The sequence below is a fragment of the Massilia psychrophila genome (assembly GCF_002760665.1).
Classification (GTDB): domain Bacteria; phylum Pseudomonadota; class Gammaproteobacteria; order Burkholderiales; family Burkholderiaceae_D; genus JAFCUW01.
The window spans coordinates 1-86,825 of record NZ_PDOB01000019.1 but is presented as its reverse complement, the minus strand read 5'-3'; the positions used below and the strand labels follow the sequence as shown (position 1 = coordinate 86,825).

Below are 86,825 nucleotides of genomic sequence, written 5' to 3'. Positions count from 1 at the left end.
GAATTTCTGCGTCATCCGCTCCTGCCTCGACACGCTGCGCAAACAAGGCCACGGCATGCTCGACGTCTTGCGGCGCGCCTTCAATGGCGATCCAATTCGGCTCGCTGCATAGCGGCTAAATAGTCACCAATGGCATAGGTTTCATGCGAAACAAGTTGATTTGAAATCGTAAGGTTTATCGACAGCCGGAATAGGCACACATCGGCAAATGGCGCCCATCATCAAAAAGGGTAACTGTGTGTTCGTCCCTTCTGCCGGTCGCGACTCTAGCGTGCCAAAGGCGCAAAAGTGCCAGCCCCTTAAAAATGAATCTCAGGCACTCTAGGGTTATTCCTCCCCGTTCCAAGGCATTTCTGGGCATGTCGAGAGGTGGAGTCATGGTGATGGATACAGTGCTATCGCGTTGCTCAAAGAAAAGTCCAGTGCCAGTGATGGCGCGATTGGCATTGCAGCAGGCGTTGGAGCCGGCCTGGAGCGATGAATCGTCCGAGCGCGAGGGCGGTGCGTAATATCAGAGGGGCCGTTATTTTCAACCACGGTGGAGCTGGTGCCGGTGGAAGCGGTCGGACTGCGGCGATCGCTCCACGCCGCAATCGCGCGGATCGCCAAACAACTGCGGCTTTGGCGCGTGGCGATTAACGCAATGCGAAGCCCCTGTTTTGCTTCTGCCGGCGCTCGTTTTATCCTTATATTATCTTGATAACCTGCGGCTTGCGATGCTTCGCCGTGCCATAGACGAAGGCCTGCAGCGACGGCACCCATCGGAATTTTGACCACACGCCGTTTTGCGCTACCTGAAGGTTGGCTTGGCCGCCGCTGTCCGTTGGTGAGTGCTTCAAACTCGCGACCGTACTCCAGGTCCACGTGGCGGTGGCCGGGTTACTTGCTGGCGGCGTCAGCTTGACCACCACCGGCGGCGATACCGACTGGTCCAGTCCAACCACGCAGCCCAGTTCTTCCACCCATTGCAGCCCCATCGTGTCCGGGCGGCGGAAAGTGCCGACGCTGCCGTCATAGCCGTTGGCCACCGATGGCACGATACCGGTTGTTGTCGTGCGCGTCATCGCTCCGGTTTTGAGGTCGCGGATGTATAGCGCGCGAAAGCCGTTGCCTGCGTTCGGCCCGGACGCATAGCCGCCGTCTATGGCAACCAGAAGGTCCAAGGACGTGCACAGGACCAGCGCACCATTGGCGAGATTGCCGCCCACCGCAGGATACTGGCGAATTTCTCCGGTCTTGCTGACGAATAGCGTGTAGTCGGCCGAGCCGGTTGGGGCCGCCCACCAGCCCTGCCTGACACTATCCATTACCGTAATCGGGTAGGTGCCGCTGTCGGCGGATTGCTGGCTGAAGCGGATCATGGTGGGGTCAGCATTTTGAGGTTGGGTGGTGGCAAGTTGCGAATAGCCGTGCGTCTTCACCGACACGTCGGCGATGTTGATTCTGTTGGGTAGCCTGCTGCCGGCCCAAAAAAACGACAACAATGATCCGCGTTTGCCGCCACCCCAAGCGGCAGGACACTCCTGCAGTCCGAGATAAGTATGCGGGCACATGGGGGTGCCGTCGGATGCGAGTCCCTTGGCGCCAAATGTATTCGCCGGATTGGCGTAAACCGGGATATTGGCGGTACTCCACGATAGAGTTGAGAAATCGCAAATCAACGTGAATTGCATATTTGGCTGCGTGTAACTGGCTTCGTGGCCGCCAGCATAATAAACCTGGGCACCGAGCGGGCTGTAGTCACTTAATATCGCGCTGCCACCCCACATAACGAAAGGGCTGTCAGTGCCAAAGCTGTCGCCGGCAAAAATATGCGGCGTCACATCCTGCGGATTGTTCAACATCGGGACATCGGCAAAATAACCGGACGGCGGTACCCATGCCGGAACGGCGCCGGGGACGCGTGGAGGTTGGATCTCCACCTTGAATAAATTGGACGATGATTGCGCCACGAATGGCTGCCTTTCTTGCCGATGGTGTGCGCGGAAGCTCTAGCTTACAACCAAGAGCTAACTGCGCAGCATTTTATTGAGTTCGTGGTACGACACTCCATACAGGTGCGTCATTCCAGCTGCTTTCAAGCGCGCTCCAATTGGGCGCGTTCCGCATGCGGGCGTAAGCGGCTTGGGCTCCTGCGACCTTGTGTTGAACCGCATAGGCAATTGCCGGCTGCAGATTGCCCCAATAACTGGTCGCTTCCGGAAAATTCCCGCCGGTCAGCGGACCGTTAGTGCCGGGATTGGGAGTTTTAATTGTTGCGGCGTAGATTTCCCCCCAGTTCTTGTACCAGGGACCACTGCCATTGATGAAATTGGCGTTTTCTGCCGGCGCGACGGCGACGGTATAGACGCCTGCCTGCGTATACAGATACTCTGTCGGGGCGGTGCCGCCGAGGCGGCCGATGATGCTTTGCGCCTTCCACGCGAAAAAGGCAGCGAGCCGGCCTGCACTCACCGATTGCATCGCCGTTTCAAGGTCAATGGCATATCCGACCGCCGCCGTAAAGAAATCCTGCATCCATGCTGATTCAGAATAGTAGCCTGCGCCCGTGGTGTAGTTGGAGTAGGGCGCGACGAAGCCGAATGGGTTATTCGGCTGGGCAACATAGGTCGCATAATAGAACTCGGCATTCGCAGCCATCGACGCGGCGAATTCGGCGCGCAAGACGATGTCGTTGTCGGGCGTGACGCAAGCCGCTTGCGCAAGGGTGCGGATGGCCCAACCAGCCCCGCGGGTAGTGTTGGCGCCAGCATTTGATTGGAAAACACCGCTGGAAAATTTGCGTTGATGGTCGGTGTTCTTCAAGAAATTTACCGTTGCGGCGAATTGCACCTCCTCCATAAAATAGAATCGACCGGTAAGCAGATAGGCGGTAAAACCCACCGACGGGTGATGCGGGCTATCCCAGGTCGGCGGCGGCGTCCCGCTGGCTGACGGCGTGAAGGTATTTTTGCTCGAGGCGCCAGTGTTCGCAATTCCCGTGCTCGCGCCGCCATCCGTCACCAGGTTGGGGTAGCTGGAAAACCGCAGTGGCCGCTGGGTCGTTTCATCGCGGTAGTGAATACCAAAGCGGCCCGAACTGTACGCGTTGGCGATCACGCCGGCGTAAGCGCGCGCGTTGTTGCTAGCCAAGTACAGCACATCCCATTCGGGCAACAGCCCAATCGCAGTTTGGTACCCCCCCATCCCCATTTCGTTTGAATAATTGCCTTGTTGTAAAGGATTGTAGGTTTGTGCCAGGCTCGACCATACCTTGGCTGACGGCGCAATGGCGGCGCCATACGCGGGCACCAGCCGCGTCGCTTGCAAGTAGGCCTTGTCATGGGCCGGAACGATCTGCGGGTCGATGCCAAGCCAATAGCTGAAACGTGTGCCCGACAGCAGAACGGAACGGCAGTGATTCGGCAGGTTGAAAGTGCTGCGAAAGCGCTCGGTTCCACCCATTGAGAAAACATACTCGGCGTTCTTGTTAGTCGGGCCGGCTAGGTTGAGGTAGCCGTTTTCGATCCAGGGCAGAATTTCGACGACGCCGCCGACGTACAGCCGCACTTCAAGCCACGCGACAAGGTGCAGGTCGCTGCCGACGGGTTTGCGATACACCCACGAGCTCATCTGCGGGCCGCTGATCCAGCTCTGGAACGGCGCGTCCCAGTCGGCGCCCGCCCAAGCGGCGGCGCCGAAACTGCCGGCACTGACGCTGGCTGTGGCGCCGGTCGCGCGCAGCTCCGCGGTGGACAGCACGGTGCCGGCGCCAGCCGCACCGACGCCGAGCTTGACCTTGCGCGCCACGCCGGCGTCCAGGCCGGCGCGTCCAGAAATGGACGCAAACTTGAGCGAGCCGTCCGGCCACCAGTTTTTTCCGACTACCTGCAGCGCCGGAAGGTCGCCGGTCACTTGGGCGCCAGATGGCACGTCGCCCTTTCTGAAAGCATATCCTAAAGCGAACGGCAGGTTGGCGCCGCCGATGGCCGATGTGAGATCGAACGAAGCGACCAGTACCGGCGCCGGCAGGATCTGGATCGAAAAGAGATTGGAGAAGATCTGGATCATGGGGATTAAGCTTCGATTGCGGTCAAAACGTGACCGTCGGTCGCGGCAACGGCGCCGCGGCCATCGTAGTCGAAGGTCCGATTCACGGCGTTAAAAGTGACGCCGGCAGGCAAGGGGAGCGCGTTCAGTGTCAAGGTCAACGCCGCGGCATTGGTTGCAGTGATGTAATCGGCGACCGAGAAACTTGATGGCGAGCCTTGGGTAAATGCAATGGTTGGTATCGACAGCCAGACCGGGGTTGCCGGGGCCGGGGGGGCGACGGGAGGGGCCGGCACCGGCACCGGCGGCGCGACTGGTGTGGTCACAGCAGTGCCACCGGCGCCTCCTCCGCCACAACCCTCGACCGCCAGCGCGGCGGCGCTCACACTAAAGTACCTGATAAAGGAACGGCGCGATGGCGACGCTGCGCTGCGAACCTGTGGGTGCTTGCGGGAAATGAGAGTATTGTCCATTAGCAACTGTGTTGTCAAAAATAAATGGTGTTTTACCAATCACATGACATGTTGTCGTGTGATTTGATTCTAGGCTCTCATGATTAACGGCTTGTTGCTCAAAATCATTAGAAAATTATTTCGAGAAACCATTGTCGTAGGAAATCATGAATAATGCGGGTACGCGAGACCGTACCCTTGGCGCGACAATGTTGTTGTTGCACGAATAAAATTGTCGATAAGAAGTGCTAAAATTGCAGGCTTTACGGTGTGTTGGGCACGCCGCCGCGCCGCGACACTTTTTGTAGGTCGTTACAAAGTGATATTTTTGATAACGACAGAGCGCGTATATTGGCCCAACGTGACACGGACCAAACGTGCGATGCGGGAGGTAATGCGATTGTGCCGGCGATTTAACATCCAGCTAGTGGCGGACAGCATGAACGCCAAAATGCGTTGCGCTTAATTTGACGCAGCAGACTGCTGTTATTCAAATAACTTAATATCGGGATTGTGGTTTCTTTTAGACAAATTCCGTTGCTTTAAATTGAGGCGACTTTATTTCTGTGTTATATTAAAAGTTATTATAATAGCAAAAATTGATTCTCGAACGGAACTCGCTAATGAAATCAGAAGACATCGTAGCAGTAGTAGGACTTGGATATGTCGGCATGCCGCTGGCAGTAGAGTTCGGCAAAAAGCGCACCACGATCGGGTTCGATCTTTCCAGCAGCAAGATTGAAAGCTACAAAAAATATATTGATCCCACAGGCGAATTGTCGACGGCAGAATTGAGAGCGGCCGAACGGCTGTCCGTCAGCACCGATCCGGCCGCGCTGGCCGATGCCAAATATATCGTGGTGGCGGTGCCGACCCCGGTCGACGCCGCCCACAATCCTGATTTTACGCCGCTTGCCGGTGCCAGCAAAACCGTCGGCCAGCACATGAAAAAAGGCGCGATCGTAATTTTCGAGTCGACCGTCTATCCCGGCGCCACCGAGGAAGTCTGCATCCCGATCCTGGAACAGCATTCCGGCCTGAAATGGAAACAGGATTTTCACGTTGGTTTCTCGCCGGAGCGGATCAATCCGGGCGACAAGGAGCACACGCTGACGTCGATTTTGAAAGTGGTGTCCGGCGACGATGACGAAACGCTCGAACTGGTGGCCAAACTGTATGAATCGATCATTACCGCCGGCGTCCACCGCGCTTCCAGCATCAAGGTGGCGGAAGCGGCCAAGGTGATTGAAAACACCCAGCGCGACCTGAATATCGCGCTGATGAACGAACTGGCGATCATTTTCGACAGAATCGGCATCGATACGCTCGACGTGCTGAAAGCGGCCGGCACCAAGTGGAATTTCCTGCCATTTCGCCCGGGCCTGGTCGGCGGCCATTGCATCGGCGTCGATCCGTATTACCTGACGCACAAGGCCGAAATGATCGGCTATCATCCGCAAGTGATCCTGGCCGGTCGCCGCATCAATGACGGCATGGCCAAGTTCGTCGCCGAAAAAACCGTGAAAACCATGATTGCCGCCGGTTTCAACGTCAAGGGTTCAAAAGTAAACGTAATCGGCCTGACGTTCAAGGAAAACTGCCCGGACCTGCGCAATTCGAAAGTGGCCGATATCGTCTACGAACTGCAGTCTTACGGCGTCGATGTCCACGTCTATGACCCGGTGGCGTCAAACGCCGATGCGCAGCATGAATACGGCATCGAACTGGTCAGCTGGGAAGACTTGCCGCGCGCCGATGCCCTTATCGCGGCGGTATCGCACAAAGAATTGCTGGCGCGTCCGCTGGCGGACTTTCAAGCGAAGCTGAACGACGGCGGCTGCTTCATCGACGTCAAATCGCAATTCGACGAGAAGGCGATCAGCGACGCCGGCTTTAGCGTCTGGCGCCTGTAAATCATGGCTTGAAAACGGCGCCGCCGCAGTGATGCGGTGGCGCTGGATATTTGCGGATTACCGCCTGGCGCATGGCGTCGCGCACAATTGAATAAACAGGACAGCACAGTGACAAAATTTAACGACATCCAGCAGCACCTGCGCGCGCACAACTACCATTGGCTGGTGACCGGCGCCGCCGGTTTTATTGGTTCAAACCTGGTCGAGGCTTTACTCAAGCTGAACCAGCGCGTGACCGGGCTGGACAACTTCGCTACCGGCCACCAGCATAATCTCGACCAGGTCAAGGACCTGGTCGGCGCCGATGCATGGCAGCGCTTCGACTTCGTGCATGGCGATATCCGCAAGCTCGATGACTGCGCCAAGGCCTGCGAAGGCGTCGACTATATTTTGCACCAGGCTGCGCTGGGATCGGTATCGCGCTCGATCCAGGATCCGATCGCCACCAACGACACCAACGTCACCGGTTTCCTCAACATGCTCACCGCCAGCCGCGACGCCAAGGTCAAGCGTTTCATTTACGCCGCGTCGAGCTCGACCTACGGCGACCATCCGGCGCTGCCGAAGCAGGAAGCGGTCATCGGCAATCCATTGTCGCCGTACGCGGTCACCAAATACATCAACGAACTCTACGCTAGCGTGTTCGCGCGCACCTACGGCAGCGAGACGACTGGATTACGCTACTTCAACGTTTTTGGTCCGCGCCAGGATCCGCATGGCGCTTACGCCGCGGTGATCCCGCAGTGGATTGCTGCTTTGATCGGTAACAAGCCGCTGTTCATCAACGGTGACGGTGAAACCAGCCGCGATTTTTGCTTCATCGACAATGTGGTGCAGGCGAACCTGCTTGCCGCGCTGGCCGACGGGTCGGACGCCGTCAATGAAGTGTATAACGTGGCGCTGAACCAGCGCACCAGCCTGAACGAGCTGCACGCGATGATGTGCGAACTGCTGCGCGAGCGCTTTCCGCACGTGCGCGAACACAAGCCGCAGTACGTCGGCTTTCGCGCCGGCGACGTGCGCCATTCGCAAGCCGATATCTCAAAGGCGGCGGCCCGGCTCGGCTTCGCGCCGACCCATCGCATTGCCGAGGGCCTGAAACAGGCGATGGACTGGTACGTCCACAGCCTGACGAGCAACAGCAAGTGATCGAGCAAAAGAAAATGCCGCGCAACGATGGCGACCGGGCACGTGCCTGATGTCGCGCGACATGGCAAAGAAGAAATCGGGAGGTTGATGTGTTAAAAATATCCAATCACTATGTGTCGAAAATAGTCTTCGTGCTGTTGTTCGTCGAAGTGCTGGTGCTGCTGGGCGCGGCGTACGCCGGCGCAGCCGTGCGCCTGCTCGACCCGGGCGCGCCGGCAGCACCCCACCTCGAACACTTCTTCACTTCCGCCGTCGCGTTCGCCAGCGCCATCATTTTCAGCATGAGCGCGATGGGCATGTACCAGCTCAATTTCAGCGAAGGGTTGCGCAACCCGTTCTTCCTGAAGCTGATGCCGTCGTTCCTGATGGGTTTCGTCATCCTGACGCTGGTGTTTTACATCGCGCCGGAACTGTACTTCGGGCGCGGCATCCTGCTGCTGGTGTTCCTCATCGCCGCGTCCGGCATCTTCCTCGCCCGTATCATCTTCTTCAAGACGTCCGAGCAGCGCTTCTTCGAGTCGCGCATCATCTTCCTCGGCGGCGGCCCGCTGGCCAAGGAATGCAGCGACCTGGCAGAGCAGAGCAACAAATACCACAAATACGATATTGCCGGCTTCATCGCGATCCCGTCCGAAGAGCTGTGTGTGCCAGCCGACACCTTGTTGAAACTGCGTGACGGCGATTCGCTGGTGTCGCTGGCGAACCAGTACAACGTCACCGAAATTGTGGTGTCGGTGCAGAACCGGCGGGGCGGATTCCCCATCAAGGAATTGCTCGACTGCAAACTGCAGGGCGTCAAGGTTACCGACGCGGCCACCTTTTTCGAGCGCGAGACGTGCCAGATCCGGGTTGATTCGTTGCAGCCAAGCTGGCTGGTTTTCGGTGGCGGCTTCGACCAGAGTTTCATCCGCATCTTCATGAAGCGCGGTTTCGACCTGATCTGCAGCACCATCATCCTGGTGCTGTCGTTGCCGGTCATGCTGCTGACGGCGCTGCTGATCTACCTGGAAGACGGCGCGCCGGTCTTCTATTTGCAGGAACGGGTCGGCCTGGACAGCAAGCCGTTCAACGTGCTCAAGTTCCGCAGCATGCGCAACGACGCCGAAAAAGGTGGCAAGCCGCAATGGGCGGCGCAGAACGATCCGCGCGTCACCCGCATCGGCAAGTTCATCCGCCGCGCCCGGATCGACGAACTGCCGCAAGTGTTCAACGTGTTCAAGGGCGAGATGTCGTTCGTCGGCCCGCGCCCCGAACGGCCATACTTCGTCGAGCAACTGATCGAAGTGGTGCCTTACTACAACGTGCGCCACAGCATCAAGCCCGGCATCACCGGCTGGGCGCAGGTGCGCTATGGCTACGGCTCTTCGGCCGAGGATGCTTTGCAAAAGCTCCAGTACGATCTGTACTATGTAAAAAACAACAGCCTGTTCCTCGACATCCTGGTGCTGATCGATACGCTTAAAGTGGTGCTGTTCCGCAGCGGCCGCTGATCACGGCCGGTGAACTGCGCCCCCTTTGGATGTCGACTTTGATCGAAAATGTTTCATGCACTATGGCTGACGAGATGGATGGTTCACATTGACCGGCATTACTAGCTTCAGCTATTCGATCGCTGCGCTGGCATTCCTGTTGCTCACCGTACTGCTGTCGACCACCTGGCGCGGACGTGCGCATGGCCGCGCACTGTCGTTGGCAGCGGCCCTTACCGCGGTATCGAACGCGGTGCTGGCTTGGCAGGCGCTGCAGCCGACGCCATGGTCGGTGCTCACCGACAGCGTCGAAATCGTGCATAACGGTGGCTGGTCGGCGTTCCTGATCATCCTGATCGGCCATTTTCAGGACAAGGACAGCCGGCTGCCCATGCGTCTGCGGCCGAGTCTGGTCCTGATCGTCCTGTTCTACCTGTTGTTCTTCGGCGCCACCGTCCTCGGCAAGTTAGAGTTCGAGTTCCTCACCGAAACCGGCCTGATGCCGAGTGCGGCCGCGCGGATCGGCGTGGCGGTGCTGGGCATGCTGTTGGTCGAGCAGTTGTACCGCAACAAGCCGGAGCAGGAACGCTGGGCCATCAAGTTTGCCTGCCTCGGCATCGGCGGCATGTTCGTCTATGACTTCTACCTGTACAGCGACGTCATGTTGTTCCACCGTGTTAATCCCGATATTTGGGCGGCGCGCGGCGCGGTCAACGCGCTGACAGTGCCGCTGATCGCCGCGTCGGTAATGCGCAGTGCATCCTGGTCGACCGAACTGGCGGTATCGCGCCGCATCATGTTCCACTCGGCGGCGCTGTTCGGCTCCGCCATCTACTTGCTGGCGATGGGCTCGGCCGGCTACTACCTTCGCTATGTCGGCGGCAGCTGGGGCTCGGTGATGCAGGTGACGTTCCTGTTCGGCGCGCTGGTCCTGCTGGTCGGAATCCTGTTTTCGGGCAGCTTCCGCGCCTGGCTGCGCGTGTTCATCAGCAAGCATTTCTACAGCTACAATTACGACTACCGGGAAGAGTGGCTGCGCTTTACCGGCACCTTGTCGCGCGCCGGGCCGGGCTTGGGCGACCGCGTGATCCAGGCGGTCGCCGCGCTGGTCGAGAGCCCGGCCGGACTGATGTGGGTGCGCCGCGAATCGGGCCTGTTCGAGCCGGCCGCCAACTGGCATGTTGCGCCGGCCACGGCGAGCGAACCGGCGGACTCGTCTTTTTGCCGCTTCCTCGACAGCAAGCAGTGGGTGGTCGACCTGCACGAGTACCAGGACTGGCCCGCCAAGTACGACGACGTGCCGATGCCTGCCTGGCTGCTGGACTACCCGCGTGGCTGGCTGTGGGTGCCGCTGATGATGCAGGGCCGGCTGTTCGGCTTCATGCTGCTGATGGCGCCGCGCAGCGCCATCAAGCTGAACTGGGAAGTGATCGACCTGCTAAAGATTGCCGGCAGCCAGGCTGCCAGCTACCTGGCCCAGTATGAAGCGGCCAATGCGCTGATGGTGGCGCGCCAGTTCGAGTCGTTCAACCGGATGTCGACCTTCGTGGTGCACGACCTGAAGAACCTGGTCTCGCAGTTGTCGCTGCTGATGTCGAATGCGGAGCGGCACAAGGATAATCCCGAATTCCAGCAAGATATGCTCGAGACGGTCAATTATTCGGTGCAAAAGATGAAGCTGCTGCTGCAAAAACTCAGCCGCAGTGTGGCGCCCGAGCGCGCGGCAGCGCTGTCGATCGAACACCTGGTGAAGCAGGCCGTCGCCCTCAAGGCCGGGTTCCAACCGCAACCGGTGCTGAGCGTCACCGATCAGGGCCTGACCGTGCTGGCCGACCGGGAGCGTCTCGAGAGGGTGGTCGGCCACCTGATCCAGAACGCGATCGAGGCCACCGCCAGGGACGGCCAGGTCGGAATCGAACTGGCCCGGCGCGGCGCGGCCGTGCTGATCCGAATTACCGACAGCGGTGAAGGCATGAGCGAGGAATTTATCCGCGAGCGCCTGTTCAAGCCTTTCGAGACGACCAAATCGGCCGGCATGGGGATCGGCGTTTTCGAGAGCCAGGAATATATCCTGGAACTGGGCGGCGAACTGGCAGTAACGAGCGTACCGGGCCAAGGTTCCAGCTTTACTATTATTTTGCCGCTGCTTAAACACCAAGCGCACCAAGTGCACGAAGCGCACGAAGCGCACACGATCAATCAGGCAGCCTGCGTACCTAAGGATTTGCGGTGACCCAAACCAAACAAAAACTGTTGATCATCGAGGACGATCCTGGCTTGCAAAAGCAGCTGCGCTGGAGTTTCGACGCGTATGACGTGGTCGTCGCGGGCGATCGCGAAAGCGCGCTGGCGCAGATCCGCCGCCATGAGCCGGCGGTGGTGACGATGGACCTGGGCTTGCCGCCCGACCCGGACGGCTCGACCGAGGGGCTGGCCACCTTGCAGCAGATCCTGGCGCTGGCGCCGGAGACGCGGGTGATTGTCCTGACCGGCAACCAGGAACGCGGTAATGCCGTCAAGGCGATCGCGATGGGCGCCTACGACTTCCACCAGAAGCCGTGCGACCCGGAGGTGCTGGGGCTGGTGATCGAGCGCGCTTTCTTCCTCAATGCATTGCAACAGGAAAATCGCCGCATGCAGCAATCGCAGGTCGATTCGCCCATGGCCGGCGTGATCTCGCGCGACGCCGGCATGCTCAAGGTGTGCCGCAACATCGAAAAGGTGGCGCCGACATCGGCCTCGGTCATGATTCTGGGAGAAAGCGGCACCGGCAAGGAAGTGCTGGCGCGTGCGCTGCACGCGCTCAGCCCACGCGCCAGCAACCGCTTCATGGCGATCAACTGCGCCGCGATTCCGGAAAACCTGCTCGAGAGCGAGCTGTTCGGCTACGAAAAGGGCGCCTTTACCGGCGCCGCCAAGCAAACCAAGGGCAAGGTCGAGCTGGCCCATGGCGGCAGCTTCTTCCTCGACGAGGTGGGCGACTTGCCGATGGCGCTGCAGGCCAAGCTGCTGCGCTTTTTGCAAGAGCGCGTCGTCGAGCGGGTCGGCGGCCACGAAGAGATTGCCGTCGATGTCAGGATCGTCTGCGCCACCCACCAGCGCCTCAAGGACCTGACCGCGACCGGCCGCTTCCGCGAAGACTTGTATTACCGCCTGTCCGAGATCGTCGTCACCATCCCGCCATTGCGCGACCGGGTGGGCGACGCGGCGCTGCTGGCGCACCACTTCAAGAACAAGTTCAGCGCCCAGGAGTCGCGTTCGTCCCTCCATTTCAACAACGAGGCAATTGTCGCGATCGAAGCGCACGGCTGGCCGGGCAATGTGCGCGAAATGGAAAACTGCATCAAGCGCGCCGTGATCATGACGGACGGCCAGACCATCGCCGCCGACGACCTCGGCTTATCAAGCCCGGCCGCCGAAGACGAGCCGCTCAACTTGCGCCAGGTGCGCGACGAAGCCGAGTACAAGGCGATCGTCAAGGCGCTGGCCCGGGTCGACGGCAACATCGTCAAGGCCTCGGAATTGCTGGGGGTCAGCCGGCCGACCATGTATGACTTGCTGGCGCGGCATGCAATCAAGTCGGCCAGTGCCTGATAACGGTCCGGGTGTGCGCTTGCCGACGACGCCAACACCGACACGCCCGCCTGGCGCGGCCGCCTCGCCGGTACCTGCATATGTGTTCCTGGCCGCGGTGGCAGCTTTCATCATCTACGGTTCGCTGTTTCCGTTCAATTTTGTCAGCCAGGGCTTGCCGGTCGAGCGGTTTTTCGCCGAGTATGGCGTGTTCGCGAACCAGTCTGATGCGCTGGATAATTTTTTCCTGTTCGTGCCCCTCGGTGTCAGCCTGGTGCTGGCGTTTCGCAATGGCGCCGCGCGCGCAATCGCCGCGCTGCTGTCGATACTGCTGCTGGCAATCGGTATCCAGCTGGTCCAGTTGTACCTGCCCAGCCGCGTCGCGTCGCTGGCCGATGCGTTCTGGAATACCGTCGGGATGGGTGCCGGCTTCCTGATAGCGGAATGGGTGCGTCGCGCATTGCGCACGCAATTGGCCGGGCAGGCGGCCGGACGCGACCTGTTCTTGGCAGGGCTGGTTCTGCTGTGGCTGCTGTACGAATCTTTCCCGTTCATCCCCACCCTCGATATCGGCCTGCTGCGCGAACACGTCAAGGGCGCCGTGTTCGCACCGACCTTCGAATTGATGCGCCTTACACAGCACGCACTGGCCGCGGCGCTGGCCGGCATTGCCGTCGCCCGCGTCGGCTTGCTGCGCCGGCCGGCGCTTGGCGCAGTCGCCCTGGCGGCGCTGGCAATCACCCTCGAGGTGCTGGTACCGTACGGCAGCCTGCGGCGCGAAACCCTGCTCGGCATCGCGCTCGGACTGGCGGCCGGCTACCTGGTCGCGCAGTGGCGCACGCCGCGCGCCGCCGGCATCGGCTTCGCCCTGGCGCTGGCGGCCTACCTGATCACCGTGCTGACGCCCTATCGTGGCCAGGCCGTTGACGCCGGCTTTACCTTCACGCCGTTCTCGCACGTGTTGTGGCAAGGCGCCATCAACGAGATCGTGCCGGCGGCCTTCGAGGCGCTGGCAATCGGCAGCCTGCTTTGGTCCGGTATGGCGGCGTCAAGCCGGCTGCGTGCGCGCCCGTACTTGTGGAGCACCGCCGTACTGTTGCTGCTCGCTGCGCTGGAATGGGTGCGCGTCGCGCTGGCCGGTTTGCATGGCGACACCACTGCGCTGGCGATGGCAGCCGTGCTGGCGCCGGCCGCGGTGGCGCTGCGCTCCGGCCAGCCAGCACCGGCACCGGCACTGGCGCAACCGCTGGCCGCCCGCGCCGGACCGGCGCCGGCGTGGGTGTTGGTTGCAGCATGCGCCACCGCGCTTACTGTCGCCATGTGGACCCTGGTGCAACTACCCGGCATCCCCTACAACCTGAAAAAATTGTTTGGCGAGCGGCCGCTGTTGGGCGCAGCCGTGTTTTCGCTGGCTTTGTTGTGGCTCGGCGGCGGACCGTGGCTGGTGGCGCGCGCGGTGCTGCGGCTCGATGCACAGCGCCGCCGCGGTACGCTGTACGGACCATTGCTGGTCGCCGTCATCGCGCTGGTAAGCTATGTACTGGTCGACCTCGCCACCCCCGGCATTATGCTTGAGAAAATCATCGGCGCCCCCGACCTGTACCGCCGCATCGTCGAGGACAACTATTGGGGCGAGGCCTGGCGCGTAGGCCTTGCCGCATGGCCGAGGGGACTGGTCAGTGCGGCGGAACGGCTGGTGCGCTACGTGGCGTTGTATGCCGTGTTCGCCATTCCGCTGCTGCTGGCGCTGCTGGCCGGTCCGCGCCCGGGCCGCAACGCGCGGATCATTGTGAACAGCCTGTGTCTGTTGCCATTCTGGCTGCTGGCGGCATTCGTCGTGCTGCAGTTGGCAGTCACCGACAACATCACCGAACTGGTGGCAGACGGCGGCGCAGTTTTCCTCGCTTTGCTGATTGCCCTGTTTGCCGGCAACGCGGTGATGCTGGCCTGTTACCGCCGCGGCGCGCGCACTGCGCCGGTGCTGGTGCTGGTGACGGCGGCGCTGGTGCTGGCTCGCTGGTGGCTGCTGAACCAGGGAATCGAACCGGTGGTCATCAACAACGGCAGGATTTTCAGCGGCGTGCAATTTTTGCTGGGAGAAAACCGCAACGCGCTGCTGTCGGCGTCAACGCTGCTCATTAGGTGGTGCAGCTTCGATGGCGCCGCGCTGGTGGTGGTGTCGACCGGCGTGCTGCTGGCCAGGCGCCTGCTGCCGCTGTCGGCGCCATGTGCTAACGTGGATTTACCCAAAGTTATTGAGCGTCGCCGTGCGAGGTAGTTACTCGGCGCGGTTGTCCCATTTGCCGGCAGCGGCCAGCTTGTTTTTCAGCCCCGGCAAAGGAAAGCCCAGCGCGTATGCCTTCTTCGCATATACCAACGCTTCGGTATAGTTTTTCTGCTGGAAGTAGGCCAGGCCAAGGTTGTAGTTGATGGCGGCGTTCTCCGGCGCCATCTCGGCGGCGTCCTTGAAGGCAATGAGCGCCTTGTCCCGCTTGCCCAGCGCAAACATGTAGGTGCCGAACTCGGCACGCACCGCGCCATCGTCGGGCGTGAAGCGCATCGCGCGTTCAAAATAGCATTCGACGGCATACTTGGCGCCGGGCAACTGTAGCGACTTGGTCTGCACCGCCACCCGCGCCATCGTGGCCAGCGCGCGGTGGTGGTTCGGAATGGCGCGCAACGTATAGTCGAGGTCGGCGCCGAGTTGGCCGCTGCTGCCTTTGATGCCGTTTTCGATTCCCGCGGTAAAGTGGTCTTTTTCGACTAGGTTGAAGTTTTCCGCATGCGCGGCGCGAGTACGGTAGTCGAACGGGCCATATGCGTTTTTCAGGTCGCCGCAATAACCTGCCGCGCCTGCGGTTGACGCCGTGGCGAGGACGAGGGCAAGGGCGAGGGCGGCCCCGATACACCACATGGTTTTCATATCTACTCCCTATTGTTTGGTCGGACTAGGTCTGGCGGCGTCGGCCGGTTCGAGCGGGCTTTCCAGCGCGATGGCGTCCAGCAGCGCTGCCAGCACACCAGTGCGGGCGCGGCGCGAGTTGGCGTTGATCTTGTCGGGCGAGGCCAGCGGCGCCTGGCCGGCCAGCGCCAGTGCCAGGAAGCGCGACAAGGCGTCCATGATTGCTTCTTTTGAGTCGAGCGGGGCGATGGTGTCGATGCCGGCACTTCGCAGCGTCGCGGCGGTGTCGCCGGCCGGATCGGTCAAGGCCAGGATCGGACGGCGCGCGCGCAGGTATTCGTACAGCTTGGCCGGCACCTGGTGATTGCAGTTGGCCGCCTGCAGGATCAGCAAGCCGCCTGCCGTGACCATCTCGGCCAGCGCGTCGCGGTAGGGCACGTGCGGCGCCAGCGTGACGACGTCGCCGATGCCGTAGCGCGCAATCAGTTCGGCCAGGTAGCCGTCATGGCCGGTAGCGCGCAGCACCAGTTCGAACGTGGCGGCGCCGATCAGCCCTTGCGCCTTCAAGGCGGCCACCGCCGCGAACAGGGGAATCGGGTCGCGCTCGGAAGGATAGATCACGCCGCTGTGCACCAGCGCGAAGCGGCCGGCGTCGCGCGGCGCCGCTGCCAGGCTTTCGGCATCGGCAAAATTTTCTTCGTCGAAGCCGTTTTCAAGCAGCACGAAGCGGGACGCCGGAATGTCCGGGAAGCGGGTGCGGTACGTCCTGATGGTGCCGGGCGTGGTGCATACCGCACGCTGGCAATTGAGCAGCGTTTTCTTTTCGATCCATTGGTAGACCCGGCGCGTCAGCGGGTTTGCCGGATAACCCTCGTCAGTCATCGGATCGCGCAGGTCGGCCACCCACGGGATACCGGTCAGACGGTGCAAGGCGTAGCCGATCACATGGGCGGTGGCGATCGGATAGGTCGACCAGATCACTTGCGGGCGATGGCGGCGGATCAGGCCCAGGCCGGCCGGCACCGCGCCCAGCGCCCACGTGACCCAGCGGTCCGGTAGCGCCAGCCAGTTGGGGTAGCGGCCCTTGATCGACAGGTGGCGCGAGGTGTCGAGGGCGAATGCGCGGTGCACCACCGCCTCGGCCGGAATGTCGCGCAACTGGTCCGGCCCGCTCTGGGCGTAGGCGCGCGGATGGGCCGACAGCACTACCGGCTGCCAGCCGAACTGCGGCAGGTACTGGGCGAATTTGAGCGTGCGCTGAATCCCGCTGCTGCCGCGCAGCGGCGGAAAGTGGAACGCGATCATCAATACCCGCTTCACCATGATTTGATCCAGTCGCCGGTCCATGTCGATACCTGGTCGCGCCAAACCCGGCGCGAAAACGTATGGTCGGCCTCGTCCAGCGCATGGCGGGTGACCCGGCTGGCGCCAAGCAGGCGCTGCCATTTGGCGGACCCTTTCGCCAGGTCGGAAAATTCCCGCGCCGTCAGGTCGCGCCCGCTTAGTATCAACAAGACTTTTCCCTTAAAGTTGGCCAGCCCCGCCAGCATGCGATCCGGCAGCGGCGCGTCCGCGGCGGCGGCGTGACCGACGCCGCTTCCGGTTGCAGCCGGCTTGGCGGCAGCGCCAGCCACGCTGGCCAACGAGCGCAACGCACCGCGGTAGTTGAAACGTCCGCTGACGATCTTGCGCCACAGCGCCGGCTGCAGCAGGCGCTCCAGATAATAGTGCTTGAGGGTCGCCTTCGCATGGCCGCCGCTGGTGCGAACCCAGGGGTTGAGCAGCACCAGGCCGCACACGCGTGCGTCTTCGGCGCCGTAGAACAGGGCCGCCGCCGCCGCATCGCACAGCCCCCAGATCACCACTTCCTGCATGCCGGGAACGGTAACGATGAAGTGGTCGATCGCCGCACGCAGGTCGGGGCCGACTTCTTCGAAGGTGCGCGGCTCGCCGACGCTGTCGCCCATACCGCGGTAGTCGAAACGCATAGCGGGAATGCCTTGCGAAGCGAGGCTGCGCGCCAGCAGTGCGAACTGGCGATGGCTGCCAACGCGGTATTGGGGGCCGCCAACGACGATCAGCACGCCGCGCGCGCCGCTTTGCTGCGGCACGCTGGCGATGCCGTACAAAGAGGCGCCATGGCAGTCGAACGTGATGGCCTGTTCTTCGTAATTCATGCTGCCGCTCCGCTCAAAACCGACGAAAGTACCGACGACGTCGCGGCCAGCAGCGCGGCGCATTCGGTCACTTCCTGGGTGGCCCAGAATGGCGGGCAAGTGACCAGGTGGGTGCGCAGGTCGACGCCGCCGGCCTGCCAGGCGGCAGCGACCTTGACGGCGCCGGGCGAGAGCGCACGACCGTCGGCTGGCACCGCCTCGAACCAATCTACCGGACAGGTGGTCGCCATCAGCGCGGCGGCGTCGAGCCCTTCGATGGCCTCGGCCAGCGCCGGCGCCAGCTCATAGCCGGCGATTTCCAGCGCGACGCCGGCGCGCAGCGTGTCGCGCAGGGCCTTGGTGCCGCCGCCTTTTTCCTTGTCTTCGCCGCGCATGTCGTTGGCGATGCGCAGGCGCAGGAACTGGGTCAGGAAGGTCGCCCCGTTTTGCACCGGTTGCCACAGCAGCAGGCTGGCCGGCGCTTCCGGCGCGCCGCGCGTATAGTCAAGCGCGAGCAGGGCGCCCAGACGCAGTCCCCACAGGATGACCGGGCAGCCGAGCCGCTGCAGCAGCCACTGCTGGCCGAGCGCGAGATCGCATTTCCAGATGTCCCAGCGGGCCTCGGCAAAGTCGCCGCTGCTATCGCCACAACCATACAGGTCGAGCAGCAGTACGCCGAATCCTTCGGCCGCCAATGCGCGCGCCTGCAGGGCGGCCATCCGGCGCGCCTTGTTCATCTCTTCGCCGAACGGCGGCACATACAGCACCGCACCACGGCAGGCGCCGGCCGGCGGATGGAAGAGGCAAAAGCGCTGGCCCGGTTCCGCTTTCAAAAAGAAAGGCTCGGCGCGCGGGGCCGATGAAACTTGCGCCATTACGCCAGTTTTTGCTGGACGAAAGCGTTCAGGCTACCGAGGGTTTCAAACGTGGTGGCGCTGATTTCATCGTCATCGACAACGATGCCGAAGTGTTCTTCGAGCGCGGCAATGAGGTTAACCACTGCCATTGAGTCGAGTTCTGGAATGCTTCCCAGCAAGGCCGATTGTTCGGTCAGGGTGTCTTTCGCCGCGCCGAGACTGAGCACGTCAGCGAGGATGGTTTTGATTTCTTCGAGATACATAATTATTTCATTATTCCGACGGTTGTTTTTCGAGCTGATTTGGTTCGGCCGGCACGGCGTCTGCTTGCGCCAACGGGCGGTTCTGGCGGTTTTTGAGGATGGTGTGCAATCGAAGCAGTATTGGCCATCGATAACTGTTCACATGGTACAGCGTCCTCACCTCGTCGGTCCACCGCAGGTGCCATTCCATGACTTTGCCGTAAAATTCCAAGGTGGAGAACTTTTTCTCCGCAAACATCTGCTGGCAGGTTTCCTCGCGCATCAGGAAAGCCGGCGACAAGTGGCTAGGAACGGTTTCGTCGTAGGTGGTTTTCAGGACGATCAGGCTACCATTGCCTTCGATGCACAAATTCATCGCCACGACCTTGTCGTTCAAGCAGTAGCGGATCACGCTGGCCGCACCGCGCCGGGCGAACCCCTCGAGCATGCTGCGGTAGAAACGTCCCTGTTTATTGTCGGGGTGAATCGCGGTGCCGCCCTGCGCTTTCCAGCCGGCGCTTTCGAGCCGTCCGTAGTCGGCCACCGCCGCGGCCATTTGCTGCGGCGCCCGGCTCGTTTCCATGCGCACGGCGTAGCCTTCCTTGACCAGTCGGGCGCGCTGCTTTTTCAAATTGGCCCGCAGATTCTTGCCGCGTGCGGCCCAGTAGTCGTCGAAGCTGCCCTCGATCTGAATGCGCGCAGTGTCAATATAGTCGAGCGTCTGCAGCGAGGCGCTGTCTGGCGGGCGCGGGAACAGGAACGGGTCGCGCTGGGTCACGCCGATCACCAGCGGCAGGCCGGGCAATTTGCGCATCAAGCCGTTCAGCAAGTCGTCGAGGTCGCAACCTGGCATATTCATCCACATACCTATCGGCGCTTGCGATGGCTGGAAGGTTTCCCATGCGCTGGTGCGGCTCGGCGCCATGATGGCCATCGCCACCACCGCCTGCTGCGATGTACAGATCACCAGCAATTCCTTGCCGGTGCCGAATTCGGCCAGCAGGGGCTGCACGAACTCGAGTTCGAAGAGCGTCGAAGCAGGCCCCTGCTGGTTCAATTTCTGCCAGGTTGCGGCATGGCTGGCAAAGTCGCTCGCCGGCACTAAAGTCCAGTTCATCATGATGGCGAGCGGTGCGAAAGCAGCGCATCCTTAATTTTAATGATCATCCAGTCCAGCTCCTTGCCGCGCAATTCTTGGTGGCAGGAAAACGACATCACACAGCGCGAAAGCTCGACGCTGTTGACGCAAACTGTCGCATCGACGCCGGGCCAAAGGTATTCGCCGAAGCGGATGATCGGCACGCCCTGCGACTTCAAGGTGTGGAATACCGTTTGTGGATGGTCGGTGATCAACGGGAAAACCCAGGGAAACACTCCTTCGGGCAGGGTCGCAAACAGCGGACGGCAGCCGGGCAGGCCCGCCAGCGCCGCCGCAAATTTCAGGTAATTTTGGCGCCGCAGCGCACCCATGCGGGAGCGCGAGACCAGTTTCAACATCCAGCGCGAGAACAGCGAAGAGCGCTTGTCGAGCCAGGCGGGGTCGAAACTGAAGCCGCCCTCGGACGAGCCCGGCACCATCGACTGGGTAGTCGTGATCTTGCGCGCTTTGATCGAGCGCCACAGCAGGTCCTTGCTCGCCAGCGGCAGCCACAGCAGGGCTTTTACCAGCCCGAGCCGGCCATATTGAAAACTGTCTTCGAGCGCATTGAGCGCTGCTTTCGCTTCGAAACCAATGCCGCCCGAGTGCAGCGCGACCGGGGCGAGCGAATGACGTGCCGACAACAGCATGCCGCCTTCGTAAATCGGATAGAACTTCATGCTGCTGGCAATCGCGTAATCGCCGTAGGAACCGACTGGTCGTCCCTGCTGCTGGCCGAGGAAACAATGGGCGCAATCTTCCAGCATCAGCAAGCCGCGGCTGTCGCAAAACGCGCGGATGCCCGACAAATCCTGCGGGAAGCCAAAATAGTTGGTGACCATTATTACCTTGACGTTGCCGTCGATCTTGGCGGCGACATCATCGAGGTCAACCGAGGTATCGGCCTTGATGCGGTAGAACACCGGAATAGCGCCGGCCCAGGTTACCGGTTCGATCATCGAGGCGCAGTGGAACGCCGGAACCAGCACGCAGTCGCCGGGGCCGACCTTCATCTCGCGCAGTGCCAGCGCAATCGCGATGCGTCCGCTAGTGACCAGTTTGGCGTTGCCGACATCCAGGATTGAGGGCACCGGCGGCGCACCGCGTGTGAGAAAAGAGGCAAACGACAGCACCGGTTTTACCGGCGCATGGGCGGCCGGATATTCAGGACGGACCGGCGGCGCGGCCAGTGCCAGGCCCGGCGCGGCGGCGCCACCGACGCCGGCGGGGTGGTGCACAGCCCGGTTGACCGGCTGCTTTTCATGCGTATCCATGATTCTTCAGTTTCCATTTTTACATCATTCTCGAGTATAACCCGGCAGGGCAAAAATTGGCTGCACGGTAATGTAAATGAGCATGGTTTGTTGCAGAAAATAAGGATATTCGATACAAATCGGCAATTTTTTGCTGCTACAATACGAGCCCAGACGCCTGGCCGCATGGCGTTGCGACTCAATCGCGGAAGGTAGCTAGTCCTTGGAAAAAATTAACGACGAAATTGCCAAGGGCGCGATGTGGATGGTGGCATTCAAGCTGATCGATCGTGGGGTCGGTCTCGTCAGCACCATTGTGCTGGCCAGGCTGCTGGCGCCGGCCGACTTTGGCCTGATTGCCATCGCGATGATGCTGATTGGCGCGCTGCAGCTGCTGTTTGCCTTTAATTTCGACGTCCACCTGATCCAAAAGGCCGATGCCGGCCGTGACCAGTTCGACACGGTATGGACGTTCAACGTGCTGTTCGGCATGCTGTGCGCGGCGCTGCTGGCCGTGCTGGCCCATTTCGTCGCCGTCTTTTACCGCGAGCCGCGACTCGAAGCGGTGGTCTATACGCTGGCGGTTGGCTGTTTTGCCGCTGGCTTCGCCAATATCGGCCCCGTCATCTTCCGCCGCGAGATGCGCTTCGACCGCGAATTCAACTACATGCTTTGCAAGCGGCTGGCGCCGGTATTGGTTACGATCCCGATCGCGTTTTGGCTGCGCAGCTATTGGGCGCTGGCGATTGGGCAGTTAACCGGAACGCTGGCGGCGGTATTACTGTCTTATTATGTCAGCGCTTATCGGCCGCGCTTCTCGCTGAAAGCCAGGTCCGAGCTGTTCCATGCATCGAAATGGTTATTCATAAATAACTTGCTGTCTTTCTTGAACGGACGTGCGGCTGAATTTGTCATCGGCAAGTTCGCTGGGGTCGCCGGGCTGGGCATCTACACTGTTTCCTCTGAAATCTCGACGTTGCCAACCACCGAGCTGGTCGCGCCGATCAACCGCGCCGCCTTTCCCGGTTATTCGCGGCTTGCCCACGACATTGACCAATTGCGCAACAGCTTCCTCGGAGTTATTTCGGCCATCGCGCTGTTCGCACTGCCGGCAGGTATCGGCATCGCCGCGGTGGCAGACTTGATGGTGCCCGCAGTGCTCGGCTGGAAATGGCTGAGCGCCATCCCGCTGATCCAAGTGCTTGCTGTCTATGGCGTGTTAACCGCGCTGCAAACAAATATTGGCTACGTCTACCTGGCGGTAGGGCGGCCAAGGCTGATCACGGCTGTCGCAGGAGCCCAGTTCGTCGTATTGTTCACCTTACTGCTGCCGGCGACCTGGTACTGGGGGGCGACAGGCGCCGCCTGGTCGTTTCTCATTACGGCGATCTGCATGGTGCCGGTCAACCAGGTGCTGATCGCCAGGCAACTGCATTTATCGGCGTTTGCCTACGGTGCCCGGCTGTGGCGACCAGCCCTGGCGTCGCTGATCATGGCATTCGCGCTGCTGGGCCTGAAACGCCAGCTCGCGCTGGGCGACGAGACGCCTGCGTATGTACTGGCATTGCTGCTGTGTGTGGCGGCCGGCGCCGCGGTGTACGCCGCCACCTTGTATTTGCTGTGGCGCATGTCGGGCCGCCCCGACGGCGCTGAACGTGCTTGCCTTGACCGCGCCGGCGATGCGGTGCGCAAGCTCGGCTTGCGCCTGAACCTGGTGTAGGCGGCTTCATTTTTCAATGTGCTGCATCCTTTGGAGACTTGCATGCAAGCTGACTGGCGACTGACTGAGATTGAAAGGGCACGCGTAGCCGATTTGATGGCGATGCTTCCCCCGCAAGCAGGCACGGCGGTGGACATCGGCGCGCGCGATGGTTTTATCTCGATGGCGCTGGCCGATCGCGGTGTGAGCGTCACCGCGCTTGACCTGGAGCAGCCCGCCATTCACGACCCGCGCATCACCTGCGTAAAGGGCGACGCTACCGCGCTCGATTTTGCCGACGGCAGTTTCGAGCTGGTATTTTGCGCCGAAGTGCTCGAACATATTCCCAGCGTCTTGCTCGAGACGGCGTGCGCGGAACTGGCGCGGGTGGCGCGCCGCCACCTGCTGATCGGCGTGCCGTACAAGCAGGATCTGCGGCTGGACCGCTCGACCTGTTCGAACTGCGGCAAGACCAACCCGCCATGGGGGCACGTCAACCGATTCGACGAGAAGCGGCTGAGCGAGCTGTTCGCCGGCTGCCGGATTGCACAAACCAGCTTCGTCGGGCAGACGTCGGAAGTTAGCAATTTCCTGTCGACCCGGCTAATGGCGGCGGCTGGCAATCCGTACGGCACCTACGGCCAGGACGAGCCCTGCATTCATTGCAGTGCGGCGTTGGCGACACCGGTCGCACGCACGCTGGCCGACAGGTGCCTTGACCAAAGCTGCCGTGCTGGCCCGTAAGGCGCAGGCGCCGTTCGTCACGCCACGGCCGAAATGGATTCACGTTCTGTTCGAAAAGCATGCCGATTCAAAGAATGCGTCGGCTGGCAGCCACAACTGAGTCGAATCGACCAACGATTTAGATAATAAAATGCTAATATTCGATCTATGTTGCAGTAATTCAAATAATGTTGCGCCTATCTTTGCAAGAAACGACAGAACGCATGAGTGACCTGATCCACGAATTCATCTTTAACTCGGCTAAGCGCACCCCGCGCGCCGAAGCGCTGGTTGCCGGCCAGCGCCGGCTCGACTACGCCACCCTGGCCGATGCCGTCCGCCAGGTTGCCAACGCCTTGCTGAGCGCCGGCCTTGGCCGCGGCGAACGGGTCGCCGTTTACCTCGAAAAAAACGTCGAGAACGTCACGGCAATGTTTGGCGCCGCCGCTGCCGGCGGCGTGTTCGTGCCGGTCAATCCACTTCTCAAGCCCGAGCAGGTCGCTTATATCCTGGCCGATTGCAACGTGCGGGTGCTGGTCACCTCGGCCGACAGGCTGCGCCTGCTGGCGCCGGCGCTGTCGCTGTGTGCCGACCTCAAACTGGCCATCGTTACCGGCGCGGCCGCTATCGACACGCTGCCGGCCATCGAGGCGGTTGCCGTGCAGGCCTGGAATGGTTTCGCCGCCTCGGGCGAGACCCTAAAGCGCGCACACCGGGTGATCGACGCCGATATCGCCGCCATCCTGTACACCTCGGGCAGTACCGGCAAGCCGAAGGGTGTGGTGCTGTCACACCGCAACATGGTGGCCGGCGCCACCAGCGTCGCCAGCTACCTGGAAAACACCGCGTCCGACCGCATCCTGGCCGTGCTGCCGCTCAGTTTCGACTATGGCCTGTCGCAGCTGACGACGGCCTTTTATGCCGGCGCTACCGCCGTGCTGATCAATTACCTGCTGCCGCGCGATATCGTCAAGGCGGTGGTGGCCGAACGTATCACCGGCCTGGCTGCGGTGCCGCCGCTGTGGATCCAGGTTGCCCCGCTGAGCTGGCCGGCCGACTGCACGCTGCGCTATCTCACCAATTCGGGCGGCGCCATGCAGCGCCCGACCCTCGATGCGCTGCGCCGTGCGCTGCCAAATGCCCGGCCGTTCCTGATGTACGGCCTGACCGAGGCATTCCGTTCCACCTTCCTGTCGCCGGAACAGCTGGACCGGCGCCCCGATTCGATGGGCAAGGCGATCCCGAACGCCGAAGTGGTCGTGCTGCGCCCCGACGGCAGCGAATGCGACCCCGGCGAAGCGGGCGAACTGGTGCACCGCGGCGCGCTCGTGTCGCTCGGCTACTGGAACGACCGCGCCAAGACGGCAGAGCGGTTCAAGCCGGTCGCCTCAAACCATCACGGCCTGCCGCTGACCGAAATGGCGGTGTGGTCGGGCGACACCGTGCGCAAGGACGAGGAAGGTTTCCTGTACTTCATCAGCCGCAACGACGAGATGATCAAGACCTCGGGTTACCGGGTCAGCCCGAGCGAAGTCGAAGAGGTGGTGTACGCCCGCGAACAGATAGCCGAAGCGGCCGCCATCGGGGTGGCCCATCCGACCCTCGGCCAGGCCATCGTCGTGATTGCCTTCGCCAGGGAGGGCGTGGCGATTGACGCCGACACCCTGATGGCGGCTTGCAAGCCGCACCTGCCGGCCTACATGCTGCCGGCCCGTATCGTGATGTCCGACACCAGCCTGCCGCGTAACCCGAACGGCAAAATCGACCGCAAGTTGCTCAGTATGCAACTGGAAAATATTTTTATGGAACCAGCACAATGAATGCCGCCCGTCCGCAACACGCGCCGATGACCCAATTCGATGTCGTCGACGATTGCCTCCAGGTCGGCGGCATGGCGCTGACCCGGCTGGCCGAACGGGTCGGCAGCACACCGTTTTATGCCTACGACCGCGCCAAGCTGACCGAGCGCGTCGCCTTGCTGCGCCAGTACCTGCCGCCCGAGATCCACCTGCATTACGCGATGAAGGCCAATCCGATGCCGGCGGTGGTGCAGCACATGGCGTCGCTGGTGAACGGCATCGACATCGCTTCCGGCGGCGAGCAGCGCGTCGCCCTCGACACCACGATGGATTCCGGCCTGATCAGTTTTGCCGGCCCGGGCAAGAGCGATGCCGACCTGTCCTGCGCGATTGCCGCCGGCGTGGTGCTGAACATGGAATCGGAAGCCGAGATGGAGCGCATCGCCGTGGCCGGCAAACGGCTGGCCATACGGCCGAAGGTGGCGGTGCGGGTCAACCCCGATTTCGAACTGAAGTCGTCCGGCATGAAGATGGGCGGCGGCCCGAAGCAGTTCGGCGTCGATGCCGAACGCGTGCCCGCCATGCTTGGCCGCGTTGGCGAACTGGACCTCGATTTCTACGGTTTCCACATCTACAGCGGTTCGCAAAACCTGAAAGCGGCGTCGATCCAGGAAGCGCACGAGAAAACTTTTGCGCTGGCGATCCGGCTGGCCGCGCATGCGCCAAGAGCACTGCGCACGCTCAACATCGGCGGCGGTTTCGGCATTCCGTACTTTCCTGGCGAAGGCCGGCTCGACCTCGAAGCGGTTGGCGCCAACCTCAAGCTGCTGCTGCCCGGCGTATTGCTTGCACTGCCCGGCGTGCAGGTGCAGATCGAGCTGGGCCGCTATCTGGTGGCCGAGGCCGGTATTTACGTCAGCCGCGTCATAGAACGTAAGGTCTCGCGCGGCCAGGTGTACCTGGTCACCGACGGCGGCTTGCACCATCACTTGGCTGCGTCCGGCAACTTCGGCCAGGTCATCCGCAAGAATTATCCCGTCGTCATTGGCAACCGGGTTACCGGAGGCGAGCGTGAAATCGCCTCCGCCGTCGGACCGCTGTGCACGCCGCTCGACCTGCTGGCCGACCAGATGGAAATGGCCAAGGCCGATGTGGGCGACCTGGTGGTGGTGTTCCAGTCAGGCGCCTACGGCCTCACGGCCAGTCCGGTGGCCTTCCTCAGCCACCCGGGCGCGCGCGAAGTGCTGGTCTGAGCACGCCGCTGAGCCATCGAAGAAAGTGTCCGAATGTCTGATTTCGCTGGAGTGTCGCAATGAGTGGTTTGTGTGGATGGATCGGCAATGGAGCCAGCGCGGCCGATAACCGCGGCCTGATCGAAGCGATGGCGTCGCCGATGGGGCGCTTTGACGCCAGCCCTGTCCAGACTTTGCAGGGGCGCAGCAGCGCGGTGGCGGTTGCCGCCGCTGGCGCCAGCGCCCAGCTGTACCAGAATGGCGCGCTGACGGTGGCCTTGTGGGGCCAGGCCTGGCTGGTTGATGCGCGCATGGCACAGCAAGCGGCCGAGCAAGGCATCGGCAAGACGTTAGCGGACGCGTGGCGCAGGTCGCCCCAGCTTGCCTGCGCCAGCCTGTCCGGTGCGTTCGTACTGGCGATCATCGACGAGGCCGCCGGCGAAGCGATGCTGGCGATCGACCGCATGGGTACCCTGCCGCTGTCGTACCAGTTGGCCGGCGAGGCACTGGTATTCGGCTCGTCCGCCGACACCATTGCGCGTCACCCGCTGACGCCGGCCCGGATCGACCCTCAAGGCATCTACAATTATGTGTACTTCCACATGGTGCCCAGTCCGGGCACGGTGCACGCGAACCAGCAGCGCCTGCTGCCGGGCGAATACCTGCTGTACCGCCAGGGCCGCATCGAGACCCACCAGTACTGGCGCATGCGGTTCGAAGAGCATGGCAACAAGTCGCTGCCGGAGCTGAAGGAAGAGTTCCGCGACGTGTTGCGCAGCAGCGTGCGCGCGGCGATCGGTGGCCAGCAAGTAGGCGCCTTTCTCAGCGGCGGCACCGACAGCTCGACCATTGCCGGCACCCTGTGCGAGGTAAGCGGAGCTCCCGCCAAGACCTATTCGATCGGCTTCGAGGCGGAAGGCTACGACGAAATGGAATATGCGCGCATCGCGTCGCGCCATTTCGGCACCGAGCACCACGCGTATTACGTCACCCCCGACGACGTGGTGGCGGCGATCCCGAAAATTGCCGGCGTGTTCGACCAGCCGTTCGGTAACGCCTCGGCGGTGCCGGGTTACTACTGCGCGAAGATGGCCCAGGCCGACGGCGTGACGCGTATCTTCGGCGGCGACGGCGGCGATGAACTGTTCGGCGGCAACGAGCGCTATTCGAAGCAGCACGTGTTTGCGCGCTACGAGCGGGTGCCCGGCTTGCTGCGCAAAGCCGTGCTGGAACCGGCGGTATTCAATTTTCCGGCGGGCGAACATTTCAAGTTGGTGCGCAAGGCGCGCAGCTATATCGAGCAGGCTTCGGTGCCGATGCCGGCCCGGCTCGAAACCTACAACCTGCTGGGCCGCTACGGGCCGTCGCAGGTATTTACCGACGAGTTCCTGGCCGGCGCCGACGCCGGCACCCCGCTGGCGAGCCTGTCGCACACCTACGGCAAGAGCGAGGCAGGCAGCCTGATCAACCGGATGCTCGAACTCGACCTGAAGATCACACTGGCCGACAACGACTTGCCAAAAGTGGTGAAGGCGTGCGAACTGGCCGGGCTGGAGGTGGCGTTCCCGTTCCTGAACGACCAGATGGTGGCATTTTCAGCGCGCCTGACGCCGCAGCAAAAGCTCAATGGCACGCAGTTGCGCTGGTTTTTTAAGGAAGCGCTGCGCGACTTCCTGCCGAACGAAATCATCACCAAGCAAAAGCACGGTTTCGGCCTGCCGTTCGGCGTCTGGCTACAGCACCACAAACCGCTGCAGCAACTGGCCACCGACAGCCTGACCGACTTGAAGGCACGCAAGATCGTGCGCGGCGAGTTCATCGACCAGCTGGTCGGCCAGCATTTGTCCGAACACGCCGGCTACCACGGTACCATGGTGTGGGTGCTGATGATGCTCGAGCAGTGGTACAAACAACGAGAGGCTTGATATGACCGAAAATATTGCTGTAATTATTCCGTTTTACCAAAAAAACTGGAATCTTGGGCAAGGCCGTTGACTCCGTATTGCGGCAAACAGGAAATTTTAATGTGAGAATCATTGTCACCGACGATTCATCACCAGTGCCGGCAACGACCGAACTTGCCGGACGCATACGGGACAATCCTGGGCGAATCGTGATTATCGAGCAGCCCAACGGCGGGCCCGCAGCGGCGCGCAACAATGGACTTGACCATGTTGCGCCGGGTACCGACCACGTCGCCTTTCGTATACGCCGGCGAAGACTATTTGTTCTGGCTTGAACTAAGTAAGCTTACCAGCAAGATAGCCTTTTCCGACCTGTGCGAGTGCATCTACGGGGAAGGGGTGAACATCTTTGCCGGCTCGGGATGGGGAACGGAAAAGTCGCTGGATCGGTTGCACCACGAAATTAAGTACAAAAAGGCGCTTCCGCGGCTGTTCAGGCTCAACGAAGTGCAGCTGAACGCTAACCAAAAAAGCATCAAGGCGTTGAGGAAAAGCTTTGTCGCCGACCTCGTGCACCGGCTTAGGAATCGCTTACCGGTCCGAGCCCAATTGTTGGCAAACCAGCTGAAAGTTGATCCCCCAGCCGTTTTTCCAATTTATTCCCTTGACGATTGCAATAGCAGCCAAGCGATAGCATTGCAGTCATTTCCAACACGGTGCCACTGAAAGGGCTACATATGACAAACGCGGAGGATTCAATGAATCGCACAGCAGCGTACACCACCGCCCGACCGGATGTTGTTGAGATGGTGCCGACTGCTGCGATGCGCATTCTCGATGTTGGTTGTAGCAACGGGATGTTGGGTCAAGGTCTACGTTCTATGCGGAAAGGCAGGACCGTGTTCGGTGTTGAGATTGATCACGAGTTTGCCCGCGAAGCCGGGACAAAATTGGACGGCGTCGTTTGCGCAGACGTCAATGTGCTTGACTGGAAAACCGTGGTGCCGGGTACACAATTCGACTGTATTGTGTTCGCAGATGTGTTGGAACACTTGACGGACCCGAGTCGACATTTAACAGAAGCGCGACAGCGTCTGGCGCCGGGCGGCTGTCTCGTCATCAGCTTGCCAAATATTCGTCATATCTCATCACTTTATTCTATTTTCTTGAGGGGAACCTTTCCAGCTAGGGATCGTGGAATTTTTGACCGGACGCATGTCCGCTGGTTCACCATCGGCGATACCAAATCCTTGGTATCTGATCTTGGGATGAGCGTTGACTGCGTTTCTTACATATTGCGAATGGGTGACGTCGGCGGCGGGCGCTGGAATCGGTTGGTGAACCGCTTGCCTCAGGCCGTACAACGTTGGTTTCTGTTCCGCGAGTTCTTAACATATCAATTCTGCATAAGGGCAACGTCGTGTTCGTGAAACGCATTAAGGCTGGCTTCGTCCTGCTCTCCAATTCGCTCGACCTTATGCCAAGCACGAGGATTGCGGTTTTCAACATGTTTCCTTATTTGACTGCCGCGAACATCGATCCGCATGTCGTCTTCGATCCTGCGCGTGGCAATGAAATACCAACCGTGGACGGATTGGCCGAGCAGCTAATAGCCGAGAAATTTGACGTCATTGTTTTTCAGAAAGTTCACGGCCCAAGTGTCGAAAATTTAGTGCGCGAACTTTGTGGTGCGGGAATCAAAACCGTTTATAGCGTATGCGATTTGGTCGATGTCGCCATGGCCACGGCAACAGACGCAACCTTGGTAGTGACGGACTATTTGAAGCATCAATACCCCCCAGCCTTGCTGTCGAAAATTCATACCGTCCATGATGGGATTGAACAACCACTCATTAAGAAAACGGAATGGAGCAGTCTCCGCGGGACTCGCCGCAATAAATTGCGCGCGATTTTAATAACGTCTGCACATCTTGACCGCCTACCGATAATCGTCACTCCACCAAGCTGGCTTGAGCTAACAATTGTTGGGCGCTACACGCCAGATATGGTTCTATTTCAACGTTTTCGCAGCGGCGTGGGAACGGTCATGCGTCAAAAAACCAGCGCCGCGCGAACTGAGTGTTTGCGCTTCCTCACCAGCCCAAACATACGGCGGGTTACCTGGAGTCCAGACGTAGCTTATAGTGAAATGTGCCGCGCCGATATTGGAATTATTCCGATAGATACCAATCCAGAGCATTGCCCGGAGGCTGCCGCACCCTTTTGGAAGGTCAAATCAGAGAATCGATTAACCATGAAAATGTGCGTTGGCCTTCCTGTCGTGGCGACGCCAATCCCCTCCTACGAGCCGATCATCAAACAAGGGGTGAATGGTTTTCTGGCACGTACCGCTTTGGACTGGAAGCAAAGTCTTGAAGAGCTGCGCGACCCCGCTGTGCGACGCGGAGTCGGCGAAAACGCTAGGGAAACAGTTATTGACAACTACTCCATGAGCGCGCAGGCGGCCAGTTTGATCGACGTCCTCAACCATATTATGATCGAAAAATGCGGCCTCGAGGATGGAAGGTCGAGATCTAAATGGCCAAGTCCGCCTGGGTGGTGAGATTTCTCGCCATCCGTAATGCGAAGCGCAGTGGCGTACGGTCCCATGGGCTGAAGCGGGGCAGCTGGAAAACGTCGTTGGTATGTTTGCCCGCTCCCCATGCTGTGGACACCGCGCCATCGAAGCCCAGGTCGCGGGTCATGGCGACGTGTTCGGCAAGGTAATCCGCGCCGGGTTTTCCGTTAGGGTAGGCAAATAACCGGACCGGCTCGCCGATGATGTTTTCCAGTGCCTGCTTGCCTTCCGCGATTTCCGCGCGCGCTTTCGCTGGCGGCAATTTGGCCAGGATCGGATGGTTAACGGTGTGGCCACCGATATCCATGCCCCCAGTATTGAGCTCGTTGACCTGTGCCGAGCTCATCATCAGGTTGTCGGGCAAGCCAATCCCGCCGATGTCGACCAGCCGGCTAACCTGATCCAGTCTATGTTCCATGGGCAAATACTTCAGCTGGCCTATCAAGGCCTGGATCGCTTGCTGGCGCCGCGCCGTCGAACCAATTTCGTGGCTGCCGAGGCCAATGGCGCTGGCGTCGATGACGCCCTCCGGATGGCGCCGCACCAGTTCGATCACAGTGTCGTTCCACATCCGGCCCCCATTAAGAAAACCGGTGGCGACGAAAAAGGTGGCCGGCAACTTGTGGCGCTGCAGGACCGGCAGGGCAACTTCCGCATTGTCGGCATAGCCGTCGTCGAACGTGATGCAGGCAGCGCGCGGCGGCAAGCTGCCCGCGGCGATGTGGTGCACTGCGTCCAGCAAGGACATGACATTGAACATCGACTTGATCCGGTGCAGGTCGCGATCGAAGTCTGCCCGGTCGACTTCGGCAGGAAAGAGCGGATCCTTGTGCGGCAGCACGCGGTGATAGATGAAGATCGACAGGCCGCTCTTGCCTCCGGGCGAAAGCATGCGCATCAGTCCTTTACCGAGCATCAGCGAGACGCTGGAATCGCGGTCCGCAACAGGCGCCGCGTCAGTATTGCGCGCGCTGCGGGCGCCGCTGTCAGGATAATCCATTGGCCGCTTTCTGTTGTTTTGGTAGCTGGCTCGCTTTTGCGGCGACTTGCGCCGCCGCCTTGCTGTCGGCCGCCTTCGCTTTCAGGTGCTTTTTTACCAGGAGCCGGGTGGCGATCATTGCCGTCATGACGTAGTAGGGCACGTCGAAATACGCCAGGCTGAGAAAAGCGCCGCCCACGGCGAAGCCGAGCAGGCTTACCTGTAGCATGGGGACGAGATCGAGCGCCCACTTCAGTTCGGGATCATGCTTGCCGTGCTTGAGCACCCAGCTGCCGGAGCGCCAGGTCAGCACACCGATCGCCAGATAAAGGAACAGTCCGATAAAGCCATGCTCGCCGAGAACCTGGAAATAGATGCTGTGGGCGGCGTGGATGTCTTCCGGATTCGGCGCATAGCGGGCAAACACGCCGGCATCGTAAATCTGGAAACCGCCGCCGAGCGGCCGGTCCATCGCGAGGTTAGTGGCCATGTGCCAGGCGTTGACCCGGCCCATCGCCGAAGAGTCTTCCTTGTATTCCTGGATCGTGTCCATGCGCTGGTGCCACTGCGCCGGCATGGTCAGCAACAACACCGGAACAATCAGGATCATCGCCAGGCCGATCACCAGTTTTTCTTTGCTCTTGAACCAGAAAAATACGGTCATTGCGGCAATCGCCAGCAAGGCGCCGCGCGAATAGGATCCCAGCGAGGCAAGGGCACACAAGCCCATCGACGCAATAAATGCATAGCGGCCCCATTTGTTTTTGGTGATCGTCATCAGGTAGAACATCAGCGGGATGACCATCACGAACGCCAGTGCGACTTCGTTGTTGCCGTCGATGAAGGTGCCGGCCGGCCCCCATACGCGGTCGTTGCCGCCGCTGCGGATGGTGAAGATGCCGCCCTTGACGCCGTAGTAGCCGATCGAAATGACGATCGACCAGATCGCCAGTTCGATGTGCTTGCGTTCCTTGAGCAGCATCATGACGACCAGCGTCATGCCGAAAATCTTGACGACCTTGTTCCACTGCTCATACACCTGATCGAGATGGATCGCAAACAGGGAAGTGAGCGACATCCACGCCAGAAACGCGATGAACACGACAATGGTTGGCACCATTGGCAACTTCTTGTCCTCTTTTTGTACGACCAGGCTGACGATGGTGACGGCGGCAATAATCGCGGCGAACGGGAACGTGCGCGCAAAGCCCCAGCCCTGCGCATGCGGGTTCATCACGCTGATCCAGATCCACAGCACCGCGCCCCAGTACGGCCGCTTGTAAATGAGGGGCAGCGTGCCGAACACGATCAAGGTTACAAGGATGTCTCTCATCGGGCGCCCTCTTTCAGCGCGGTTGGGCCGCGTCGACCTTGCTGACAACGTAACGGAATTTTCCGGATTTCTCAGGCAGGATCGCAGCCACCTGCTCGACCTCGATCGCTACCGTGGCGCCGAGCCTGGCCTTAAAACCGGCCTTGATCTTGTCCCGCAGCGCGCCGCCAAGCGGAGCGTCGGCGACTACCTGCACGCGGGTCAGGTCGATCGTTTCCTGGCTGATCTTGAACGCCTTCACTTCCGGCAAGTCGCGCAGGATATACACCAGCGCCAGGCCATGCATCACCGTGCCGTCCTGGGCGATTAAAAAATCAGTGCTGCGGCCTTGGATTTCTTTCAATAGCGGCAGGCCGCGCCCGCAGGTGCACGGCGCGGTGTCGAGCACGCCGACGTCGCCGGTGCGGTAGCGGATGAACGGGAAGTCGCCGGTCGCCAGGTGGGTGACGACAATCTCGCCGGCCTGGTTGCCGGGCACCGGCTGGCCTGACGGATCGAGGATTTCGACGATGATATCTTCGCTGGTGATGTGCATGCCGCCCTGCGGGCACTGGTGGGCGATGAAACCGGCGTCGCGCCCGCCGTAACCGTTGGCCACCGGGCAGCCGAAGGTCGTCGAAATCTGCTGGCGCTGCTCGTCGTACAGCCGTTCCGACGTGACGAAGGCGACCCGGATGCCGAGGTCGTCCATGCGTACCCCTTTTGCCTTGGCGTGGCGGGCGATGTGCGACAGCGCCGACGGGTAGCCGAACAGCATGCGCGGGCGCACCACGCGGATGTCTGCCAGGAAGCCGTCGAGCTTGGCCTCGGACATGGCGAACGCCGGTAGCAGGGCGGTGCGCAACATGCGGTCGCGCACGGCGCGCACCTTGTCCTGCGCGCCCAGCTCGATGGGTGAACCCCAGACGACGATTTCAGCGTCGCCGATATCGACGTTCCACCAGCGCGTGGCGCGCCACTTGGCGGCAACGTCGTGGCTGACCCGTTCCTTGCCGATGTAAAAAATCAGCGGTTCGCCGCTCGAGCCACCGGTGTTAAAGCGGGCCAGCCCGACCGCATCAACCGCCTTCATCGCGTCGCCGGCGGCGCGGATGACGGCCTTGTCGAGCAACGGCAGGCGCCGCAGGTCGGCCAGCGACCGGACGTCGCGCAGGCAATCGAAGCCGATCGCGGCGAACTGGTCGCGGTAATGCGGCACCTGGGCCTGGGCCCTGGCCAGCAGTTGGCGCAGGCGCCGCAGCTGCAGCGCCTCGAGTTCGGCCGGTGGCCACCACTGCGACTGCTCCATACGCTGGCGCACCGCCACCGTGGTGTGGCGCTTCAGGCGTTCGTGCAGCGGAAACAGCAGGCGCGAAACGAGCTGTGTGTACAGGCCGGTTTGAGGCAGTGTCTGGGTGTTCATGGATGGCTGGCGATCTTGGCTAGGCTGGGATGGATGACCGCCCGGTATACTTCAAGCAGCCGCGGCCTTACTCCAGCCCAAGCGTATTGTTGCACATATTGCAGGCCGGCCAGTTTCAAGCTGGACGCCAGTTCTGGCGAGGCGGCCAGGCGCAGCATCGCGTCGGCCATCGCCTGCGGCGAGCGCGGCGGCACCAGCAGGGCGGTCTTGCCGTCCTCCACCAAGTAGGGCACGCCGCCGACATTGGTGCTGACCACGGCGACCCCGCTGGCGAGCGCTTCGAGCACCGAATTTGGCATGTTGTCGACGGTGCTCGGGTTGAGCATCAGGTCGGCGCCGCGGTACAGCGCGCCCATGCCGGCGTTGTCGACCCGGCCGGTAAAAGTTACCGAGCCGGCAATGCCGAGCGCGGCGGCCAGCTGCCCGAGCGAATCGCGCAGCGGGCCGGAGCCGGCCACCACCAGTTGCGCGTCAGGATGCTTTGCCAGCACGAGGGCGAAGGCGCGCAGCGCCGTTTCGTTGTCGTAGATCGGTTCGAGGTTGCGCGCGACCAGCACGCGCAGCGGCTGGCCGAGGGCGCTGCCCGGTGCTGCCGCCGAAAACCGATCGAGGTTGATAATGTTGGGCACCACGCAAGTGGGGACGCCGTACTTGCCAAATACATGTTCGAGGAAGCCCGACGGCACGATGACGGCGTCGGCGCGCAGCAAGCTCGGGCGCACCCAGGCTTGCGATTTTTGCATGAAGGCGTCGGCCTCGCCGCCCCGGTAATTGACTATGACCGGGCAGCCGCGCAGGCGGCCGATCCAGATGGCCGGCGCGGCGTACAAATGCCACGACCAGCCCGAATTGGCCATCACGTGGAACAGCTGGACGCGGCCGGCGCTTTGCCACAAGTGCACCACGAAGGGCAGCAGGCGAAACAGCGCGCGCACGCCTTTCAGCTTTTCCGCCCATGCCGGCCGGTGGGGGGGGTTGACCTGGATGACTTCGACCGCGTGGCCGTCGGCTTCGAGCAGGCCGATCAGCTGCAAGGTCTGGTTGGCCATGCCGCCCGACGGCGGCGGCAACGGCCCGACGACGCCAATCCGGATGGAAGGCAGGGACGAGGGTAGAGATGGGGGCAGGGACGGCAACGCCATCAGGCGGTCGCCTTCCCGGTCACGCCGCCGTACACGCGGTGATAGCGCGCCACGCTGGCCTTCCAGCTGCGTTCGTTTTCGACGAAGCGGCGGCCCTGTTCGCGCAAGGCCGCCCAGCGTTCCGGCGCGTCGAGCAAGGCGAGCGTCTTGTGCGCCATCGCGAGCGGGTCGCCGGCGCGAAACAGCACGCCGGTCTTGCCATCCTCGATCAGTTCCTTGTGGCCGCCGACGTCGGACGCCACCAGCAGCCGTCCCTGCGCCATCGCCTCCAATGGCTTGAGCGGAGTAACCAGGTCGGTCAGCCGCATCTTCAGGCGCGGGTAGACCAGCACATCGACCAGATTGTAATAGCGCTGCACGTCGTGGTGCGGCACACGGCCGGTAAAGATGACCTTGTCGGCCACGCCGAGATCGCGCGCCTGTTGCTTCAGGGCGGCGTCCTGCGGCCCGCCGCCGACCAGCAGCACGCGGATCGCCGGATTTTTTTCCAGCATTGCCGGCAAGGCCTGCAGCAAGATGTTCAAGCCTTCGTAGGCGTAGAACGAGCCGATGAAGCCGAGCACCGCGTGGCCCGCCAGGCCGAGCGAGGCGGCCAGCGTTTCATCGCGCGCGCCGTCGACGGAAAAATCTTTGACGTCGACCGCATTCGGGATTACCGTCACCTTGTGCGCCGGGATGCCGCGCCCGACAATTTCAAGGCGCAAGCCTTCGCAGATGGTGGTGGCGGCGTCGACCCGCTTGAGCGCATATGTTTCCATCGCCCGCGTGACGCGGTAGCGCAACCCCCATTCGCGGGCGGTGCCATGGTCGACTGCGGCGTCTTCCCAAAAGGCGCGGATTTCATAGACCACCGGGATGCCAAGGCGCTTGCCAACCCGCAGCGCGGCCAGCGCATTGAGGGCCGGCGAGTGCGCGTGCAACACGTCCGGCTTGATGTCGCGCGCCACTTCCAGCAGGCGAGCGGCGAGGCGGCCAATGACGGCCAGCTGGTTGAGTACCGGCAGCGTCTTCAGCATGCCGGTGGCCGGCGCGGTGCGGTAAAACGCCAGGCCGTCGACGGTTTCGTGGCCGTGCTCGGCCGGGCCCTGTTTCGGGCTGGTCAGGTGGAAGGTTTCCCAGCCGAGCGCGCGCTGCTGCTGCAGGATCGAGCGGGTGCGGAAGGTGTAGCCGCTGTGCAGCGGGATCGAATGGTCGAGCACGTGCAGTACCCGCAACGGCGCGTTCAACGTGCCGGCCGTCGGCAGCGCGCTCATGCCGACTCTCCTTGTAATTCCTTGCGCAGGAACGCTTCGAACATCAGCACGGTCCAGATCGGCGCGCTGTAGTCGCGCCGGCCCGACTCATGCTGCTCGACCATCTGGGCCAGGTAGCCGGTGTTGAAGATGCCGGTCGAGGCCAGCGTGTCGCCCAGCAGCGACTCGCGTACGCGCTGGCGCAACGGGCCGCGAAACCAGGTCGCCAGCGGCACCGCGAAGCCCATCTTCTTGCGGTACAGGATCTCTTCCGGCAGGTACGATTCGAGGCTTTTCTTGAAAATGTACTTGCCTTCGCTGCCGTTGAGCTTCATCGACGGCGGCAGGCCGGAAATCCATTCCACCAGCTTGTGGTCGAGCAGCGGCACCCGCACTTCGAGCGCGTGGGCCATGCTGGCGCGGTCGACCTTGGTCAAAATGTCGCCCGGCAGGTAAGTTTTCATGTCGAGGTACTGGATCATCGACAGCGGATCGTCCGTCGGCGAATTGGCGGCGTGGCCCTGCATCACGTCGATGGCGCGGTAGCCCTGCAGGTTTTTGCGGAATTTGTCGGAAAACAGCTGGGCGCGCATGTCGTCGGACATGATCGAGACGCCATGAAAGTAGCCTTCCACCAGGTCGCGCGACAGCGCCTCGAAGGTGGTCTTGGCGCGCAACACGCGCGGCGCCCAGTCGGCCTTCGGATAGTATTTGCCGAGCGGCCCAAACACCAGCTTGCGCAAGCCGGCCGGAATTTTCGAGCGTACCGCGTCTTCGGCCATGGCGTAGCGGTAGCGGCGGTAGCCGGCCAGGTTCTCATCGCCGCCGTCGCCCGACAGCGCTACCGTCACGCGTTTGCGCGCCAGCTGGCAGACGCGGTAGGTCGGGATCGCCGAGCTGTCGGCGTACGGCTCGTCGTACAGGTCGGCCAGGGTGTCGAGCAGCGCGTAGTCGTCGGTGTCGACGGTTTCGGTGACGTGTTCGGTCTTGTACTGGCGCGCCACCTGTTCGGCATACGGCGATTCGTCGAACGCTTTTTCCTGGAACGCGATCGAACAGGTGTTGACCGGATCCTTCATCAGGCCGGCCATCATCGCCACGATCGCGCTCGAGTCGACGCCGCCGGACAGGAAGGCGCCGAGCGGCACTTCGGCCTTCAGGCGGATTTTTACCGCATCGCGCAGCCGCTCGATCAGTTCACCCTCGGCGTCTTGCTGGCTCATCGGTGCGTGCAATTTGAACGGCACGTCCCAGAACTGCTTGGGCTGCGGCACCGGCTGGCCGATACGGACGGTCAATGTGAAACCGGGCGAAAGCTTTTTGGCGCCGGCGTAAATGGTTTTCGGTTCCGGCACATAGCCGTAGGCAAAATAATCCTCGACCGCCTGCGGGTCGATCGCGTGCGGCAGGCCGGGATGGGCGCGCAGCGACTTTAGTTCCGAGCCGAAGATGAACATGCCGTCGGCCAGCAGCGCGTAGTAGAACGGCTTGACGCCGAGGCGGTCGCGCGCCATGAACATGGTCTGCTTGTTGCGGTCCCAGATGCACAGCGCGAACATGCCGCGCAGCTTGTGCACGCAGTCCTCGCCCCAGGCTTGCCACGCATGGACGATGGTTTCGGTGTCGCTTTTGGTGCGGAAGACGTAGCCGAGCTGCTCGAGCTGCGCCGTCAGTTCCGGGAAATTGTAGATCTCGCCATTGAACACCACGCCGACGTCGCCGGCGGCGTTGAACATCGGCTGCTGGCCGCTGGCAATATCGATCACCGACAGGCGCCGGTGGCCGAACCCGACTCCCGGCTCGGTGTAAATATCGCCCTCATCCGGCCCGCGGTGGTGCTGGGTCTCGTTCATGCGCTTGAGCAGCGCCGGGTCAACCGGGCGCGCGCCGCGCGTATCGAAGATGCCTACAATTCCACACATGATTTCACTGGCTTTCTGAATTTTGTTTTACGTTCGCACAGGGTGTCGTACAGCGATTTGTAAGCGGCCACCATGGCGGCCATATTGTATTTGCGCAGGACGCGTTCGCGGCCGGCGGCACCTTGGCGGGCCGCCAGAAGTGGATCGCGTACATAAGCTTCCAACGCCGCGGCCATGGCGGCAGAATCGGACGGTGGCACCAGCATGCCGGTGACGCCGTCGTCGATCACTTCGGGAATGCCGCCGACCCGCGTCCCCACCACCGGCAGGCTGCTGGCCATCGCTTCGAGCGCCGAGCCGGGCGTGCCCTCGGCCAGCGAGGACATCACGAAAATGTCGAGTCCGCGCAGGATGTCGGCGACGTCGCTGCGGGCGCCCGGCAGCCACACCAACTCGGCAATGCCGGCCGCCTCGACCTTGGCGCGCAGCGCCGCCAGCAGCGGGCCGGCGCCGACAATCGCCAGGCGCAACCGGGCAGCTGATTGCGGGCAGCGCGCGCGCAGCGCGATGAAGGCATCGACCAGGCCGGCGTGATTTTTCACTTCTTCGACACGGCCGACCGTGCCGATGGTCGTGCAGCCGGGGCCGAACACCGCCAGGTGGCGTTGGCTGCCTTCCAGCGGCGGGTGAAATTTGTCGGCATCGATGCCGTTGCCCAGCAGCCGGCTCTTGGCCGCCGGCACTTTGATCACTTGCCGGTTCCAGTCGACCATGGCGGCCGAATTGGCGTAGCAGCAGTCGTAGAACGGCACCATGGCGCGGCGCAGTGCATTGTGCTTGCGGTTGCGACCCTCCGGATCGGCGGCGTCGCGCCCGTGAGCGCCGTTGATGCGTACCGGTACGCCGGCTAGCAAGCCGGCTGGCGCGTACTCGACAGCCGACAAATTGTAGGTGTGCAGGATTGCCGGCTTCAAGCGGCGCAGCAGCTTCCACAGGTCGACGTGGGTTTTAAGCGACAGGCCGGGCTGCTTGTGCAGGGAATACAGCGCGACGCCCGGTTTCTTGATCTTGCTGGCGAAATCGGTGATCTCGGTGAGCGCCACTACGGCGTGGCGGTACGCCTCGGCGGGCATGCGGTTGATGCGCTCGACCATCAGGTTTTCCAGCCCGCCGAAGTCGAGCCGGTACACCAGGTGGATGACCAGCGGTGCTTCGCCATCGGCATCAATGATGTGCGCGCCCATCTTAGTTTCCCTGAGCCGCCGCCAGTGCCGCCTCGACCGACGCCAGATTGGCATTCATGAAAGCGCGCATCGCCGTGCGCGCCGCTTCGGGATTCTCTTCGTAAGGTGCTGACACCATCACGGCGGCGCCGTCGTCGCCACGGAACATCAGTTTCGCCTGCGCCTGCCGCAGCTTGCCGACGTAGTCGTTGGCGGTGAAGCGGTTGTCGATCCAATTCCAATGCCAGACCAGCATCTTGCCGAATCGGCCTTGCAGCCGCGTTTCGCGCAGCCCGAACGTGGCGCCTGCAAGCTGTTCGCTGTGCAGCGCAGAACCGGTCTGGTGCCAGTCCTGTTGACGGGCCGCCACAACGTTCACCGAACTGATCAGCGCCTTGTTGCTGGCCTGGTTGCGGTAATAAAGTACCGTCAGCCCCACCGGCTGGCCCGGCGCGCCGGTGGCGGCTTGGTAAGTCCCTGTAAAACTTGCGTCGCCCGCCATGTACTCCGGTTTCCATGTCGAGAAGACCGGCGCGGCAGGCCACTTAATGCTGACCGGGCCGAACTGCACCGGCTTGGGATTGTGGGTAACACGGGAGTTGTAGGCGGCAAACGCGGGCCACAACGCGGCAAGCACAATCAGCGCAGCGGCGATGGCTGCAAAGTTGGCGGCGCCGGTGTCGGATCGGCGCGTGGCAAGGCCCGGTGCAGCTGCGGCCGGGGCGGGCGCTTCGTCCTCGCGCCAGTAGCTGCCGATCCAAAACATGATGAACATGACCAGGCCGAAGAACGCCCAGCCGTAGATCAGGTGGTCGACGCCGACGGCCAAGGTCATCCCGCTGAGGTGGCCGATCATGACGATCATGTACGCGCGCAAACCATTGGCAATGATCGGGACAATAACGGAAAAGACGATGAACAGGATGCGCCGCGAGGTCGAGCGGTAAGTGAGGTAGGCATACAGCAGGCCGATCGTCACCGATGAAATCAGGTAGCGCACGCCGCTGCAGGCTTCCACCACCGACCAGCTGCCACTCGGAATCTCGAAGTGGGTGCCGTCGCGCAGCACCGGAATGCCGGTCAGCTGAACGGCCAACACCGTGAAGTCGGCGGTAAACGAGATCAGCGGCCCGATGAAGATCTCGCCGAACGGCACGGCGGCCAGGACGAACAGCAGCGGGAAGGCAAGCGAGCCGGCCAGCCGGCGGCCGAGCACGGCCAGCGCGGTCAGCGGCAGCATCGCGACAAACATATACTGCTGCACGACCTGGACTTCGCCTGCCCGCGCCAGCAGCCAGCCAAAACCGGCCAAGGCGACCAGCGCCAGCGCCGGCCAGTACGGCGTCGGCGGCAGGGCCGTAAAATTGGCGCGCCGGCGCCAGATCAGCCATAGGCTGATCGGCAAGATGATGAAACCGTGCGCGAACGTTTCCGACTTGATCCAGATATCGACGATCGATTTGGCGGTCGCGAAATAAAATATGCACGGCGCCAGCATGGCCAGCACAATCAGCAGGATCGTGGTGGCGTTATGGCGTACGGCGGCAGCCTGGACCAAACCCGGCGGCGGTTTCAAATACATTCAAGCCTCGCTTCGATGCGGGCCAGATTGCTTGGCCAGCTATATAATTTTTCAACCTTGGAACGTGCCACCTGGCCGATTGCCGTGTTGGCAACGGCGAGCAGGGCGGAGACCTCGGCAACGAAGCCGGCGGCATCGATCGCCAGCACCAGGTCGGTACCGGGAATCGCTTCGATCCCTTCGAGCGCCTGCGGCGACACCACCACCGGGGTGGCCATTGCCATCGCTTCGAGCACCTTGTTCTGGATGCCGCGGGCGATGCGCAGCGGCGCCACCGCCACCTGGGCGTGGGCGATGTAAGGCCGCACGTCGGGGACGGTGCCGGTCACCACCACGCCGGGCAGCTGGGCTAGCGCCTGCACCGCGCCGGACGGGCGGGCGCCGACGATGTAAAAGCGCAGGTTGGCAAAGCGCGCCCGCAGTTGCGGCATGACGTCGGCGGCGAACCACTGCACCGCGTCGATGTTCGGCCAATAATCCATGGCACCGGTAAACACCACCGCGCGTTCGCCGGCGGCGTACGGGCTGGCATAGCTGCGGTCGGGCGAAAAATACTCGGTGTCGACGCCGTTGTTGAAAAAGTCGATCTTGGCCGCGCTTTCCGGCGCCAGTTTTTTGAACAGGTCCGCTTCCGGGCTTGACACAAACAGCGAAGCGTCGCACTCAAGCGCAACCTTGCGCTCATAGGCCAGCAGCTGGCGCGCTTCGTGGCGGTACAGCCAGTTCATCGGCCAGGATTTCTGTTCGGCGTACTGGCGCCACTTGTCGGAGTCGACGTCGCAAAAATCGACTACCCGGCGCACGTCGGGAAACGCTTCGGCGTACTGCGCCATGGCCGACGAAAACACGACGATGCGCTTGATGTCGTGCGCCTGCATGGCGTTGGCGGCCCACTGGCGCAGGCCATGGTTGCGGTAATAATCGCGCGACAGCGAACGGTTGGCCAGTAGCGCGCCGAGGCTGCGCACGCGCGCCAGCAGCGCATTGAGCGAAGCGAAATGGCTGCTGGCGCACAGCGCCTCGACGCGCGGCACGTGCTGCCAGTCGTCGGCATCGTCCACAAACGTCGCCAGGTGCACCCGGTAGCTCTGCGCCAGGTGCTTGAGCAAGTGGTAGGAGCGGATCTTGTCGCCCTTGTTGGGCGGGTAGGGGATGCGGTGGATCAGCAGCAGCAGGTCTTCCATGCGCCTCAGCCCAGATTTTTGACGATGTGCGGACCGAGCACGTTGGCCAGCGCCAGCGGCATTTTTTTCCACAGCTTGATGAACAGCTGGTATTTCGGATTGAGCGGGTTGTTGTCGGGCAGTTCAGTCGACTCGTACAGCCGGTATTCGTACGGCAGCGGCTGGGCGGTAAACCCCCAGTTTTTTTTGAAATCGTAGGCGCCGGTGCCGAGTTTACTGCGGCCGAAGTCGAACAGGCGGGCGCCGCGCGCCGCTGCCGCCTGCATCAGGTTCCAGTACATGAAGTCGTTGCCGGCGACGTCGCGCGCCAGCGGCATGCCGCCGCCATAATATGGCACCACCTCGTCGCGCCAGTAAAAACTGAGCACGGCGGCGACCAGCGCGCCATTTTGGGTGATTACCCGCACTTCGCAGGCGTCGCCGAATTCTTCTTTGAGAAGAGCAAAATACTTTTTCGGGAACACGGGCGTGCCGAGCCGGTGCACGCTGCTGGCGTAGGCTGCGAACATGCGATCGACGTTGTCGTCGATTTCGCCGACCAGGCCCAGCTTGATGCCCTTGCGCACCATCGCGCGCTGCTTGCGCGGGATCGCGTTCAGGTTCTCTTCGTCTTCGCCCGAGACGATTTTGCGGAACGTAACGTACAAGTTCTTGGTCTGCCAGGCCGGGTTGCCGGGGTGAGCGGCGACCATGTTGCGGTATTCGAGGTGGCCGACCTTCAGTTCGCGTGCCAGCGCGTCGGCGGCGCCGTCAAGCAGGGCGCGCGCCGCATCGCTGATGGCGGCAACGCCGCCATAGACGCAGAAATGCATCGCCCCGAGCGAATGGCCGAACAGCCGGCTGTTCACTTCCGACAGCGGCAGCACGCCCTGGATCTGGCCGTTTTGCTCGGCATAATAAAACCAGGTTTTCTGGCCGAACGACTGCTCGATCACGCGCTGCCAGCCGGCGCGGTGGAAGAAGGTGGCATCGGGGCAGGCGTCGACGAAGGCGTCCCAGCGGGCGCGGTCGATCGGCTGCATCAGCTTAATGGTCAACAGCGTAGTCAGCGGGCTTGCCGCAACATCGATGCTGGCCGGTGCCGCCTGGCGCGCCAGCGCTTCTGCAATCATCGAACTCATTGCTTGCCTAAAAAAATACGGTCCATCCGGTCCCAGGCGAAGTCGCGCGTGAGCGCCTCGATGCGCTGCTGCGTGCGCGCGAGGTTGACGTAGTGGCGGAACCGGCTCTTGGCGTCGACGCCTTCCGGGCGCGGCTGGCCGGGATCGATTTCCCACGGATGGAAATAAAAAACGGCGCTCTGGCGGTCGCTGGCATTGACCCGTCGCATCATCCAGCGCGACACGGCGTACGGCAGCAGGCGGAAATAACCGCCGCCGCCGGCCGGGAAATTACGATCCATCAAGCGCACGGTGGTGACCGGCACTTCGAGCAGGCCGTCCGGGCCGTTCGGGTAGAACGCGAAGCGCGGCGCGTCGGGCATGCCGTAGTGGTCGTGCTTGATCGGGTAGATGCTCGAGCTGTAACGGTAGCCGGCCGCCAGCAGGGCGTCGAGCGCCCACAGGTTGGCGCTGCCGATCGAAAAACTGGGCGCGCGGTAGCCGAGCACGGCCTGGCCGCCGATGTCCTCCAGCAGTGCCTTGGCGCGCTCAATGTCGTCAGTGAAGGTGGCGAGATCCTGGTCGGAGGCGCGCTGGTGGGCGTAGCCGTGGCTGGCCAGTTCATGACCGCCGGCGACGATGCGGCGTACCATTGCCGGATAGCGTTCGGCGATCCAGCCGAGGGTGAAGAAGGTGGCGTGCACGCCGGCAGTAGCGAGCAGGGCGAGGATGCGCTCGATGTTCGCTTCGACCCGGCATTCGCGCTCGGGCCAGCTGGCGCGGTCGATATGGGGGGCGAACGCCGACACCTGGAAATAATCTTCGACGTCGATCGTCATCGCATTGCGGATCAGCTGGCCAAGCGCGGCGCGCGGGCGTTCGGCGGGGGCGTCCAGCTTCATTCGCGGGTCTCGCTTGTCGGCACCGGCGCAGTGGCGGACCCGGCTGGCGGCGTGGCGACGATTTTCTTCAGGATCGACAGCACCGAGACGATCGATTTTTCCAGCCGCATCATGCGCTCGTCTATCTGGCCGCTGCTGCCGGCCAGTTCCGCCGGCATCGGCTCGGCCGGTTCAGTCGGCGTGGCGCCTGGCGGCAGCTCGAACTCTTCGTCGATATCGCGGATCACGGTATTGACATCGACTTCGGTGAAGGCGTGCAGCTCTTCCAGGTAGCCCATCAGCAGCAGGCGGTCGCACAAGGTGTTGGTCTTGCGCGGGATGCCGCCGGTGTAGTCAAAAATGGCGCCGTACGCGCCAGGGGAAAACGACGGGTCGCCGTTCCAGCCGACGGTGGCCAGCCGGTGTTCGATGTAGGCCTGGGTTTCGGCCGCGTCCATCGGGCCGAGGTGGTAGCTGGCGATGACGCGCTGGCGCAACTGCTGCATGCCGACGCTGTGCAAGGTGGTGCGAAACTCCGGCTGGCCAAGCAAAAAAGTTTGCAGCAGCGGCCGGTCGTCGGTCTGGAAGTTCGACAGCATGCGCAGTTCCTCGAGCGTGCGCGCTGTCAGGTTCTGCGCCTCGTCGACGATCAGCAGGGCGCGCCGGCCTTCCTGGTCGCAAGCGCGCAGGAACCGCTCGAGCCGGGTCAAGAGGTCGGCCTTGCTGACGTTTTCATACTCCAGGCCGAACGCCGACAACACCATGCGCAAGGTGTCGTCCGAATCGAGGTGGGTATTGACGATGTGGGCGGCGATGATCTGCTCGGATGGCAGGTTGTTGAGCAGGTTGCGCACCAGCGTGGTCTTGCCGGCCCCGACTTCGCCGGTGATGACGATGAAGCCCTCGCCTTGCGACAGGCCATAGTCGAGGTAAGCCATGGCCCGCTTGTGGCCCTTGCTGCCGTAGAAAAAATGAGGATCGGGACGCAGCCGGAACGGCTTGGCGCTCAATCCGTAATAGGTTTCATACATCGTTACTCGACTCCGCTATAGCTGATAAGAAAGAGACGCAGTGAGGGCGTTCTCGCGATAGGTGCGCCCGCCAAGGGTCAGCGCGTTGCCTCGGGCGCGGCGCAGTTCGATCGCGCCCTTGAGCTTTTGCTGCAACTGGCGCGTCATGCCCAGGTTTAGCAGAAGCTGGTCGTCCCTCTGGCCGGTCGTCAGCGATTCGGTGCGTGTTTTACTTACCATCAGGGTGGCGCCGCTTCGCTGCGACATCTTATAGTTGAGCGACACTGCGGCGCTGGCCTGTTTGGTGTTGTCGTTCAGCTCGGACCGGCTGTTGCCCGGCAAGCCGATCGCGGCCTGCCGGATCGACAAGGCGTTGCGTTTGGTGGCGTTCAGCGAGAACAAGGTGACGGTGCGGGCGGTGTTGAAGGCGGCCGAGGCGCGGAACTGTTTTTGCAGAAAATAACGATTGCTGAACGCGTTGGTGTTTTGGATTTGCGTCGCAGGCAGGGCGTTGCTGCGGATGTAGGCGTCGACCGCTTGCTGGCGGGCCACCGGATCGCTGATGGTGGCGCTGAACAGGCCGTTGAGCAACGCCGCCGTGTCGACCGCAACCGGCTGCAGGAATTGGCCGCGGGTGGTGGTCACCGCGTCGTTGTAATTGATGCTCCAGACCGAATGGCGGCTGCGGTGGGTGGCCTCGAACGCGTAGCTGTCGCCAAAATAACGCTTGCCCGCGCTGGCCTGGACCTGGGTGCGCAACGACGGCGCCCACGCCAAGCCAATCGAATAACTGGGGCCGGCGGTGGCGCCCTCCAGCGCCTTATAGTCGTACTTGTCGTAGCCGCCGTTGGCGTTCAGGCGTAGCGATTCGGAAACACGCCAGCTGAGCCGGGCGGAAGCGGCGTCCGCGGTCGACTTGCCGCCGCGCGTGCTGTCGAGATTTTGGTGGCTTGCCTGCAGGCCCCAGCCGATGGTGCGGAAAGCGGCGCCGCTGGAAATCGACGTCGACACGGTGTTGCCGATGCTGTCGCCGAGCCCGGCGTTGCCCGACTTGACCGAATCGCGCGCGTAGCGCAGCTCGGCCGTCGCGGTCGAACCGAAGCGGTGCGCGAGATAGGGACTGAGGCGCCAGGTGCTCACTTCGGCGCGGTTGGTGCCGGCATAGCCGTTATTGGCGACCTGCGGGCCGAAGGCCGAAATGGCTTGCTGGGCGATCGCGGCGGTGGCGTCGAAAAACAGCAGGTCTTCGACCAGCCTGGCACGGGCGTTGGCAGCGAGCTGGCGTTGCGAGCTGTTGGTGCCGTCAAGCCGCTGGTTCGAATAGGCGTACAGGTGAGTGGTGAAGGCGGCAGTCAGTTTCAGGCGCGGACCGTGGTTGGCGATCGACAGCGATGGCGCCAGGTCGGTGATGAACTGGCCGCGGGCCAGCTGGTCCGCTTCGAGCTTGACGTTGTCGGAATAGGTTCCGCGCAGGTCGACCGAGGGCGTGATGCTCCAGTCGGCGCGGCATTGCGGCGACATCAACAGGGCCAGCACGGCGACCGGCGCGGCCAGCGGCAGCGCTGCCGGCCTGGATGTGCGCCAGCGCTTAGCCATAGTGGTAGTCATAGGTTTCTTCGATACCGGGGAATTCACGTGTCTTGTTGTAGATGAGGTTGACGTTGCTGCAGCCTTCGAGTTGGCGTAGCGATTCCTTCACTGCGTGCTGGGTGGTGGTTTCGGACTCGACCACCAGCACGATCTGGCCCATATGGGTGGCCAGCACGTGCGCTTCGGAAGTCAACAGCAGCGGCGGCGAATCGAAGATGACGATGCGGTCCGGATAGCGGTGGGCGATCTCGTACAAAAACGTGCTCATCGACTGGCTCGCCAGCAGCTCGGTGGCGCGCGGCGTGCTGGTGCCGGCCGGCAGGATGCTGAGCGTGTCGACGTTGGTGCGCAGCATGACGTCGGCCAGGTCGAGCTTGTCGTCGAGCAAGATGTCCATCAGGCCGGGCTGGGCTGGCAAGCCGAGCGTGCGCAGCACCGATGGGCGGGCGACGTCGGCGTCGATCAGCAGCACGGTGTGGTCCAGTTCCATCGCGATGCTCATTGCCAGGTTGATGGCGCAATAGGTCTTGCCTTCGCCCGGCAGCGAACTGGTGATCATGATCAGGTTGCCGGGCGGATCGCCGTCGATCGGCTCGGCAAAGGCGCGCTTGATCAGCGGCCGTTTGATGATGCGGAAATCTTCCACCAGCAAGGTGCGCCCGCCGGCGGCGGTGACCATGCCCATGTCGCGCATCCGGTTCAGGTCGAGTTCGACGCGTTTGGTGCTTCGCTTGCGCGGCCTGGCCGGCGCGGCAGGCGCAGCGGACGGGCGCGGCACTGCCGCCTGCACGCGCGCGGCCATTGCCGCTTCGATCAGCGGTTGGGCGGCCGGGATTGCCGGCGCATCGGGCCTAGCGGGCGTAACGGGCGTAACCCGGACCGGTTCCCTGTTGTTGTCGATGCGATTTGCGGCTTTTTCAATGATGCTCACGTTGGGCTCCTGGTGATCGCCACGTTACAGCGAAGGACGGATCAGAATTAAGGCCATCACGCTGCCGTAGGCGCTAAACAGCGCCAGTACGGATGCCGCCATGGCGTACAGGCGCCGCCTGCGCTTTACTTTATGCTCATTGGTCCAGTTCATGCCGATGCTGCCGAGGATCGGTACCCCGGTCACTTCGCGCAGCGACCCCTGGCTGAGGAAAGTCGGTCGTACCTGGCTCATCAAGAGCGCCATAGCCAGCCCGGCCACCAGCGCGCCGACGAACACCAGCGAGAACAGGCGCGGCCGGTTCGGCCCGGCCGGCGCCAGCGGCACTGTCGGCGGATCGATGACGCGGAAGGTCAGCATGTCGGTGGCCGAACTAAGGTCGCCCGACAGCTTGGCCGACTCGCGCCGCTCCACCAGTTTCTGATAGTTGTCGCGGTTGACCGCGTAATCGCGGTTCAGCTGCGCCAGTTGCGCTTCGACTTCCGGCGCCGCGTTGCTCTGGCTGCGCATGGCAGCGTTGCGCGCATTGTATTCATCGACGCGCGCGCGCAGCGACGCGACGCGCGCCTCGGCTACCGATAGCGCCACGTTCATCTGCTGCAACATCGGGCTGTAATTGGCGCCCGGGTCGGCGCTGCGCTTCTTTTTCTTCGCCTCTTCCTTCTTGCGTTCCTGGAGCTGGCCGAGCAGACGCTTGGCGGCAAGAATATCGGGATGCGCCTCGGTGTACTGCAGGCGCATCGTGTCGAGTTGTTTGTTGAGGGCGTCGATGCGGCCGTCGAGTTCGGGATTGGGGTCGGACTGCTCAACCGCTTCGGCACCTACCGCCGGCACCGGGTCGTCGCCGGCGATCTGGCGCTTGATGGCGTTGCGCGCCTGTTCAGCTTCGAGCAGTTCCAGTTTGGCCTGGCTGAGCGCATCGGAGACGTCGGCCATCTTGCCGCTGTAATCGCCCTGGCGCGGCAGCAGGCCCATGTTGCGGATCTTGAAATCCTTCATGGCGCTTTCGGCGCTGGCCAGCTTCTCTTCGTACGACTTGATCTGGTCGTCGATGAACTGGACAGCTTTTTCAGAATCCTGCTTCTTGCCGCCGAAACTGCCTTCGACGAAAATTGTCAGCAGCGACTGCACCACTTCCTTGCCAAGCTTCGGATTGGGGTTGTTGTATGTGATGGTGTAGATGTCGTCACGCTCGGTGCCGAGGATCTTGATTTGCGCCATCAGCTCATTAACCAGTTTTTCATGGTCGTTGGCCGAACTGGTCTTGACGTCAAGGTCGGCCATGCGCATGACGCGCTCGACGTTGGGACGGCTGATCAGCGTGCGGCGCATGAAGATCACTTGCTGGTCCAGGTTCGGCAGCGTGGTCATGCCGGCCATCAGCGGCTTCAAAATGCTCTGGGTGTCGACGTATACCCGGGCCGAAGCCTGGTAATCGTTGGGCAGCTTGTAGACGACCGCCCAGCCGATGAGCGCAACGACCCAGGAAATCACCACCGCGTACCAGCGGTATTTTCCTATTGCTTTAAGAAAAGTCAAAATTACGGCTGTCAGTTCTGCCATCTCGTCAATCTCGCCATAATGGTACGACCAGGGTTGGGGGCGCCGATGCGCAAAGGAAATTTAGCATATCATCGCTTGTACTTGGAGCAATTGCAATTGCGTAATGGAAAATGCGGGTACGTCATGCAAGAAAATCCACTTAAAGCAACAGGTGGCGTTGTAAAAAGCGCATATTATTACTCAAAGTCAAGGAATTACGCTGTTTGGAGGTATCGGCTGAGCTTGCCGTCGATGGCGCTGATTGCATTTTTGGCTCGGATAAATAGCAATTAGCATTGCAATAAAAGTAATATATCCAGCCGAAATCGTGGTAATCCATTGTTTTTTACATTCTTATTTTTTATCACGCGAGATCATGCACATCTTCCAATCGCGCGCCGCGCGCGCGCTGGCCCTATCGGCCGCATGCCTGTTTTCGATCCCGCTTCAGGCCGGCGAACTGGTTCGCATCGTCGCGGCCGTCAAGCAATCTGTCGTCGGTGTCGGCACTACCTTGGCCACGCGCAGTCCTGCAACCGTCTTTAACGGCACCGGATTTGTCGTCGGCGACGGCCTGAGCGTCATTACCAATGCGCATGTGGTGCCGCAACAGTTGGACACGGAAAAGCGCGAAACCCTGGGCGTGGTGATCGCACGCGGCGCCGATATCGAATTTCGTCCCGCGGTGCTCATCGCGCTCGACCAGACCCACGACCTGGCACACTTGCGCATCAGCGGCGCACCTTTGCCGGCCATGAAACTGGGCAACTCGGGTAGTGCCGCCGAGGGCCAGGAACTGGCGTTTACCGGGTTTCCCCTTGGCATGGTCCTTGGTTTGCATCCCGCCACGCACCGCGCCTTGCTGGCGGCGATTACACCGATCGTCATGCCATCGATTAATTCGCGCAAGCTCGACGTGCGCGCCATCGCCCAACTGCAGCGCACGCCTTTTGCGATTTTCCAGCTCGACGGCACGGCCTACCCTGGCAACAGCGGCAGCCCGGTCTACGATCCCGCGACCGGCGCGGTACTGGCGGTGATCAACCAGACGCTCGTCAGGGGCCTGAAGGAAAATGCCATCACCAATCCAAGCGGCATCGCCTATGCCATCCCGGTGCGCTACGTAAGCGAGTTATTGCAACAAAAATCGCCGTGAGAAAATATTTCTGATGCGCCTGGGCATAATTCCGGACCACGATGGTATAAAATACCAACGGCAAAAAATACTTAAATAACAATTCTTCTGTGCCGTAGGTGGTGCTTGCGTGCACACAAATCGAATGGCCGGGCGCTTTTGCAGCCGCCACCATATTCAAGGGAACGCGACGTGAACATACTGCAAGTGAAATCGATCAAATGGCTGGCTTTGGCCGCCGTGGCGCTGTCGGCGCTGACGCTCGGCGGTTGCGCCAGCACCCGCACCACACCTGTCGAGCTGCCGAAAGTGGCGACTCCTGACTACCTGATCGGCCCCGGCGATAACGTCAACATCATTGTGTGGCGCAATCCCGAGGTATCGATGTCGGTACCGGTGCGTCCGGATGGAAAAATCACCACGCCGCTGGTGGAAGACTTGCCGGCCAGCGGCAAGACCTCGACCCAATTGGCGCGCGATATTGAAAAAGCCTTGGCCAAGTTTATCCAGCAACCAGTGGTCACGGTGATCGTTACCGGCTTTGTCGGCACTTATGATGAGCAGATCCGGGTCATCGGCCAAGCCGCCAAGCCGCAAGCGCTGTCGTATCGCAGTGACATGTCGCTGATGGACGTGCTGATTGCCGTCGGCGGTGTCACCGAGTTCGCCTCTGGTAACAGGGCGAGCATCTTGCGCAAGGTCGATGGCAAGATGCAGAAAATGCCGGTGCGGCTTGATGACCTGATCAAGCAAGGCGACATTTCGGCTAACGTCAACATGCGGCCGGGCGATGTGCTGGTGATCCCTGAAAGCTTCTTCTAAAAATTTGTCGATTTTTCTTACAGGCTGCTGCCAGCCTGTCGGCACTGAATCCACGAAATTGAACCTTGGCATTGCAAGTGGTTGATTTTTATATAATTTTCTAAAAATATAAGAAGGTGGAGCGAATATTACACAACCGTTCCCGCACCCCTCTGTCCGGCCGATCCGATTGAATTGACGCGTCGCCGTGATCATGCATACAACATTTAGGACTAGACCGTGAATATTCCAGATCAACTTGACGGCAAGGGGGAACTTGCCCCGACACCAGCGCCGGACGCATCGATGAGCGGGGCCGGCGCCGCGCGCCGGCGCTTCGCGCGCGCTGGCGTCGGCGTATCCGGCGTCATTTTGACCCTGGCCAGCCAACCGGGCATGGCGTCTCCCATGATGTGCAAATCGGCGTCCGGGTCGATGTCGACCGGCTTGGACAGCAGGCCATCGAACGTCACCCTGAGGTGCGAGGGCTTGGCGCCCGGCTTCTGGAAAAAAAGCGAACGCACCTGGCCGCCCCCGGCAGCCCGTGAACAGCTGTTTTCGTCGGTATTTCCGCGTGGCGGGACCGGCTTGTACCAGAGCGGCACGATGCTCCAGATGCTGACGAATGATGATCCTGGCATGGATCCGTACAGTTTGGGGATGCATCTGGTGGCAACGTATTTAAATGTGCTTTCCGGGAAAATTTCTTTCCTCACTGTCGATGGGCTGAAGAAAATGTGGCACGATTTCGTCACCTATGGACACTACATTCCGCGCGCTGGAACTTCGTGGAACGCCGAGGCGCTGAGGACGTATCTGGAAAACACGCACGACTAGTACAAGAGTTCATGATCCGATGTGGAAAGTAACAACCGGGCAGACCCTGGGGCATTACGGCTGGGATGAAGAGTTTGTGGTGTACAACAGCCTTTCCGGCGATACGCATTTGCTGGAGTCGTTTGCAATGGAAATATTATTCTTGTTGCAGCAGCGGGGGCCGCTGTCGGCGGCGGCTGTGCTCGATGCGCTCGGTCCGCTTGGCGACACCGGCAACGACCAGCCGGACATCGCCGAATTGTCCGTCGTTCTCGACCAATTGCAGTCGCTTGTGCTGATCGACCGCGTTTGATGCCGGCGGTTTCCACCCTGGCCCGGCCGCAACTCGATGCCTTGTTGCGCGGCAGCGGGCTCTACCTTCGCACAGGCCCGTTCACCACTTGCATCAAGTCGACGATTCCCCATATCATCGACGGCATCGCCCGCATGTATGCCGCCCATCGGTTCGAACCGCAAGCCGATTACGCCGATTTCTATGTCACCCTGAGCGCAAGTGCCGGCTGGCGCAGGTGGTTTCGGCGCCAGGTCAATTTCCATTTCGACGGCGATCACCCTTTCCTGCCGCTGCCGTTGGACCAGGCGTTTCCGATGCTCGAGTGGGTCTTGAACTGGTGCATTACCGGCCGTGCCCATAGCTACCTGATTCTGCATGCCGCGGTGGTGGAAAAGCACGGGCGCGCGGTCATCATGCCGGCGCCGCCCGGTTCCGGGAAAAGCACGCTGTGCGCGGCCCTGGTCAATTCGGGCTGGCGCTTGCTGTCCGACGAACTCACCCTGGTGGGACTCGATGACGGCTTGCTCACTCCCGTGCCGCGCCCGATCAGCCTGAAAAACGCGTCGATCGGGGTAATCCGCGCCTTCGTCGCCGATGCCGTCATGAGCCGCGCGGTTGCCGGCACCGTCAAGGGCACCATTGCGCACCTGTTGCCGCCGGCGGCAAGCATCGCGCGCGCCGGCGAGCGGGCGCTGCCGGGTTGGGTGATTTTCCCCCGCTACCAGGCCGGCTCGGCGCTGGTCATGGCGCCGCTGCCCAAGGCGCGCGCCTTCATGCAGGTGGCCGAAAATTCCTTCAATTACAGCGTGGTGGGCGCGGCCGGCTTCGCGGCCCTCGGCGGCCTCATCGAGCGCAGCGATTGTTATCAATTTACTTATAGCTCGCTGGCCGAAGCAATCGAGCGTTTCGACGCGCTGGCGCGGGGCGCACCGTGACGCCGCGCCCTCACTTGCTGCAGGTATGGCAGGACCCTGGTCGCCTTGTCGCCCTTACGCTGCGCGAGTGGGACTTGATGCTGCGCCAGGCCGACAGTGCCGACCTGGCCGCCAGCCTGCTGTACCTGGTCCAGCAGCACGATTTGCTGGAGCAGATTCCGGCACCGGCGCGGGCCAAACTGGAATGGGTGCGGCCGCATGCGCAGCGCCACCGCCAGGCAGTCGCCTTCGAGGTCGGCAAGATCGGCGCGGCGCTGCGCGGCGTGGGCGTGCCGCTGATCCTGCTCAAGGGCGCTGCCTATACGCAGGCTGGCCTGGCCTGTTCGCATGGGCGCCTGTTTTCCGACATCGACATCCTGGTGCCGAAGGCCGGGCTTGACGCGACGGAAGCGGCGTTGATGATGAATGGCTGGGTGTCCGGGCATCACGACGCCTACGACCAGCGCTATTATCGCCAGTGGATGCACGAGTTGCCGCCGATGCATCACGTGAAACGCCAGAGCGTCATCGACGTGCACCATGCGATCCTGCCGCAGACGGCCGCCGTCTGGCCGGATCCGGATAAATTGCGCGCCGCCGCGGTTGCGGTTGACGGCCAGCCGGACCTGTGGGTGCTGGCGCCGGCCGACATGGTGCTGCATAGCGCGGTGCATTTGTTTTACGAGGGGGAATTCAATCATGGCCTGCGCGACCTGCTCGACATCCACCGGTTGCTGCAGCAATTTGGCGCCGACCCCGCATTCTGGAAGACGCTGCCGCGCCGCGCGGCCGAGCTGCAATTGTCGCGCCCCTTGTTTTACGCGCTGCGTTACGCGGCGCACCTGCTGGGTACGCCGGTGCCGGGCGCAGTGCTTGACGCCATCTCGGCGGGACGGCCGAACGCCCTGCTGCTGGCGCTGATGGATCAGCTGTTTGGCCGCGCCCTGCTGCCGCCGCACCCCAGTTGCACCGACTGGGCGAGTGCGGCAACGCGGTTTGCCTTGTATATCCGGGGCAACTGGCTGCGCATGCCGCCGCTGATGCTGGCGCGCCACTTGTTTCAGAAAGCGTTTATCAGACCCAAGCCGGAAAGCAAAGCGGCAACCCACTAGCAAACCGGCGTGGCGTTGCCAGAGGTGTTCTTCAGCCGCGACGGCAAAGCGGCTGCGACTTTTGTCATAGTTAATATTAAAATATCTCTCCTGAAATTATACTATATCTAAAAAACAACTGCACTTAGCGTGTTTTTGTCGAGATTTCTTACACTCGAGTTCTGAAAATGGCGGCGGTTTTCGGCAAGTGTTTGATGTTAATAACAATTATTTATCTGGCACGGTTACTGCTTATAAGAGATCACTATCGCTATCGCATCACAAGCGACGGAAAATATAGTCGTAATACTCAGGAGAAATACATGGCAAACTTCAAGAAAAATGTCCTTGCTACCGTCGCAGCGCTGGCATTGGCATTCGGCGTATCGTCAGCGGCTCAGGCAGCTTCTTCGCCAACCAACTTCACCGTCAACCCGGGATCGATTGGCGCTGGTCAAATTTCCGTCGTCGGCGGATTTCATATTGATGAAACGCCATTCGTTGCACAGGCGCTCACCGGCAACTCATCCGAACTGTTGCATGCCAATGCGGCCAATAACGGTCACTATGCTGATGGTTATATCAAGTATGGCTTCTTCAACGCCGGCCCAAATAATATCACCTTGTACGATGTTGCTTCTAAAAGGACTATTGACCTCTATGTGAAGTTCCACCTCGAAGATACGACCATCAGCACAATTGGCAGCACGCAGAAGAACGTCGTGACGGCGCTGTCGTTCGATTTTTGGGCCGACATCGGCGGTGACACCATCTTCACGCAAGCCGGCACCAACGCAGGTGGAGGTGGTATCGAAGCCGCCGTTACCAATACCGGCAATGACGTGTTGCTGGGCTCGGGCGCGCTGACGGTGGGTCTGGCTGAATTGAATTTCCTGGGTGGTGCCACGCTGAACGCCAACACCACGTTCACGCTGACCAATGCTGGCAAAAACTTCTTCATCGCGCCAATTCCATTCTTTACCATGTCGTTAAGTGGCTTCAACAACCAGAGCGGCGGTGCGGTGTTTAACAACGATGGCACTGTTGCAATCAATGCTGGCGGCCAAACCTCGTTTAACAACGCTGTCCCTGAGCCAACTTCGCTCGCCCTGATGGGCCTCGGTCTGCTGGGCGTTGGCGCAACGGTTCGTCGTCGCAAGGCTTGATTCGCTGCGTTATACATTCCTGCCCGGAAAGCCCGTCACTGCGACGGGTTTTTTTTCGTGCGCCCAGCATGGGCGCACTCTTGTGGGTGAAAGTCCCGCCGCAAGCTGACCACAGCGAGCGAAGTGAAGCGCAACTGCGAGCCGATGTACAAGAATCGGATGGAAGGCGCTGCCGAGCAAGGCGAGCGGGCGAAAAACCGCGAAGCTTTTGTGGTCGAGGCGAAGTGGCGTAAATCCGGCGGTTGTGCAGTGAAGGAGTGCGTTCTTACCCGGGGAGATCTCGCCTCATGGCTGAAAAGGCCACCGAACCGCAGGAGTCTGGCGCAAGCTCGACGAATGGATGCTGCACCGGATGCGGGCGATTCAACTTAAGCAATGGCGTCGAGGCACGACGATGTACCGGGAACGGCTGAAACTTGGGGCGCCACTCAACGTGGCGCGGATGGTGGCGGCGAATAGCCGCCGCTGGTGGCACAACAGCGCTTTGGCATTGAACAGTGTGCTGACAATCGCTTACTTTGACCGTCTTGGCATGCCTCGTCTCACATGACCTCAACTACTCGAACCGCCCGGTGCGGACCCGCATGCCGGGTGGTATGGCAGGGGAGCAGCTACAATAGCTGCCCCCTATGCCGATGTTCTTCGGATGTTGACAGACGCCGCATTTCGAATCCTCAACGTGTTAGGCTAGCAACGTCGCTATTCCTGAATCGATTCCCATGCCTCCGACTTTTATCGCCGAGCTGGCTGCCGTAGGTGCGCTAGCCCCATCGGCCGACAATGCACAGCCGTGGCACCTGACCTGGAACGGCAAGACGCTGGCGATCAGCTATGCCAAGCGGCACGCCGCGACCAATGTGTTTTCGGCCCGCAGCCATGCAACGCTGATGGGCATTGGCGCCGTGGCCGAGAACCTCGACATGGCGCTCGGCGCAAACGGCCTGCAAGGCAGCTGGGATTGGTCAACTGACCAGCGCCAGCCTTATGGCGCGGTGGCGCTGAACGGCCTTCCTGCCACCTTCACCACACCGGAAGGGCCGCAAAGCCGGCACACTAACCGGCTCGCGTTTGGACGCCAGAAATTGCCGGTGGAAATGGTCGCGCGGGTCGGCGCTTGCCGCGAAGGAGGAAACCGTATCGCTATACTGCAGGATCCGACCGCGCGCGCCGCGCTGGTACGGCTGGTGCGGATCAGTTCGGAAGCGCGGTTTTGCAATCATGACCTGCACAAATGGCTGTTCGGCAGCCTGCGCTACACACCAGCGGAGGTCGCGCGCGGGGATGGCCTGGACATGGACAGCCTGGGCTTGCCGCTGGGCGGCAGGTCGATGCTCGGTTTCATTTCCGACTGGGGCAGAATGCGCACGCTGAACCGGTTCGGCGCTTACAAGCTGCTGGCACGCTCGGAGGTGGGGCTGATCGCGGCAGCGCCGGCATTATTGTGCGTCATCGGGCCGGCCGATAGCGCCGGCACGATCGGCGCCGGGCGCCTGCTGACGCGCGCGTGGACCGAGCTTAATCTTGGAGGGGTTGCGGTGCAACCCTATTATGTTGTGACCGACCAGCTCAACCGCTTGCATGAGGGCACGCTGGCAGTGGGATTCGATGCGCAGGTCAAAGCCGTGGAGCGGCAGTTGCAAACATTGCTGGGACTGGCGCAGTGGGAGAAGCTGCACATGATCCTGCGCGTCGGTTATCCAAAGGCGGCGCCGGTACGCTCGCGGCGGCTGGCGCTGGTGTCGGTATTTACCGACACCAGCGGGGCCTGAAGGCTACTTCGCAGCCTTGGCAAACTGGCGCGTGCCGATCGCAATAGCGAAACGCTGGATCGGGTTGCCGTTGCCACCTGGCCGCCAGGTGTGACTGATTTTGTTGCGATAGGCGTCGAATTGCATGCCGTGCGGTGCGCAACGCACGGGGCCGCGATTGAGCAGGATCTTCAATGCTTCGGTTGCGGCGATGCCGGCGCACAGCTGGATCCCCATGACGGTCGATGGCCCGCGCCGTTCGGCAAAATTGACTGCTGATGGTTCGATCAGGTAACCCCGGTGCAGCCCGGCCGGGGCGAGACCGACGACGAAGCGGATCGCCTTGTCGAGTTCGGGCAAGTCGCCCCAGCGAAAATATTCCTCGAACGTCATCTTGCCTGGCATAAAATTCAGCAATGCCGCGCCCATGCCGAGCGGCGCCACTGTGGTTGCCGGCACCCCAAGCGAGGCGCACAGCGCGAAGGTTTGCTGTCGAATGTCAAAAGCAAAGAAGTCCAGACCGTCGATGTACAAATCGACGCCGTCGAGAAATTCGGGCAGGTTGTCTTTGTTTATGCCGGCGGGGAAAATCTGGATGTCGAGTTCGGGGTTGATATCGCGCGCCATGGCCGCCATCACGTCTACTTTCGGCTGGGCCAAAGTGCTCATCGTAGCGCCGGCCTGGCGGTTGAAGTTGGCGATATCGAAGGTGTCGAAGTCGGCAATGCGGAAGGCGCCGATACCGAGCCTTGCCAAGGTCAGCAGATACTGGCCGCCGACGCCGCCGCCGCCGGCAATCGCCACCCGTTTGGTGCGCAAAATCGCCTGCTCTTCCTGCGTCACCCAGCCGATATTGCGCGAAAACGCCCGTTGATAGGAAAATGGTGCAACGCGCGCGACGCTGTTACGCCGTACGACAGAAAAAGAAGTTGTCATTTTAAAATATTAGCAGGAAGATGAGATGTTAGCCGGCGCCTCACGGTGGGCGGATTGATGTTCGTCGACCAGCAACAGGCAGTTGATGATGCCACGCTCTTCGCGGGGCGAGAAAAAATACGGATAGAACGAACGTCCGATCACGCCGTTGCTGAAGGTGCCGCCGAGCGCATGGATTTGCTCAGTCACGTACTCGAGGTTGACACGCAATAGATAGGCCGGGGCATTCACGCGGGGATTAATGCGCATTTCGCCTTCGCGCTTGAATCCAAGCATATGCTCGTAGAAACGGCGGTGGCGCGGGTTCACTTCGATCAAGATGTCGGTGCAGTGATGGATATCGCGCGCATAAATCACGGCCAAATGAAAAAGGTTAGCGAGCGAAAATTTCGACTGTACTTCGGTATCAAAGGCAAGTTTGGTAAATTCACACAACCGTGCGCCGCACTGCCGGTGGGCATCTATTTCCTGTTTAAAAATCTGGTCAGCCATCAGTCCGATAGGCGAGTCGAGGCCGATTGTCAGCGTACCCACTGTCTTTCCATGGTCGGCAGCGACGAGTGTAATACGGTTTGGATCGTTGCTTAATTGATGGGCGCCAGCATAGCCGCGCCAAGCGTACATCTTGTTGATTAACACGCTGGCCGAGTTCCGGCCTTTTGCGGTGTCGGTCATTCGGATGCCGTATTGATCTTGATTAACAATAACGTCCTCGTATTCATCATATTGAATAGAAAACATATTATTGTGTTGTGCTTGAGTAGTCTGTTCCCCCAGGTCAGCAGTAGTAACACTTACATCTTTTACAGCTGGCACCAGCAGTTCAGTCTCGATAGTCACGGCAAACCTCCCCAAATTTTTTGCTTACAAGCTTAGCCAAGGCACATGGCTAAAGACGCCATCATGCTGAAAACTTTCTCAAAGAAGTTTCAGCAAGGTCTTAGCTTCGTCGATCTGGGGAAAAGGCTTATTGTTTGAAAGCAACGTATTGAGCTCCTGCCGTGCAAGTTTCTTGTCGCCTGACTTGTCGAGCGCCACCGCGAGGTGGAAGCGTAGCTCGGTCGAGGCAGGCTGTAGCGCAACGGCTTTCTGCAATAACGGCAAACCGCGCGTGACATTGCCCTGCTGTACCAAGATCCAGCCCACGGTATCCAACACTGCCGCGCTGTTGGGTGCCAGTTTCAAGGCGCGCTCGGCGGTGTCGAGCGCGCGTGGGTCTTTTTGTTCCTGATAAGCCACGGCCAGGTTGTTGAGCACAGCCAGGTTGTCCGGAGTAACCTTCAGCACTGCTTCGAACTGGTCGATGGCTGGCTTGTACTGCTTGTTGGCCAGGTAGGACTCACCCATGAACATCGCCAGCAACGGATCGGCCGGATGGCTCTGCTGCCACTGGGCGACCCTGGCATCGGCCGCGCTGGCCTTGCCCGACGCGTTCAATGCTACAACCACCTTAAGCAGATTCGATGTCGTCTTGGCGATGGCGAATGCCTGCTCGAACGGCCGGATTGCCAGCTCCGGCTTCTTTTGAACGATAAAAATATTGCCTTCGAGCGTGTAGCCAACCGCCGAGCCGCCATTCGACTTCTGTATTTCACGCGCCAGTGCCAGCGCTTCATCGTTGCGACCGTTGGCCATGGCGAGGTCGATCTGCAGTAACTTGGCCGGGACGAATTGCGGATCCATGGCCAGCGCTTTTTTCACTTCGGCGGTGGCTGCTGGTTCATTTTTAAGCCGCAGGTGTACTGACGCCAGCCGGAGCTGGGCGGCGGGCGACTTCGGCGCTACGCTGACCAGTTTGCTATATGTCTCCAGCGCGCCAGCGGTATCGTTGTTAGCGATCTGGGCCTGGCCAAGCAGGTCGAGCAGGTCGGCATTGGCCGGATTCGCCGTTTGCATCTTGCGTACCACGGTCAGTGCCTTCTGTTGCTGGTTGGTCTGCAAGTAATGCATCGCCAGTTGCGCCGCCGGTGCGATCGCCTCCGGATTTTCGGCGTTCGCTTTTTCCAGCCACGTGGTTGCTTCGGCCGGTTGTTTCTGCGCCAGCGCCAATCCGGCCAGCGCCGTCATCGCAGTCGCGTTCTTTTTATTTTTTTCCAGGAATGCGAGCAGACGTTGTTTGGCCGCATCCGGCTTCTTGTCTTCGATGTCGAGTTGTGCCAGATTTGCGACAGCCGGGTAGTAGCCGCTCTGCAGTGTGCTGGCCCTCTCGAACGAAGCGCGCGCCGCAGCGCGGTCGCCCTTGCTCAGGTAAGCGCCACCTTGAAGGGTGTGCATCATTGGATTGCCCGGCTGCGCCGCGACCAGCTTGTTGGCGGCCATCAGCGCTTTGTCGTAGCGTTTAAGACTCAGCTCGGTGCGCACCAGGGCAACACCGGCCTGCGCCGATTTCGGGTCGATCTCGGTTGCACGCTCGAGTTCGTTGACGGCCAATTCCTGCTGGCCCTGGCCGAGTTTGGACAAGCCGAGCGATGTGTGCAAGGCGGCCGTATTTGGCGCCAGCGCCGAGGCTTTTTCGAAATACTGCGTCGCCTTTTTAAAGTCACGCGTCTGCATCGACGACTCGCCGGCCAGCGCCAGCACTTGCGCATCCTGCGTTCCGTCCTTCAACAGCGGGAAAAGCGTAGCGACTGCATCCGCAGGCTGCGAGCTCCTCAGCAGGGCCTGGGCTAATAGCTTACGTGCGTAAGCGTTGTCGGGATTTTTTTCGAGATACTTCCGCAAGTGCTGTTCAGCCTGCTGCAAGGTGCCAAGGTTTATCTCCACGGCGCCCGACAGTAAGAGCGCCGGCATGTAGTCGGGCGCGCCGCTGAGTACTTTGAGCAGCGATTCGTGGGCTGCGGCGTGCTTGCCTTGCGTGAAGTCGAGTACGGCCTGCGAGTACAGCACAGGCAACGAGTTCGGCGCCAGCTTCCTGGCTGCGTCCAGGTCGGCTTCGGCCAAATCGAATTTTCCGGCGGCGATCTCCATGCTGGTACGCTCGATGCGCGCGTTGATATGATCGGGCTTGAGTTTGATTGCCTCGCTAAATGCCGCCAGAGCTTGGTCCGTCTTGCCCAGTTCGCGCATCAGTGCGCCTTCGAAGAACCACGCCGTGGCGTCTTTTGGATTGGCGCTGGTTGCCTGCTCCATGAAGCGTGAGGCGGCCTCGGTGTCCTTGCTCGCCATCGCCACCCGTGCCATCCCTACCAGGGCTGAAGTTAAACCTGGCTTGGCGGTGAGCGCTTTCTCAAACGATTCCTTGGCTTTTTCCGACTGGTTCAAGCTCAGGTAGGCATCGCCGCGGGTGGCGAGCAGTTCGGCACCCGCGTTTGCGGCGACCGCCTCGGTTTCGTCGATTGCTTTTTGCGCCTTGCCCTGGAGAATTAAGGCTTTAGCCAATTCAGGCGCGGCGCGCGCCTTATCGGCGCCCAGGCTGATGGCTTTGCGGATCTCCTTTTCGGCCGACACCGGGTCGGCTATCTGGTTGTACAAAACGGCAAGCTGCTGCCTGACTTCGGCGTCTTCCGGACTCTTGGTAGCAGCGTTTTTCAACTGGATCAGGGCGGCCTTGTTGTCGCCTTTTTGCTGGTATTGTTTGGCCTCGGCCATCAGCGACGCACTCGACTCGGTCTTGCCGCAGCCGGATAGGCCAGCAGCGAGCATCAGGGTAGTCAGGATGACGGAGGCGCTCAAAGCCTGGTTGATTACACGACGTGGCATAAAAATTCCTTTTGTTTGGGACACCGCGGGCGTGCAGGCGTCGGCCACGGTCTGACAATACATTTCATGGAAGTCAATAATACCTGAAGGAATGAGTTATTCCCCGGCTATTCATCCGTTGTTGCGGAAACGCTCACGGAATGGCGCTTAATCGGGTTTGCGTAGGCGTTGCAGCAGCGCCTCGACACCGTCGCCGACCGGCAGGCCGTGGCGGCGCAGCAGCTGCAGGTGCAGGACCAGGTTTTCCAATACCAGCTTGGCCGATACCGCGAGCAGGGTCAGCAGCCGATCCTCGGTGCTGAAGTTTTCCATCGCGGCGGCCATGTCGCACAGGTGGGCGGCGACCAGTTGGCGCAATTCGTCTTCGGCGAACGGCAGGTCGGCAAAATCGATCGGGTCGTCGATTTCGACTTCATGCATCAACGCGGCAAGTTGCTCGGGCTTGATCGGCATGTTCAGCTCCGCTGGTGGGCATGCTTCCTATTGTAGGACCAGGCCAGCGAGCGCGTATGTTGATGGCGATACGGCATCGAAATCAGCGTGTAATCGTTGCCATTTAAAAAATTGAAGTGGAGAAAGGAGCAGGGCTGAAAACAGGCACTCCGGCCGCCAGCCCTGCCTGACAAACTTTGCCTACATGCTGCGCCGGTACTGGCCGCCGACTTCGAACAGCGCGTTGGTGATCTGGCCCAGCGAGCAGACGCGCACCGCGTCCATCAGCTTGTCGAACACGTTGGCGTTGTCGATCGCCGCCTGCTGCAGGTCGGCGATCGCATGCGCTGCCTCGGCCGCGTGCAGATCATGGAACTGCTCGAGGCGCGTCAGCTGCGACTGCTTTTCGTCGTCGGTCGAACGCGCCAACTCGATTTTTTGCGGAACGTCGGATGCCTTTGGATTGCGGAAGGTGTTGACGCCGATGATCGGCAGGGTGCCGTCGTGCTTCTGGTGCTCGTACAGCATCGACTCTTCCTGGATCTTGCCGCGCTGGTAGCCGGTTTCCATCGCCCCCAGCACGCCGCCGCGTTCGGCGATGCGCTCGAACTCCTGCAGCACCGCTTCCTCGACCAGGTCGGTCATCTCGTCGATGATGAATGAACCCTGGTTCGGATTCTCGTTCTTGGCCAGGCCCCATTCGCGGTTGATGATCAATTGAATCGCCAGCGCGCGCCGTACCGATTCGTCCGTCGGCGTGGTGATCGCCTCGTCGTAGGCGTTGGTGTGCAGCGAGTTACAGTTGTCGTAAATGGCGATCAAGGCCTGCAAGGTGGTGCGGATGTCGTTGAAGTCGATTTCCTGAGCGTGCAGCGAGCGCCCCGAGGTCTGGATGTGGTACTTGAGCTTCTGGCTGCGGTCGTTGGCGCCGTACCTGTCGCGCATCGCGATCGCCCACAGGCGGCGGGCGACGCGCCCGAGCACCGTGTACTCGGGGTCCATGCCGTTACTGAAGAAGAACGACAGGTTCGGCGCGAAATCGTCGATGTGCATGCCGCGCGCGAGGTAGGCTTCGACGAACGTAAAACCGTTCGACAGCGTGAAGGCGAGCTGCGAGATCGGGTTGGCGCCGGCTTCGGCGATGTGGTAGCCCGAGATCGACACCGAATAGAAATTGCGCACCTGGTGGTGGACGAAATACTCCTGGATGTCGCCCATCACCTTGAGCGAAAACTCGGTCGAGAAGATGCAGGTGTTCTGGCCCTGGTCTTCCTTCAGGATGTCGGCCTGCACCGTGCCGCGCACGTTGGCCAGCACCCAGGCGCGGATCTTGGCCGCTTCGTCGTCGGTCGGCTGGCGGCCGTTGTCCAACACGAACTTGTCGACCTGCTGGTCGATCGCGGTGTTCATGAACATCGCCAGGATCGTCGGTGCCGGGCCGTTGATGGTCATCGACACCGACGTCGACGGGCTGCACAAATTAAAGCCGTCGTACAGCACCTTCATGTCGTCCAGGGTGGCGATCGACACGCCGGAGTTGCCGACCTTGCCGTAGATGTCGGGCCGCAAGGCAGGATCGGCGCCGTACAGGGTGACCGAATCGAAGGCGGTCGACAGGCGCTTGGCGTCCATGCCGGTCGACACCAGCTTGAAGCGGCGGTTGGTGCGGAAGGCGTCGCCTTCGCCAGCGAACATGCGGGTCGGGTCCTCGTTCTCGCGTTTGAAAGCGAACACGCCAGCGGTGAAAGGGAACGAGCCCGGCACGTTTTCGCGCATCAAAAATTTGAGTACTTCACCATGGTCTTCATACTTTGGCAGCGCGACCTTGCGGATTACGGTGCCCGACAGGGTGTGCTGGACCAGCCGGGTGCGGATTTCCTTGTCGCGGATCTTGACAACGTAATCGTCGCCGGCGTACGCCGCTTGCATGTCGGGCCACATCGCCAGCAGTTTGCGGGCAGCCGCGTCCATCGCCGTATCGCGTTCCATAATCAGGTCATCGAAGTCGGCGGCGCGCCCGCTTGCGGCCAGCATGCGCTTGGCTTCCAACAGCTGCTGGCGTTCGCGCGCCAGCACGACTTGTTTGCGGGTGTTCTTGTGGTAGCCGCGCACGCTGTCGGCGATTTCGGCCAGGTAGCGCGCTCGGCTTGGGGGGACGATGACGTGCTTGCCGCTCGACTGCTTGTGCGCCACCCGCGCCAGCTTGCCCGGTTTTAGCGCCAGGCCGTGCTCGGCCAGTTTCGGCAGCAGGCCCTGGTATAACGCGGTGACGCCGTCGTCGTTGAAGCGCGACGCCTGGGTGCCGAACACCGGCATCTCGTCGGGACGCGCGCTCCATAGTTCGCGGTTGCGCTGGTATTGCTTGGCGACGTCGCGCAGTGCGTCCTGCGCGCCTTTGCGGTCGAATTTGTTGATGGCGATGAAGTCGGCGAAATCGAGCATGTCGATTTTTTCGAGCTGGGAGGCGGCGCCGAATTCGGGCGTCATCACGTACATCGACAAGTCGACGTGCGGCACGATGGCGGCGTCGCCCTGGCCAATGCCGGACGTCTCGACGATCACCAGGTCGAAGCCGGCGACCTTGCAGGCGGCAATGACGTCGGGCAGCGCGTGCGAAATCTCGGAGCCCGCTTCGCGTGTGGCAAGCGAGCGCATGAACACGCGCTGCTGGCCGTTCCAGTCATTGATCGCGTTCATGCGGATCCGGTCGCCCAGCAGCGCGCCGCCGGACTTGCGGCGCGACGGGTCGATCGAGATGATGGCGATGTTGAGCGCGTCTCCCTGGTCGAGGCGGATGCGGCGCACCAGTTCGTCCGTCAACGACGACTTGCCGGCGCCACCGGTGCCGGTGATGCCCAGCGTCGGCACGGCGCGTGCGGCCGCGGCCTCGTTCAGTTGCTGGCGCAATGCAGGCGCGGCCTTGCCGTTTTCGAGTGCGGTAATAAGTTGGGCGAGCGGGCGGTGGCGGGCGTCCATGTCGCCGGTTTGCAAAGCATCGAGCGAGGTCGGCGACCAATCGGAAAGGTCGATGTCGCAGGCCCGGATCATCGACTCGATCATGCCGACCAAGCCCATGCGCTGGCCGTCCTGCGGGCTGAAGATTTTGGTGACGCCGTAGGCATGCAGCTCGTCGATCTCTTCGGCGACGATGACGCCGCCGCCGCCGCCAAATACCTTGATGTGGGCGCCGCCGCGTTCGCGCAGCAGGTCGATCATGTATTTAAAATATTCGACGTGGCCGCCCTGGTAGCTGGAGATGGCGATGCCTTGCACGTCTTCGGCCAGCGCCGCCGTCACCACCTCGTCGACCGAGCGGTTGTGGCCCAGGTGGACCACTTCGACGCCGTTCGACTGCAGGATGCGGCGCATGATGTTGATCGAGGCGTCGTGGCCGTCGAACAGCGAGGCGGCGGTGACGAAACGCACCTTGTTGGCCAGTTTCGGCGCTTCAGGCGGGGTCAGTTTGGCGGCGGCGGTAATGTCGTTCATGTTGATCCTTGGTGATCTTGTACGGTATATGACGTTTACGTTAACGTCAAGCACGACCATTGCCCTCAAGACCGTCATCCTCGCGCATGCGGGGATCCACAGTGAGCTGGCCGAAATGGTAGCAGCTTGCTCAGCATGGATCCCCGCTTGCGCGAGGATGACGGAGTCTTATTGTGCGGACGGAAAATCTTACGCGGCGCGCTGCTGTTTGTTCATGGCGAGCAGCTGCTCTTTTTCCGCGCGGAATTTCCCGACCGCCGCTTCCTTCACATGCCCAAACCCGCGCACCTGCTCCGGCAAATTCGCCAGTTCGACCGCGTTGGCGACATTGTCCGCGTTCAGGCCGGCCAGCAAATTTTCGATCATGGTGCGGTATTCGACGATCAGCGCGCGTTCCATCTTACGCTCTTCGCTGTAGCCGAAGACATCGAACGCGCCGCCGCGCAGGCCCTTGAATTTGGCCAGCAGCTGGAACGCACGCCACATCCACGAGCCGAATTCGGCTTTAACGAGATGACCCTTGCCGTCTTTCTTGGCCAGCAGCGGCGGCGCCAGGTTGAGCTTGAGCGAGAAGTTGCCTTCAAATTGTGACTTCAATTGTTCGATAAAGCGACCGTCGGTGTACAGGCGCGCCACTTCGTATTCGTCCTTGTAGGCCATCAGCTTGAAATAATATTTGGCGACCGCGGTCGAGAGCCTGGTGCCCAGGCCCTGGGCCGTTTCCGTCGCGCGCACCTGCGCCACCAAGGTTGCATAGCGCTCGGCGTAGGCGGCGTCCTGGTAGGCGGTCAAGGCTTTGACGCGCTGCTTGATGACGTTGTCCAGGCTTTGCGGCATCTGCATGACGATCGCCTGCGCCGGCGTAGCGATGTTTTCGACGCGCTGCATGTCGACTGCGGCGCGGCGGCCCCACAGGAAGCTTTTCTTGTTCGAGGCGATCGCCACGCCATTGAGTTCGATCGCGCGCAGCAGCGACGCTTCGGTCAACGGAATGCGGCCCTTCTGCCAGGCGTAGCCGAGCATGAACAGGTTGGCGGCGATCGAGTCGCCCATTAGTGCGGTGGCCAGTTTGGTGGCGTCGATGAAGTCGCAGCTGTCAAGGGCCGGCGCGCCGACCGATTCGCCGATCAGGGCGCGCACTTGCGCCGCCGGATATTGCCAGTCGGCGTCCTGGGTGAACGTGCCGGGCGGCTGCTCGTGCAGGTTGATGACGGCCATGGTGCGGCCCGGGCGCATTTTCGAGATGGCGTCGTGGGCGCCGGCGGTGAGCATGTCGCAGCCCAAAACCAGGTCGGCTTCGCCGGTGGCGATGCGCTGGGCCAGCAGGTGGGCGGGCGAACGCGCAATCTTGACGTGCGAGGTGACCGAACCGTTTTTCTGCGACATGCCGGTCATGTCGAGCACCGAGGCGCCCTTCGCCTCGAGGTGGGCGGCCATGCCCACCAGGGCGCCGACGGTGATCACGCCGGTGCCGCCGATGCCGTTGATGAGGATGTTATAGGGCGCATCGAGGTTTGGCAGCACGGGCTCGGGCAGGGCGCCGAAACCGTCGTTCACGTTATCTTTCGTGACCCCGGTTTTTGACTTTTTCAGGGTGCCGCCTTCGACCGTGACGAAGCTTGGGCAAAAGCCTTTGACGCACGAATAGTCCTTGTTGCAGGACGACTGGTCGATGGTGCGCTTGCGGCCAAATTCGGTTTCCTTCGGCAGGATCGAGGTGCAGTTCGACTGCACGCCGCAGTCGCCGCAGCCTTCGCACACCGCTTCGTTGATGACCATGCGTTTGGCCGGGTCGGGGAAGTCGCCTTTTTTGCGGCGGCGGCGCTTTTCGGCCGCGCACGTCTGGTCGTAGATCAGCACCGATACGCCTTCGATCTCGCGCAGTTCGCGCTGGACGGCATCCATTTCCTTGCGGTCGTGCAGGCTGACGATCGCCGGCAGGTGCGAGCGGTCGGTATAGCGCGACAGATCTTCGGTTACCAGCGCGATGCGCTTGACGCCTTCGGCCGCCATTTGCTGGGCGATCATCGGCACCGAGGTCTGGCCGTCGACCGGCTGGCCGCCGGTCATCGCCACCGCGTCGTTGTAGAGGATCTTGTACGTCATGTTGACGTTGGCGGCAACGGTGGCGCGAATGGCCAGGTAGCCGGAGTGGAAGTAGGTGCCGTCGCCAAGGTTCTGGAACACGTGCGGCACTGTCGAAAATGCCGACTGGCCGATCCACGGCGCGCCTTCGCCGCCCATGTGGGTGGTCAGCTTGTTCATGCCAGGGTAGATCGCGGTGGCCATCACGTGACAGCCGATACCGGCCAGCGCAAAGCTGCCGTCGGGGACCTTGGTCGAGGTGTTGTGCGGGCAGCCGGAGCAGTAGAAAGCCGGGCGGAACGGCGTGTCGACGGCTTTCTTGAGCACCGCATCCTTGGCGTCGAGGAAGGCCAGGCGCACGCGGATCAATTCGCAGGTTTTCTCGTCGGTGACCAGCCGTGCAATGCGGCCGGCGATGACGCGCGCCACTTGCGACACCGAAAAATCGGCCTTCGAGGTCAGCAGCCATTCGCCGCGCGGCGCCACCCATTCGCCCTTGTCGTCGAACTTGCCGATGATGTGGGGACGGACGTCGTCGCGCCAGTTGTAGAGCTGTTCCTTGAGCTGGTATTCGACCATCTGGCGCTTCTCTTCGACCACCAGGATTTCTTCCAGGCCCTGGGCGAATTCGCGCACGCTGTCCGGTTCCAGCGGCCATGGCATGGCGACCTTGAACAGGCGCAGGCCCACTTGCGCCGCCATCGCTTCGTCGATGCCGAGCGCTTCGAGCGCTTCGAGGACGTCGAGGTAAGACTTGCCGGAGGCGATGATGCCGAGCCTGGCGTCGGGGCTGCTGATCGTAGTATGGTTGAGCTTGTTTTCGCGCGCATATGCCAGCGCGGCGTAGATCTTGTAGTCCTGCATCAGCGCTTCTTGCTTGCGCGCCTGCATGCCAAGCGGGTCGGACGACAGCCGCGCGTTCAGGCCGCCCTCGGGCATGACGAAGTCCGGCGGGATTTTCACTTGCACGCGGTGCGGGTCGGCGTCGACCGAGGCGCTCGACTCGACCGTGTCGGCTAACGCCTTGAAGGCGACGGTGCAGCCGGAAAAGCGCGACATGGCCCAGCCGTGCACGCCGAGGTCGAGGTATTCCTGAACGTTACATGGATATAACAGCGGCACCATGCAAGCCGAGAAGATATGGTCGGACTGGTGCGGCAAGGTCGACGAGTAGGCGCCATGGTCGTCACCGGCCACCAGCAGCACGCCGCCGTGGCGGCTGGTGCCGGCATGGTTCATGTGCTTGAAGATGTCGCCGCAGCGGTCGACGCCGGGCCCCTTGCCGTACCACATGGCGAACACGCCGTCGTATTTGGCCGGGCCGATCAGGTCGACGGTCTGGGTGCCCCACACGGCGGTGGCGGCGAGGTCTTCGTTGACGCCGGGGACGAATTTGACGTGGTGGGCGTCGAGGTGGCCCTTGGCTTTCCACAGCGTTTCATCGAGGCCGCCGAGGGGCGAGCCGCGGTAGCCGGAAATGAAGCCGGCAGTGTTCAGGCCCGCCGCTTCGTCGCGCTCGCGCTGGATCATCGGCAAGCGCACCAGCGCCTGGATGCCCGACAGGAAAATATTGCCTGACTTGGCAGTGTACTTGTCGTCGAGGCTGACGGTGGCAAGCCGGTTTGAAAGGTCCTGCTCGCTGGCATGCGCGCGCGCCGTGGTGTCTGGCATGGTGAGGCTCCAAAATGGTGATCGGAATAGTGCCCGCCGCCATGCATGCCGGGTAGGCGCGTGGGTGGCAGGTCAGCGTGTCGCGGTTTGCGACAGCCAGCTATTTTACTCTGGCCGAGCGCGCTTGCGGCCGTGTAGCAATGCTATTATTGTAAATTTGCAAATTTTCTTCTTAAAACATTATTCCCCAATGGCAACTAAATCGGTATACTTGGACGGTGCCGCGCCAGCGTGCGCTTTGCCACTTAGGCGGACCCTTCAATGTTAAAAAAAATTGACGCATCGCAGTTAAAAGTGGGCATGTACATCCATGACCTCAGCTGTGACTGGATGACCCATCCGTTCGTGCGCAACCGCTTCGTGCTCAGATGCGAGTCGGAGATCGGCAAGATCCGCGACGCCGGCATCCACGACGTGGTGATCGACAGCGCGCGCGGGCTCGACGTGCGCGACGCGCCGACGGTGGACGAGGCGCGGGCGCGGACCGAGGCCGAGCTGACGGTGATCGCCGCCAAACCGGTGCTCGTCACCCGCGTGTCGCTGGGCGAGGAGCTGCGGCGGGCGGCGGCGATCCGGCACCAGGCCGCCGGGCTGGTGCGCACTGTGATGCAGGACGCGCGGCTCGGCAAGGCGATCGAGCTCGACCAGGTCTCGCCGATGGTCGAGAGCATCACCGAATCGATCCTGCGCAATCCCGGCGCATTGACGAGCCTGTTGCGCGTCAAGACCGCCGACGACTACACCTTTCTACATTCGGTCAGCGTGTGCACCTTGCTGGTGGCGTTCTGCCGGGCACGCGGGCTCGGGGCCGAGACGACTTACCAGGCCGGGCTGGGCGGGCTGCTGCACGACACCGGCAAGGCGCTGGTGCCCAACAAGGTCCTAAACAAGCCGGGCGCGCTGACGGAACAAGAATTTGCCATCGTCCGGCGCCATCCGCGCGATGGTTACGACATCCTGGTCAAAACGCCCGGGATCGGCCCGATCCCGCTTGACATCACCTTACACCACCACGAGCGGCGCGACGGCAGCGGTTATCCGGACAAGCAGGGTGAGGGCGCGATCAGCGAACTGGCGCAGATGGCGGCGATCGTCGACGTCTACGACGCCATCACCGCCGACCGCTGCTATCACAAAGGGATATCGGCGGCCGAAGCGCTGCGCAAGATTTACGAGTGGAGCAAATTCCACTTCAATCCGCAATATGTGCAGGAGTTCATGCGCTGCGTCGGTATTTATCCGGTCGGCACCATGGTCATGCTCGGCTCCGGACGGCTGGCAGTGGTCATTGAGCCGCATCCGACCAACCTGCTGGCGCCGAAGGTCAACGTGTTTTTTAACACCAAGACCAATGTGTACATCCAGCCGCAAACGGTGGATTTGTCGCGCGCCGTCGGTTTTGGCGGTGGCGACAAGATCGTTAGCCACGAAGCGCCCGCCAAGTGGAAAGTCGATCCGATGAGGTTTATCAGCCTGGTTTGAAAAACCCGGATTTGCTTAGAAAAACTCCGCCGTGTCGTTCGACGCCACCGTTGCCAGCAGACCGCTACTAACCAGTTCGTCATAGTGGCAGGTCTGGTTGCGTCCGTGCGACTTGGCGTAGTACAGCGCCTGGTCGGCGTGCCCGAGGATCGCCACCGGCGCATCGCTGACGCAGATGCTGACGAAGCCGACACTGACGGTGACATTGCCCACTTGCGGGAAGTCATACTTAGCGACGTTGCTGCGGAAGCGCTCGATGATGCGGCGCGCGTTGTCCAGACTGGTCGAGCGCAACAGTACGACAAACTCCTCGCCGCCGAAGCGGAACACGCGGTCCTGCGCGCGAAAAGACGATTGCAGCAGGTTGGCGATGAGGATCAGCACTTCGTCGCCGTACAGGTGGCCGAACTTGTCATTGACCAGCTTGAAATGGTCGACGTCGATCACCGCCAGCCATTGCTTTTCGGTGGAAACCGGGTGCCGCCGCTCTTGCGCCAGCGGCATGTCCGCGTGTGATGCGGCTTGCAGCATCTTGGCGAGCTGGTCGTCGAAGGTCTTGCGGTTGAGCAAGCCGGTAAGCGAATCGCGTTCGCTGTAGTCGAGCAGATTCTGGAAGTTGCGGTAGACGCTGACGATGCCTTTGATGACGTGCAAGGTGTCGCTGCTGAACGGGATCGGATGGACGATCTCGAGGCAGGTGTCGGCCTTGTCGCCGATCCAGATCGGCAGCCATAGCGTGCGTGCGCCGTCGGCGCCGATGCGCTCGGCAAGCGTGTCGTGCCGCGCCAGGCATGCTTTCAATTCGGAACAGACGAGAATCGGCGCGCTGGCGCCGTGGTGGTCTGAATGCGCTTCCATGCGCGCCGGGCTGCCGCTGTTAATGATCGCGCGCGAACGGATGAACTGCTGACCGCGCACGGTGGCGATGCTGAACACGCGCGTCTGCGCAGCGCCGGCCAATTCCTGCACCGCTGAAATCACCGAAATATCGAGCATCGTGTGATCGCGGTGGCCGGTCATGTCCACCATGTGTTTCAGAAGGGAATCCATGTCGTCTCAGGAAGAGTGATCGAATCAGCAAAGGCATGCAGGATAGTTTGTTTTTGGGCTGTAGGCAACATATCGTACTGACGGAAATCTTTTTTCTGGCCGGGTCGACATGCCGGCCTTGTGCGCCACGACATCGCGCCGCCAAAACCGGCACCGGAGACGCGCTGGCGCAACACACAATACACCGTTGATAATGCCGAAAAGAAAGCTTGCGTGTAATCAACTCACACATTGGAATCAAACCTTATAGTGATTTCACTGGCGCAGGTAGTGAAGGACAGAAAAATTTAGTTTTCCACGAAAAGTAAGTTGAGGTCAGTTAATTCGCCAGGTTTGTTTTTTCAACCATCACACGGAGTTAATCATGAGCAAAATCGCATCCGCAGTCAAAGCCTTCATCGCTGACGAAAACGGTGTTACCGCAATCGAATATGGTCTGATCGCCGCTCTGGTGGGCGTCGCCATCGCGGGCGCCGTGGGGTTCTTGGGTGACCAGCTCAATACCACCTTTAACACAGTGCGAACCGCGATGTCCCCTGCCTAACAGCCGTTGAGCTTTCCGGATGGGGCCCCGTCCGGATAGCATTTCCCTTGAAAGTGACATCATGCCAATTCCTCTCTGTCTCGACTTGCTGCTGATGTTGATGGTTGTATTAGCCGCCACGAACGACCTGCTGTCGCGGCGCATTCCGAATACCCTGCTGTTGGCCGGTATGCTCGGAGCCGTGACCCTCCATTTATTCTCGAATTTCCCTGCCGACAGCCTGCTGCGCGCCCTTGCCGGCGCCGCCACCGGCTTGCTGGTGTTCCTGCCGCTGTACTGCGTGCGCGGCATGGCCGCCGGCGACGTCAAATTGATGGCCGCCACCGGTTTTTTCATTACGCCGATGGAGGTATTGCAGTTGGCCGTTCTGTCGGTTTGCGCTGGCGGCGTGATGGCGTTGGTCGTGGTGGTGGCCCAGGGCCGCTTGGGCACCGCCACCGCCAACGTCAGCCATCTGCTGCGATCGATCTGGATGCGGCTGGCCGGCGTGCCATTAGCGCCCGAGCCGATGCCGGCGCCCAGTGTCGGCTCGATCCCCTACGGACTTGCCATCGCCAGCGGCACTTTACTATTGCTGGTGCAGCGCCACGGCTGAAGGACGACCGGTTCATCCTTGCTGTAAGTCAAAAAGAATAAATGCCTGATGGATACAATCGACTCAATGATTTCTGGAAATATCCGGCGTCAAAAAAAGTCAAACCTGAAGGAGCATTCCATGCTTGAGGCAGCACCAACCATCGCCGCGGAGTCGCATCTCGCGCCTGCCCGCGCCGCGCCGCCCGAGCCAGACGTCACCGCAATTGTCCCGCCGCAACCGAAGTCGATCCGCGAAACCGGACTTGACCGGCAGCTAGTGCTGGCGCTGCTGGCCAAGGCGATTCACGCACTGGGCAAGGCACACCTGCCGGTATTGGCCGGCAAGCTGCGTCTGTCCATGAGCGTGCTGCGCGAGGCGCTTCAGCTGATGCTCAGCGAGCAACTGGTGGAAGTGGCCTGGCGCGGCGAAACGGACATTGATGTTCAATATAATTTGACCGACGCCGGCAAGGCGCATGCGGCGGCCTGCTTGGCGCAGTGCCGCTACATCGGCCCGGCGCCGGTGACGCTCGATGCCTTTCGGGCCGTGCTGGCGCGCGACTCGGTGCGCCGTGCCGATGGCGGCCACATCAGCCCGGCCGAACTTGGCGCCGCGCTGGCCGACGACGGCATCGACGGCAGCCTGCGCGACCAGCTTGGCGCAGCGCTGCATTCCGGTCGCGCGATGCTGCTGCATGGCCCGTCCGGCAGCGGCAAGTCGGCACTGGCGCGCAAGCTAGGGCGGCTGTTGCAAGGTGTTGTCGTGGTGCCGCACGCGATTTTGGTCGACCAGCAGATTGTCCAGTTTTACGACCCGCTGCTGCATCAGGCCCCGCCGCCGCCGCAAGCGCGCCAGTTCGACGAGCGCCGCAACGACATGCGCTGGGCGGTGTGCCAGCGCCCGGTGGTGCAGGTGGGCGCCGAACTGACGCGCGAGATGCTCGACTTCCGCTTTGACGCGGCCAACGGTATCTATCACGCGCCGCCGCATTTCCAGGCCAGCGGCGGCTTGCTTGTCGTCGACGATCTTGGCCGCCAGCGGGTGCCTGCGGCCGAATTGCTGAACCGCTTCATCGGCCCGCTCGACTACGGCACCGACGTGCTGACTTTGCAGGGCGGGCATGCCGAGACTGTGCCGTTCGACGTTACTCTGGTATTTGCTACCAACCTGGCGCCGCAGGCGGTGCTCGACGAGCCGCTGCTGCGCCGGATCGGCTACAAGATCCATCTTGGCCCGATGAGCGAGGCAGGCTACCGCGCGCTGCTGCGCCGCCAGTGCGTCGTACTGCGGGTGCCGTACGACGAAGACGCCGCCGACTACCTGCTGCACCATCTGCACGCTCCAGCGGCGCGGCCGCTGCTGGCGAGCTACCCGCGCGAGCTGCTTGGCCGGGTGGTCGATTTTGCCAGCTTCGCCGGAACCCCGCCGCGCCTGACGGTTCCCGCGCTGGAGCAGGCCTGGGGCAGCATGTTTGCATGCAGCGCGCCAGTAATTGCCCAGCCCCGTGCGGCCGCGCCGGCCCATGCCATGGTCCTGTTTGGAGAGAGATAATGAAAAACAAACGTGCAATCATGGTGATGGCGGTCGCCATCGTGTTCGGACTTGCTGCCGTTTTGCTGGCCTCGCGGCTGCTACGCCAGTCTGCCGCCTCGGTCGACCGCATTGTCGTCGCTGCCAGCGACGTCAACCTTGGCCAGCGCATCACGCCGGACATGCTCAAGCTGTCTGACTGGCCGATCGGTAACAAGCCGCCCGGCACGGCCGGCGATCCAAAGACGATCGTTGGACGGGTGCTCAAGAGCAGCATCCAGGTTGGCGATCCGGTTACCGAAGCGAAGCTGGCGCCAATGGGCGCTTCGGGCGGGCTGTCGGCCGTGATCACTGAAGGCAAGCGCGCCATCACGGTGCGCGTCAACGACGTTATCGGGGTGGCCGGGTTTGCCCTGCCTGGTAATTATGTCGACGTCATCGTCAGCACCCAGCTAGAGATACTGTCGGGCGACCGTGGCGGCCAGCCGAAGAATATCGCGAAAATCGTGCTCGAACGCATCTTGGTCCTGGCCGTAGCCCAGGAAGTCAGCCGCGACGACACCAAGCCACGCGTGGTCAACGCCGTCACCCTGGAAGTGACGCCAGCGCAGGCCGAAAACCTCGATCTGGCCAGGAGCGTGGGCACCTTGTCGCTGGCACTGCGTAACCAGGTCGATCCGCTCGACGCCAAGACCGACGGCGCGACCAAGCGCACGCTGCTCAATGAAGCCGAGGAGCCGCCGCCAAAGCCAGTGTTAGCGGTTGCCAAGCCGGCGCCGGCCAAGCCGATGTTGCAAAAGGCAGCGCTGGTCAAGCGCGACTGCGTCGGGGTGCTGAACGGCGTAATTATGTCGCAAGAGTGTTTTTGATTTTCAATCGTCTCTTTCTTCAGGATGAACGCAATGGACAGATGCGTCAGACAGCAACGGTTGATCCGCACCCGCCGCGTGCTCGGTAGCGTCACCCTCGCGGTAACGGCCGGCATGGCCTTTGCCGCCGCGCCGGCCAAGAATTCCGCGCCCGCTACGCCGCCGGTGGCACTGCGCGGCGAAGTCGGTCCGCAGTGCAGCGGCGAGGGCGCCAGGCCCGGCAATCTTAGCCTACAACTTGGCAAGTCGGCGATGATGCGCCTGCCCGAGCCGCTGCGTCACCGCAGCGTCGGCAATCCGGGCGTCGTGCAGGCAATGCTGGTCGCGCCCGACACCTTGTATATCGCCGGCATTGATGTTGGCAGCACCAACATGATTATCCAGGGGAAAAGTGGCGCCTGCAGCATCGTTGACATCGTTGTCACGATGGACGCCAGCGCGTTCCAGGCCAGTCTGGCGGCGCTGCTGCCGGACGAGAAAGACATCCACGTGATGGCCGCCGCCGATTCGCTGGTGCTGACCGGGACGGTGGCCGACGCCTCAACCGCGGCGCGCGCCGGCGAATTGGCCGCTGCGTTTGTCCGGCGGCCGCTGCAGCCGCTCAACGCCGTCGGCAAGACCGAGGCATCGACGCCTGCAGGCGCCGCCGCCGCCGCCATGCCGGGTGGTGGGCAAGCCAGCGCGGTGCGGGTGATCAATATGCTCAACGTAAGCGCGCCGCAGCAGGTGATGCTCGAGGTCAAGATCGCCGAGGTGTCGAAAACCCTGCTTGAAAAGCTTGAAGCGGGCGCGACGCTGAAGTACGCGTCGGGGAGCTGGGCTACCACCTTGCTGTCGAATTTCCTGACCGGCAGTGCCGGTGGCTTGTTCGACGCCCGCAAGTCGAACGGTAACCAGTTCACGCTCGAAGCGCAGAAGCAGGATGGCCTGGTGCGTATCCTGGCAGAGCCGAACGTGATGGCGATCAGCGGCCAGGAAGGGTCGTTCCTGGCAGGCGGCAAGATCTTCATTCCGGTGGCGCAGGATAATAACAAGGTCACGCTCGAAGAAAAGGAATTTGGCGTCGGCCTGCGTTTTACCCCGACCGTGCTGGCCGGCGGTCGCATCAACCTGCGCGTCGCGCCCGAGGTGTCGGAATTGTCGCGCGAAGGCGTCGGTTTCACCGCGGCCGGCCTGCCGGGCACCGCAATTCTGCCGCTGATCACCAGCCGGCGCGCCAGCACCACGGTCCAGCTGTACGACGGCCAGAGTTTCGCTATCGGTGGGCTGATCAAAAATAATATGAGCGCCAGCCTGAAGGGCCTGCCGCTGCTGGGCGAGGTGCCAATCCTCGGCGCGCTGTTTCGCAGCGCCGATTACCAGCAGGACCGCACCGAGCTGGTGTTCGTGATCACCGCCCACCTGGTCAAGCCGCTGCCGCCGAACTACACGCTGCCGACCGATGGCGTGGTGCCGCCGAGCCGCGCCGAACTGTTGCTGGGCGGCCGGCTTGAAGGCCGCGCCGCGTCCACCCGCGCTGCTGCGCCGGCGGCGTTGTCGTCCGACAGCGCGCGCGGCTTTGAACTCAAATAAGGAGGTTTTGTGACTTCATCGCTTCGGATTCGCCTTTTGATCGTCGCCGCACTGGCGCTGCTGCTGCAGGGCTGCGCCACCACCACTTCTCAAAACGACGCCCTTTTCGGCCAGTCGGTGCGGGCCACGCTCGCCTCTCAGGTGGCCAATCCGGCCGCCGCGCGCAACACCACGCCGGTGAACGGCATCGATGGCCGCGCGGCGCGCGCGGCGCTGCAGCGCTACGAACACTCGTTCGGCAAGACCGATGCAGCGCCTGCCGCTGCCACTTTCGTCCCGATGGGCGTTGCCGGCCCTAACTGACCGCGGCGCGGCGCAGCGATGGCGTAGCCGCGCGCCGACGGCCGGCGGCTTGTACTTTAGGAAGAAACAGCCAGCGTTCGCATACAAGGAATAGCGATGAAAGCCTTACTGATTAGCCGCGACAGCCAGCTTCACGCGGAAATCGCGTCCCAGGGCGCCGCGCGCATGCCGCCATTGAGCATCGCCACCCGCGCCAGCCTGCCTGACGCGCTCGATCGCCTGCCGCCCGAACCGCCGGCGCTGGTCATTATCGACGCATCTTACAGCGAGGCGACCGACGCTGACTTGCTCGACCGCCTCGGCAAGCACTATGCAGCTGCCAGTTTTATCCTGCTGACAGGGGCCGTGCAACAGCAAGACCTCTTGATCCGCGCCATGCGCGCCGGCGTGCGCGAGGTGTTGCAGCTGCCGCTGGTGCACCTCGCGTTCCATGAGGCGCTTGACCGAATCGCCACCAGCGCCGGTATCGTGCCGCTGCGCGATGGCAAGGTACTCGCCTTCATTGCATGCAAGGGCGGTAGCGGCGCCACCTTCATATCGACCAATTTCGGTTACGCGCTGGCGACGCTGGCCGACAAGAAGGTCATGCTGATCGACCTGCACGGCCAGTTCGGCGACGCCGCGCTGTACGTGTCGGACTTGAAGCCGGCGATGACGCTGTCCGACGTCTGCAGCCAGATCGCCCGCGTCGATGGCCCGTTCCTTGAATCGTGCCTGGTGCACGTGGCGCCCGGCTTCGGCGTGCTGGCCGCCGCCGACGATCCGGGCAACGCCGGCAACCTCAAGCCGGAGCAGATGGACACCTTGCTGCGGGTGGCGCGCCAGCATTATGACTACATCGTCCTCGACGTCGGCCGCCAGATCGACGCCATGTCGCTGCGTGCGCTCGACAACGCCGATGCAATCTACCCGATCTTGCAACTGGCGCTGCCAGACATCCGGGACGCCCGCCGCCTGCTCGACATTTTCCGTTCGCTCGGCTATCCACTCGAAAACACCCGGCTGATCGTCAACCGTTACGAAAAGGGTGGCAAGCTGCGGTTGCGGCTGCAGGACCTGCAGTCGGCGCTTGGCGCCGAGGTGTTGCACACGATCCCGAACGACTACATGGCAGTGACCGATTCGGTCAACCAGGGCGTGCCGGTGCTGCAGCTGTCGCGCTCGTCGGCAGTGGCGCGCAGTTTGGCCGAACTGGTCGAACTGCTGACGGCGCGCCGGGTGCCGGAAAGCAAAGGCCTGTTCGACCGCATCTTCGGCCGCGGCGACAGCGATGTGTAAGCAGAACGCAAAACGGAGTTCAACATGACCTTACGTGAACGGCTGGCGGTCGTCGACGATGCGCTGGCGCCATCGCTGGAGCTGCCTGAAGTGGCCAACCAGGCCTACCAGGAGCTCAAGAAGAGCATGCACCAGATGATCCTCGACCGGATCGACCTGGAGCGCCTTAAACGCCTTACGGCCGAACAGTTCAAGCACGAGCTGGCGCTGCTGATCCAGCGCATCATCGAGGAAGAGCGTATCGTCCTCAACCAGAGCGAACGGCACAACCTGGTACTCGACATCCAGCACGAGATGCTTGGCTTCGGCCCGCTCGAGACCTTGCTGGCCGATCCGACCGTGTCGGACATTTTGGTCAACACCTACGCCAAGGTGTATGTCGAGCGGCGCGGCAAGCTCGAGCTGACCGACGTGACGTTCCACGACAACGCACACCTGATGAAGATCATCGAAAAAATCGTTTCGCGGGTCGGGCGCCGGGTCGACGAGTCGAGCCCGATGGTTGACGCCCGCCTGCCCGATGGCTCGCGGGTGAACGCGATTATTCCGCCGCTGGCGGTGGATGGGCCGATCCTGTCGATCCGCCGTTTCGCCGTCAATCCGCTCACCGTGGATAATCTGCTCGCCTACAAGAGCTTGACGCCGCCGATGGTGCAGGTGCTGCAGGCGCTCGGCTTGGCCAAGATTAATATCCTGATCTCGGGCGGCACCGGCAGCGGCAAGACCACCTTGCTCAACCTGCTGTCGGGCTTCATTCCGGCCAACGAGAGGATCGTCACGATCGAGGACGCGGCCGAGCTGCAGATGCGCCAGCCGCACGTAGTGCGCCTCGAGACGCGCCCGCCCAACATTGAAGGCAAGGGCGAAGTGACCCAGAGGGCACTGGTACGCAACGCGCTGCGCATGCGGCCCGACCGCATCATCCTCGGCGAGGTGCGCGGTGCCGAGGCAATGGACATGCTGCAGGCGATGAACACCGGCCACGAGGGCTCGCTGGCGACAATCCACTCGAACACCCCGCGCGACGCGTTGGCGCGGCTGGAAAACATGGTCGGCATGGCTGGCGCAAACCTGACGCCACGCGCTACGCGCCAGCAGATCTGCTCGGCCGTTACAGTAGTGCTGCAAGTGACGCGGCTGACCGACGGCGCGCGCAAGCTGGTGAGCCTGCAGGAGATCACCGGCATGGAAGGGGACGTCATCGCGATGCAGGAAATCTTCCGCTTCGAGCAGACCGGCGTGAATGCCGATGGCAAGGTGCTCGGCTATTTCTGCGCCACCGGCGTGCGGCCGCGCTTTGCGGAGCGGCTGCGCCTGTTCGGCGCGGCGGTGGCCGAAACCGCGTTCGATCCGGACCGCACCTTCGAATAGCCGGCGCCGGCGGCAGCACTGAATTGGGGGCAACATGGATGGGATCTATTACGGGTTTGCGGTATTGCTATTCGCCGCCACTATCTTGACGATCGAGGCCGCCTACCTGTGGTGGGCCGACAACCACGGCGGTGGCGCCCAGCGCATCGCGCGCCGTCTGCGCATGATGTCGGACGGCCCGCGCGGCGGCGCCGAGCGGATTTCGATCCTCAAGCAACGCCGCTACAGCAAGAGCGAGATGCTTGACCAGCTGCTGCACCGCCTGCCGCCTGCGCGCCGGATCGATGGCCTGCTGCAGCAAGCCGGCGTCAAATGGTCGGTCGCGCAGTTCGGCGCCTGGACCGCCGCCTTGTTGTGCGCCAGCCTGGGGCTGGGGATGATCTGGCCGGTGCCACTGCTGGTTCGCTGCGTCATCGCCATCGCGTTCATGAGCATCCCGTACAGTTTGCTGCGCCACGCGCGCGCCCTGCGCCTGCAGAAGATCGAGATCCAGTTACCCGAGGCTGCCGATTTCCTGGCCCGCGCGATGCGTGCCGGTCACTCGTTTACCAACGTACTGCAGATGGTCGGCACCGAACTGCCGGAGCCGCTGGCGGGCGAGTTCCGCACCGCGCACGAGGAAATCAACTACGGCGTGCCGATGCATGAGGCGCTGTCGAACCTGGCCACGCGCATCCCGCTGACCGACCTGCGCTACCTGGTGATCGCGGTACTGATCCAGCGCGAGGCGGGCGGTAACCTGGCCGAGATCCTTGGCAACATCAGCCACATCATCCGCGAGCGCCTGAAACTGGTGGCCCAGGTGCGCGTTCTGTCGGCCGAGGGGCGCATGTCGGCCTGGGTGCTGGGCCTGCTGCCATTTGCCGTGATGCTGGGTATGACACTAAGCAGCCCGGCATATATCCGCGTGTTGTGGACCGACCCGATCGGCATGCGCCTGCTGTGGTATGGCGCCGGCATGATTCTCATTGGCGTCCTGTGGTTGCGCAAGTTGATCCGTATTCGAATCTGAGGAGACGCCATGAGCGCCGAACATCTGATATTTTTGCTGATAGTGTTTACGATCGTCGCCGCGCTGGCCGGGCTGGCGATGGCGATGTTCTCGCCGCGCACGATCCGCGAACGGCTCGATGTCTTCCTCGGCAAGGCCGAGGTCAGCCAGCTCGAGACTGGCGGCTGGATCGAACGCGTGGCCAAGGTCGCGCAGCCGTTCACCAAGCTGTCGCTGCCCGAGGAGGGTTGGGCGAAATCGGCCCTGCGCACGCTGTTCATGAATGCCGGCTGGCGCACGCCGGCCGCGCCGACCCTGTACTTCGCCTCGAAGACCTTGCTCGCGCTGGGCCTCCCGGCAGCCGTCGCCCTCGGCCTGGCGATCACTGGCAAGCACCCGCCCGGCAAGCAATTCATGCTGATGCTGTTCGCCTGCGCCGCATTCGGCTATTACGTGCCGAACATGGTGCTGGTGCGCATTGCCCGGCGCCGCCGGCGCGAAATTTTCGAAACCATTCCCGACGCACTCGACCTGCTGACGGTGTGCGTCGAAGCCGGCCTCAGCCTTGAACGCTCGCTGATCAAGGTGGCCGGAGAAATTCACATTAAGAGCATGGTGCTGGCGCAGGAACTGCAGTTGGTGCTGATGGAAATGCGCGCCGGCTTCACCAAGGAAAAGGCGCTGCGCAATTTCGCCCTGCGCAGCGGCGTCGAAGACGTCGACACCCTGGTGGCGATGTTGATCCAGTCCGAGCGCTTCGGCACCAGCATGGGCGCGTCGCTGCGGGTGCATTCGGACAACCTGCGCACCAAGCGCCGCATGGCGGCGGAGGAAACAGCGGCCAAGATCGCACTCAAGCTGATGTTCCCGCTGATTTTCTGCATCTTCCCCACCGTGCTGATGGTGCTGATCGGACCGGCGGTAATCCAGATTTTACGTACCCTGATGCCGGCCATGGCCGGCTCCCACTAACTACGCCGCCAGGAGACTGCCATGCGTCCTACCGTGAAGTATCTGTCCTCCGCCTGCGCCGGTGCGCTGCTGTTTGCCTGCGCCGACATCGGGCCGCGCGGCGCGCTGCCGGCGCAGCCCGCACAACTGGCCGGTTCGCCTGACGACGCCTACGTGCTGGGACGCCAGCAGCACCTGGCCAACCGTTATCCGGCGGCGATTGCGTCCTACCAGGCCGCACTGCGGCTCGACCCGCGCCACGTCAACGCCACCAACGGCCTGGCTACGCTATACGCGGAGCAAGGCAATTTTCCGACAGCGATCGCACTATGGCGTGCGCTGACCGACCCGTCCACCGCGCCGTCGGGCCCGGGCGCCGCCTTCCTCTACAGTAATTTAGGCTACGCCCACCTGCTCAACGGCGACTACCAGCAGGCCGTTGCCGCCCTCGAGCGCGCCTGCGTGCTCGACCCGCTCAATTACCGCGCCTGGCGCCACCTTGGCAGCTCTCTTGAGAAGCTCGGCCAGACCGAGCGCGCGCAACTGATGTTCAAACAAGCCAGCACGCTCAAGCAGCACGACTTCAAGGCCGACTATGCGCTGGTCAAGCGCGGCGGGGCGGCCCCGGTTGCCGATGGCGTTGCCGCCGCCACTGTCACCACCGCTGCCGCCGACAGCTGGGCCGCCACCGAAGTGCGCCAGAGCGCCAATGGGATGTTCGAACTGCGCCGCACGCCACCGCCTGCCGCCGTGGCAGCTAAACCGGTGCCGGTCGCCGCGGTCATGTCGGCGCCTGCCGTAGCCGCGGTGGAGCAGAACAAACCGGAACCGGCCTTGGCGGTCGCAGTGTCGGCCGCCGCCGCCGCCGCTGGCGACGAAATCACCTGGCTCGAAATTCGCAACGGCAATGGCATCACCGGCATGGCCCGTTCGCTGGCGCGCAAGATGGGTGACACCAGCTTGCGCGTGGTACGGCTGTCGAACGAGAAGGGTTTTAACGTCGAGCGCACCCGGATTGAATACCAGGCCGGATTTCGCGAAGCTGCTACCCGGCTGGCTGAGCGTTTTGGTCACGCCGACGTTACCGAAGTGGCGAGCTGCAACAACGCCGACATGCGGCTGGTGATCGGACGCGACCTGGTGCGCAGCAAGGCCGAAGCACGGCTCCTTATCAAGGCGGCGCTGGCCAGGGCCGCCAGGGCCGGGTGATTGACATGGCGCTCATCTTGCTCAACCCCTCATTCCCTCATCGCTTCAGTCCCTCGGCCTATTGCCAGCTTATGCCGCCCAGGCCGCTCGCGGTCGACTTGCGATTGGCCGGCTTGCCAAACACCGTCGCCGAGCCGAGTCCATTTAACGACAACGTGGCGTTGGTTTTCGCATAGACCGTCGCGCTCCCCAAGCCCGTCATGCTGAGCTCAACCGTGTCGGCCCGCAACCCGCCAGCCTCCAGGCTGCCAACCCCACCGAGCCGCGCGCGCAACAGCTTGCTGTGGCCATTGATGTCGATCCTGCCGGCCCCGCGCAGGTTCAGTTCAATGCGCTCGGTGTCGCCGGAGTTCAGCGTCATGCTGCCGACCCCACCCAGGCTGGCGTCGATGACGCGGTAGCGGCCGGTCAGCACGACGCTGCCGGCGCCATCGAGCGCCAGCCGGATTTGTTCTCCCGAAAAGCCGCTGATTGCCGTCGTGCCCACGCCCTGCGACACCACTTCACTCAGGTTCGGCAAGGTCAGCTCGGCGCGCAATTGTTCCGTTTTGTTGTTGCCGCCGAAATGAATATGGCGGTTGTTCTCGATATCGATCCGCAACGTGTCGCCCTGCTGCGTCGTGACCACCTTCGGCACATAACGCTGGTCGCCGGCGATCACCAGCGACGCCGTTGGCCCTTGCTTCAGGCGCAAGTCGATGATGCCGCCCAGCGTCACCTTCAGCACCCGCGCATCGATCTGGCGTGTCTGGCTGATTTGCTGGGCCAGCGCGGCGCCCGTAGTTGCCGACAGCGTCGCCACCATGAGTGCAGTACCGATCAGTTTGTGCATTTTTCTTCTCCGCGAAGGTGGCGATCAAGTGCCGAGCTGCGCTTTTTGCGCAGCCTTCAGGCGCTTGCCGGTGATCGTCACCACCGTCATCGGCACTGCCGGTTCAAGGTGCAGGACGGCGGGCGAAGCGGCGCGATGGCGCTGGAGCGCCGCGGCATTGACCAGGCTGGTCGCCGAGGCCAGTGCAAGGGCGGCAATAAAGATGATTTCCATGTTTTTTGCGATGTTCACGTTGGGCTCCTAAGGGCTAAAGTTCGTTTGGTTGAGTGAACTATAGCGACAGGCCCAACGCAGCCCCAGCGGATTGCGACAGACTGCACATTCGCCGTCATGGAGTGCAAAAAACGGCCAGGAGGGCTGCAATAGCGGGCGCTATGACAAGGACTGGCGCAAGCGGCAAGCCCAGACGCGCGGCCGGGGAGGGAATCGCTGCGCGCCTGACGTGCTACTGAATTCGAGCTCTTGCTGCTTAACTGCGGTTCGGATTATTCGGCCGCGCGTCGTCACGGTAAAGTTCTCCAAGTGAAGATTTCTGAATCGTAAATGTGCAATTCATGCGTGCGCTTGCAACATATACATTGCGCCACAAAGGCCGGTGTGTATCGACGCCGTCCCGGGGAGAAGCGTTATCGCGCGCGAACACGGCACTAGCGATGCCTGCCGCCCCATCCGCGGTGATGGCCGTGGTGACCATGGTGGCCGCGATAGCCGCCGTGCGACCGATACCACAAGCCGAGGGAAACGGGCGGGCCGACGTAATACGGCACGCCGGAATAAAACGGCGTGCCGTACGGGTATGGGTCAGCATAGCCGGGGTAGCCCGGGTTATAAACAGCGCATCCACCCAGCGCCGATGCGACAACCAGCGAAAAAATCAGGCGTTTCGCCGCGCCTTTCGAATGCGTGTTCATGGCTGCTGACTCGATAAAATGGGATTGAATAAACGTTAGACTGTGGCAGGTTTTTTTCAGTTCGGAAAAATGACACCATGCGCCTGCTGGCACATGAATATGGCATTTCGACGGCCCGTATCGGCCAGGTCGCGGACGAGCGCCAATGATCGCGTGACTTGGCCGCGAAGATCAGAGGCCGGACTTGGCCAATCTGGACAAGTCGACACGGGACGGCAAGCTGGACGCGAAAAGCAAGATTACCGAAAATTTGGTCGTCGACGTCAATGCGCGGATCCAGACCGACCCCATCCTGCGGCACCAGGCCGACATTGCCCGTGCGCGTAGGCTTGGGCGAATTGTTACGCGCACCTGATGCCAGCAGTAGCAATAAATTGAGTGAGGTGTAAAGCAGGGTAATCGCCTTGCCAAGCCAGGTCGAGGTGATGAAAAAACTGTCCGATACGCTGAGGACCTTGTTCGCCTTGGAGCGCGAAAAATTTGGCATGGATCACGAGACGACCGAGGGTGGCGACGCCATCGAGTCGGTCATCAAACGCGTGATGTCAAAGCATAGCGCTGATAAGGTTTGATCCCCCGCGATTACTGCGCCGGTCGTAATCCCCTGGTGTCACACTAGTGGCCCGTCGACCGCAGCTCGTCCCCCTACATAAATTGAGGGTATGGACATCGTCTGAAAATGGACCTCTTCGACCCGTTCGTGGCAATGGGCGGCTGGCCTGGCCGGTAGAAGAGATTCGTCGCGCGCTTCGAGCTTAGGTCGCAAGGTGGAGCGCATACGACGTACCGATCATGCGCTGATCGTTGATCGTACAGAAGTGGGGTTCCCACAAATTGGCTGGGCTTCGCGCCGGTGACACCTGGCTCGTTGGCGGCGCCTGTTGTCACCGGCTACAACGAGGAAATCAGTTTTGCCCCGCAAGCGGTAACGTCGTTGTGATACGCGTACGGTCTTCCCTTATGCTTGGCACCGTTGCCATCCGGTTTGATCGGAAAGTTTCCTTTGCATTTTGGAC

Annotated in this window: 74 protein-coding genes and 1 pseudogene; 39 read left to right on the top strand and 36 right to left on the bottom strand. The window is 61.9% G+C overall.

The features are described from left to right. Nucleotides 1-686: 686 nt before the first annotated feature. The 3 genes from CR103_RS13165 to CR103_RS22720 form a co-directional block, all read right to left on the bottom strand. Entirely contained in the window at nt 687-1,952 is a 1,266-nt protein-coding gene (locus CR103_RS13165; protein ID WP_143752599.1) for a hypothetical protein, read from the bottom strand. A 73-nt stretch (nt 1,953-2,025) separates the two neighbouring features. Next, nucleotides 2,026-4,050, bottom strand: a complete 2,025-nt coding sequence (locus CR103_RS13160) for a hypothetical protein (RefSeq protein ID WP_099916439.1) — start codon at nt 4,048-4,050, stop codon at nt 2,026-2,028. A 5-nt stretch (nt 4,051-4,055) separates the two neighbouring features. Beyond that, a complete protein-coding gene (locus tag CR103_RS22720) occupies nt 4,056-4,355 on the bottom strand; it encodes a putative Ig domain-containing protein (protein ID WP_180279385.1) in 300 nt (99 codons plus the stop codon). A gap of 749 nt (nt 4,356-5,104) precedes the next feature. On the opposite strand from CR103_RS22720, the gene CR103_RS13150 reads away from it, so the two are divergent. The 6 genes from CR103_RS13150 to CR103_RS13125 all read left to right on the top strand — a co-directional run bounded on the left by CR103_RS13150 (nt 5,105) and on the right by CR103_RS13125 (nt 14,863). After that, nucleotides 5,105-6,394: a nucleotide sugar dehydrogenase gene (locus CR103_RS13150; protein WP_099916437.1), complete on the top strand. Its 1,290-nt coding sequence runs from the start codon at nt 5,105-5,107 to the stop codon at nt 6,392-6,394. A gap of 108 nt (nt 6,395-6,502) precedes the next feature. Next, on the top strand, nt 6,503-7,543 hold the full coding sequence (locus CR103_RS13145) for an SDR family oxidoreductase (protein ID WP_099916445.1): 1,041 nt from the start codon (nt 6,503-6,505) through the stop codon (nt 7,541-7,543). An 89-nt stretch (nt 7,544-7,632) separates the two neighbouring features. Continuing rightward, nucleotides 7,633-9,033 (top strand): TIGR03013 family XrtA/PEP-CTERM system glycosyltransferase, encoded by a 1,401-nt coding sequence (locus tag CR103_RS13140; RefSeq protein ID WP_099916436.1) that lies wholly within the window; start codon nt 7,633-7,635, stop codon nt 9,031-9,033. An 88-nt stretch (nt 9,034-9,121) separates the two neighbouring features. After that, nucleotides 9,122-11,245 (top strand): XrtA/PEP-CTERM system histidine kinase PrsK, encoded by a 2,124-nt coding sequence (gene prsK / locus CR103_RS13135; protein WP_099916435.1) that lies wholly within the window; start codon nt 9,122-9,124, stop codon nt 11,243-11,245. After that, nucleotides 11,242-12,606 (top strand): PEP-CTERM-box response regulator transcription factor, encoded by a 1,365-nt coding sequence (prsR, locus tag CR103_RS13130; RefSeq protein WP_099916434.1) that lies wholly within the window; start codon nt 11,242-11,244, stop codon nt 12,604-12,606. The genes prsK and prsR overlap by 4 nt, the downstream gene beginning before the upstream one ends. Continuing rightward, nucleotides 12,581-14,863, top strand: coding sequence for a VanZ family protein (locus tag CR103_RS13125; RefSeq protein WP_180279384.1), 2,283 nt, complete (start codon nt 12,581-12,583; stop codon nt 14,861-14,863). Before prsR ends, CR103_RS13125 begins: the two co-directional genes overlap by 26 nt. Here CR103_RS13125 and CR103_RS13120 read toward each other — a convergent pair whose 3' ends face one another. Genes CR103_RS13120 through CR103_RS13090 form a run of 7 tightly spaced genes read right to left on the bottom strand, consistent with a single transcriptional unit; the run spans nt 14,864 to nt 21,154 of the window. Continuing rightward, nucleotides 14,864-15,508 (bottom strand): tetratricopeptide repeat protein, encoded by a 645-nt coding sequence (locus tag CR103_RS13120; RefSeq protein ID WP_143752598.1) that lies wholly within the window; start codon nt 15,506-15,508, stop codon nt 14,864-14,866. A gap of 9 nt (nt 15,509-15,517) precedes the next feature. Continuing rightward, complete coding sequence (locus CR103_RS13115; RefSeq protein ID WP_229443047.1) at nt 15,518-16,810, bottom strand: glycosyltransferase; 1,293 nt, start codon at nt 16,808-16,810, stop codon at nt 15,518-15,520. Beyond that, entirely contained in the window at nt 16,804-17,727 is a 924-nt protein-coding gene (locus CR103_RS13110) for a hydrolase 1, exosortase A system-associated (protein ID WP_307719704.1), read from the bottom strand. The genes CR103_RS13115 and CR103_RS13110 overlap by 7 nt, the downstream gene beginning before the upstream one ends. Beyond that, nucleotides 17,661-18,518 (bottom strand): hydrolase 2, exosortase A system-associated, encoded by an 858-nt coding sequence (locus CR103_RS13105; RefSeq protein WP_099916430.1) that lies wholly within the window; start codon nt 18,516-18,518, stop codon nt 17,661-17,663. Before CR103_RS13105 ends, CR103_RS13110 begins: the two co-directional genes overlap by 67 nt. Beyond that, a complete protein-coding gene (locus tag CR103_RS13100) occupies nt 18,518-18,763 on the bottom strand; it encodes an acyl carrier protein (RefSeq protein WP_180279383.1) in 246 nt (81 codons plus the stop codon). Before CR103_RS13100 ends, CR103_RS13105 begins: the two co-directional genes overlap by 1 nt. A 10-nt stretch (nt 18,764-18,773) precedes the next feature. Beyond that, nucleotides 18,774-19,859 (bottom strand): GNAT family N-acetyltransferase, encoded by a 1,086-nt coding sequence (locus CR103_RS13095; protein WP_099916428.1) that lies wholly within the window; start codon nt 19,857-19,859, stop codon nt 18,774-18,776. After that, on the bottom strand, nt 19,859-21,154 hold the full coding sequence (locus CR103_RS13090) for an aminotransferase class I/II-fold pyridoxal phosphate-dependent enzyme (RefSeq protein WP_099916427.1): 1,296 nt from the start codon (nt 21,152-21,154) through the stop codon (nt 19,859-19,861). The genes CR103_RS13095 and CR103_RS13090 overlap by 1 nt, the downstream gene beginning before the upstream one ends. Nucleotides 21,155-21,356: 202 nt before the next feature. Here CR103_RS13090 and CR103_RS13085 point away from each other — a divergent pair, with 202 nt between their 5' ends. The 9 genes from CR103_RS13085 to CR103_RS13045 all read left to right on the top strand — a co-directional run bounded on the left by CR103_RS13085 (nt 21,357) and on the right by CR103_RS13045 (nt 31,053). Further along, nucleotides 21,357-22,853 carry a lipopolysaccharide biosynthesis protein gene (locus tag CR103_RS13085; RefSeq protein ID WP_099916426.1) on the top strand — a complete coding sequence of 499 codons (1,497 nt, stop codon included), beginning with the start codon at nt 21,357-21,359 and terminating at the stop codon, nt 22,851-22,853. A 96-nt stretch (nt 22,854-22,949) separates the two neighbouring features. Further along, a complete protein-coding gene (locus CR103_RS13080; protein ID WP_180279382.1) occupies nt 22,950-23,576 on the top strand; it encodes a class I SAM-dependent methyltransferase in 627 nt (208 codons plus the stop codon). A 203-nt stretch (nt 23,577-23,779) separates the two neighbouring features. Further along, complete coding sequence (locus CR103_RS13075; RefSeq protein ID WP_099916424.1) at nt 23,780-25,375, top strand: acyl-CoA ligase (AMP-forming), exosortase A system-associated; 1,596 nt, start codon at nt 23,780-23,782, stop codon at nt 25,373-25,375. Beyond that, nucleotides 25,372-26,607, top strand: coding sequence for a pyridoxal-dependent decarboxylase, exosortase A system-associated (locus CR103_RS13070; protein ID WP_099916423.1), 1,236 nt, complete (start codon nt 25,372-25,374; stop codon nt 26,605-26,607). Before CR103_RS13075 ends, CR103_RS13070 begins: the two co-directional genes overlap by 4 nt. A gap of 59 nt (nt 26,608-26,666) precedes the next feature. Beyond that, on the top strand, nt 26,667-28,511 hold the full coding sequence (locus CR103_RS13065) for an asparagine synthetase B family protein (RefSeq protein WP_099916422.1): 1,845 nt from the start codon (nt 26,667-26,669) through the stop codon (nt 28,509-28,511). Nucleotides 28,512-28,612: 101 nt separating this feature from the next. After that, nucleotides 28,613-28,825: a glycosyltransferase family A protein gene (locus CR103_RS24135; protein ID WP_370659441.1), complete on the top strand. Its 213-nt coding sequence runs from the start codon at nt 28,613-28,615 to the stop codon at nt 28,823-28,825. Next, complete coding sequence (locus CR103_RS13055) at nt 28,758-29,216, top strand: hypothetical protein (RefSeq protein WP_188827389.1); 459 nt, start codon at nt 28,758-28,760, stop codon at nt 29,214-29,216. Before CR103_RS24135 ends, CR103_RS13055 begins: the two co-directional genes overlap by 68 nt. Nucleotides 29,217-29,248: 32 nt before the next feature. Next, entirely contained in the window at nt 29,249-29,920 is a 672-nt protein-coding gene (locus CR103_RS13050) for a class I SAM-dependent methyltransferase (RefSeq protein ID WP_180279380.1), read from the top strand. After that, nucleotides 29,917-31,053, top strand: a complete 1,137-nt coding sequence (locus CR103_RS13045; RefSeq protein WP_143752596.1) for a glycosyltransferase family protein — start codon at nt 29,917-29,919, stop codon at nt 31,051-31,053. The genes CR103_RS13050 and CR103_RS13045 overlap by 4 nt, the downstream gene beginning before the upstream one ends. Here the strand turns inward: CR103_RS13045 and CR103_RS13040 are convergent. Genes CR103_RS13040 through CR103_RS12970 form a run of 15 tightly spaced genes read right to left on the bottom strand, consistent with a single transcriptional unit; the run spans nt 31,025 to nt 50,082 of the window. After that, nucleotides 31,025-32,068, bottom strand: coding sequence for a polysaccharide deacetylase family protein (locus CR103_RS13040; protein WP_229443046.1), 1,044 nt, complete (start codon nt 32,066-32,068; stop codon nt 31,025-31,027). The genes CR103_RS13045 and CR103_RS13040 overlap by 29 nt on opposite strands. Further along, nucleotides 32,055-33,380, bottom strand: a complete 1,326-nt coding sequence (locus CR103_RS13035; RefSeq protein WP_099916417.1) for a putative O-glycosylation ligase, exosortase A system-associated — start codon at nt 33,378-33,380, stop codon at nt 32,055-32,057. The genes CR103_RS13040 and CR103_RS13035 overlap by 14 nt, the downstream gene beginning before the upstream one ends. Nucleotides 33,381-33,393: 13 nt before the next feature. Continuing rightward, nucleotides 33,394-34,782, bottom strand: coding sequence for a phenylacetate--CoA ligase family protein (locus CR103_RS13030; RefSeq protein ID WP_099916416.1), 1,389 nt, complete (start codon nt 34,780-34,782; stop codon nt 33,394-33,396). Continuing rightward, nucleotides 34,779-35,924 (bottom strand): glycosyltransferase family 4 protein, encoded by a 1,146-nt coding sequence (locus tag CR103_RS13025; RefSeq protein WP_099916415.1) that lies wholly within the window; start codon nt 35,922-35,924, stop codon nt 34,779-34,781. The genes CR103_RS13030 and CR103_RS13025 overlap by 4 nt, the downstream gene beginning before the upstream one ends. Next, nucleotides 35,924-37,138 carry a TIGR04063 family PEP-CTERM/XrtA system glycosyltransferase gene (locus tag CR103_RS13020; RefSeq protein ID WP_099916442.1) on the bottom strand — a complete coding sequence of 405 codons (1,215 nt, stop codon included), beginning with the start codon at nt 37,136-37,138 and terminating at the stop codon, nt 35,924-35,926. The genes CR103_RS13025 and CR103_RS13020 overlap by 1 nt, the downstream gene beginning before the upstream one ends. A gap of 35 nt (nt 37,139-37,173) precedes the next feature. Next, complete coding sequence (locus tag CR103_RS13015; protein ID WP_099916414.1) at nt 37,174-39,078, bottom strand: XrtA/PEP-CTERM system amidotransferase; 1,905 nt, start codon at nt 39,076-39,078, stop codon at nt 37,174-37,176. Beyond that, nucleotides 39,063-40,262, bottom strand: a complete 1,200-nt coding sequence (locus tag CR103_RS13010) for a TIGR03088 family PEP-CTERM/XrtA system glycosyltransferase (RefSeq protein WP_099916413.1) — start codon at nt 40,260-40,262, stop codon at nt 39,063-39,065. The genes CR103_RS13015 and CR103_RS13010 overlap by 16 nt, the downstream gene beginning before the upstream one ends. Before the next feature lies 1 nt (nt 40,263). Then, nucleotides 40,264-41,823 (bottom strand): exosortase A, encoded by a 1,560-nt coding sequence (gene xrtA, locus CR103_RS13005; RefSeq protein ID WP_099916412.1) that lies wholly within the window; start codon nt 41,821-41,823, stop codon nt 40,264-40,266. Continuing rightward, nucleotides 41,814-43,007: a TIGR03087 family PEP-CTERM/XrtA system glycosyltransferase gene (locus CR103_RS13000; RefSeq protein WP_099916411.1), complete on the bottom strand. Its 1,194-nt coding sequence runs from the start codon at nt 43,005-43,007 to the stop codon at nt 41,814-41,816. The genes xrtA and CR103_RS13000 overlap by 10 nt, the downstream gene beginning before the upstream one ends. 5 nt (nt 43,008-43,012) lie before the next feature. After that, entirely contained in the window at nt 43,013-44,128 is a 1,116-nt protein-coding gene (locus CR103_RS12995) for a FemAB family XrtA/PEP-CTERM system-associated protein (RefSeq protein ID WP_099916410.1), read from the bottom strand. Then, nucleotides 44,125-45,009, bottom strand: coding sequence for an XrtA system polysaccharide deacetylase (locus tag CR103_RS12990; protein WP_099916409.1), 885 nt, complete (start codon nt 45,007-45,009; stop codon nt 44,125-44,127). The genes CR103_RS12995 and CR103_RS12990 overlap by 4 nt, the downstream gene beginning before the upstream one ends. After that, nucleotides 45,006-46,019, bottom strand: coding sequence for an XrtA/PEP-CTERM system-associated ATPase (locus CR103_RS12985; RefSeq protein ID WP_099916408.1), 1,014 nt, complete (start codon nt 46,017-46,019; stop codon nt 45,006-45,008). Before CR103_RS12985 ends, CR103_RS12990 begins: the two co-directional genes overlap by 4 nt. Nucleotides 46,020-46,034: 15 nt before the next feature. Next, nucleotides 46,035-47,606: a TIGR03016 family PEP-CTERM system-associated outer membrane protein gene (locus CR103_RS12980; RefSeq protein WP_099916407.1), complete on the bottom strand. Its 1,572-nt coding sequence runs from the start codon at nt 47,604-47,606 to the stop codon at nt 46,035-46,037. Next, a complete protein-coding gene (locus CR103_RS12975) occupies nt 47,587-48,519 on the bottom strand; it encodes an XrtA-associated tyrosine autokinase (protein WP_099916406.1) in 933 nt (310 codons plus the stop codon). Before CR103_RS12975 ends, CR103_RS12980 begins: the two co-directional genes overlap by 20 nt. Nucleotides 48,520-48,543: 24 nt before the next feature. Further along, complete coding sequence (locus CR103_RS12970; protein ID WP_099916405.1) at nt 48,544-50,082, bottom strand: XrtA system polysaccharide chain length determinant; 1,539 nt, start codon at nt 50,080-50,082, stop codon at nt 48,544-48,546. 355 nt (nt 50,083-50,437) lie between these two features. Between CR103_RS12970 and CR103_RS12965 the strand changes: the two genes are divergently transcribed. The 10 genes and pseudogenes from CR103_RS12965 (at nt 50,438) to CR103_RS12920 (ending at nt 58,048) form a co-directional block, all read left to right on the top strand. Next, entirely contained in the window at nt 50,438-51,217 is a 780-nt protein-coding gene (locus tag CR103_RS12965) for a S1 family peptidase (protein ID WP_099916404.1), read from the top strand. Nucleotides 51,218-51,397: 180 nt separating this feature from the next. After that, nucleotides 51,398-52,018 (top strand): XrtA/PEP-CTERM system exopolysaccharide export protein, encoded by a 621-nt coding sequence (locus CR103_RS12960; protein WP_218968484.1) that lies wholly within the window; start codon nt 51,398-51,400, stop codon nt 52,016-52,018. Nucleotides 52,019-52,237: 219 nt separating this feature from the next. Then, a complete protein-coding gene (locus tag CR103_RS12955; protein WP_143752595.1) occupies nt 52,238-52,834 on the top strand; it encodes a hypothetical protein in 597 nt (198 codons plus the stop codon). Between the two features lie 19 nt (nt 52,835-52,853). Then, nucleotides 52,854-53,126 (top strand): HPr-rel-A system PqqD family peptide chaperone, encoded by a 273-nt coding sequence (locus tag CR103_RS12950; protein ID WP_099916401.1) that lies wholly within the window; start codon nt 52,854-52,856, stop codon nt 53,124-53,126. Then, on the top strand, nt 53,126-54,043 hold the full coding sequence (locus tag CR103_RS12945) for an HprK-related kinase A (protein ID WP_099916400.1): 918 nt from the start codon (nt 53,126-53,128) through the stop codon (nt 54,041-54,043). Before CR103_RS12950 ends, CR103_RS12945 begins: the two co-directional genes overlap by 1 nt. Next, nucleotides 54,040-55,134 carry a nucleotidyltransferase domain-containing protein gene (locus CR103_RS12940; RefSeq protein WP_218968482.1) on the top strand — a complete coding sequence of 365 codons (1,095 nt, stop codon included), beginning with the start codon at nt 54,040-54,042 and terminating at the stop codon, nt 55,132-55,134. Before CR103_RS12945 ends, CR103_RS12940 begins: the two co-directional genes overlap by 4 nt. Before the next feature lie 167 nt (nt 55,135-55,301). Continuing rightward, on the top strand, nt 55,302-56,279 hold the full coding sequence (gene pepA, locus CR103_RS12935) for a flocculation-associated PEP-CTERM protein PepA (protein WP_099916398.1): 978 nt from the start codon (nt 55,302-55,304) through the stop codon (nt 56,277-56,279). Nucleotides 56,280-56,423: 144 nt separating this feature from the next. Next, nucleotides 56,424-56,651: a hypothetical protein gene (locus CR103_RS12930; RefSeq protein WP_229443045.1), complete on the top strand. Its 228-nt coding sequence runs from the start codon at nt 56,424-56,426 to the stop codon at nt 56,649-56,651. Next, nucleotides 56,584-56,829 (top strand): annotated as a pseudogene (locus CR103_RS23420) (reverse transcriptase domain-containing protein); the annotation flags it as partial. The gene CR103_RS12930 and the pseudogene CR103_RS23420, both read left to right, overlap by 68 nt. 169 nt (nt 56,830-56,998) lie before the next feature. Then, the gene (locus tag CR103_RS12920; RefSeq protein ID WP_099916397.1) at nt 56,999-58,048 is read left to right on the top strand and encodes a nitroreductase family protein; all 1,050 of its coding nucleotides are present in this window, start codon (nt 56,999-57,001) and stop codon (nt 58,046-58,048) included. A 3-nt stretch (nt 58,049-58,051) separates the two neighbouring features. On the opposite strand, the gene CR103_RS12915 is transcribed toward CR103_RS12920, so the two are convergent. From CR103_RS12915 to CR103_RS12890, 6 genes are all read right to left on the bottom strand, one after another. After that, nucleotides 58,052-58,963 (bottom strand): ThiF family adenylyltransferase, encoded by a 912-nt coding sequence (locus CR103_RS12915; protein WP_099916396.1) that lies wholly within the window; start codon nt 58,961-58,963, stop codon nt 58,052-58,054. 9 nt (nt 58,964-58,972) lie between these two features. Further along, nucleotides 58,973-59,803, bottom strand: coding sequence for an N-acyl amino acid synthase FeeM domain-containing protein (locus CR103_RS12910; protein ID WP_229443044.1), 831 nt, complete (start codon nt 59,801-59,803; stop codon nt 58,973-58,975). 78 nt (nt 59,804-59,881) lie between these two features. Then, on the bottom strand, nt 59,882-62,662 hold the full coding sequence (gene prsT / locus CR103_RS12905) for an XrtA/PEP-CTERM system TPR-repeat protein PrsT (protein ID WP_099916394.1): 2,781 nt from the start codon (nt 62,660-62,662) through the stop codon (nt 59,882-59,884). A 147-nt stretch (nt 62,663-62,809) separates the two neighbouring features. Continuing rightward, nucleotides 62,810-63,115 carry a hypothetical protein gene (locus CR103_RS12900; RefSeq protein WP_099916393.1) on the bottom strand — a complete coding sequence of 102 codons (306 nt, stop codon included), beginning with the start codon at nt 63,113-63,115 and terminating at the stop codon, nt 62,810-62,812. A 180-nt stretch (nt 63,116-63,295) separates the two neighbouring features. Beyond that, nucleotides 63,296-66,583 (bottom strand): fused isobutyryl-CoA mutase/GTPase IcmF, encoded by a 3,288-nt coding sequence (gene icmF, locus CR103_RS12895; protein WP_099916392.1) that lies wholly within the window; start codon nt 66,581-66,583, stop codon nt 63,296-63,298. Nucleotides 66,584-66,772: 189 nt separating this feature from the next. Beyond that, on the bottom strand, nt 66,773-70,339 hold the full coding sequence (locus CR103_RS12890; RefSeq protein ID WP_099916391.1) for an indolepyruvate ferredoxin oxidoreductase family protein: 3,567 nt from the start codon (nt 70,337-70,339) through the stop codon (nt 66,773-66,775). Nucleotides 70,340-70,600: 261 nt separating this feature from the next. Here CR103_RS12890 and CR103_RS12885 point away from each other — a divergent pair, with 261 nt between their 5' ends. Further along, nucleotides 70,601-71,821 (top strand): HD-GYP domain-containing protein, encoded by a 1,221-nt coding sequence (locus tag CR103_RS12885; RefSeq protein WP_099916390.1) that lies wholly within the window; start codon nt 70,601-70,603, stop codon nt 71,819-71,821. 15 nt (nt 71,822-71,836) lie between these two features. Here the strand turns inward: CR103_RS12885 and CR103_RS12880 are convergent, their stop codons facing one another. Both CR103_RS12880 and CR103_RS22715 read right to left on the bottom strand, forming a co-directional pair. Next, nucleotides 71,837-72,871, bottom strand: a complete 1,035-nt coding sequence (locus CR103_RS12880; protein ID WP_099916389.1) for a GGDEF domain-containing protein — start codon at nt 72,869-72,871, stop codon at nt 71,837-71,839. Further along, nucleotides 72,856-73,047, bottom strand: coding sequence for a hypothetical protein (locus CR103_RS22715; protein ID WP_180279378.1), 192 nt, complete (start codon nt 73,045-73,047; stop codon nt 72,856-72,858). Before CR103_RS22715 ends, CR103_RS12880 begins: the two co-directional genes overlap by 16 nt. Nucleotides 73,048-73,235: 188 nt before the next feature. On the opposite strand from CR103_RS22715, the gene CR103_RS12875 reads away from it, so the two are divergent. From CR103_RS12875 to CR103_RS12825, 11 genes are all read left to right on the top strand, one after another. Next, nucleotides 73,236-73,415 (top strand): Flp family type IVb pilin, encoded by a 180-nt coding sequence (locus CR103_RS12875; RefSeq protein WP_099916388.1) that lies wholly within the window; start codon nt 73,236-73,238, stop codon nt 73,413-73,415. A gap of 61 nt (nt 73,416-73,476) precedes the next feature. Beyond that, nucleotides 73,477-74,010, top strand: a complete 534-nt coding sequence (locus tag CR103_RS12870; protein ID WP_099916387.1) for an A24 family peptidase — start codon at nt 73,477-73,479, stop codon at nt 74,008-74,010. Between the two features lie 120 nt (nt 74,011-74,130). Next, nucleotides 74,131-75,543: a DUF8689 domain-containing protein gene (locus CR103_RS12865; RefSeq protein ID WP_099916386.1), complete on the top strand. Its 1,413-nt coding sequence runs from the start codon at nt 74,131-74,133 to the stop codon at nt 75,541-75,543. Next, nucleotides 75,543-76,391, top strand: a complete 849-nt coding sequence (gene cpaB / locus CR103_RS12860) for a Flp pilus assembly protein CpaB (protein ID WP_099916385.1) — start codon at nt 75,543-75,545, stop codon at nt 76,389-76,391. Before CR103_RS12865 ends, cpaB begins: the two co-directional genes overlap by 1 nt. Nucleotides 76,392-76,424: 33 nt before the next feature. Further along, nucleotides 76,425-77,963: a type II and III secretion system protein family protein gene (locus CR103_RS12855; protein WP_180279377.1), complete on the top strand. Its 1,539-nt coding sequence runs from the start codon at nt 76,425-76,427 to the stop codon at nt 77,961-77,963. Between the two features lie 9 nt (nt 77,964-77,972). Then, complete coding sequence (locus tag CR103_RS12850; RefSeq protein ID WP_229443043.1) at nt 77,973-78,266, top strand: hypothetical protein; 294 nt, start codon at nt 77,973-77,975, stop codon at nt 78,264-78,266. 96 nt (nt 78,267-78,362) lie between these two features. Then, nucleotides 78,363-79,544 (top strand): CpaE/TadZ family protein, encoded by a 1,182-nt coding sequence (locus tag CR103_RS12845; RefSeq protein ID WP_099916383.1) that lies wholly within the window; start codon nt 78,363-78,365, stop codon nt 79,542-79,544. A gap of 24 nt (nt 79,545-79,568) precedes the next feature. Continuing rightward, nucleotides 79,569-80,915, top strand: a complete 1,347-nt coding sequence (locus tag CR103_RS12840) for a TadA family conjugal transfer-associated ATPase (protein WP_099916382.1) — start codon at nt 79,569-79,571, stop codon at nt 80,913-80,915. 34 nt (nt 80,916-80,949) lie between these two features. Then, nucleotides 80,950-81,927 (top strand): type II secretion system F family protein, encoded by a 978-nt coding sequence (locus CR103_RS12835; RefSeq protein ID WP_099916381.1) that lies wholly within the window; start codon nt 80,950-80,952, stop codon nt 81,925-81,927. A 9-nt stretch (nt 81,928-81,936) separates the two neighbouring features. After that, nucleotides 81,937-82,878: a type II secretion system F family protein gene (locus CR103_RS12830; protein WP_099916380.1), complete on the top strand. Its 942-nt coding sequence runs from the start codon at nt 81,937-81,939 to the stop codon at nt 82,876-82,878. 21 nt (nt 82,879-82,899) lie between these two features. After that, complete coding sequence (locus tag CR103_RS12825; protein ID WP_099916379.1) at nt 82,900-84,066, top strand: LytR C-terminal domain-containing protein; 1,167 nt, start codon at nt 82,900-82,902, stop codon at nt 84,064-84,066. Between the two features lie 58 nt (nt 84,067-84,124). Here CR103_RS12825 and CR103_RS12820 read toward each other — a convergent pair whose 3' ends face one another. The 3 genes from CR103_RS12820 to CR103_RS12810 all read right to left on the bottom strand — a co-directional run bounded on the left by CR103_RS12820 (nt 84,125) and on the right by CR103_RS12810 (nt 85,809). Continuing rightward, entirely contained in the window at nt 84,125-84,898 is a 774-nt protein-coding gene (locus CR103_RS12820) for a GIN domain-containing protein (RefSeq protein ID WP_099916378.1), read from the bottom strand. Between the two features lie 24 nt (nt 84,899-84,922). After that, nucleotides 84,923-85,129, bottom strand: coding sequence for a hypothetical protein (locus CR103_RS12815; RefSeq protein WP_099916377.1), 207 nt, complete (start codon nt 85,127-85,129; stop codon nt 84,923-84,925). Nucleotides 85,130-85,545: 416 nt separating this feature from the next. Continuing rightward, nucleotides 85,546-85,809, bottom strand: coding sequence for a hypothetical protein (locus CR103_RS12810; protein WP_099916376.1), 264 nt, complete (start codon nt 85,807-85,809; stop codon nt 85,546-85,548). A 184-nt stretch (nt 85,810-85,993) separates the two neighbouring features. Here CR103_RS12810 and CR103_RS22710 point away from each other — a divergent pair, with 184 nt between their 5' ends. Together CR103_RS22710 and CR103_RS22705 are read left to right on the top strand one after the other, a co-directional pair. Beyond that, nucleotides 85,994-86,164 (top strand): hypothetical protein, encoded by a 171-nt coding sequence (locus tag CR103_RS22710; RefSeq protein ID WP_180279376.1) that lies wholly within the window; start codon nt 85,994-85,996, stop codon nt 86,162-86,164. 70 nt (nt 86,165-86,234) lie between these two features. Next, nucleotides 86,235-86,381 (top strand): hypothetical protein, encoded by a 147-nt coding sequence (locus tag CR103_RS22705; RefSeq protein WP_180279375.1) that lies wholly within the window; start codon nt 86,235-86,237, stop codon nt 86,379-86,381. The last annotated feature ends 444 nt before the right edge of the window (nt 86,382-86,825 follow it).

Coding starts and splice junctions, on each gene's coding strand:
- CR103_RS12865 (WP_099916386.1), top strand. CDS start 74,131: ATGCTTGAGGCAGCACCAACCATCGCCGCGGAGTCGCATCTCGCGCCT.
- xrtA (WP_099916412.1), bottom strand. CDS start 41,823: ATGTATTTGAAACCGCCGCCGGGTTTGGTCCAGGCTGCCGCCGTACGC.
- CR103_RS13040 (WP_229443046.1), bottom strand. CDS start 32,068: ATGGATTATCCTGACAGCGGCGCCCGCAGCGCGCGCAATACTGACGCG.
- CR103_RS12950 (WP_099916401.1), top strand. CDS start 52,854: ATGTGGAAAGTAACAACCGGGCAGACCCTGGGGCATTACGGCTGGGAT.
- CR103_RS13035 (WP_099916417.1), bottom strand. CDS start 33,380: ATGAGAGACATCCTTGTAACCTTGATCGTGTTCGGCACGCTGCCCCTC.
- CR103_RS13125 (WP_180279384.1), top strand. CDS start 12,581: ATGCAATCAAGTCGGCCAGTGCCTGATAACGGTCCGGGTGTGCGCTTG.
- CR103_RS13050 (WP_180279380.1), top strand. CDS start 29,249: ATGAATCGCACAGCAGCGTACACCACCGCCCGACCGGATGTTGTTGAG.
- CR103_RS12880 (WP_099916389.1), bottom strand. CDS start 72,871: ATGGATTCCCTTCTGAAACACATGGTGGACATGACCGGCCACCGCGAT.
- CR103_RS12990 (WP_099916409.1), bottom strand. CDS start 45,009: ATGAAGCTGGACGCCCCCGCCGAACGCCCGCGCGCCGCGCTTGGCCAG.
- CR103_RS13055 (WP_188827389.1), top strand. CDS start 28,758: ATGTTGCGCCGGGTACCGACCACGTCGCCTTTCGTATACGCCGGCGAA.
- CR103_RS12855 (WP_180279377.1), top strand. CDS start 76,425: ATGGACAGATGCGTCAGACAGCAACGGTTGATCCGCACCCGCCGCGTG.
- CR103_RS12890 (WP_099916391.1), bottom strand. CDS start 70,339: ATGCCAGACACCACGGCGCGCGCGCATGCCAGCGAGCAGGACCTTTCA.
- CR103_RS13000 (WP_099916411.1), bottom strand. CDS start 43,007: ATGGAAGACCTGCTGCTGCTGATCCACCGCATCCCCTACCCGCCCAAC.
- CR103_RS12985 (WP_099916408.1), bottom strand. CDS start 46,019: ATGTATGAAACCTATTACGGATTGAGCGCCAAGCCGTTCCGGCTGCGT.
- CR103_RS13025 (WP_099916415.1), bottom strand. CDS start 35,924: ATGGCGTTGCCGTCCCTGCCCCCATCTCTACCCTCGTCCCTGCCTTCC.
- CR103_RS12870 (WP_099916387.1), top strand. CDS start 73,477: ATGCCAATTCCTCTCTGTCTCGACTTGCTGCTGATGTTGATGGTTGTA.
- CR103_RS13100 (WP_180279383.1), bottom strand. CDS start 18,763: ATGTATCTCGAAGAAATCAAAACCATCCTCGCTGACGTGCTCAGTCTC.
- CR103_RS13065 (WP_099916422.1), top strand. CDS start 26,667: ATGAGTGGTTTGTGTGGATGGATCGGCAATGGAGCCAGCGCGGCCGAT.
- CR103_RS13160 (WP_099916439.1), bottom strand. CDS start 4,050: ATGATCCAGATCTTCTCCAATCTCTTTTCGATCCAGATCCTGCCGGCG.
- CR103_RS13010 (WP_099916413.1), bottom strand. CDS start 40,262: ATGGGCGCGCACATCATTGATGCCGATGGCGAAGCACCGCTGGTCATC.
- CR103_RS13110 (WP_307719704.1), bottom strand. CDS start 17,727: ATGCGCCGCGCTGCTGGCCGCGACGTCGTCGGTACTTTCGTCGGTTTT.
- CR103_RS12875 (WP_099916388.1), top strand. CDS start 73,236: ATGAGCAAAATCGCATCCGCAGTCAAAGCCTTCATCGCTGACGAAAAC.
- CR103_RS13080 (WP_180279382.1), top strand. CDS start 22,950: ATGGCGATGCTTCCCCCGCAAGCAGGCACGGCGGTGGACATCGGCGCG.
- CR103_RS13075 (WP_099916424.1), top strand. CDS start 23,780: ATGAGTGACCTGATCCACGAATTCATCTTTAACTCGGCTAAGCGCACC.
- CR103_RS12965 (WP_099916404.1), top strand. CDS start 50,438: ATGCACATCTTCCAATCGCGCGCCGCGCGCGCGCTGGCCCTATCGGCC.
- CR103_RS13115 (WP_229443047.1), bottom strand. CDS start 16,810: ATGGTGAAGCGGGTATTGATGATCGCGTTCCACTTTCCGCCGCTGCGC.
- CR103_RS12930 (WP_229443045.1), top strand. CDS start 56,424: ATGTACAAGAATCGGATGGAAGGCGCTGCCGAGCAAGGCGAGCGGGCG.
- CR103_RS13030 (WP_099916416.1), bottom strand. CDS start 34,782: ATGAACACCCAGACACTGCCTCAAACCGGCCTGTACACACAGCTCGTT.
- CR103_RS12920 (WP_099916397.1), top strand. CDS start 56,999: ATGCCTCCGACTTTTATCGCCGAGCTGGCTGCCGTAGGTGCGCTAGCC.
- CR103_RS12885 (WP_099916390.1), top strand. CDS start 70,601: ATGTTAAAAAAAATTGACGCATCGCAGTTAAAAGTGGGCATGTACATC.
- CR103_RS12835 (WP_099916381.1), top strand. CDS start 80,950: ATGGATGGGATCTATTACGGGTTTGCGGTATTGCTATTCGCCGCCACT.
- CR103_RS12980 (WP_099916407.1), bottom strand. CDS start 47,606: ATGACTACCACTATGGCTAAGCGCTGGCGCACATCCAGGCCGGCAGCG.
- prsT (WP_099916394.1), bottom strand. CDS start 62,662: ATGCCACGTCGTGTAATCAACCAGGCTTTGAGCGCCTCCGTCATCCTG.
- CR103_RS12945 (WP_099916400.1), top strand. CDS start 53,126: ATGCCGGCGGTTTCCACCCTGGCCCGGCCGCAACTCGATGCCTTGTTG.
- CR103_RS13090 (WP_099916427.1), bottom strand. CDS start 21,154: ATGGATACGCATGAAAAGCAGCCGGTCAACCGGGCTGTGCACCACCCC.
- CR103_RS12915 (WP_099916396.1), bottom strand. CDS start 58,963: ATGACAACTTCTTTTTCTGTCGTACGGCGTAACAGCGTCGCGCGCGTT.
- CR103_RS12830 (WP_099916380.1), top strand. CDS start 81,937: ATGAGCGCCGAACATCTGATATTTTTGCTGATAGTGTTTACGATCGTC.
- CR103_RS13015 (WP_099916414.1), bottom strand. CDS start 39,078: ATGTGTGGAATTGTAGGCATCTTCGATACGCGCGGCGCGCGCCCGGTT.
- cpaB (WP_099916385.1), top strand. CDS start 75,543: ATGAAAAACAAACGTGCAATCATGGTGATGGCGGTCGCCATCGTGTTC.
- CR103_RS12825 (WP_099916379.1), top strand. CDS start 82,900: ATGCGTCCTACCGTGAAGTATCTGTCCTCCGCCTGCGCCGGTGCGCTG.
- CR103_RS12820 (WP_099916378.1), bottom strand. CDS start 84,898: ATGCACAAACTGATCGGTACTGCACTCATGGTGGCGACGCTGTCGGCA.
- CR103_RS12840 (WP_099916382.1), top strand. CDS start 79,569: ATGACCTTACGTGAACGGCTGGCGGTCGTCGACGATGCGCTGGCGCCA.
- CR103_RS13150 (WP_099916437.1), top strand. CDS start 5,105: ATGAAATCAGAAGACATCGTAGCAGTAGTAGGACTTGGATATGTCGGC.
- CR103_RS22705 (WP_180279375.1), top strand. CDS start 86,235: ATGAAAAAACTGTCCGATACGCTGAGGACCTTGTTCGCCTTGGAGCGC.
- CR103_RS13120 (WP_143752598.1), bottom strand. CDS start 15,508: ATGAAAACCATGTGGTGTATCGGGGCCGCCCTCGCCCTTGCCCTCGTC.
- CR103_RS13095 (WP_099916428.1), bottom strand. CDS start 19,859: ATGAACTGGACTTTAGTGCCGGCGAGCGACTTTGCCAGCCATGCCGCA.
- CR103_RS12995 (WP_099916410.1), bottom strand. CDS start 44,128: ATGAGTTCGATGATTGCAGAAGCGCTGGCGCGCCAGGCGGCACCGGCC.
- CR103_RS13105 (WP_099916430.1), bottom strand. CDS start 18,518: ATGGCGCAAGTTTCATCGGCCCCGCGCGCCGAGCCTTTCTTTTTGAAA.
- CR103_RS12900 (WP_099916393.1), bottom strand. CDS start 63,115: ATGCCGATCAAGCCCGAGCAACTTGCCGCGTTGATGCATGAAGTCGAA.
- CR103_RS12810 (WP_099916376.1), bottom strand. CDS start 85,809: ATGAACACGCATTCGAAAGGCGCGGCGAAACGCCTGATTTTTTCGCTG.
- CR103_RS12970 (WP_099916405.1), bottom strand. CDS start 50,082: ATGGCAGAACTGACAGCCGTAATTTTGACTTTTCTTAAAGCAATAGGA.
- icmF (WP_099916392.1), bottom strand. CDS start 66,583: ATGAACGACATTACCGCCGCCGCCAAACTGACCCCGCCTGAAGCGCCG.
- CR103_RS13070 (WP_099916423.1), top strand. CDS start 25,372: ATGAATGCCGCCCGTCCGCAACACGCGCCGATGACCCAATTCGATGTC.
- CR103_RS12845 (WP_099916383.1), top strand. CDS start 78,363: ATGAAAGCCTTACTGATTAGCCGCGACAGCCAGCTTCACGCGGAAATC.
- pepA (WP_099916398.1), top strand. CDS start 55,302: ATGGCGGCGGTTTTCGGCAAGTGTTTGATGTTAATAACAATTATTTAT.